Annotated in this window: 92 protein-coding genes and 2 pseudogenes; 54 read left to right on the top strand and 40 right to left on the bottom strand. The window is 72.8% G+C overall.

Features of this window, described 5'->3' with window-relative positions; all coding sequences use genetic code 11:
- A partial coding sequence (locus ADY59_RS11045) for an NAD(P)-dependent oxidoreductase (RefSeq protein ID WP_049560982.1) occupies positions 1 to 336 on the bottom strand: 336 nt, incomplete at its 3' end.
- An 83-nt stretch (positions 337 to 419) separates the two neighbouring features.
- Between ADY59_RS11045 and ADY59_RS11040 the strand changes: the two genes are divergently transcribed.
- The 3 genes from ADY59_RS11040 to ADY59_RS49800 all read left to right on the top strand — a co-directional run bounded on the left by ADY59_RS11040 (position 420) and on the right by ADY59_RS49800 (position 1,912).
- A complete protein-coding gene (locus ADY59_RS11040; RefSeq protein ID WP_049560979.1) occupies positions 420 to 1,022 on the top strand; it encodes a PadR family transcriptional regulator in 603 nt (200 codons plus the stop codon).
- A gap of 114 nt (positions 1,023 to 1,136) precedes the next feature.
- Entirely contained in the window at positions 1,137 to 1,517 is a 381-nt protein-coding gene (locus tag ADY59_RS11035) for an SgcJ/EcaC family oxidoreductase (RefSeq protein ID WP_049560977.1), read from the top strand.
- Positions 1,514 to 1,912, top strand: a complete 399-nt coding sequence (locus ADY59_RS49800; RefSeq protein WP_063780625.1) for a hypothetical protein — start codon at positions 1,514 to 1,516, stop codon at positions 1,910 to 1,912. The genes ADY59_RS11035 and ADY59_RS49800 overlap by 4 nt, the downstream gene beginning before the upstream one ends.
- A gap of 6 nt (positions 1,913 to 1,918) precedes the next feature.
- Here ADY59_RS49800 and ADY59_RS11025 read toward each other — a convergent pair whose 3' ends face one another.
- The 6 genes from ADY59_RS11025 to ADY59_RS11000 all read right to left on the bottom strand — a co-directional run bounded on the left by ADY59_RS11025 (position 1,919) and on the right by ADY59_RS11000 (position 10,260).
- Complete coding sequence (locus ADY59_RS11025) at positions 1,919 to 3,949, bottom strand: ABC transporter ATP-binding protein (RefSeq protein ID WP_197093546.1); 2,031 nt, start codon at positions 3,947 to 3,949, stop codon at positions 1,919 to 1,921.
- A 29-nt stretch (positions 3,950 to 3,978) separates the two neighbouring features.
- Entirely contained in the window at positions 3,979 to 4,854 is an 876-nt protein-coding gene (locus ADY59_RS11020) for an ABC transporter permease (RefSeq protein ID WP_049560972.1), read from the bottom strand.
- Positions 4,851 to 5,798 (bottom strand): ABC transporter permease, encoded by a 948-nt coding sequence (locus ADY59_RS11015; RefSeq protein ID WP_049560971.1) that lies wholly within the window; start codon positions 5,796 to 5,798, stop codon positions 4,851 to 4,853. The genes ADY59_RS11020 and ADY59_RS11015 overlap by 4 nt, the downstream gene beginning before the upstream one ends.
- Before the next feature lie 13 nt (positions 5,799 to 5,811).
- The gene (locus tag ADY59_RS11010; RefSeq protein ID WP_049560968.1) at positions 5,812 to 7,710 is read right to left on the bottom strand and encodes an ABC transporter substrate-binding protein; all 1,899 of its coding nucleotides are present in this window, start codon (positions 7,708 to 7,710) and stop codon (positions 5,812 to 5,814) included.
- Positions 7,711 to 7,855: 145 nt separating this feature from the next.
- A complete protein-coding gene (locus tag ADY59_RS11005) occupies positions 7,856 to 8,929 on the bottom strand; it encodes a dipeptidase (RefSeq protein ID WP_049560966.1) in 1,074 nt (357 codons plus the stop codon).
- Entirely contained in the window at positions 8,926 to 10,260 is a 1,335-nt protein-coding gene (locus ADY59_RS11000; RefSeq protein ID WP_049560964.1) for an amidohydrolase family protein, read from the bottom strand. The genes ADY59_RS11005 and ADY59_RS11000 overlap by 4 nt, the downstream gene beginning before the upstream one ends.
- 137 nt (positions 10,261 to 10,397) lie before the next feature.
- On the opposite strand from ADY59_RS11000, the gene ADY59_RS10995 reads away from it, so the two are divergent.
- Positions 10,398 to 11,162 carry an IclR family transcriptional regulator gene (locus ADY59_RS10995; protein ID WP_063780624.1) on the top strand — a complete coding sequence of 255 codons (765 nt, stop codon included), beginning with the start codon at positions 10,398 to 10,400 and terminating at the stop codon, positions 11,160 to 11,162.
- Positions 11,155 to 12,111 carry an ornithine cyclodeaminase family protein gene (locus ADY59_RS10990; protein WP_197093545.1) on the top strand — a complete coding sequence of 319 codons (957 nt, stop codon included), beginning with the start codon at positions 11,155 to 11,157 and terminating at the stop codon, positions 12,109 to 12,111. The genes ADY59_RS10995 and ADY59_RS10990 overlap by 8 nt, the downstream gene beginning before the upstream one ends.
- Before the next feature lie 21 nt (positions 12,112 to 12,132).
- Here the strand turns inward: ADY59_RS10990 and ADY59_RS10985 are convergent, their stop codons facing one another.
- Positions 12,133 to 12,579 carry an Lrp/AsnC family transcriptional regulator gene (locus ADY59_RS10985; protein WP_049560956.1) on the bottom strand — a complete coding sequence of 149 codons (447 nt, stop codon included), beginning with the start codon at positions 12,577 to 12,579 and terminating at the stop codon, positions 12,133 to 12,135.
- A 145-nt stretch (positions 12,580 to 12,724) separates the two neighbouring features.
- Here ADY59_RS10985 and ADY59_RS51230 point away from each other — a divergent pair, with 145 nt between their 5' ends.
- From ADY59_RS51230 to rraA, 3 genes are all read left to right on the top strand, one after another.
- On the top strand, positions 12,725 to 13,591 hold the full coding sequence (locus ADY59_RS51230) for a tryptophan 2,3-dioxygenase (RefSeq protein WP_049560953.1): 867 nt from the start codon (positions 12,725 to 12,727) through the stop codon (positions 13,589 to 13,591).
- Between the two features lie 9 nt (positions 13,592 to 13,600).
- On the top strand, positions 13,601 to 14,803 hold the full coding sequence (kynU, locus tag ADY59_RS51225) for a kynureninase (RefSeq protein WP_049560951.1): 1,203 nt from the start codon (positions 13,601 to 13,603) through the stop codon (positions 14,801 to 14,803).
- Positions 14,804 to 14,913: 110 nt separating this feature from the next.
- Positions 14,914 to 15,396 (top strand): ribonuclease E activity regulator RraA, encoded by a 483-nt coding sequence (gene rraA, locus ADY59_RS10970; protein WP_049560948.1) that lies wholly within the window; start codon positions 14,914 to 14,916, stop codon positions 15,394 to 15,396.
- 206 nt (positions 15,397 to 15,602) lie between these two features.
- Here rraA and ADY59_RS10965 read toward each other — a convergent pair whose 3' ends face one another.
- Complete coding sequence (locus tag ADY59_RS10965) at positions 15,603 to 16,019, bottom strand: RidA family protein (RefSeq protein WP_049560946.1); 417 nt, start codon at positions 16,017 to 16,019, stop codon at positions 15,603 to 15,605.
- A 259-nt stretch (positions 16,020 to 16,278) separates the two neighbouring features.
- Between ADY59_RS10965 and ADY59_RS10960 the strand changes: the two genes are divergently transcribed.
- The 5 genes from ADY59_RS10960 to ADY59_RS10940 all read left to right on the top strand — a co-directional run bounded on the left by ADY59_RS10960 (position 16,279) and on the right by ADY59_RS10940 (position 20,981).
- Complete coding sequence (locus ADY59_RS10960) at positions 16,279 to 16,707, top strand: MarR family winged helix-turn-helix transcriptional regulator (RefSeq protein WP_197093544.1); 429 nt, start codon at positions 16,279 to 16,281, stop codon at positions 16,705 to 16,707.
- Between the two features lie 169 nt (positions 16,708 to 16,876).
- Positions 16,877 to 18,127, top strand: a complete 1,251-nt coding sequence (ilvA, locus tag ADY59_RS10955) for a threonine ammonia-lyase IlvA (protein ID WP_049560943.1) — start codon at positions 16,877 to 16,879, stop codon at positions 18,125 to 18,127.
- A 72-nt stretch (positions 18,128 to 18,199) separates the two neighbouring features.
- Positions 18,200 to 19,117, top strand: a complete 918-nt coding sequence (locus ADY59_RS10950) for an SMP-30/gluconolactonase/LRE family protein (RefSeq protein WP_082310018.1) — start codon at positions 18,200 to 18,202, stop codon at positions 19,115 to 19,117.
- The gene (locus ADY59_RS10945) at positions 19,117 to 19,968 is read left to right on the top strand and encodes a fumarylacetoacetate hydrolase family protein (protein ID WP_442937697.1); all 852 of its coding nucleotides are present in this window, start codon (positions 19,117 to 19,119) and stop codon (positions 19,966 to 19,968) included. The genes ADY59_RS10950 and ADY59_RS10945 overlap by 1 nt, the downstream gene beginning before the upstream one ends.
- Positions 19,968 to 20,981: a zinc-dependent alcohol dehydrogenase gene (locus tag ADY59_RS10940; protein ID WP_049560937.1), complete on the top strand. Its 1,014-nt coding sequence runs from the start codon at positions 19,968 to 19,970 to the stop codon at positions 20,979 to 20,981. The genes ADY59_RS10945 and ADY59_RS10940 overlap by 1 nt, the downstream gene beginning before the upstream one ends.
- Positions 20,982 to 21,019: 38 nt before the next feature.
- On the opposite strand, the gene ADY59_RS10935 is transcribed toward ADY59_RS10940, so the two are convergent.
- Positions 21,020 to 21,886 (bottom strand): alpha/beta fold hydrolase, encoded by an 867-nt coding sequence (locus ADY59_RS10935; RefSeq protein WP_049560935.1) that lies wholly within the window; start codon positions 21,884 to 21,886, stop codon positions 21,020 to 21,022.
- 64 nt (positions 21,887 to 21,950) lie between these two features.
- Between ADY59_RS10935 and ADY59_RS10930 the strand changes: the two genes are divergently transcribed.
- The 3 genes from ADY59_RS10930 (at position 21,951) to ADY59_RS10920 (ending at position 25,085) form a co-directional block, all read left to right on the top strand.
- Positions 21,951 to 22,556 (top strand): TetR/AcrR family transcriptional regulator, encoded by a 606-nt coding sequence (locus ADY59_RS10930; RefSeq protein WP_049560931.1) that lies wholly within the window; start codon positions 21,951 to 21,953, stop codon positions 22,554 to 22,556.
- Between the two features lie 82 nt (positions 22,557 to 22,638).
- Positions 22,639 to 23,784: a cupin domain-containing protein gene (locus ADY59_RS10925; protein ID WP_082310024.1), complete on the top strand. Its 1,146-nt coding sequence runs from the start codon at positions 22,639 to 22,641 to the stop codon at positions 23,782 to 23,784.
- Complete coding sequence (locus ADY59_RS10920; protein WP_049560925.1) at positions 23,781 to 25,085, top strand: FAD-dependent monooxygenase; 1,305 nt, start codon at positions 23,781 to 23,783, stop codon at positions 25,083 to 25,085. Before ADY59_RS10925 ends, ADY59_RS10920 begins: the two co-directional genes overlap by 4 nt.
- Positions 25,086 to 25,169: 84 nt before the next feature.
- Here the strand turns inward: ADY59_RS10920 and ADY59_RS10915 are convergent, their stop codons facing one another.
- The 5 genes from ADY59_RS10915 to ADY59_RS10895 form a co-directional block, all read right to left on the bottom strand.
- Entirely contained in the window at positions 25,170 to 25,595 is a 426-nt protein-coding gene (locus ADY59_RS10915) for an SRPBCC family protein (RefSeq protein WP_049560923.1), read from the bottom strand.
- A gap of 59 nt (positions 25,596 to 25,654) precedes the next feature.
- Complete coding sequence (locus ADY59_RS10910) at positions 25,655 to 26,533, bottom strand: AraC family transcriptional regulator (protein WP_049560921.1); 879 nt, start codon at positions 26,531 to 26,533, stop codon at positions 25,655 to 25,657.
- Between the two features lies 1 nt (position 26,534).
- A complete protein-coding gene (locus ADY59_RS10905) occupies positions 26,535 to 27,689 on the bottom strand; it encodes an ROK family transcriptional regulator (RefSeq protein ID WP_049560918.1) in 1,155 nt (384 codons plus the stop codon).
- Positions 27,690 to 27,733: 44 nt separating this feature from the next.
- Complete coding sequence (locus ADY59_RS10900; protein WP_049560916.1) at positions 27,734 to 29,227, bottom strand: glycoside hydrolase family 36 protein; 1,494 nt, start codon at positions 29,225 to 29,227, stop codon at positions 27,734 to 27,736.
- A 75-nt stretch (positions 29,228 to 29,302) separates the two neighbouring features.
- Positions 29,303 to 30,664 carry an ABC transporter substrate-binding protein gene (locus tag ADY59_RS10895; RefSeq protein WP_049560913.1) on the bottom strand — a complete coding sequence of 454 codons (1,362 nt, stop codon included), beginning with the start codon at positions 30,662 to 30,664 and terminating at the stop codon, positions 29,303 to 29,305.
- Positions 30,665 to 30,809: 145 nt separating this feature from the next.
- Here ADY59_RS10895 and ADY59_RS10890 point away from each other — a divergent pair, with 145 nt between their 5' ends.
- Entirely contained in the window at positions 30,810 to 32,201 is a 1,392-nt protein-coding gene (locus ADY59_RS10890) for a DUF4832 domain-containing protein (protein ID WP_049560910.1), read from the top strand.
- 58 nt (positions 32,202 to 32,259) lie between these two features.
- Positions 32,260 to 34,479 (top strand): fibronectin type III domain-containing protein, encoded by a 2,220-nt coding sequence (locus ADY59_RS53290; RefSeq protein WP_049560908.1) that lies wholly within the window; start codon positions 32,260 to 32,262, stop codon positions 34,477 to 34,479.
- Between the two features lie 53 nt (positions 34,480 to 34,532).
- Here the strand turns inward: ADY59_RS53290 and ADY59_RS10880 are convergent, their stop codons facing one another.
- The 4 genes from ADY59_RS10880 to ADY59_RS10865 form a co-directional block, all read right to left on the bottom strand.
- Positions 34,533 to 35,414, bottom strand: a complete 882-nt coding sequence (locus ADY59_RS10880) for a carbohydrate ABC transporter permease (RefSeq protein WP_049560906.1) — start codon at positions 35,412 to 35,414, stop codon at positions 34,533 to 34,535.
- 11 nt (positions 35,415 to 35,425) lie between these two features.
- On the bottom strand, positions 35,426 to 36,376 hold the full coding sequence (locus ADY59_RS10875; RefSeq protein ID WP_082310017.1) for a carbohydrate ABC transporter permease: 951 nt from the start codon (positions 36,374 to 36,376) through the stop codon (positions 35,426 to 35,428).
- 158 nt (positions 36,377 to 36,534) lie between these two features.
- Complete coding sequence (locus ADY59_RS10870; protein ID WP_049560904.1) at positions 36,535 to 37,299, bottom strand: ABC transporter permease; 765 nt, start codon at positions 37,297 to 37,299, stop codon at positions 36,535 to 36,537.
- Positions 37,296 to 38,240, bottom strand: coding sequence for an ABC transporter ATP-binding protein (locus ADY59_RS10865; RefSeq protein ID WP_049560901.1), 945 nt, complete (start codon positions 38,238 to 38,240; stop codon positions 37,296 to 37,298). Before ADY59_RS10865 ends, ADY59_RS10870 begins: the two co-directional genes overlap by 4 nt.
- Positions 38,241 to 38,351: 111 nt before the next feature.
- On the opposite strand from ADY59_RS10865, the gene ADY59_RS10860 reads away from it, so the two are divergent.
- The 8 genes from ADY59_RS10860 to ADY59_RS10825 all read left to right on the top strand — a co-directional run bounded on the left by ADY59_RS10860 (position 38,352) and on the right by ADY59_RS10825 (position 46,714).
- Positions 38,352 to 39,509, top strand: coding sequence for a sensor histidine kinase (locus ADY59_RS10860; protein WP_049560899.1), 1,158 nt, complete (start codon positions 38,352 to 38,354; stop codon positions 39,507 to 39,509).
- Positions 39,506 to 40,156 carry a response regulator gene (locus ADY59_RS10855; RefSeq protein ID WP_049560896.1) on the top strand — a complete coding sequence of 217 codons (651 nt, stop codon included), beginning with the start codon at positions 39,506 to 39,508 and terminating at the stop codon, positions 40,154 to 40,156. The genes ADY59_RS10860 and ADY59_RS10855 overlap by 4 nt, the downstream gene beginning before the upstream one ends.
- Before the next feature lie 120 nt (positions 40,157 to 40,276).
- The gene (locus tag ADY59_RS10850) at positions 40,277 to 41,494 is read left to right on the top strand and encodes an MFS transporter (protein ID WP_156325421.1); all 1,218 of its coding nucleotides are present in this window, start codon (positions 40,277 to 40,279) and stop codon (positions 41,492 to 41,494) included.
- Between the two features lie 144 nt (positions 41,495 to 41,638).
- Positions 41,639 to 42,739, top strand: coding sequence for a TetR/AcrR family transcriptional regulator (locus ADY59_RS10845; RefSeq protein WP_049560893.1), 1,101 nt, complete (start codon positions 41,639 to 41,641; stop codon positions 42,737 to 42,739).
- Positions 42,736 to 43,356, top strand: coding sequence for a hypothetical protein (locus ADY59_RS10840; protein ID WP_049560891.1), 621 nt, complete (start codon positions 42,736 to 42,738; stop codon positions 43,354 to 43,356). Before ADY59_RS10845 ends, ADY59_RS10840 begins: the two co-directional genes overlap by 4 nt.
- On the top strand, positions 43,353 to 44,966 hold the full coding sequence (locus ADY59_RS10835; protein WP_053174627.1) for a pyruvate, phosphate dikinase: 1,614 nt from the start codon (positions 43,353 to 43,355) through the stop codon (positions 44,964 to 44,966). The genes ADY59_RS10840 and ADY59_RS10835 overlap by 4 nt, the downstream gene beginning before the upstream one ends.
- 94 nt (positions 44,967 to 45,060) lie before the next feature.
- The gene (locus ADY59_RS10830) at positions 45,061 to 46,182 is read left to right on the top strand and encodes an IS630 family transposase (protein WP_049561015.1); all 1,122 of its coding nucleotides are present in this window, start codon (positions 45,061 to 45,063) and stop codon (positions 46,180 to 46,182) included.
- A gap of 163 nt (positions 46,183 to 46,345) precedes the next feature.
- The gene (locus ADY59_RS10825) at positions 46,346 to 46,714 is read left to right on the top strand and encodes a DUF4345 domain-containing protein (protein WP_156325420.1); all 369 of its coding nucleotides are present in this window, start codon (positions 46,346 to 46,348) and stop codon (positions 46,712 to 46,714) included.
- On the opposite strand, the gene ADY59_RS10820 is transcribed toward ADY59_RS10825, so the two are convergent.
- Entirely contained in the window at positions 46,707 to 47,465 is a 759-nt protein-coding gene (locus ADY59_RS10820; RefSeq protein ID WP_197093543.1) for an AraC family transcriptional regulator, read from the bottom strand. The genes ADY59_RS10825 and ADY59_RS10820 overlap by 8 nt on opposite strands.
- 80 nt (positions 47,466 to 47,545) lie before the next feature.
- On the opposite strand from ADY59_RS10820, the gene ADY59_RS10815 reads away from it, so the two are divergent.
- Positions 47,546 to 47,965 carry a hypothetical protein gene (locus tag ADY59_RS10815; RefSeq protein WP_231618655.1) on the top strand — a complete coding sequence of 140 codons (420 nt, stop codon included), beginning with the start codon at positions 47,546 to 47,548 and terminating at the stop codon, positions 47,963 to 47,965.
- Between the two features lie 128 nt (positions 47,966 to 48,093).
- Here ADY59_RS10815 and ADY59_RS10810 read toward each other — a convergent pair whose 3' ends face one another.
- Entirely contained in the window at positions 48,094 to 48,681 is a 588-nt protein-coding gene (locus ADY59_RS10810; RefSeq protein WP_049560878.1) for a histidine phosphatase family protein, read from the bottom strand.
- An 88-nt stretch (positions 48,682 to 48,769) separates the two neighbouring features.
- A complete protein-coding gene (locus ADY59_RS10805; protein WP_049560875.1) occupies positions 48,770 to 49,765 on the bottom strand; it encodes an aldo/keto reductase in 996 nt (331 codons plus the stop codon).
- A gap of 101 nt (positions 49,766 to 49,866) precedes the next feature.
- Between ADY59_RS10805 and ADY59_RS10800 the strand changes: the two genes are divergently transcribed.
- Together ADY59_RS10800 and ADY59_RS10795 are read left to right on the top strand one after the other, a co-directional pair.
- Positions 49,867 to 50,709: a helix-turn-helix transcriptional regulator gene (locus ADY59_RS10800; protein WP_231618654.1), complete on the top strand. Its 843-nt coding sequence runs from the start codon at positions 49,867 to 49,869 to the stop codon at positions 50,707 to 50,709.
- A 23-nt stretch (positions 50,710 to 50,732) separates the two neighbouring features.
- A pseudogene (locus ADY59_RS10795) lies at positions 50,733 to 51,578 on the top strand (aminoglycoside phosphotransferase family protein); the annotation flags it as partial.
- On the opposite strand, the gene ADY59_RS10790 reads toward ADY59_RS10795, so the two are convergent.
- Positions 51,559 to 52,680: an FAD-dependent oxidoreductase gene (locus ADY59_RS10790; protein WP_049560870.1), complete on the bottom strand. Its 1,122-nt coding sequence runs from the start codon at positions 52,678 to 52,680 to the stop codon at positions 51,559 to 51,561. The pseudogene ADY59_RS10795 and the gene ADY59_RS10790 overlap by 20 nt on opposite strands.
- A 44-nt stretch (positions 52,681 to 52,724) precedes the next feature.
- Here ADY59_RS10790 and ADY59_RS10785 point away from each other — a divergent pair, with 44 nt between their 5' ends.
- Positions 52,725 to 53,195 carry a MarR family winged helix-turn-helix transcriptional regulator gene (locus ADY59_RS10785; RefSeq protein WP_197093542.1) on the top strand — a complete coding sequence of 157 codons (471 nt, stop codon included), beginning with the start codon at positions 52,725 to 52,727 and terminating at the stop codon, positions 53,193 to 53,195.
- Positions 53,196 to 53,222: 27 nt separating this feature from the next.
- Here the strand turns inward: ADY59_RS10785 and ADY59_RS10780 are convergent, their stop codons facing one another.
- Genes ADY59_RS10780 through ADY59_RS10755 form a run of 6 tightly spaced genes read right to left on the bottom strand, consistent with a single transcriptional unit; the run spans position 53,223 to position 59,398 of the window.
- Positions 53,223 to 54,182 carry an acyltransferase domain-containing protein gene (locus ADY59_RS10780; RefSeq protein WP_049560865.1) on the bottom strand — a complete coding sequence of 320 codons (960 nt, stop codon included), beginning with the start codon at positions 54,180 to 54,182 and terminating at the stop codon, positions 53,223 to 53,225.
- Positions 54,163 to 55,209: a 3-oxoacyl-ACP synthase III family protein gene (locus tag ADY59_RS10775; RefSeq protein ID WP_231618653.1), complete on the bottom strand. Its 1,047-nt coding sequence runs from the start codon at positions 55,207 to 55,209 to the stop codon at positions 54,163 to 54,165. The genes ADY59_RS10780 and ADY59_RS10775 overlap by 20 nt, the downstream gene beginning before the upstream one ends.
- A 34-nt stretch (positions 55,210 to 55,243) precedes the next feature.
- Positions 55,244 to 56,050: an SDR family NAD(P)-dependent oxidoreductase gene (locus ADY59_RS10770; RefSeq protein ID WP_063780623.1), complete on the bottom strand. Its 807-nt coding sequence runs from the start codon at positions 56,048 to 56,050 to the stop codon at positions 55,244 to 55,246.
- Positions 56,023 to 57,774, bottom strand: coding sequence for an acyl-CoA dehydrogenase family protein (locus tag ADY59_RS10765; protein WP_053174624.1), 1,752 nt, complete (start codon positions 57,772 to 57,774; stop codon positions 56,023 to 56,025). The genes ADY59_RS10770 and ADY59_RS10765 overlap by 28 nt, the downstream gene beginning before the upstream one ends.
- Before the next feature lie 24 nt (positions 57,775 to 57,798).
- Positions 57,799 to 59,094 carry a wax ester/triacylglycerol synthase domain-containing protein gene (locus tag ADY59_RS10760; protein ID WP_197093541.1) on the bottom strand — a complete coding sequence of 432 codons (1,296 nt, stop codon included), beginning with the start codon at positions 59,092 to 59,094 and terminating at the stop codon, positions 57,799 to 57,801.
- 28 nt (positions 59,095 to 59,122) lie between these two features.
- Positions 59,123 to 59,398, bottom strand: a complete 276-nt coding sequence (locus ADY59_RS10755) for a phosphopantetheine-binding protein (protein ID WP_049560857.1) — start codon at positions 59,396 to 59,398, stop codon at positions 59,123 to 59,125.
- 180 nt (positions 59,399 to 59,578) lie between these two features.
- Between ADY59_RS10755 and ADY59_RS10750 the strand changes: the two genes are divergently transcribed.
- Both ADY59_RS10750 and ADY59_RS10745 read left to right on the top strand, forming a co-directional pair.
- On the top strand, positions 59,579 to 61,954 hold the full coding sequence (locus tag ADY59_RS10750; protein ID WP_049560854.1) for an MMPL family transporter: 2,376 nt from the start codon (positions 59,579 to 59,581) through the stop codon (positions 61,952 to 61,954).
- A 53-nt stretch (positions 61,955 to 62,007) separates the two neighbouring features.
- Positions 62,008 to 62,994 carry an esterase/lipase family protein gene (locus ADY59_RS10745; protein ID WP_049560851.1) on the top strand — a complete coding sequence of 329 codons (987 nt, stop codon included), beginning with the start codon at positions 62,008 to 62,010 and terminating at the stop codon, positions 62,992 to 62,994.
- Positions 62,995 to 63,072: 78 nt separating this feature from the next.
- Here ADY59_RS10745 and ADY59_RS53950 read toward each other — a convergent pair whose 3' ends face one another.
- Complete coding sequence (locus tag ADY59_RS53950; protein ID WP_082310013.1) at positions 63,073 to 63,579, bottom strand: response regulator transcription factor; 507 nt, start codon at positions 63,577 to 63,579, stop codon at positions 63,073 to 63,075.
- A gap of 849 nt (positions 63,580 to 64,428) precedes the next feature.
- On the bottom strand, positions 64,429 to 65,469 hold the full coding sequence (locus ADY59_RS10735) for a beta-ketoacyl-ACP synthase 3 (protein WP_442937696.1): 1,041 nt from the start codon (positions 65,467 to 65,469) through the stop codon (positions 64,429 to 64,431).
- Positions 65,470 to 65,769: 300 nt separating this feature from the next.
- Between ADY59_RS10735 and ADY59_RS10730 the strand changes: the two genes are divergently transcribed.
- The 12 genes from ADY59_RS10730 to ADY59_RS10675 all read left to right on the top strand — a co-directional run bounded on the left by ADY59_RS10730 (position 65,770) and on the right by ADY59_RS10675 (position 78,702).
- On the top strand, positions 65,770 to 67,020 hold the full coding sequence (locus ADY59_RS10730; protein WP_197093540.1) for a beta-ketoacyl-[acyl-carrier-protein] synthase family protein: 1,251 nt from the start codon (positions 65,770 to 65,772) through the stop codon (positions 67,018 to 67,020).
- Between the two features lie 84 nt (positions 67,021 to 67,104).
- Positions 67,105 to 67,350: a hypothetical protein gene (locus tag ADY59_RS10725; RefSeq protein WP_049560846.1), complete on the top strand. Its 246-nt coding sequence runs from the start codon at positions 67,105 to 67,107 to the stop codon at positions 67,348 to 67,350.
- Positions 67,351 to 67,373: 23 nt separating this feature from the next.
- Positions 67,374 to 67,613, top strand: a complete 240-nt coding sequence (locus ADY59_RS10720; protein ID WP_049560845.1) for a hypothetical protein — start codon at positions 67,374 to 67,376, stop codon at positions 67,611 to 67,613.
- Between the two features lie 183 nt (positions 67,614 to 67,796).
- Positions 67,797 to 68,480: an HNH endonuclease family protein gene (locus ADY59_RS10715; RefSeq protein ID WP_063780622.1), complete on the top strand. Its 684-nt coding sequence runs from the start codon at positions 67,797 to 67,799 to the stop codon at positions 68,478 to 68,480.
- 174 nt (positions 68,481 to 68,654) lie between these two features.
- A complete protein-coding gene (locus ADY59_RS10710; RefSeq protein WP_049560843.1) occupies positions 68,655 to 70,010 on the top strand; it encodes an extracellular solute-binding protein in 1,356 nt (451 codons plus the stop codon).
- Positions 70,010 to 70,954 carry a carbohydrate ABC transporter permease gene (locus tag ADY59_RS10705; RefSeq protein ID WP_231618651.1) on the top strand — a complete coding sequence of 315 codons (945 nt, stop codon included), beginning with the start codon at positions 70,010 to 70,012 and terminating at the stop codon, positions 70,952 to 70,954. The genes ADY59_RS10710 and ADY59_RS10705 overlap by 1 nt, the downstream gene beginning before the upstream one ends.
- Positions 70,951 to 71,778, top strand: coding sequence for a carbohydrate ABC transporter permease (locus tag ADY59_RS10700; RefSeq protein ID WP_231618650.1), 828 nt, complete (start codon positions 70,951 to 70,953; stop codon positions 71,776 to 71,778). Before ADY59_RS10705 ends, ADY59_RS10700 begins: the two co-directional genes overlap by 4 nt.
- Positions 71,775 to 73,037, top strand: a complete 1,263-nt coding sequence (locus ADY59_RS10695) for a 6-phospho-beta-glucosidase (RefSeq protein WP_049560841.1) — start codon at positions 71,775 to 71,777, stop codon at positions 73,035 to 73,037. The genes ADY59_RS10700 and ADY59_RS10695 overlap by 4 nt, the downstream gene beginning before the upstream one ends.
- Positions 73,034 to 74,020 (top strand): N-acetylglucosamine kinase, encoded by a 987-nt coding sequence (locus ADY59_RS10690; RefSeq protein ID WP_231618649.1) that lies wholly within the window; start codon positions 73,034 to 73,036, stop codon positions 74,018 to 74,020. The genes ADY59_RS10695 and ADY59_RS10690 overlap by 4 nt, the downstream gene beginning before the upstream one ends.
- The gene (locus tag ADY59_RS10685) at positions 74,017 to 75,828 is read left to right on the top strand and encodes a glycoside hydrolase family 9 protein (protein WP_049560838.1); all 1,812 of its coding nucleotides are present in this window, start codon (positions 74,017 to 74,019) and stop codon (positions 75,826 to 75,828) included. The genes ADY59_RS10690 and ADY59_RS10685 overlap by 4 nt, the downstream gene beginning before the upstream one ends.
- Positions 75,829 to 75,847: 19 nt before the next feature.
- A complete protein-coding gene (locus ADY59_RS10680; RefSeq protein ID WP_197093539.1) occupies positions 75,848 to 77,056 on the top strand; it encodes an ROK family transcriptional regulator in 1,209 nt (402 codons plus the stop codon).
- 188 nt (positions 77,057 to 77,244) lie between these two features.
- Positions 77,245 to 78,702: an MDR family MFS transporter gene (locus ADY59_RS10675; protein ID WP_049560833.1), complete on the top strand. Its 1,458-nt coding sequence runs from the start codon at positions 77,245 to 77,247 to the stop codon at positions 78,700 to 78,702.
- Positions 78,703 to 78,749: 47 nt separating this feature from the next.
- Here the strand turns inward: ADY59_RS10675 and ADY59_RS10670 are convergent, their stop codons facing one another.
- Both ADY59_RS10670 and ADY59_RS10665 read right to left on the bottom strand, forming a co-directional pair.
- Positions 78,750 to 79,580 (bottom strand): carbohydrate deacetylase, encoded by an 831-nt coding sequence (locus ADY59_RS10670; protein ID WP_049560831.1) that lies wholly within the window; start codon positions 79,578 to 79,580, stop codon positions 78,750 to 78,752.
- A complete protein-coding gene (locus ADY59_RS10665) occupies positions 79,577 to 80,977 on the bottom strand; it encodes an MFS transporter (RefSeq protein ID WP_049560829.1) in 1,401 nt (466 codons plus the stop codon). The genes ADY59_RS10670 and ADY59_RS10665 overlap by 4 nt, the downstream gene beginning before the upstream one ends.
- Positions 80,978 to 81,126: 149 nt before the next feature.
- Here ADY59_RS10665 and ADY59_RS10660 point away from each other — a divergent pair, with 149 nt between their 5' ends.
- The 5 genes from ADY59_RS10660 (at position 81,127) to ADY59_RS48585 (ending at position 84,789) form a co-directional block, all read left to right on the top strand.
- Positions 81,127 to 82,353, top strand: coding sequence for a cytochrome P450 (locus ADY59_RS10660; RefSeq protein WP_049560826.1), 1,227 nt, complete (start codon positions 81,127 to 81,129; stop codon positions 82,351 to 82,353).
- Positions 82,350 to 83,096, top strand: coding sequence for a TetR/AcrR family transcriptional regulator (locus tag ADY59_RS10655; RefSeq protein WP_231618647.1), 747 nt, complete (start codon positions 82,350 to 82,352; stop codon positions 83,094 to 83,096). Before ADY59_RS10660 ends, ADY59_RS10655 begins: the two co-directional genes overlap by 4 nt.
- A gap of 11 nt (positions 83,097 to 83,107) precedes the next feature.
- The gene (locus ADY59_RS10650; RefSeq protein ID WP_231618646.1) at positions 83,108 to 83,821 is read left to right on the top strand and encodes a histidine phosphatase family protein; all 714 of its coding nucleotides are present in this window, start codon (positions 83,108 to 83,110) and stop codon (positions 83,819 to 83,821) included.
- Positions 83,822 to 83,971: 150 nt separating this feature from the next.
- The gene (locus ADY59_RS10645) at positions 83,972 to 84,454 is read left to right on the top strand and encodes an ATP-binding cassette domain-containing protein (RefSeq protein WP_082310010.1); all 483 of its coding nucleotides are present in this window, start codon (positions 83,972 to 83,974) and stop codon (positions 84,452 to 84,454) included.
- Positions 84,364 to 84,789, top strand: coding sequence for a response regulator (locus tag ADY59_RS48585; protein WP_331459479.1), 426 nt, complete (start codon positions 84,364 to 84,366; stop codon positions 84,787 to 84,789). The genes ADY59_RS10645 and ADY59_RS48585 overlap by 91 nt, the downstream gene beginning before the upstream one ends.
- On the opposite strand, the gene ADY59_RS10640 is transcribed toward ADY59_RS48585, so the two are convergent.
- The gene (locus ADY59_RS10640; protein WP_049560821.1) at positions 84,681 to 85,082 is read right to left on the bottom strand and encodes a nuclear transport factor 2 family protein; all 402 of its coding nucleotides are present in this window, start codon (positions 85,080 to 85,082) and stop codon (positions 84,681 to 84,683) included. The genes ADY59_RS48585 and ADY59_RS10640 overlap by 109 nt on opposite strands.
- Positions 85,083 to 85,145: 63 nt before the next feature.
- Between ADY59_RS10640 and ADY59_RS10635 the strand changes: the two genes are divergently transcribed.
- Positions 85,146 to 85,715 (top strand): TetR/AcrR family transcriptional regulator, encoded by a 570-nt coding sequence (locus ADY59_RS10635; RefSeq protein WP_049560819.1) that lies wholly within the window; start codon positions 85,146 to 85,148, stop codon positions 85,713 to 85,715.
- A gap of 25 nt (positions 85,716 to 85,740) precedes the next feature.
- Here ADY59_RS10635 and ADY59_RS10630 read toward each other — a convergent pair whose 3' ends face one another.
- Positions 85,741 to 86,772, bottom strand: coding sequence for a nitronate monooxygenase (locus tag ADY59_RS10630; RefSeq protein ID WP_049560816.1), 1,032 nt, complete (start codon positions 86,770 to 86,772; stop codon positions 85,741 to 85,743).
- Between the two features lie 338 nt (positions 86,773 to 87,110).
- Between ADY59_RS10630 and ADY59_RS10625 the strand changes: the two genes are divergently transcribed.
- The 3 genes and pseudogenes from ADY59_RS10625 (at position 87,111) to ADY59_RS52435 (ending at position 92,280) form a co-directional block, all read left to right on the top strand.
- Positions 87,111 to 88,574 (top strand): benzaldehyde dehydrogenase, encoded by a 1,464-nt coding sequence (locus tag ADY59_RS10625; protein WP_049560813.1) that lies wholly within the window; start codon positions 87,111 to 87,113, stop codon positions 88,572 to 88,574.
- 107 nt (positions 88,575 to 88,681) lie between these two features.
- On the top strand, positions 88,682 to 90,925 hold the full coding sequence (locus tag ADY59_RS10620; RefSeq protein ID WP_197093538.1) for a glycosyltransferase family 2 protein: 2,244 nt from the start codon (positions 88,682 to 88,684) through the stop codon (positions 90,923 to 90,925).
- 110 nt (positions 90,926 to 91,035) lie between these two features.
- Positions 91,036 to 92,280: pseudogene (locus ADY59_RS52435) on the top strand (glycosyltransferase family 2 protein).
- A gap of 36 nt (positions 92,281 to 92,316) precedes the next feature.
- On the opposite strand, the gene ADY59_RS10610 reads toward ADY59_RS52435, so the two are convergent.
- From ADY59_RS10610 to ADY59_RS10600, 3 genes are all read right to left on the bottom strand, one after another.
- A complete protein-coding gene (locus tag ADY59_RS10610) occupies positions 92,317 to 92,898 on the bottom strand; it encodes an RICIN domain-containing protein (protein WP_049560809.1) in 582 nt (193 codons plus the stop codon).
- A gap of 164 nt (positions 92,899 to 93,062) precedes the next feature.
- The gene (locus tag ADY59_RS10605) at positions 93,063 to 94,421 is read right to left on the bottom strand and encodes a sensor histidine kinase (protein ID WP_063780627.1); all 1,359 of its coding nucleotides are present in this window, start codon (positions 94,419 to 94,421) and stop codon (positions 93,063 to 93,065) included.
- A gap of 107 nt (positions 94,422 to 94,528) precedes the next feature.
- Complete coding sequence (locus ADY59_RS10600) at positions 94,529 to 95,776, bottom strand: alpha/beta hydrolase (protein WP_156325418.1); 1,248 nt, start codon at positions 95,774 to 95,776, stop codon at positions 94,529 to 94,531.
- Positions 95,777 to 95,867: 91 nt separating this feature from the next.
- Between ADY59_RS10600 and ADY59_RS10595 the strand changes: the two genes are divergently transcribed.
- Entirely contained in the window at positions 95,868 to 97,160 is a 1,293-nt protein-coding gene (locus ADY59_RS10595) for an aspartate aminotransferase family protein (protein WP_049560802.1), read from the top strand.
- Positions 97,161 to 97,217: 57 nt separating this feature from the next.
- Here ADY59_RS10595 and ADY59_RS10590 read toward each other — a convergent pair whose 3' ends face one another.
- Together ADY59_RS10590 and ADY59_RS10585 are read right to left on the bottom strand one after the other, a co-directional pair.
- Complete coding sequence (locus ADY59_RS10590; protein ID WP_156325417.1) at positions 97,218 to 97,859, bottom strand: bifunctional 4-hydroxy-2-oxoglutarate aldolase/2-dehydro-3-deoxy-phosphogluconate aldolase; 642 nt, start codon at positions 97,857 to 97,859, stop codon at positions 97,218 to 97,220.
- 94 nt (positions 97,860 to 97,953) lie between these two features.
- The coding region (locus ADY59_RS10585) for an alpha-galactosidase (protein ID WP_049560985.1) at positions 97,954 to 99,218 on the bottom strand (1,265 nt) is incomplete at its 5' end.

Genomic DNA, 99,218 nt, shown 5'->3' with positions numbered 1-99,218 from the left:
GAAGGCGTGGCGGCGGGGGCGCGCGGGCACCGAGCGGCTGCTCGTCATCACCACCCGCCGCACGCCGTGCTCGCGCATGGCGGTGATGAGGGTGGCGGCGATCCGGCTGCCGCCGACCGCGGCGATGACGGCGTCCTGTCCCTGTACGGCCCGGCGGACGGCCTCGGGGTCGTGCGCGTCGCCCCGGTGCACGTCGGCCAGGTCGGCCAGGTCGGCGCGGCCGGCGAGCAGCTCGGGCCGGCGGGCGAAGGCGGTGATCTCGTGACCGCGCTCGACGCCCTGCGTCAGGACGTGCCTGCCGGTCCGGCCGGTCGAGCCGATGACCATGATCTTCATCGTATTGCCTCCTTCTATATGGCAGTTTGCACTATAGCGATACTCCTGAGCTATAGTGCAAACTGCACTAAGAAAGGAGAGTCATGGCACGACGTCCCGACCTGGTCGGCCTCACCGTGCTGGCCATGCTGTCGATACGTCCGGGCCACCCGTACGAGCTGCACCGATTCATCGTCGACACGCACAAGGACTACGTGACGGGGCTGCCCAGAAGCCTCTACCACGCGGTCGACAAGCTGGCCGGCGAGGAGCTGATCGTCCCCGTCGAGACCAGCCGCGAAGGCCGCCGGCCCGAGCGCACGGTCTACGAGATCACCGACGAGGGCCGCCACGAGCTGGCCACCAGGCTCCGCGCGCTCCTGGAGACCCCGGGCGGCGAGCGCCGCGTCTTCACCGCGGCCGTCTCGCTGATCGGCGTGCTCACGGTGCCCGACGCGCTGCAGTCGCTGCGCACCAGGGCGGCGGCGCTCGAAGGCCACGTCACCGGGCTCAACGGGCACCTGAAAGCCCTGCGCGAGAGCGGCCTGCCCGACGTCCTGGCGCTCGAACTCGACTACGAGCGGGCCCTCACCGAGACCGAGCTGGCCTGGATCAGGAGGCTCATCGCCCGCCTGGAGTCGGGCGAACTCGACTGGTCGGGCACCTCCAACCGCGACCGGCTGGAGAACGTGCTCGACCCGTCATGAGAAAGCGGCTGCCAGGGTGCGCCAACACCCTGACAGCCGGACATCCCGCAAGGCGCCTGCCCTGCCTGGAGTCGCAACCTCAGGATAGGCGCCGCGACCACGAGGAGTTGCGCCATGTCCGCCGACGCGGAGATCGTCACCCTGCTCACCCGGCTCGCCGACGCGTGGAACGCCGGCGACGCCACCGCCTACGCCGCCGTCTTCACCGAGGACGCCGACTACGTCACCTTCAACGGCGCGCACCTCCGGGGGCGGGAGGCCGTCGAATCCTCCCACCGCTGGCTGTTCGAGGGGCCGCTGAAGGGTTCCACCATGGCCGCCCCCGGCGGCGACGTCCGGGTCAGGCCACTGGCCGACGGCGCCGCGCTGGTGGTCTTCCGGGGCGGCACCGCCGTCGACGGCCGGCAGCGCGACTCGATCGTCAGCTTCACCGCCGTCCGCACCCCCGAAGGCTGGCGTTTCGCCTCCTTCCAGAACACCAGGGTGACGGCATGACGAGGAAGAAGCTGATCGCCGAGGCGTGCGGGGTCGTCGAGGCGCCGATCGCCCGCGTCTGGGCCGCCGTGGCCGACGAACTGCTGCCCGACGGCAGGCGCTCCGGCCGCTTCACCGTCCAGGACGCGCCCGGTCACACCAGCACCGTGGAGGTCCGGGGTCGTACCGTCGCCTTCCAGGGCGGCTGGTGGTACCGGGGCGAGTGGAGCGTCGAACCGCATCCGGAGGGCGCGCTGCTCGTGCATCGCGTCTTCAACGTGGCGCGGCGGGCGCGCTGGGGCGTGCCGCTCGCCAACCGCATGTTCGTCGGCTTCGCCGGCCGTACGCGTGCGGCCTTCATGGAGACCCTCAGCCGGACGGGACGACGCCTCGGGTGTCCCACCCGCCCGGTCTGAGGGCCGTCAGCCCGCCGGCACGGCGGGCTGCGGCTCCCTGAGCGGGAAGTGGCAGGCCGCCGAGTGCCCGGGGCCGAAGCCGAGCAGGACCGGCTCCTCCTCGGCGCAGCGCGCCTGGGCACGCGGGCACCGGGTGCGGAACCGGCAGCCCGACGGCGGGTCGAGCGGGCTGGGCAGCTCGGAGCCGATGTCCAGCCCGCCGGCGGGCTCCGCCGCGCCGGGGTCCGGCTCGGGGATGGCGGCGATGAGCCCGGCGGTGTACGGGTGGACGGCGCGGAGGTAGACGTCGTCGGCGGAGCCGACCTCGACGAGTTTGCCGAGGTACATCACCCCCACGATGTCCGCGATGTACCGCACGACGGTCAGGTCATGAGAAATCACGACGTAGGTGAGATCGTGGGTGGCCTGGAGCCGCTTCATCAGGTTGAGCACCTGGGAGCGGACTGAGACGTCCAGCGCGCTCACCGGCTCGTCGGCCACGATCACCCGCGGATTGAGCGCCAGCGCCCGCGCGAGCGCGATGCGCTGGCGCTGCCCGCCGGAGAACTCGTGCGGGTAGCGCTCCAGCGCGCTGTGCGGCAGCCCGACCTCGTCGAGCAGCTCGCGGATCGCCGCCAGCTGCTCCGCGGCCGTGCCGATGCCCTGGGCCTCGAACGGCTCGCGCAGGATGGCGCCGACGCGCATCCGAGGGTCGAGGGCGTCGAGCGAGTCCTGGAACATCATCTGCAGGTTGCGCCGGTGCCGTCGCAGGTCGCGTCCGCGCAGCTCGCCGAGTGCGCCGCCGAGCGCGGTGACGCTGCCCGAGGTGGGCTTCTCCAGTGCGACGATCATCCTGGCCAGCGTGCTCTTGCCGCAGCCGCTCTCGCCGACCAGCCCGAAGGTCTGCCCCGGCCGCACCGCGAACGACACCCCGGACACCGCGTTGACGGCGCGCGCCGAGCGGCGCAACGACAGGCGGCCGGTGCCGTACTCCTTGACGAGCCCGTCGGCGACCAGCACCGGCCCCGCCTGGTCGTCGGCCGCCTTCGGCGCGGCCTCCACCGGCCGGGCGGCCGGTTCGAGCGGCCCTTCGACCGGATGCCAGCAGGCCAGCGTGTGTCCCGGCGCCGGCTCGGTGAGCGCCGGGGCCTCCCGCTCGCACCGGTCGGTGGCGTGCGCGCAGCGGGCGGCGAAACGGCACCCGGCGGGCGGGTGCTCCAGGTCGGGCGGCGAGCCGGGGATGGAGAAGAGGGCGCTCTCGCGCCGCTGCGTCAGCCGGGGCGTGCAGGCCAGCAACGCCTGCGTGTACGGGTGCCGCATGCCCGCGAACAGCCGGTCGGTGGTCGCGCTCTCGACCATGCCGCCGGCGTACATGACGCTGACCCGGTCGGCCCAGCGCGCGATCACCCCCATGTCGTGGGTGATCAGCAGCATGGCCATGCCCAGCCGGTCCTTGAGATCGTGGAGCAGCCGCAGCACCTGGGCCTGCACGGTCACGTCCAGCGCCGTCGTGGGCTCGTCGGCGATCAGCACCTTCGGCTCGCAGGACAGCGCCATGGCGATCATGACCCGCTGCCGCAGCCCGCCGGAGAGCTGGTGCGGGTAGTTGCCCATGCGCTCGGCGGGCCGGGCGATGCCCACGAGCGCCAGCATGTCGAGCGCCCGTTCACGGGCCTGCTTCGGGGTCGCGCCGAGGTGCAGCCGGATCGGCTCGGCGACCTGCTCGCCGATGGTCTTGGTGGGGTTGAGCGAGGTCATCGGGTCCTGGAAGACCATCGCGATCTCGTTGCCCCGGACCTTCTGGTACTGCCGTTCCGGCAGGCCCACCAGCTCGCGGCCGTCAAGCTTGATCGACCCCGCGGCGATGTGGCCGCCGGGCGGCAGCAGGCCCATGATCGACAGCCCGGTCATCGACTTCCCGCTGCCGGACTCCCCCACCAGCCCCAGGGTCTCGCCGGGGCGCAGCCTCAGGTCGACGCCCTTGACCACGTCGACGGCGGACTTCCTCAGCCGGATGCTGGTCGACAGGCCCTCGACCGTCAGGACATCGCCGGGCACCACTGGGACCCCTTCCGTGCGGGCGGCCATCAGCGCCGCCTCAGCCGTACGTCGATCGAGTCGCGCAGCGCGTCCCCGACGAAGTTGAACGCCATGACCACCAGGACCAGGCACCCGCCGACCGGGTAGATCAGCCACCAGGCGCCCTCGAACAGGTGGCTCACCCCGTCGGAGAGCTGGGTGCCCCATTCGACGTCCGGGTAGTTGAGCCCGAACCCGAGGAAGCCGAGCAGCGACACCGCGATGATCGCGTCGGCGACCTGGAAGGTGATGTTCACGATCACGACGCCGAGCGCGTTCGGGATCAGGTGCCGGACGATGATCCGCGGCTTCGTCGCGCCCATCACGGTCGCGGCGGCGACGAACCCCCGCGAACGCAGCGAGAGCACCTCGGCCCTGACCAGCCGGGCCGGTCCCAGCCAGGAGAACGCGCCGAGGATCAGGCTGAGCGACAGGACCGTGGAGCTGAACTGGGTGGCGGCGATCAGCACGATGAACAGGAAGGGGATCGACAGCAGCGTGTCGACCAGCCGCATCATGATCCCGTCCACGACGCCGCCGATCAGGCCCGCGATCGTGCCGTACAGCGTGCCGATGGCGGTGGCGATCAGCGCCGCGAACAGCCCTATCTGCAGCGACGCCTGACCGCCCCGCATGATGCGGCCGAGCACGTCGAAGCCCTGGGCGTCGGTGCCGAGCGGGTAGTCGCCGCCCGGCGGCAGCAGGCTGTTGACCGGGTCGACGGCGACCTGCTCGGTGACGTACAGGAGGGGGCCGGCGAAGCAGAAGAGGATGAGCAGGACGATGATGCCGACGCCGGCGACGGCGAGCCGGTTCTGCGCGAACGACCGCACGGCGAGCCGCCATCCGCTGGTGACCTGCTGAGGTGGTGCCGTGTCCGTCATGCGCGCTGCGTCCTCGGGTCGCTGACCGCCACCACCAGGTCGGCCAGCAGGTTGCCCAGCACGGTCAGGACCGAGGCCACCAGGGTGTAGCCGAGCAGCACCGGATAGTCCTGGTTGTTGAGGCTGTTGAAGAACAGCAGCCCCAGGCCCGGATAGTTGAAGACCGACTCGACGACGAGGTTGCCGGCGAGCAGCAGCGGGATCGTCATGCCGATCAGCGTCACCAGCGGCAGGCACGCGTTGCGCAGCAGGTGACGGGTGAGAACCATGCGCATCGACAGGCCTTTCGCCCGCGCCACCCTGATGTAGTCCTGTGCGAGCTGGTCGAGCGCGGCCGAGCGCTGGTACCTGGAGTACAGCGCGACCGTGATGCCGGTCAGCGTCAGCACCGGCAGCAGCATGGCCCGGGGCTCGGTGAAGATCACGAAGGTGGAGCTCGACTGCGACGCCTGGGCCGGCAGGATGCCCAGCCCCAGCGCGAACACCTGGATCAGCAGCATCGCCAGGAGGAACACGGGCATCGAGTACGCGACGAAGGTCAGCGTGGTCAGCACGTTGTCGCCGACGCTGTTGCGCTTGACCGCCTGGAACACGCCCAGCGGGACCGCGACGCAGACGGCCAGCACCAGCGACACGCCGGCCAGCATCGCGGTCCGCCCGGCGTTGTCGGCGAGCAGCGCGTTGACGCTCTGGTTCAGCTTGTAGGAATGGCCGAGGTCACCCTGCAGGAGCTGGCCCAGGTAGGCGAGATACTGCGCGATGAGCGAGCGGTCGTAGCCGTGCTCCCTGTCGAAGGCGGCCACCGCCTCGGCGCTCGCCTGAACGCCGAGGATCGCGCGGCCGGGCGATCCGGACATGCCGTGCAGCAGCATGAAAGTGATCACCGAGACGCCCAGGACCACGATGACCGATGTCACCAGCCGCCGCAGCACGTACTGGGTCACGCTGCCCCCTTCCTTACTTGAGGTACCAGTACTCCGGTGTCAGGACGGAGCTCGGTAGGTTGGCGAAGGCCTCCTGCGGGCCGGACAGCGTGTCCTTCCAGGCCCAGATGGTGTGCGCGGTCGGCAGCCAGAGCACGGGCAGGTCCTTGCTCAGGTGCTCGATCTCGGCCTGGACGGCCTCGCGGTCGTCGCCGTGCACCGAGGCGCGGATCAGCTCGTCGGCCTTGGGGTCGCTGTAGGCGCCCACGTTGCCCGAGCCCTTGGAGTCGAACGTCCCGGTCATCGTCGGGTAGGGCGTGGTGCTGAAGCCGCCCCAGGTCGACATGGCCCATTCGCCGGCTTTCGACGGGGCCGCCGGGACGTTGTAGTTCTGGATCAGGAAGCTGAAGGTCTTCGGCGCGACCGAGATCGCGATGCCGAGCTTGCGGGCCTCCGAGGCGAACGCGGTACTCACCGCGCTGTGCAGCTGCGGCTCGCTGCGGTAGAAGAGGTTGAGTTTGATCGTCTGCCCCTGCGGGATTCCCGCACCGCACTCCGCCGGTCCGGTGCCGGGGCGCTCGCAGGTGGTGGCGCCGCCCGGCACCACCTTCCAGCCGTGCTCCTCCAGCAGCTTGCGGGCGGCCGCCGGGTCGTACGGGTAGGGCGCGGTGGCCCCGGAACCCGGCGCGTACGGCGAGCTCGCCGGCGCGGTGCCGTAACTCTCGGCGGCCGCGCCGTTGTACATGCCCTTGCTGGCGATGTAACCGGGCTGGTCGATCAGGTGCTGCAACGCCTGCCGGACGTAGAGCTGGCCGAGGATCTTGTCGACGTTGTCGGTCGTGTCCTTGAAGTTGAGCATGATGAAGTTGAAGCCCAGCCGGGGCGCGCCGTAGACGTGGTAGCCGGCGGCCTTGAGCTGCCGCACCTGGCTGACGTGGGTCTGGTCGACCGTGGCCATCGTCAGGTTGCCGCTCACGAGCTGGTTGAACTTGGCGGTCTCTGAGGTGAAGGGCCGGAAGTTCAGCGTCTTGATGCGCGGCTTCTGCGGGCCCGTGTACGCCTCGTTCGCGGCCATCGAGTAGAAGTTCGTGGTCACGTCGAAGCCGCTCAGCCGGTAGGGGCCGTTCACCGTCTGCCACAGCGGGTCGGTGGCGAAGGACGCGGGATCGCGCGACGCCTTGTCGAGGTAGGTGTAGATCGCTTCGGCGTTCTTCGGCGAGCCGTGGTCGAGGATCGGCCCGTCGGCCGACGCGCGCGCCCACTTCTTGGCCGGCAGCGGGACGACGTAGGTCAGCTCGTCGGCGGTGAACCACTCGGGGTTGTAGGCGTCCTTCAGCTTCAGCGTCACGGTGCTCGCGGAGGTCGCGGTCGCGCTGGTGACGTTGTCGGGGAACTGGCCGGGCGTGTAGCCGCCCCAGTTCGACGCGTTCTTCTTCAGCGCCGCCTTCAGCAGGTTGATGAAGAAGACCACGTCGCCGGCCTCCACCGGCGAGCCGTCGGACCAGGTGTAGCCCGGCTTCAGCCTGATGGTCACCGTCTTGTTGCCGTCGGCGAACTCGGGCGGCTCGGCCAGGCTGAGCGCCGGGTTGACCTTCGGGCTCGCGCCTTCGGGGAACCAGTAGAGGGGCCGGTACATGAGCCGCTGGAACTGGTACGTCACGTAGGCGGAGTTGAACGCGCCGGGCACGATCGGCAGCATGTAGTAGGGTCCGGCGCCCGGCTGCTGCGCGATGTCGACGGTGCCGCCGTCCTTGGGCGTGCCCGACTGGGCGGGCAGCTCGCCGAAGGTCTGCGCCCCGGCCGTGCCCGCCGTCTTGGTGCCGCCCGTCCGGGTGCCGCCGTCGCCGCCGCTGCCGCCGCTGCACGCGGCGAGCGGCAGGAGGGTGGCCAGCGCCGCCGCGGCGAGGGCGCGCCGGGTGCGGGCGCCGCTCATGAGCGCCCCTCCGGGGTGCGCTGCCGGTCGATGTCATGTCGGTCTACGTTCACGTAGCCTGCTCCTCTTGCCTCTTGGGGGGAGAACTCCGCACCCCGCGTGCCGGCGGCGCTCACGAGCCCCAGACCTCCGTCGCGTAGGCCCCTCACGAGCCCCAGATCTCTTTCGCGTAGGTTTTGAAGTTCAGGCCGAGGATCTTCTCGATCCTGGTCGAGGAGTAGCCGCGCTCGTCCAGCAAGCGCGCCAGCTCCCGGAACTGCTCGACGCCGCGCAGGTCGACGACGAACGGGTAGGTGTCGCTCCGCTCCCCCGCCGCCGCGGCGCCGGCCGCCTGACGCCGCGCCACCTGGTCGGCGAGCCGGTCGCGGTAGGCGTCCAGGTCGTCGATGGCGGTGATCGTCCCGTCGGTGCCGATGCCGACGTGGTCCTCGCCGCACACGTTGACCGCGTGCGCGATGTGCTCCACCACGTCGGCGGCGGCGGCGTGGCCGGTGGCGTTGAGGAACGGCATGAAGTAGATGCCGACGAACCCGCCCCGCGAGGCGACCAGCCGCAACTCCTCGTCGGTCTTGTTGCGCGGCAGGTCGACCAGCGCCCGGCAGCCGGTGTGGTTGATCGAGACGGGCTGCTCGGACACCCGGGCCGCCTCCAGGCAGGTCCGCTCCCCGCTGTGCGACAGGTCGACCATGACGCGGTGCTCGTTGAGCGCCTCCACGACCTGCCTGCCCAGCGGCGTCAGGCCCCGGTTGCCGGGCGCCATCGAGCCGTCGCCGAGCTGGTTGGCCTGGTTGTAGGTGAGCTGGATGACGCGGACGCCCCGGCCGGCGAAGGTCGCGATCCGGCCGGGCCGGTCGTCGACCGCGGCCGCGTTCTGGAAGCCGTAGATGATGCCGATCCTGCCCTGCCGCTTGGCCTCGGCCAGGTCCTCGGCCGTGTCGACCCGCATCAGGTCGTCGTGGTCGCGGATGATCGCGTCCCAGGTGTCGAGCTCGCGCAGGGTGTGCTCGTACGGCGGGAAGTCACCCATCGTGTAGCCGAGGGTCACGTTGATCGCGGTCACGCCGGAGGCGTGCGCGTCGGCCAGCGTGCGCTCGTCGATGGTCAGCTGGTCGCTGGTCTGGACGAGGGCGCCGGCCGCGTCGGCCGACGCGGCGGCGTTCGGGTTGTCCAGCACGCCGAGCGCGTTGACGACCAGGTAGCCGGAGATGTCGACGCTCATGCCGGCGCCCCTTCCCTGTTGTAGTCGGCCCGCTCGTGGCGACGGCCGCGTTTGACGGTCGTGACGACGCGGCGGAGGTGGCCGATGTCCTCGTACGGGTCGTCCGTCACGATCACGAAGTTGGCCAGCTTGCCGGCATGCACGCTGCCCGTCGCGTCCTGGAGGCCCATGGCGGCCGCGCCGCCGAGCGTCGCCGCGCGGACGGCCTCCCGGGGCGGCAGGCCCATCACGTGCACCAGGTGGTGGAGCTCGTCGTGCAGCGAGGGGTACGGGTCGCCGGGCGGCGTCTCGTAGTCGGTGCCGGCGCAGATCGTGACACCGGCGCGGCGCGCGTGGTCGATGAGCCGCTTCACCATGTCGCGCACCAGACCGGCCGCGCCGGGCGGGCTGAGCGGGATGCGGTCCACGACGCTGGTGGTGGCGTCGAGAACGGTGCCGCGCCGCCGCATCTCGCCTACCAGCGCGTCGACGGCCTCCGCCGGCGCGTCCAGGAAGCGCCGGCAGGCGTCCGCCAGGTGGGCGCGCTGATCACGGTAGGACGGGGGCCGGACGCCGCCGAAGTGGTGGGCGAGCATGTGGGCGTGGGACACCACGTCGACGCCGGCCGCCACGACGTCGGCGGGCATGGCGGGGAACACCGCGGCGTGTGCCCACACCTGCATCCCCTGCCGGTGCGCCTCGGCGGTGATGCGGGCGACGAGGCCGGCGTCGAGGTCGGCGTAGACCTTGATCGCGGCGGCTCCGGTGCCGCGGGCCAGGGCGACGGCCAGCGGGAGGTCGGTGCCGTCGTCGATCGCCTGCATCCAGGGCACGGCGCCGGGCGTGGCTCCCTGTGACACCTGCCAGGTGCGCGGGTCGTCGAAGAAGCCCGGACCGGCCATCAGCGCGGCCGAGCAGATGTCGGGGCCGGCGATCTCGCCGAGCAGCGCGGCGCGCCCGAGGTCCGCCATCTGCCGCAGGTCACCGGCCATCTCGCGGATCGCGGTGACGCCGCCGTAGAGCTGCCGGCGCATCAGCCTCTCCGCCTGCTCGCGGTTGGGCGGGGTGGACAGGTGCTGATGCGTGTCGATCAGGCCCGGCAGCAGGAACGCGCCCGCCACGTCGACGGTCTCGCCCCGGGCCAGGTCAGAACGGCTCAGCTCGGCGTCCGGGACGACGGCCTCGATCGCCGGCCCGTCGGTCACCACCGCCATGCCGCGCCGCACCGGAGCACCGGTGCCGTCGATCAGCGACACGTCGCGGTAGATCGTCACCTGCCCCGGCGTGGCGGGCGCACAGGGCGTGGGGGCCGGGTCGTTGCCCGCGACCGGACGCTGCTCTTCGTCGCTCATGGCGATCTTCGGTCTCCGTTCCGGGCTCTGGGAGGATTTTCGTTGTTACATACACCGTAACAACTGTTGCAACAGTAGCAACGTCTGTTATGCTGCGTCAAGCATGGAAAAATGAGCTCAGCGACCGTGGAGGGACCTTGCCCAGACCGGCCAGCTCTGCCGTGGACAAAGCCCTGGACCTCATCGAGACCGTCGTCCGGGCCGATCGCCCGCTCCGCCTCAGCGAGCTGGCGAACCAGGCGGGGATGCACCGCGCCACCGCCTACCGCATCCTCGTCGACCTGGTCCGCCGCGGCTGGATCATGCGGAGCCAGGATCACTACCTGCCCGGCCCCGTGGCGCTGCAGTTCTCCCAGGCGGCGGCCGCCAGCTCGATCGTCGTCCTGAGCCGGCCCGTGCTCCAGACACTGTCCGACCAGACGGAGATGATGGTGAACCTGCAGGTTCTCGAGCCCGAAGGCGGGCGGGTGATCGACGTCGTGCGGCCACCGCGGCTGGCGATGATCACCGACCTGCTGGGCGAGCTGCTGCCGATCCACAAGTTCGCCGGCCCCATGGCGCTGGTGTCCGCGCTCGACGAGACCGCCCGGGTCCCCTACCTGCGCGCCGCCGAGCAGCAGGGCCATCCGGCGGCGGCCAAGGCCGAGCTGCTGGAGGAGATCGAGGCGGCCCGGCGCACCGGCTTCGCCCTGGAGCGCGGGCGCAACGAGGAGGTGATCGCGTCGCTGAGCCGCGCCGTGCTCACCGGCAACGGGCGCCCGATCTGCGCGATCACGATCGTCGGCCTCGACAGCGAGTTCGACGACGCCACGCTGGCCAAGCTGAAGGACCACCTCACCACCGCCACGGACGAGCTGCGGCGCGCCCTCGACGGCACGGCCGCCGGAGCCGACCTTGACTGACACCGCGGTGAGGGGGGTTCTCGTCCTGGACCGCGACCAGACCAGGGCGGCATTACCGTCCGACGCGCTCCTCGCCGCGGTGCGCACGGCGCTCGTCGCCATCAGCCGGGGGGAGGCCTCCGCGCCGCCGCGCGTCGCGGCCCGCTCGGCGCACGGGCTGCTCGGCGCGATGCCGGGCTACGTGCCCCGGCTCGGGCTCGCCGCCAAGCTCGTGTCGGTCTTCTCCGCCGTCACGGCGGGGGGCCACGGCGCCCATCGCGGCATCGTCGCCTACTTCGACGACGAGACCGGCCGGCCGCTGGCGGTCATGGACGCCGAGACGATCACCGCGGTGCGCACCGCGGCCACCGCGACCGTGGCCATGCGGGCCCTGGCGCGACCGGACGCCGCCCGCATCGCCGTGATCGGCACCGGGACCCAGGCCCGCGCCCAGATCGCGCTCGTCGCGGCGATGGAGTCGGCCGAGCTGCTGGTCGGCGCCCGCGATCGGCAGCACGCCGAGCGCATCGCCGCCCCGTTGCCCTCGGCCTCCGCGACCAGCATCGAGGCCGCCACCCGGAACGCGGACGTGGTCTTCTGCTGCACCTCCAGCAGGGAGCCGGTGCTGCGCCGGTCCTGGCTCGCCGACGGCGTGCACCTCAGCTCGGTCGGCGGCTCCGAGGGGCCCGAGTTCGACGGGGACACGCTCGGGGCGTCGTCGCTGTTCGTGGAGTGGCCGGGCGCCGTGACCGAGCCGCCCCCGGCCGGCGCCTGGGAGCTGCAGGGCACCGACCCGGCGCGGGCGGAGCTGATCGGCGCCGTCCTCGACGGCGCGCATCCGGGCCGCCGGTCGGCCGGGGAGCTGACGGTCTTCAAGTCCACCGGGCATGCCGCGCTCGACGTCGCGGCGGCCTCGGTGGCCTACCGGGTGGCCCGCGAGCGCGGGCTGGGGTTCAGCGTCGACCTGTGATCGCGTACGCCGCCCGCCCCGTCATTCGGCGGGCGGCACCGCGACGACCGGCCGGTTCGCCAGCGGGCTGGAGAAGATCATGGTGCTCGACGGCTTGCCGTAGACGGCCAGCCGGTCGATCAGGGACTCGAACGCGGCCATCGACGGCACAGCGATCTTGAGGATGCTGCACACGTCGCCGGTGACCCGGTGGATCTCGCGGATCTCCGGCCAGGCCGCCACCTCGGGGTCGCGCAGCACGCAGGTCGGCCCGTAGCAGGTCAGCTGCACGAAGGCGGCCACCCCCCAGCCGACCCGCCCCGGGTCAACCGTGGCGTGGTAGCCGGTGATCACGCCGGTCTCCTCCAGGCGGCGGATCCGCTCGGCCACGGCCGGCGGCGACAGGTGGACCCGGCGCGACAGCTCGTTGAAGGAGAGCCTCGCGTTGTCCTGGAGCTCGCGCAGCAGCTCCCAATCCATGGCATCCATCGCGGCTCTTTCGTTCGCAAAGCGGTTGGGCGGATATCCGTACCGAATGTAAGGCCAATCGAGAGAAAGGCCACTTCATCGGCATTCCATCACACCGTATCGCCTCGGCATCATGAGAGGCCGACACAAGCGAAAGGAATGCCGCATGCCACGCGTACGTCCGATCTCAGCCGGTGAACGGGCCGAGCGGGCCAGGGCCGGGGGCGGGCTGCCGACCCTCGACTTCGAGCAGGAGACCCCGTACGACACCTATGTCGGCACCGGCGCCCTCCTCGACCTGCAGCGGCCCATCAGCGACGCCCCTGGCGAGATGTCGTTCCTGGTGATCACGCAGGTGATGGAGCTGTACTTCAAGCTCATCGCCTACGAGCTGGGAGGCGCCCAGGAGTCGCTGCGCGCCGATCGGGTGCCGGACGCGACCCAGGCGCTGCGCCGTACCGCCCTGCACCTGGAAGGGCTGAACGGCAGCTGGCGGGGGCTGAGCTGGATGACGCCGTCGGACTTCAACCGGTTCCGCGACCTGCTCGGCGAGGCTTCGGGGCTGCAGTCCGGCATGTACCGGCTGGTGGAGTTCAGGCTCGGGCTGAAGAGCGAGGCGCTGCTGCGGCCGTTCAGGCGCAGCCCCGGCGGTGACGCCCTGCGCCGCGCGTTCGGCGAGCCGAGCGTCTGGGACGACACCGTCGCGCTGCTCGCCCGGCACGGCCACGACCTGCCGGACGACGTGCTCGGCCGCGATCACGGCGCCGAGTACGAGCCGCACGACGCGGTCGAGCGTGCCTGGGTGGCGGTCTACCGGGACGACTCGCCCGGCAACCAGCTCAGATGGCTCGGTGACGCGCTGACCGAGGTCGCCGAGCGGTTCGGCGACTGGCGCTACCAGCACGTGGCCGCGGTGCGCAGGTCGATGGGGGCCAAGCCGGGCAGCGGCGGCTCCAACGGGCTGGCCTGGCTCGAACGCAGCATGACGCGAGTGGTCTTCCCGGAGCTCTGGTCGGCCCGTACCCACATGTAAGGACAAATCATGACTGAAGATGACGCGCGGCGGCGGGACGCCGACGATCCCGGCCACCGGGACCTGTTCCTGATCCCGCCCGCCCCGGGCGGGGCCCATCGGGAGTGCGCCTACTTCGCCGGCAACTCGCTCGGGCTGCAGCCCCGAGCCGTCCGCGACGGCCTGCTGGGCGACCTCGACGCGTGGGCCGGGCTCGGCGTGGAGGGCCACCTGTCGGGAGAGCGCCCCTGGGCCCGCTACCCCGAGCTCCTCGTCGAGCCCGCCGCGCGGCTGGTCGGCGCGCTGCCCGAGGAGACGGTCGTGATGAACACGCTGACCGTCAACCTGCACCTGCTGATGGTCTCCTTCTACCGGCCGCGCGGCGAGCGCGTCCGCATCCTCGTCGAGGAGTCCGCGTTCCCCTCCGACAGCTACGCGGTCCGCAGCCAGGCGCGCTTCCACGGCCTCGACCCCGACACCACCGTGGTCAGGACGGCCGACCCCCTCGGCCACCTCGCCGCCGAAGGCGACAGGGTCGCGCTGGTGCTGCTCGGCGGCGTCAACTACCTCACCGGCGAGCTGCTGGACATCCCCGCGATCACCCGGGCCGCGCACGCCGCGGGCGCGACGGTCGGCTGGGATTTGGCCCACGCCGCCGGGAACGTCCCCCTGCGGCTGCACGAGTGGGGGCCCGACTTCGCGGCCTGGTGCTCCTACAAGTACCTGAACTCCGGCCCCGGCGCCCTCGCCGGCGCCTTCGTCCACCAGCGTCACCTCGGCGACCCGGCGATCCAGCGTTTCGAGGGCTGGTGGGGCACCGATCCCGGCACGCGCTTCCGCATGGATCCCGTCTCCAGCCCGCCCCCGAACGCCGGAGCCTGGCAGCTCTCCACCCCGCCCGTCTACGCCATGAGCGCGATCCGCACCTCGCTCGCACTCTTCGACACGATCGGCATGACGGAGCTGCGCGCCCGCAGCATCCGCCTGACCGCCTACCTGGAGAGCCTGCTCGACGAGTGCACAGTGGTCACCCCGGCCGAGCCGGAGCGCCGCGGCTGCCAGTTGTCGCTGCGCGTGCCCGACGCCGGCGGCCTGTCGAGAAGGCTGAGCCAGGCGCACGGGGTGATCGCCGACTCCCGCAACCCCGACATCCTGCGGCTGGCCCCGGCACCGCTCTACTCGACGTATCACGACTGCTGGCGCGCCGCCGAGGCCATCAGGAAGGAGCTGTGACGGGCAGGCCGTCATGCCGGCCTCACGCGGACGGCGTACTGTACGTGATCGCGATCAGTCCCGGCGTGGCCGCCCGGCGGCCTCCTGCCGATCCGTAGGAAGGTTCCACCATGACCATCGTCACCGCCGACCTGTACGACGAGCGCGGCGAGCAGTTCGACTCCTGCGACCTGCAGCTGCGCCAGTACGGCGGCCGCCGCGCCTTCTCCGGGCGGATCGTGACCGTGCGCTGCCACGAGGACAACGTCCTGCTCAAGTCGGTCCTGGCCGAGCCCGGCGAGGGCCGCGTCCTGGTCGTGGACGGCGGCGCCTCGCTACGCTGCGCGGTCATGGGCGACGTCATCGCCGGGATGGCCGTGACGAACGGCTGGGCCGGGGTGGTCATCAACGGCGCGGTCCGGGACGTCGTGGCGCTGGGCGAGCTGGACCTGGGCATCAAGGCGCTCGGCTCCAACCCCCGCAAGAGCCGCAAGCAGGGCGCCGGGGAGCGCGATGTGCCGGTCACCTTCGGCAACGCCGTCTTCTCCCCCGGCGCCGAGCTCTTCTCCGACGACGACGGCATCCTCGTGACCCGGGCACAGCGCACGGCCTGACGGCGCGGCCCGAAGGACGCGCCGCGATCCGCCGCCACCACTCCGCCGCCCGGGCGCCGGTCGGGTTCGACGAGTTCCGGGTCCGCGACGGCCGGGTCCGGTCCTGCCGCGACCACCTCAGCCCCCTCGCGCCCATGGAGGCACGCGGCACCGGGGAGACCTGAGGCCCCTCCCGGCCCGCGAGCAGGGGACGGGCTCAGCCGGGCTCAGCCGGGCTCGCCCGCGAGCACGGCGACGGCTTCGACCTCGACGAGCTGGTCGCTGTAGCCGAGCACGGTCACGCCGAGCAAGGTGCTGGGCACGTCGTGCTCACCCATGTACTCCCGGTACACCTGCCACGCCGCGACGAGGTCGCTCTGCCGGGAGGAGGCCACGTAGACGGTGGTCTTGACGACATCGGTCAGCGCCGCGCCCGCCCCTTCCAGCGCGGTCACGAGGTTGCGCATCACCTGATGCGCCTGGCCGGCGTAGTCGCCGATCGCGACGGTGTCGCCGTTGAGGTCGAGGGGACAGGCGCCTGCCACCCAGATCGAGCGCACCGGCGCGTCGGCGACCGCGGCGTAGGCGTACTCCACCTGCTGCGTGAGCTGGTGGTTGCGGATCAATCTGACACTCTTGCTCATGTCTTGCTCCATCCAGAAGGTTCATCATGCCGAATTCATCGGGGCCGGCTCGGTGAGCGCCCCGGGATCGCGACGATCTCATCCGACTCCGTGCCGCTCATCCGACTCCGTGCCGCCGGACCACGTGAGCGCGGGCGCGAGGGCCGCCAGGACGTGCCCGGCCGAAGCCCGGTACCCCGCCACCAGATCGACCCCGTTCGTAAGCATTCGGCTATGATCTGCACGTGCCTATCGTCTGTCAACTGAATATCTTGGACCCGTGACGAGCCGCCGCGACCTGGCCGAGATGCTGCATCCGCTCCTGCGGTCGCTCGTCGCCGCCGAACGCCCCGTGCTGGCGGCGCACGGGGTGTCCATGTGGGGCTACGCCGTGCTCGGCGCGCTGGACGACGGTTCGGTACGCACCCAGGCGGCGCTCGCCGACGCGATCGGCGCTGACAAGACCCGCATCATCGGCACCCTCGACACCCTGCAGGCAGCCGGTCTCATCACCCGCGAACCCGACCCGCGCGACCGCCGCGCGCGCATCCTCGCGATCACCGGCGCGGGCCGCGAGATACGCCGCTCGGTCCGGGCCGAGATCCAGGCCGGCGAGGAGCGTCTGCTGGCGCACCTGCCCGAGGCCGACCGGCGCGGCTTCCTGCGCGCCCTCCACGCACTCCACCGGCTCGCCCGGCAGCCCGGGTGAGGCCGGGACCGGGCCGGACACCGGGCCGGTGGACATAGCATGGCCTGGTGGGATCGTTGTGGCCGGTGTGCTCACCTGGCGACGAGCGCCGTCGCGGGTGATCGTCCGTCAGGCCGCCGCCACGAGACGCCCCGCCACCGTCCCTTGATCCGCTGTGCCGGGAGTGTGCATGAGCGACCGCCTCACCGCCTCGATGATCAGCCAGGCGGCCGAACGGTTGCGTCCGGTGACCAACCGCACCGCGCTGGAGCCGAACGAGCGGCTGTCCGGCCTGCTCGGTGGCCAGGTGCTGCTCAAGCGCGAAGACGCGCAGGTCTGCCGCTCCTACAAGGTGCGCGGCGCGTACAACCTGATCGCCTCGCTCACGGAGGCGGAGCGGCGGCGCGGCGTGGTGTGCGCGAGCGCGGGCAACCACGGGCAGGGCGTCGCGTTCGCCTGCGCGCGCCTGGGGATCAGCGGTCGTGTGTACGTCCCGTCCACCACGCCGAGGCAGAAGCGTGAGCGCATCGCGGCGCTCGGCGGCGACCGGGTGGAGGTCGTGGTCGGCGGCGGCACCTACGACGAGGCCAGCGGCGCCGCGCACGCCGACAGCGAGCACGGCGGCGCCGTCTACGTGCATCCGTTCGACGACGTGCGGACGATGGCCGGGCAGGGCACGGTCGGCCTGGAGATCCTGGCGCAGTGCGAGGAGGCGCCGGGCACCGTGGTCGTCCCGGTCGGCGGAGGCGGCCTGATCAGCGGCATCGCCGTCTGGCTGCGCGAGCACTCGCCCGCCACCCGCATCGTGGGCGCCGAACCCGCCGGAGCGGCCAGCATGCGCGCCGCCCTGGCCCACGGCGGGCCTCTCGCGCTGCCCGAGCTGGACACCTTCGTGGACGGCGCCGCCGTCGGGAGAGTGGGAGACTCCACGTTCCCCCTGGTCAGGGAGCTGGTCGACGAGATCGTCGCGGTCGACGAGGGCGCGGTGTGCACCGAGATGCTGGATCTCTACCAGTCCGACGGCATCATCGCCGAGCCCGCCGGGGCTCTCGCCGGCGCGGCCGCCCGCGAGCTCCTGCCGTACGCCCCGGACGGGCCCGTGGTGTGCGTGGTGTCGGGCGGCAACAACGACGTCAGCCGCTACAACGAGGTGCTCGAACGCTCCCTCGTGCACATCGGGCTGAGGCACTACTTCCTGGTGACCTTCCCGCAGCGGCCCGGCGCCCTGCGCCACTTCCTGGACGAGGTCCTGGGCGAGGGCGAGGACATCATCGCCTTCGAGTACGTCAAGAAGAACAACCGCGAGACCGGCCCGGCGCTCGTCGGCATCGAGCTGGAGCGGCCCGGCGACCTCGACAGCCTGCTGGTCCGGATGAAGGCCGGCCCGCTCACGGTCGAACGCATCCCGCCGGGGTCGCCGCTGTTCACGTTCCTCCTCTGACCACGGCAGCTCCCGGGCCACTCCGGTTGCCGTCTGCTGACACAGCTGGGGAAATCTGTGACTATTCACCATGTGGCGGACGAACTCCAGGTCGCGGCAGGGCGGCACGGCCCCCTCGCAAGATTCACCGCCGTCCCGGCGTCGCCCGACGTGTACGCCCTGGGGGAAGGCCCGCTCTGGGACGCCGCTCGCGCGCGGCTGCTCTGGGTGGACATCGTCGCCGGGGCCGTGCACGAGGGCACCCTCGACCACGGCGGGGTCACCGCCACGCGCCGGCACGCCTTCGGCTCCACCGTGGGCGCGGTCGCCGTCGCCGCCGACGGCACGCTGATCGTCGCGGAGAAGGAGACCCTCACCAGGATCGACGTGGACGACCGCCGCACCGAACTGGCCCGGGTGCTGCCCGAGGGCGCGCCCAGCAGGCTGAACGACGGTGCGGTCGACCCGGCGGGCCGGTTCCTCGTCGGCAGCCTGGCTCAGGACGACCGCCACGGGCTGGAGGTGCTGGCCCGCCTCGACGCGGGCGGGGTGACCTACCTCGACACCGACCTCGTCCTGTCCAACGGCCTGGCCTGGATCGATGACCGGCTCTACAGCGTGGACACCGTCCCCGGCACGATCTGGGTACGCGACTACGACCCGGCCACCGGCGAGACGGGCCCCAGGCGGAAGGCGTTCACGATCACCGACGGCAAGCCCGACGGCATGTGCGCCGACGCCGACGGCAACCTGTGGATCGCCAACTGGGGCCGCGGCCGCGTCGAGTGCCGCACCCCCGCCGGCGACCTGCTGGCCACCGTCGAGACCGGCGCCCCGCACACCACCAGCGCCGCCTTCGCCGGCCCCGACCTCGACGTCCTCGTCATCACCACCTCCACCCGCCACCTGACCGGCCCCGGCCCTCGCGACGGCCGGCTGTTCACCGCCGAGGTCGGCGTGCGCGGGCTGCCTGCCCCTTACTGGTCTACGGAGAATCTGCCGTGCATCTGATGCGTATCGGCGCGCCCGGCGCCGAGAAGCCGGTCGTCCGCGTCGACGACACCCACTACGCCGACGTCTCCGACATCACCCCCGACTTCGACGAGAAGTTCTTCGCCGCCGGCGGCCCCGCCCTGCTCGCAGCCCTGCTCGCCGACCGGGTCGCCCGGGGCGACGTGCGGGAGTTCGCCGGGGAGCGGATCGGCGCGCCGTTCGCCCGCCCGCACCAGATCCTGTGCATCGGCCTCAACTACAGCGACCACGCCGCCGAGACCGGCCACCCCGTCCCCGACGAGCCGATCCTGTTCACCAAATCGCCCAACACCCTCGTCGGCCCCCACGACGACGTACGCATCCCGCGCGGCTCGACCAAGACCGACTGGGAGGTGGAACTGGGCATCGTGATCGGCCGCCGCACCTCCTACCTGGACTCCGTGGAAGAGGCGAAGGCCGCGATCGCCGGATACGTCCTGGTCAACGACGTCAGCGAACGCGCCTTCCAGATGGAACGCGGCGGCCAATGGAGCAAAGGGAAGTCCGCCGAGACCTTCAACCCGGCCGGCCCCTGGCTGGCGACCACCGACGAGATCCCCGACGTCACCAGCCTGGGCATGTGGCTCGACGTCAACGGCGTGCGCCGCCAGACCGGCACCACCAAGACCATGATCTTCAACCCGTACGTGATCGTCCACCACCTCAGCCAGTTCATGGTGCTGGAACCCGGCGACCTCATCAACACCGGCACCCCGCCCGGCGTCGGCATGGGCCACGACCCGCAGATCTGGCTCCAGCCCGGCGACGTCGTGGAGCTCGGCATCGACGGCCTCGGCACCCAGCGCCAGCACGTCATCGGCCCCCGGTAGTGCGCGCACTGGTGCTCACCGGCCCCGGCAAGGCCGAGGTCCAGGAGGTCGAGCCGCCCGTCGCGGCACCCGGCGAGGTGGTGGTGGCCGTCGAACGGGCCGGCGTGTGCGGCACGGACATGGAGCTGTTCAGCGGCGAGATGAGCTATCTGCGCACCGGCCGCTCCCGGTACCCGTTACGGCCCGGCCACGAGTGGTGCGGGCGCGTCACCTCGGTCGGCGCGGGCGTGGACGACGACCGGCTCGGCCGGCGCGTCACCGGCGACACCATGCTCGGCTGCGGACGCTGCGACCGCTGCCGAGGCGGCCGCCATCACGTCTGCGCCGACTCGGCCGAGATCGGCATCAGCCGGGGCCGCGCGGGGGCGCTGGCCGAGCAGCTCGCGGTGCCCGCCACGGCCGTGCACCTCCTGCCGGACACCGTGGATCCCGCGCTCGGCGCGCTCGCCGAACCCGGCGGCAACGCGCTGCGGGCCGTGCGCGCCGCCGCGCTGGAGCCGGGCGAGCGGCTGCTCGTCCTGGGCACGGGCACGATCGGCCTGCTCGTGGCGCTGTTCGCGCGCGCCCGGGGCATCGACGTGCACCTGATGGGCCGCGACCAGGAGGCCCTGCCGCCGGCCCTTCAGCTCGGCTTCGACGACGTCTGGACCCGGCGCTCGCTGCCGCCGCTGCCCTGGGACGCCGTCGTCGACGCCTCCAACGCGGCCGAGCTGCCCGCCCTCGCCGTGCGCCTCGTCGAACCCGCCCGGCGCGTCGTCTACATCGGGCTGGCAGGCGCCCCGTCCACGGTCGACACGCGCGACCTGGTGCTCAAGGACGTCACCGCCGTCGGCGTGCTGGGCGGTTCGGCCGGGCTGGAGGGAGCCATCGCCGCCTACGCCGACGGCTCGGTGGACGCCCGCCCGCTCGTCGCCGCCACGATCGGTCTCGCCGAGACCGCCGGCGTCCTCGCCGGCCGCCGTCCCGCAGGCGCCGGGCCCGGCCCGAAAATCCACATCGACCCGCGCCGCTGAACCGGACCCGGCGTCCGGCGATCGTCCCCGACAGGGGATCACCCGCCGGTGCCGTGCTCCCGCGCGCGGTTCGCGGTGAATTCGGCGATCTGCTCGGCGAGCACTTGCGGCGCGTCGAGGTGGACGAAGGTCCTGGCGTCCGGCACCTCGACGAACTCGGCGTCGTGGAACGCCTGCCCGAGGCGCCGGCCGAGGGCGACGGGGAACGCGCGATCGGCCGTGCCCCAGACGATGCGGACGGGCTTGCGGAAGTCGCCCAGCCTGGTCGAGACGTCGAGCAGGTCGCGCGGGTCGACGGCGCGCAGGAAGCGGACGGCGTCCTGCCGGATCCGCGCGTCGGTGAGGGCGGGCTCGATCCACGACCGGGTCTGGGCGGCGTCCAGCTTGCGGGCCAGTAGCCCGAAGCCCAGCGGCGAGTGCCGGAATCCGCGCACGCGCATCGGGAGCAGGTTGACCTTCATCCGCCGCTGACCGGCGAGCAGCCGGAAGACGACGTTGAACGGGAAGGGCGGGAAGGTGTCGAACGCGTCGCAGTTGGTGAGCAGGACGCGCCCGACCCGGCTCGGGCCGGTGTCGATGACGTACTGGGCGAGCGCCCCGCCGGTGTCGTTGCCGACGAGGGTGACGTCGTCGAGGCCGAGCGCTTCGAGGAAGGCGCGGATCTGCCCGGCGACGCCGCGCGGTGACTGGTCGGCATCGGGACGCATCGGTCTGCGGTGCGCGCCCAGCGGCCAGTCCGGCGCGTACGACCGGATGCCCCGCGCGGCGAGCAACTCGGCGACGCCGGACCAGACGGCGCCGTTGACGAGGAAGGCGTGCACGAACACCACCGGCGCCAGGGCGGAGTCGGCCGGCCCGGCCGCACGGTAGTCGAGGGGGCCGCTGGGAAGCTCGATCGTCGGCATGGGACGCTCCTTCGCTCCGCGGTGAAGTAACATACAGTGTGTATGAAACTTACGGACAGACTGTATGAAAAGTTCAGCGAGAACGCAAGCGGAGCGGACGGCCGCCACCCGCGCGGCGCTGGTGGCGGCCGGCCGGAGGCTGTTCGCCGAGCACGGTTTCGCGGGCGTGGGCACCGAGACGCTGGTGCGCGAGGCCGGGGTCAGCCGGGGCGCCCTGTACCACCAGTTCGGTGACAAGACCGAGCTGTTCGCCGCCGTCCTCGCCGACGTCGAGGGCGAGGTCACGCGGAGTCTCGCCACGGCGGTGCTCGCGGAGGGCGAGGCCGACTTCGTGACCACGATGAGGCGCGCGGTCGACGCCTGGCTCGACGCCTGCGGGAGCGCCGACGTGCAGCGGATCGTGCTCATCGACGGCCCGGCGGTGCTCGGCTGGGTGCGCTGGCGTGCCATCTGCCAGCCGCACATCCTCGGGCTGATCGAGTCGGTGCTCGCCGCGGGCGTCGCGAACGGCACCCTGCTCCCGCTGCCGGTGAAGCCGCTCGGGCACATCCTGCTCGCCATCGCCGACGAGGCCGCCCTGTACCTGAACGCGGCCACCGACCACGCCACGGCACGGGACGAGCTCACGCGGGTCATCGAGCCCCTCGTACGGGCGCTCGTCAAGCCCTGACCACGCCGGGCCGAACCGGGCGCGGGTTCCGCAGAGCAGAATTGGCTGTTCTGCAGAGTGCGCCAGGAGCAGCATGGGCCGCATGAGCACCCAAGACTCCCCGGTGCGGCTCCACGCGGCCGACGCGCCGGGCCAGCCCGACGTCACCCCCGCGCTCGAAGACCTCTACCGAGGTTTCGAGCAGGAGCTGCTGGTGCCGCTGTGGACGGAGATCGGCGACCTGATGCCGGCGCATCCCCGGTCCCGGGCGGTGCCGCACCTGTGGCGCTGGGCGAACCTGCGCGGGCTCGCCGAGCGGGCCGGCGCCCTCGTCCCGGTCGGCCGAGGCGGCGAACGGCGGGCGATCGCGCTGGCGAACCCGGGCCTGGGCGGCCGCCCCTTCGCGACCCCGACGCTGTGGGCCGCGATCCAGTACCTGATGCCCGGCGAGGACGCCCCCGAGCACCGCCACACCCAGCACGCCTTCCGCTTCGTCGTCGAGGGCGAGGGCGTGTGGACGGTCGTGAACGGCGACGCCGTGCCGATGCGCCGCGGCGACTTCCTGCCGCAGGCCGGCTGGAACTGGCACGCCCACCACAACGCGACCGACCGGCCGATGGCCTGGATCGACGGCCTCGACATCCCGTTCCAGTACGTAACCGAATCGCAGTTCTTCGAGCCCGGCCGCGACGCGATCGGCGACGCCGAGCGGATCACGCCCGAGCGGTCCCGGTCCGAGCGGTTGTGGGCCCACCCCGGGCTGCGCCCGCTGTCCGTCGGCGAACTCGGCCCGGGCACCCCGCTGCTGTCCTACAAGTGGGAGTTCACCGATCGCGCCCTGGCCGACCAGCTCTCCCTGGAGGCCGAGGGCTTCGGCGGCACCGTCGAGCCCGGCCACGCCGCCGTACGGTACACGGATCCGGCCACCGGGGGCGACGTCCTGCCCACGATCCGGGTCGAGACCCACCGCGTCGTCCGCGGCGCCGAGACCACCCCGGTACGCGAGACCGGATCGTCGGTCTACCAGGTCTTCGACGGCTCCGGCACGGTCACCGTCGGCGCCAGGTCCTGGTCGGTCAGCCGAGGCGACCTGTTCGTCGTCCCTTCCTGGGAGCCCTTCTCCGCCCGGTCCGAGGCCGGCTCCACCGACTCCGGCTCCGGCGCGCTGGACCTGTTCCGGTTCAGCGACGCCCCGGTCTTCGAGGCCCTCCGGCTCAACCGCACTCACGTCGAAGGGGGCGCCCGATGAGGGTCGCCGCCGGCCCGCCGGCGAGGCCGGTGGACGTCCTGATCGCCGGAGGCGGCATCGGCGGCCTGAGCGCCGCCTTCGCGCTCGCGCGCGAGGGCGTGCGGGTGCGCGTGCTGGAGGCGGCCCGCGAGTTCGGCGAGGTCGGCGCCGGTCTCCAGATCGCGCCCAACTGCACCCGGATCCTGCACGAGTACGGGCTGCTCGACGAGGCCAGGAGTCTCGGCGTGCTGCCCGGGAGCATGGTGATGCGCGACGCCGTCGACGGGCGCGAACTGACCCGCCTGGACCTGGCCGACCTGGAACGCGAGTACGGCTTCCCGTACATGGTCATGCACCGCACCGACCTGCACGGCATCTTCCTGCGCGCCTGCCGGGGCGCGGGAGTCGACCTGATCACCGGCGCCCGGGTCAGCGGCTACGAGAACACCGCCTCCGGCGCCCGGGTGCTGCTCGCGGACGGCCGCGCCGACGAGGCCCGGATCGTCATCGCCGCCGACGGCCTGCACTCGGTGGCACGCGGGCTCCTGTCCGGCGACGAGCCGGTCAGCTCGGCCTACGTCGCCTACCGTGCCGCCATCCCCGTCGAACGCGCCGGGCGGGACGTCGACCTCGGCGAGGTCTCGGTGCACGTCGGCCCGCACTGCCACTTCGTCCGCTATGGGCTGCGCGGCGGCGAGATGCTCAACCAGGTGGCGGTCTTCCGCTCGCCGAAGGCTCTGGCGGGCGAACAGGACTGGGGCACGCCCGACGAGCTCGACGACGCCTTCGCCGGGACCTGCCGGGACGTCCGGGCCGGCATCCCGCTGATGTGGCGTGACCGCTGGTGGCGGATGTACGACCGCGACCCCATCATGACGTGGGTCGACGGGTGCGTCGCGCTGCTGGGCGACGCCGCCCACCCGCCGCTGCAGTATCTGGCGCAGGGCGCGGTCATGGCCATCGAGGACGGCTGGGTGCTGGCCAGGCACGTCGCCGCGCGCCGCGCCGGCGACGGCTCGATCGACTGGCGGGGCGCCCTCGCCGCTTACGAGGCCGTCCGGTCCGAGCACTGCCGGCGCGTCGTGACGACGGCCCGCGCGTGGGGCGAACTGTGGCATCTGGACGGCGACGCCCGCCTCCGGCGCAACGCGCTCCTGCGGGCCCGCGACATCCGCGACTACTCCTTCACCGACTGGATCTACGGGCCCACGGCGCTGACGCCGGAGGAGGAGCCGCCGATGTTCACGCCGATCCCGCTGGATCGCGCCGACGTCCTCGGCCCGACCGGCGACGCGGGCCGGGAGGCGCGCGCCCGCGCCTGAGGACTCACCCGCCGTCCGGCTCTGTCCCGTTCCGCCGCTCCGTGCATGACGCGCGGGAGTTCCGCCGAGACGTTCGTGCGCAGTTCATCCTCGGTGCGCGTACTCGGCGAGACCGTCGGCCATCCGCCGCATGAAGCGGGTCAGGTACCACCGCCAGAAACCGCCCGAGAGCGGCAGCCGGGGGTCGAAGACGGCGGACCAGGTGATGTCGGTGCCCCCGGCGGGCGCCGGGGCGAGATCGACGGTCCCTCGGTAGGACCGGAAGGGCCCGCCCTCGTTGTCGTAGACGAACCGCCGATCGGTGACCAGGTCGACGATCCGCTCCCGGGAGACGCTCCGGCCGGTGCGGAAGATCCTGGTGTCGCCGATCCGCTGCACCTCGGGGTCGCCGTCGACGTCGGCGGAGTCGATGGGGGACCACGACGGCCAGGTGGCCGCCCGGACGAGCGCCGCGTAGACGGCGCCGGGAGCGGCCTGGGAACGCGCGGTCACGCGGTAGGAGTACGGCATGTCCCCGACCGTAGGCACCGCCGCCGTCCGGGGACATGCGCGCGATTGCCGAGGATCGATCAGTTCTTGCGGTAGGCCGAGGGCCGGACGCCGGTCTGGCGCAGGAAGGCCGACGACAGCGCGCCCGGGCCGGCGAACCCGCACCGCCGGGCGATCCGCTCGACGCTGAGGGAGGTGGTCGACAGGAGCCGCCGCGCCCGCTCGATGCGCAGCCGGGTGAGGTAGCGGTGCGGGGTCTCCCCGGTGGCGTCCCGGAAGACGCGGACGAAGTGGTACACGCTCAGGTGGACCTCGGCGGCGATGACGGCCAGGGTCAGAGGCTCCGCCAGGCGCTCCCGCATGACGGCGATGCCCGCGCGGACGGCGGCGTGCTCGGGGCCGGGCAGGCGCTCGTCCCGGCCCCGGGCCAGCAGGTGCGTCGCGAGGAACGCCGCGGCGGACTCCGCGTACAGGTCACCGGCGGCGCCGGCGCCCGGCAGTGCGCGCAGGACCTGCTCCACCACCGGGTCTCCGGCCCGCAGGCCGGCGGACAGGGCTTCGAAGTCGGGCTCAGGCCCGTCCAGCGCTCCGGCGGCCCGCCGGACGGCCGGCGCCGGGATGTGCACCTGAACGGTGCTCAACCCGGACGCCGCCCGGTAGCTGAGCGAGGTGGCGCGCCCGGGGACCATGAGCTCCAGGTGGCCCGGCGCCCAGCGGCGCCGGACGGGTCTCCCGCCCGCGTGGGTCCGCATGTCGGCGTTCCCGGCCGTGCAGAGCACGAGGTGCAGGTCGGACACCGCGGGGAGCGCGAGGTCCTCGGCCTCGGGCGCGTGCCGGAAGCCCTGCACGAGCAGTGACCGCCAGCCGGCGTCGTCCCAGCTGTTGTACGTGTGCCGCACGTAGGCGGAGGTGTCGAAGCCGGCATAGGCCGCCACGTCGAAGTCGGCCGAATCGATCACCTCACGAGTTTAGGGGCGCCGGCATCCCGTCGGCGAACAGTCGCGCGTCGACCCGGTCCAGCGCGACGCGCAGCGCGCCCAGGGCGACGCTGTCGGCGCCGAGGTCGGAGGCCCTGATCTCGGGGACGCGCAGGCAGAGGCGGCGCAACTCCCGCTCCAGGGGGTCGATGAGCAGGTCGGCGGAGCGGGAGTAACCGCCGCCGAGGATGACGACCTGCGGGTCGAGGGCCAGCACCAGGGCCGCGGCCCCGACGGCCAGGTCCTTGACGTAGCGGCGCAGGGCGGTCCTGGCGTCGCGGTCGCCTTCGCGGGCGCGTTCGAAGACCCAGGCGGCCTTGTCGTTGGGGTGGATGTCGGCCGGCACGCCGGGGCAGTTCTCGATGTGGGAGGGGGCGGAGAGCCAGCGGACCGCCTTGAGCGCGCCGATCTCGCCGGCCGCTCCCCCGTAGCCGCGCCGCAGCGTGCCGTCGAGGATGAGGCCGGCTCCGGTGCGCATGCCGGCCAGCAGGTAGACGATGTCGTCGGCGTCCTGCGCGGCGCCCTGCCAGCGTTCGGCGACGGCGGCGAGCTTGCAGTCGTTCTCGACCAGGATCGGGCAGGCGAACCGGCCGGCGAGGTGCTCGGCGGGAGAGACGCTCGCCCAGCCCGGCAGCGGGGTGAACAGCGTGGTGCGGCCGGTCGCGTCGACGGGGCCGGTCACCCCGACGGTCACCGCCCAGATCTGGCCGGGCCGCATGCCGGCGGCCGTCAGGCACTGGGAGATGGCGGTGTCGACGGCTTCGAGCCGCGCGGCCGGGTCCGCGTCGGGCTCGACCGGCAGCAGGTGCCGGCGCAGCACCCGTCCGTCGAGGTCGGCGAGCAGGACCAGTATCTTGTGGCCGCCGACGTCGACGCCGAGCACGTGACCGGCGCCGGCGTTGAAGCGGTAGCGGCGGGCCGGACGGCCGACGGTGCTGCCGTCGGGCTCGACGATCTTCACCCACCCGTCGGTGACCAGGCCCCGGACCACGACGTCGGTCCCTGGCCGGGACAGGCCGGTGCGGGCGGCGAGCTCGGTGACGGTGGCAGGCGGCTGCCCCCGCATCGCCCGGACGATGCTGAGCGAGTTGAGCTCGCGGAGCTTGCTGACGTCGGCTCCGGCCCCGTCGGCCACCATGACCCCCCAATTATGCTTTGTTAAAGCGAAATTCTAGCGGCCTCTCACGAGATCGGATACTGCTGCCCGGGGTTCAGCGCCGCGCTGAAGTCGACGGTGCGGCCGTCGAGGGCGAAGCTGTACCGGCCGTTCCGGACGATCTCGGGCCGTTCCGCGAGGTAGACGGCCATGCGCTCGAGCTCGTCGGCGCTGAGCCAGGACGGCGGGTCGGAGACGGCCTTGAACCCGCAGATCGCGGCCAGGTCCCGCAGCCAGCTCATCTGGGTCTCGGTGAGCAGGTTGAGGCGGCTGCGGAAGTAGACGATGTCGGGGTCGACCTGGGCGAGAGGCGACTGCCACAGCCGGTGCAGCGTGTTCACCAGGGCGTTGTAGGCCATCGCGTCGGAGGGGTCGTCGGTGGCGTAGTTGGTCCACAGCGGGGCGACGTCGGGGCCGCTGCGCAGCCCGTCGACGAGCCCGAGCGAGGGCAGCAGCAGGGCGCCGCTGCCGAGCAGGTAGACCTCCGGGCCCGCGACGCGCCGGATCAGGTCGAGCGCGTCGCGATAGGCCCGTTCGCGGGGCGCGCCGGAGTGCCGGACGCCGGGGACGGCACCGGCGTTGATGAAGTCGAGCTTGAGATAGGTGAAGCCCCATTCGTGGACCACGCGGTGGATCATTTGGGTGAGGTGTTCCCGGACACCGGGGTGGGTGAGGTCCAGGGCCCAGTATCCGGTGCCCCAGTTGTGGCCGGCGACGACCGGTTCGCCGGCGGCGTCGCGCAGCAGGAACTCGGGGTGTTCGCGGGCCGTCGCCGAGGTGGGCAGCACGATGAACGGCGCGAGCCAGAGGCCGGCGCTCATCCCGCCGGCGGTGATCCGGTCGGTCAGGGCCCGCATACCGGAGGGGAACTTGTCGTTGGGCTGCCAGTCGCCCACGGCCCGCTGCCAGCCGTCGTCGACCTGGACGACGTCGAACCGCAGCCCGGCCAGCGCGGCGATGTCCTTGTTCAGCATCTGCTCGGTGATGCCCTCGTAGTAGGCGTACCAGGTGCACCACACGTTGCCGGCGAGCCGGTCGCTGCTGCCCAGCCGCTCGGCGAGCTGCTCGGTGTAGCGCGCGAAGACCTCCTGCTCGGAACCGTAGGCGACGAACCAGGGAGCTCCGTCGTCCTCGCACCAGCCGGCGAGGGTGTCGTGGTCGGCGGCCAGCCGGGGGGTGCCCAGCCCGAGGGAGCCCAGCAGCAGCACCCGGCCGTCGGCGCCCTGCAGCGCGGCCACGGCGGAGGAGTGGTGGCGGGCCGGGTCGTCCCAGACGGTGTCGTCGGCGGTCAGGCGGCGCCGGGGGTTGGCGATCCGCAGCGGGGGCTCGCTGCGGCGGCGCCAGCCGCACGGGCTCCAGGAGTTCTGGCCGTGCCGGTAGAACAGGGCGTCGCCGAGGCCGTGCAGGATCGCGACCCGGCCCGGGGGCAGGACCAGACCGCCGGGGACGGGCTCGGGGGGCTCGGAACCGGTGAGTTCGACCGCGAAGTCACGGCCGGCCAGGTCGACGAGCAGGGGCATGGTTCTCCTTCGAGCAGCAGTGACCGTCCGGCGGGTGGCCGATGGCTCCCGCCGAACGGGCAGAGGATGGAACGGTCAGCCGAACAGGCCGTTGACCTGCTGGTTGGCCTTCGTCAGCGCCTCGGCGGGCTCGGCCTGGCCGAGGATGACCGACTGCAGGGCGTCCTGGACGATCTGGCTGATCTCGGTGCCGTGGTCGGTGATCGGCAGCAGGAAGGTGCCGCCGGGGGTCTTGGTGTAGTCGACGTACACCTGCACGTCACGGCCCTTGGCCTGGTGGGCGGCCAGCGCCTTCTCGGCCGAGGTCCTGATCGCGGGGAACACCACGGCGTTGCCGGCGACCAGGTCCTGGCAGTCGGCCGACCCGAGGTACTTGACCCACTTCCACGCGGCGTCCTTGTTCTCGGTGCCCGCCCAGATCGCGTCCGACAGGCCGTTGATGGCGCTCTTGCGGGTTCCGGCCGGGCCGACGGGCAGCGGCGCGAGCGCGAACTTCTGCTTGGCGCCGTCGCCCAGGTAGGTGTTGATGGTCCAGGAGCCGGCGATCGTCAGCGCGGCCTTGCCGGAGTTCATCACCGCGTCGATGCCGAGCGTCGACTGCTTGTCGAAGCGGGGCGCGTACCCCTTGTCGGTCAGCGCCTTGTACCAGGTGATGGTCTCGATCAGCTTGGGGTCGTCGTACTTGTACCGGGTGCCCCACGGGTTCTTGTCCAGGTAGGTGAAGCCGTTGGCGGCGGCCAGTTCGCCCCAGCCGTTCTGGCCCTGGGAGCCGTCGTTCCACTCCGGCTGGTATCCGTAGACGGCGACGTTGTCCTTGTCGAAGTCCGGGTCGAGGCCGTCGCGGCCCTTGTCGTCGACGGTGAGCTTGGCGATGACCTGCTCGAAGCTGCCGCCGTCGGCGGGGTTCCAGGTGAGGTCGGCCAGGTCTGCGGGCTTGACGCCGGCCTTGTCGAGCATCTCGCTGTTGTAGACGACCGCCTCGGTGTCCCAGTCCTTGGGCAGCCCGTACCGGCGGCCGTCCTTGGTCCACAGGTCCGCCAGCCCGTCCTGGTACTGGCTCAGGTCGACCTTGTCGGCGTCGACGTACGGCTGGATGTCGAGGATCTGCTGGCTGGCCACGAACTGCGGGTAGTACGACACCTGGTTGGTCCACACGTCAGGGGCCTCCCCGGCGGCCAGCTGCGTGGTCAGGTTCTGCCAGTACTGGGCCCAGGCCGTCTGGGTGATCTTGACGGTGATGTTCGGGTTCGCTCGGTGGAAGGCGTCGGCGCAGGCCTGGTAGGAGGCCTGCTGGTTGTCGTCCCACAGCCAGTAGTCGAGCGTGACCTGGCCGTTCGCGGGGTCGCCGGTCCCGGATCCGCCGCCGCACGCGGTGAGGGCGGTGCCCGCCAGCAGCCCGCACAGCAGCGCCGCGCCGACCCGCTTCCTGTTGATCATCGAGGTGCCTCTTCCTGGGGGATGGGCCGAGGGCTGGAAAAGTTCCCTCTTGCCTTGTTCGCTCTCTCGAATAATGATGTGGCTCATCGAAAATTTGTCAAGGCTAGCTCATAAATGCCTTGGCGCACGTCATGTGGAGGCTTCGATGGCCCACTCCCCGATCAACCGGCCCGCACGGATGGCGCTGGTCGCCGTCCTGACCGCGGTCACGGCGGCGCTGCCCGCCACGAGCTCGGCCTCGGCCGCGGAACCGGGCTGGCGGCCCCTGGCCGCCGCGGCGGCTCCGGACGCCAATCCGCTGGCGGGCTTCATCCCCTACGCGGGCGCCTATACGACGTTCCCGCACTCGATGGAGTGGTTCTACCTGCCGCTGAACGCGGTGATGACCGGTCCGCACCGGTTCGACTGGCGGGCCCTGGAGGAACAGCTGAACGCGATCGCCGCCCGGGGCCACCAGGCGGCGTTCCGCTTCTACCTGGACTATCCGGGCAAGCCCAGCGGGGTTCCGCAGTTCCTGCTCGATCAGGGCCTGCTGACCCGCCCGTACGACGACTTCGGCAACGACGGGCGGAGCGTGTCGCCCGACTACGACGACCCGCACCTGGCCGCCGCGCTCGACCGGTTCATCGCCGCGCTCGGCCACCGCTACGACGGGGACCCCCGGGTGGGGTTCGTCCAGCTCGGCCTGCTGGGCTTCTGGGGCGAGTGGCACACCTGGCCGCACAACGGGGACCCGGGGACTGAGAACTGGTTCGCGTCACAGGCCGGGCAGCTCCGGGTGCTGAACGCCTACGACGCGGCCTTCGACGAGACCAGGCTCATGGTCCGCTACCCCAGCGCCGACAACAAGGCGCACACCATGGGCTACCACGACGACTCCTTCGCCTACTCCACCCTGCCGGGGCCCGGCTGGCACTTCATGGACCTGATGGCGCAGGCCGGGGCCACCGGCAAGTGGAAGACCGACACGGTCGCCGGCGAGCTGCGGCCCGAACTGCAGGGCTGCCTGTTCAACACGCCGATGGACTGCCCCGGCGACGGGGACAAGGACTTCGCCGCGAGCGTCACCCAGACCCACGCCTCCTGGCTGCTCAACCACTACGCCTTCAGCCCCGGCTACACGGGCGCCGCCTACGAGAACGCGCTGGCCGGCGCGAAGTCGCTCGGCTACCGGCTGCGGGTCACCGCGATGCGGACCGGCCACCGGCGCCACCACCTGGACCTCGCCCTCCGCGTCCGGAACGACGGCGTCGCCCCGTTCGCCTACGACTGGCCGCTCCAGGTGGCCGCCGTCGGCCGCGACGGCCGGATCGCCAGGACCTGGACGACGTCGTGGAAGCTGACCGGCATCATGCCGGGCGCGCCGGTCGAGCTCGCCGCCCCCCTGCGCACCGCCGGCCTGCGCGAGGGCGGCTACACGCTGGTCCTGCGGGCCGCCAACCCGCTGCGGAACGGCATGCCGCTGCGCTTCGCCAACGCCGGCCAGGACGGCACCGTCACCGGCTGGCTCACACTCGGCCGGACCCGGGTCTCCTGACCCGGGCCGTCCGCTCCTCGGGGGACCCGTCCATCCCAACACCGGAGGTCATCACCCCATGCATCCTCTCCTGGCGCGATCCTTACGTGCCGCCGTCGCCCTCGCCGCCGGGGTGCTGCTGACGCCGGCGCCGGTGGCGCCCGCGGCGGCGGCCCCGCAGGGCCCGCCGCCGCGACCGGCGGTCCCCCAGGCTCCCGACCCGTCCCTGACCGTCCATCCGCTCGCCCCCGCCGACGGCCCGGTGGACAACCCGCTCAAGGGGTTCGCCCGCTTCTACAGCCCGGGCGGCGACCAGAACCAGGGCTATCCCCACGCGCTGACGTGGACGTACTTCGGGCTCTCCGAAGTCATGACGAACGCGGCGGACTGCGGCTCGTACGACTGGTCGCAGGTCGACAGCGCGCTCGCCGAGAGCGCGTCCTACGGCAACCAGGTCGCGCTGCGGTTCTACCTGGAATATCCGGGCGGCAGCGGCAGCCATCCGGCCAACGCCATCCCGCGCTGCTTCGACGGTCACGTCAGCTACCGGACCAACGCCTACTGGGGCACCACCAGCCCCGACTACGACAACGCCTACCTGCTCACCGCGCTGCGGAACTTCATCGCCGCGTTCGGCGCCCGCTACGACGGCGACCCCAGGATCGGCTTCATCCACGTCGGCCTCGTCGGCCTCTGGGGCGAATGGCACACCTGGCCGTACGACTCCGACACCGGCGACGGCTACCCGGACTACATGCCGACCGACGCCCACGGAACGCAGATCCTGCAGGCGTACGACGACGCCTTCGACAGCACCAAGCTGGAGGTCCGGTACCCGGGCTCCGGCGGACCGGCGGCCGCGAACCTGCGCATCGGCTACCACGACGACTCGTTCTGCTACCGCGAGGGCAGCCCGCTCGCCGGGGTGACCCTGCCCCGATCGCTCGGCGGCGCGGGATACGCCCAGCTCCAGCGGGCGCTCGAACACGGCGTGGAGAACAAGTGGATCACCGACTCGATGGGCGGTGAGGTGCGGCCCGAGATCCAGTCGCAGGCCTTCTCCTTCTGGCCCGGCGGCTCGGGCCAGGTGGACGACATGAAGGCGTGCATCGAGCTGGAGCACGCCACCTGGAAGATCAACGAGCGGAGCTCCGGCTACAACCCGGCCGATCCGAAGGTCGCGGCCGCGGTGCGGCTCATGGGCTACAACCTCAGCGTCACCAACGCCTACTACGCGAACGCCGCGACCGGCTCCGCGAAGATCGGCGTCCAGATCAGCAACGACGGCGTGGCCCCGTTCTACTACCCGTGGACGGTGACGCTGGGCCTGAAGAACGGCTCCGGCGGCGTGGTCAAGACCTGGGACACCCCCTGGGATCTGCGCACGGTGATGCCCCGCAGGATCAGGGCCTTCCCCGAGTGGGGTACGGGCTCCGACCCCGTCTATCTCGACCACGGCTACCCGCAGTACTTCGCGACCACCGTCGACCTGTCCGGGGTGGCCGGGGGCGCGTACCAGCTCGTCATGCGGGTGAAGAACCCGCTGGAGGCCGTCAGCGCCAACGCCAAGAAGCTGCGGTTCGCCAACGCCACCCAGAACGCCGACGGGTGGCTCGGGCTCGGCGCCATGACCGTCGGCCCGGGCGGTGACCAGGTCGCGCCGAGCGTGCCCACGGGGCTGACCTCGCCGTCGTCCACCGCCACGTCGGCCGCCCTGGCGTGGAACGCCTCGGCAGACAACGTCGCGGTCACCGGCTACCGGGTGCTGCGCGACGGCGCCCCGGTGGGCACGACCGGCGCGCTCACGTACACCGACACGGGCCTGACGCCCGCCACCTCCTACACCTACACGGTCAAGGCGCTCGACGCCGCGGGCAACTCCTCGGCCGCCTCCTCACCCCTCACCGTCACCACGAAGTCCGCCACGCTCGAAGCGGAGAGCCCGGTCAACACGCTGACCGGCGGCGCCGTCGTCGCCTCCTGCCCGGCCTGCTCGGGCGGGGCCAAGGTCGGCTACCTCGGCAACGGCGCGACCCTCATCGTCAACCAGGTCCACGCCGCCACCACCGGATCCCACACCCTCACCATCTCCTACCTGTCGGCCGAACCCCGCTCGGCCACCGTCAAGGTCAACAACGGCACCGCGACCACCGTCACCTTCCCCGCCACCGCCGACTGGGGCACCGTCGGCGTCCGCACCCTGAACGTCACCCTCACCGCCGGCGCCAACACCATCACCATCGCCAACCCCGCCGCCTGGGCCCCCGACATCGACAGGATCGGCATCACGGCGGGCTGACACCCGCCGGCGCCCCGGGCCGGTCACCGGTCCGGGGTCGCCGATCGCCGGCGTCACTTCATGCCGGAGAAGTTCATCGACTGCACCAGCCGCTTGCCGAGGAAGACGAGCAGGAGCAGCACCGGCAGGATGGACAGCACCGAGCCGGCCATGAGCCCGGTCCAGTCCGGCGCCCGGTTCGGGGACTGCTGGAGGAACACGCCCAGGCCGACGGTGAGGACCCGGGTGCTCTCCCCCTTCCCCACCAGCAGCGGCCACAGGTAGTCCTTCCAGCTCCACACGACGGTGGTGAGCCCGATCGTGATCAGCGGCCCCCGGCTCATGGGGAGCACGATCCGCCAGAACATCCCCCACCGGCTGATGCCCTCGAGCGTCGCCGCCTCCTCCACGTCCCTGGGGATGGACAGGAAGAACTGGCGCAGGAAGAACACCGCGAACGGCGTCATCAGCAGGCTGGGCAGGACCAGGCCCGGGATGGTGTTCAGGATGCCGAGCTGCTTGACCAGGACGAAGTTCGGCAGGAGCGTGAAGATCGGCGGCACCATCAGCGCGGCGACGATGACGGCGAAGGCCAGGTCCCTGCCGGGGAACCGCAGCCGGGCGAAGGCGTAGCCGGCCATGGCGCAGCAGAAGGTCTGCACGACGGCGATCAGGCCGCTGTAGACGAGCGAGTTCGTCGTGTAGAGCAGGAAGTCGATGTGCGCGCCAGACCCGCCCGCGGCTCTGGCCTCTTCGGCGCTGACCAGGCCCAGGATCCGGGCGAAGTTGATCAGCGTGGGGTTCTGCGGCCACAGCGCCGTCGAGTCGGTGTAGAGGTCGGCCGCGGGCGTGAGGGCCGTACGGACCATCCAGTAGAAGGGGAACACGGTGAGCACGACCGCGGCGGCCAGGGCGAACCAGGTGACGCCTCTGCCGATCTTGATGCCGGAGAACATCCGAAGACTCCTTAGCCCAGGTCCGAGCGCGAGGCGCGCAGCATCCGCATCTGCACGGCGGTCAGCACGCCGAGGATGACCACGAGGACCATCGCCACGGCGGAGGCGTATCCCATGTGGAAGTAGGTGAAGGCCTGCTGGTAGATGTAGTAGTAGATGACGCGGGTCTCCGGGATGGGCGCCTTGCCGCCGTACACGACCGCGACCGTGTCGAAGATCTGGAACGAGCCGATCAGCGACACCACCAGCACCAGCGCCAGGATCGGCCGCAGGAGCGGCAGCGTGATCGACCGGAACATCCGCACCTCGCCCGCGCCGTCGATGGCCGCGCCCTCGTAGAGATGCGGCGGGATCTGCAGCATCCCGGCGTAGAGCAGCAGCGCGGTGTAGCCGGTGTAGGCCCAGCTGTTGACCAGGGCCACCAGGGGCATCGCCCAGGCCGGGGAGTTGAACGACAACGTCGCGTCGAGCCCGGCCAGGCCGAGCAGGTGGTTGACGAACCCGAGATCGGGGTCCAGCATCCAGGCCCACAGCAGGCCGATCGTCACGTTCGGCACCAGCCAGGGGACCAGCAGCGTCGCCCGCAGCACGACCGACCGGGTCAGCCGGTGCATCAACGCCGCCAGTCCCAGGGCGAGCACGGTCTGGGAGACGATGTTCACGACCACGTAGTAGCCGGTGACCTTCAGCGCGTTCCAGAACTGGTCGTCGCTGACGAGCTGCCGGTAGTTGTCGGCGCCCACGTACGCCGGGTCGTTGAGCAGGCTGTAGTCGGTGAACGAGTACCACACGCCCCGGACGGTGGGATAGGCGTAGAAGATCAGGAAGCCGACGATCACCGGCAGCAGGAACAGCCATCCGACCAGCCGGTCGTCCCTCCGCCGGCGCGGGCCGCCGCCGCGGCCGAGAAGCCCCGGACGCCGGCCGGTCCCGGCATCGAGTCGTGTTCCCACCGCGTGCATGCCCGCTCCTTGTCGACAGCCACCTACCGGCGTTCCACGGCCGGCTATCGGACAATAATGATGCGAGCTAGCGATAATTTGTCAAGAGCTCATCATATATACGGCTGCGAGGGGACCCGGCTCGGCCAGACGGAGGCCGAGCCGGCGGCCGGGCCCCGCTAGTCCCAGCGGAAGAACAGCGCCGCCACGACCGTTCCGCAGACCGCGGCGGCCGCGAGACCGATCAGAGGGGCGGCCTCGACGGGAGCGCCCATCCAGGCGGCGGACAGGGCCTCGGTCCCCGCGCCGAACGGCAGCCACTGCCCGACCGTGGCGATCGCCTCCGGCAGGCTGTCACGCCCGCCGAACATGCCGCCGGTGGCCCCCAGGAGGAAGAAGACGGTCAGGCCGATCGCCACCGACGAGTTCGGGGTGGGTGACAGCGCCGCGACGATCAGCCCGACGGCGTACATGGCGGCCACGGTCAGCGCCAGCACGCCGATCGCCGCGCCGGCGCGCACGGGCGGGTTGGCCCCGAACGCCAGCACGGCCAGGATCCAGGCGGCCGCGATGCCCACGGCGATCTGCAGCGCCCCGACCACGGCCTGGGCGACCAGGACCATCACCGGCGAGACCGGTGTCACGCCGAGGCGGCGCAGGATGCCACTGCGGCGGTAGTAGGCCAGGAAGCTCGGCATGTTGACGATGCCGGTCGTGGCCACGACCATCGTGAACACCAGGGGCAGCACGAAGACGTCGAGCGCGGTGCGCCCGTGCGCGACGGGCTCCCGGCCGGCGGCCGAGGCGTTCATCACCAGGATGAGCATGGGCAGGCCGATCGGCACGATCAGCCCGGCGGTGTCGCGGGCCACGGACTTGAGCTCGCAGATCAGCAGTTCGGCGAAGGCACGCGGGCCCGGGCGGTGCACGGTGACGTCGGTCAACGGATCTTCTCCTCCTCGGTGTCGAGCCGGTGCCCGGTCAGGGCGACGAACGCGTCGTCCAGACCGGCCTGCTCGCCGCGGGTCTCGGTGGCCACGACCCCGGCGCGGACGAGTGCGACGCTGACGGCCTGGAGCAGGTCGCCTCGGCCCTCGACGACGACCCGGTCGCCGTCGGCGCGTACCCGGTCCACCCCGGCGAGCCCTTCCAGCAGCCCGCCGGGTACGGGCGAGGCCGCGCGGAAGGTGATCCGCTGGGCGAACCCGGCTCGCTTGACGAGCCCGGCCGGCGAGTCGAGGGCGACGACCCGCCCCGCGTCGAGCAGGGCGACCCGGTCGCACAGCCGCTCGACCTCCTCCATGGCGTGGCTGACGAGCAGGACGGTCACTCCTGAGTCGCGCAGCCGTTCGACCGTCGACCACATCTGACGGCGCGCCTCGGGGTCGAGCCCGGTGGTGAGCTCGTCGAGGATCACCACCCGCGGCCGGCCGACGAGGGCGAGCGCGATCGACAGCCGTTGCTGCTGGCCGCCGGACAGGCTCTCGAAGCGGGTGCGGGCGGAGGCGGTCAGGCCGACCGACTCGATCAGCTCACCGGCCGGCACGGGGTCGCGGTAGAAGGTCGCGTACAGGCGGACCAGCTCGGTGACGGTGAGCGCGGCGTGCAGGGTGGCGTCCTGCAACTGGACGCCGAGGACCTGGCGCAGCCGGGCCCGGTCGCGCCGGACGTCCAGGCCCAGCACGCGGACGGTGCCGCGGTCGGGCTTGCGGATCCCGGCGATCAGCTCGACCGTGGTCGTCTTGCCGGCCCCGTTGCGCCCCAGGATGCCGAAGATCTCCCCGGTGGCGACCGACAGGCTGATCTCCTCCACGGCGACCTTGGGCCCGTAGCGCTTGTGCAGTCGTTCCGCTTCGACGGCGGCAGACGGTGGTGTCGCAGGCATGCCGCCGACCCTAGGAAGGCGCGGGCGGCCGGCGCCTGTGCCGATGGTCAGCTTCGGCACCCATGACTTTCGGCACCCCGGCGCGACGGGAAAGGCCACTACAGTGGCGGTATGCGGCGAATCGAGCCGGACACGTGGGCGGGCCTGGCAGTACTTCTGGTGTGTATCGCGGTGGGAACGCCGACGCTGCTCGGCTGGGGCGGGACGCGCGTGCCCCAGCCGGTGTGGGGGGCGCTGTTCGTGGCGCTGCTGGCCACCCTGTTCGCCGCCGCCGTCTGGGAGGATCACCGGCCCAGGACAGCCTGGGCCTGCTACGGCGCATCGGTGGTGCTGGGCTGGCTGACCCTGCTGACCGCGCCCGACGCCGGATGGCTGCCGATCCTGCTGGTCTTCACCGCGTCCATGGGCGCCTACGTCGCGCCGCGGTGGGCGGGCCCGGTGGTGATCGCGCTGAACTGCGTCGTCATCGCCGCGGCCGCGACGCTCGGCGGCGTCCCGCATTCGGGCACCGCCCTGCACACGCTGCTGTACCTGCTGATCCAGACGGCGGGGCTGCTCAGCTCGCTGTCGATCATCCGCGAACAGCGGATGCGCCGCGAACTGGCGGAGGCGCATCTGGAACTGCGCGCGGCGAGCGTCATCCTGGCCGACACCGCCCGGGCCCACGAACGCCTGCGCATCGCCCGCGAGCTGCACGACCTCATGGGGCACCAGCTCACGGCGCTCACCCTGGAGCTGGAGGTCGCCCGCCACCACGACGGCCCCGCCGCGCGCAGGCACGTCGAGCGCGCCGACCGGGTGGCGCGCAATCTGCTGCGCGACGTGCGCGCGACCGTGGGGCAGCTCCGCGCCGACGCTCCCGACCTGCGCGAATCCCTCGCCGCCGTGGTCCGCGACATCCCCGGCCTCGACATCGGCATGTGGATCGACGACGCCGTACGCCCTTCCGAGGAGGTGACCCTGACGCTCGTCCGCGTCGTCCAGGAGATCATCACCAACACCGTCCGGCACGCGGGCGCGACCTCCCTGCGCATCCGGATCGAGAGCACGCCGGACCAGGTCGTCAGGCTCACCTCGGTCGACGACGGGCGCGGCAGCCCCCGGCTCCGGCTCGGCAACGGCCTGCACGGCCTCCGCGAGCGCATCGACGCCATCGGCGGCGACGTGCGGCTCGACGGCAGCGACGGATTCCGCGTGACGGCCACGCTGCCGGCGACAGTGCCGGCCACGCTACCCGCCACGCTGCCCGCCACGGTGCCGGCGCGATGATCCGCGTGATCGTGGTCGACGACCAGACCCTGGTGCGGCAGGGCATCCGCAGCCTTCTCGACCTGACCGAGGACATCGAGGTCGCCGGGGAGGCCGACGACGGCATGTCGGCGCTGGCGGCGATCGAGGAGCACTCCCCCGACGTCGTCCTGCTCGACCTGCGCATGCCGCGCCACGACGGCCTCTGGACGCTCGACGCGCTGCGCGAGTGGACGGGCGAGGTGCCGCCGGTGCTCGTGCTGACCACGTTCGACAACGACACCCTCGTGCTGGACGCGATGCGGGCGGGCGCGGGCGGCTACCTGCTGAAGGACGTGACGCTGGAGCGGCTGACCCGGGCCATCCGCGTCCTGGCCGACGGGGGGACGCTGATCTCGCCGTCGATCACCGACCGGCTGCTGCGCGCGGTGCGCCGCCGTCAGCCGCCGGACGAGGCCGACCTGCCCGCCGTCCAGCAGCTCACCGAGCGCGAGCTGGAGGTGCTCCGGCTCGTCGCGGAGGGCTACAGCAACCGCGAGATCGCGCGGGCGCTGTTCCTGGCCGAGGGCACCGTCAAGAACCACGTCTCGACCGTGCTGCTCAAGCTCGGGGCCCGGGACCGCACCAACGCGGTGCTGCGCGCCCTGCACGCCAGGGTCCTCGACTGACGTCCCCGGCATGAGGCATCTGACATGTCAGCACCCCTTCGGCAGGCGCCCACCCGAAGGGTGACGAACGTGACGTAAACAGCTGTCGGCGCGCCCGCATCCCCCGGCATAGTGGCCGGCGTGGATCACAACGCCGCGCCCGCCCCCCGCGGGCGGATCACCGACGCGCCGCCCCGCGCCCTCGGCGCCCTCGTCTCACTGTCCACGGCGGCGTTCTGTTACGTCGCCATGGAGACGCTGCCGATCGGCATCCTCCCCCTGATCTCGGCCGACCTGCACGTGTCGGCGACGACGGCCGGGCTGCTCCTCACCTCCTACGCCGTCACCGTCGCGGTGATCTCGATGCCGCTCGCCTACATCACGCAGCGGATCCCCCGCCGCCCCCTGATGGCGGCGCTCCTGGCGGTGCTGACGGTCGCCACGCTGGTGTGCGCCGCGGCCGGCGACTTCCAGGTCCTGCTGTGGTCGCGCATCGTCATCGCGGTCACCCAGGCGCTCTTCTGGGCGGTCGTGGCCCCGGCCGCCGCCGGCATGTTCCCCGTCCACGTACGCGGCAGGGTCACGTCCGTGGTCTTCGGCGGCGCCGCGCTCGCCCCGATGGCCGGCGTTCCCGCGGGCACCTGGCTCGGCCAGCAGGCGGGATGGCGTACGGCCTTCGTCGCGCTGGCGATCCTGGCGCTCCTGGCGTGCGCGGCGGTCGTCACGCTGATGCCGGGCGTGGCGCCCGGCCAGGGGCACGCCGCGACCGGCAGCAGCCCGGACGTCCGCCGCTACCTGATCGTGCTGGTCGCCACCGCGCTGGCGGTGACCGGGCTCTTCAGCGCCTTCACCTACACGGCCGTCTTCCTTACGGACGTCACCGGCATCCCGGCCGCGGCGATCAGCGTGGTGCTGCTGGCACGGGGGGTGGCGGACTTCGCCGGCATCGCCGCGGGGGGAATCGCCTCCGATCGTCACCAGCGGCTGGCCCTCGGGGTCCCCATCGCGTTACTGGCGGTCTCGATGTTCGGCATGTACGTCTTCGCCGGGACGGCGGCGGCCGTCGTGGCGCTGCTGGCGCTGTCCGGGTTCGCCATGGGCGCGCTGACGCCCGCGCTGTCCAACAGGGTTCTGGAAGTGGCGCCGGGGAGCAGCGACCTCGCCTCGGCCGGACAGTCCGCCGCCTTCAACGTCGGGATCGCGGCCGGGTCGTATCTGGGCGGGGTCGTGCTGCCGTCGGCCGGTGTGCGGGCCACCGCGCTCGCCGGTGGCATCGCCGCGGCGGCCGCCCTGCTCACCGTGCTCGCCGAACCGCTGATCGCCGGGCCCCGAGCCGCGGAGCGTTCCGCTCCGAACTGAAACTGGGTCCGGCCGGCCTCGACCACCCCGCCTCCCGCGCCGGGCGCGCCGACGTTCGAGCGGTTCCCCGTGGGCTCGATCAAATGACAACAGCATCTGGATTATGTGAGTATCCTGGTCGGGTCGTAGAGGAGAGGAGTGGCGATGGCCCGGCTGACACGCGTCCAGCAGCAGGCACGCACCCGCGCATCGGTGCTGGCGGCGGCGAGGGAGGAGTTCGTCGAGCACGGCTACGCCCCGGCCAAGGTCGACCGGATCGCCGAGCGGGCGGAGCTGACCCGGGGCGCCGTCTACTCGAACTTCCCGAGCAAGCGTGCGCTGTATCTGGCGGTGCTCGTCGACACGGTCGAGAGCGCGGACCCGGTCGCCCCGGCCCAGCCACCGGCGTCACCGGCCGACGCCCTGGGCGCGTTCGCCCGGGCGTGGCTGGAGCGGCTGCCCCTGATCGACGATCCCGCCGCGGGCGGCCGCCTGCGGCTGCGCTCCCTGGTGGGCGTCGTCGATGACGAGCAGGGACGCGTGGTGCTGGCGCAGCTCGCCCGGCTGGAGGCGTTGCTGCTCGGCCTCGCGCTGGAGTCGTGCGAGCCGGACGACGCCGCGCCGCGCCGCGTGCGCCTGGCCGAGCTGGTACTGACCCTGCTGAACGGTTCGGGCCTGCTGGCCGAACTGGCCCCGGGCTTCGGCGACCCCTTCGACCGGACCCGCGCCTGCCAGTATCTGGCCGGGCTCGACCTCGCCGACACCTGGGCTCCGCCGTACCTGCCCTACGTCGCGCCCGCCGAGCGGTGTCAGGAGCGCTGGGCCCCGCCCACGGGATCGCGCGATCAGATCACCGGACGCCCGGTCGACCTCGGCGCCGACGGCCTGGTCGTGGCGCTGGGCGCGCGGCGGCTGTCCGCCGCCGAGGAGGCCGTCCGCTCCGCCCGTCCGGGCGACCTGGTCACGGTGGTCGTCGTCACCGGCGACCCCGCCGAGACCGGCAGCCTCGTGCGGCTCCGGGTCAGCGACCTCACCAGGTGCCTGCGAGGCGTGTTCCCGCCCGGGACCTGGCAGCGCGTCCGGCTGGTCGTCGACGGGGCTCCGGCGGCGGCGGCCATGGGGCTCACCGGCGACGACGAGACGGAGGCCGCCGTGCGCGTCCGGGACGGTGTGATCATCGCCAGGAGCCGCGGGCGGGGCGCCGCCTACGCGGCCGCCACGGCCGGGGCCGCGGACCGTTCGCGGACGCGGGAGGCAGGGGCGTGACCGGGCTTCCCGGGACCGGGGTCGGCCCGCTGCTGCTCCATGCCCTGCGCTGTGGCGGCTGGGCCGGCGTCGCCCGGCTGGCCGTGGCCGGCGGCCTGGACGAGTCCACGGTCGAGTCCGAGCTGATCGATCTCGCGGTCGCCGGTCTCGTCACGTACATGTCTGACGGCTTCAACGTGTGGGGGCTGACCGACGCCGGCCGCGCCGCGAACGCCGAGCGCATCACCGCCGAGCTGGAATCGACCGGCGCCCGCCCCGCGGTGTCGGCCGCGTTCGAGCGCTTCCTCGTGCTCAACCCCGAACTCCTCGACCTCTGCGCCGCCTGGCAGCTGAGGCCCGTCGACGGCGTCATGACCGCCAACGACCACGCCGACCCGTCCTACGACGCCCGCGTCCTCGGCCGGTTCGCCGACCTGGACCGGCGCGCCACGGTCGTCTGCGCCGAGCTGTCCGCCGCGTTGCCGCGTTTCGGCCGCTACCGGGTCCGCCTGAGCGAAGCCCTCGACCGGGCCGGATCGGGCGAGCTGGAGTACCTGACCGACGGCACCGCCTCCTACCACGCCGTGTGGGCCGAGCTGCACGAAGACCTGCTCGCGACGCTCGGGATCCCCCGATGAGGTGGATCCGCCCGCTGTCGGCGCAGGTCGAGGAGGGCGCGGAGCTCCTCGGCGCCAAGGCGCACGGCCTCGTGGCGCTGCACCGTCTGGGCCTGCCGGTGCCCGCCGGGTTCGTCGTCACCACCGAGGCGTGCCGGGCGTTCCTGCGGGAGGGGCGGCTTCCCGGCGGGCTCGACGAGGAGCTCGCGACCGCCCTGGCCGGCCTGGAGGCCGCGACCGGCCGCCGGTTCGGCGGAGCGGGGACGCCGCTGGCCGTGTCGGTCCGCTCCGGGGCGAGCGTGTCGATGCCCGGCATGCTGAACACCGTCCTCAACCTCGGCCTGACGACCGGCGCGACGGCCGGGCTGGCGGCCGAGACCGGCGACGCCGGCTTCGCCCTGGACTCGCGGCTGCGGTTCCTGTCGACCTTCGCCTCCGCGATCACCGGCACGGACGTCGCGGGCCTGGCCGCCCAGGACGGTGAGGCGCGGCTCGCCGACGCGATCGAGGCGGTCCAGGAGCTCGCCCGGCTGCGCGGCCGGCCCATCCCCGACGACGCCGGCCGGCAACTGGTGCTCGCGGTCGGGACCGTCTTCTCCTCGTGGGACACCCCGCGCGCGCGGACCTACCGCGAACTGCACGACATCCCGCACGATCTGGGCACCGCCGCGATCGTGCAGACGATGGTGTACGGGAACCGCGACGAGCACAGCGGCACCGGGGTCGCCTTCAGCCGCGACCCCAACACCGGGGAGAACATCCCGTACGGCGACGTGCTGTTCGGGCGTCAGGGCGAGGACGTCGTCTCGGGCCGATCGCCGACCCGGCCCCTGCGCGAGCTCGCCGGTCGCGAACCGGCTGTGTGGGCCGCGCTGAGCGACGCCCTGGACCGGGTCGAGGAGCACTACCGCGACGCGTGCTACGTGGAGTTCACCTTCGAGGCGGGGAAGCTGTGGATCCTGCAGGTCCGGCCCGGCGCGGTCGTGGGCGGCGCCGCCGTCCGCGTCGCGACCGAGCTGGCCGACGAGCGCCTGATCAGCCGGCGCGAAGCGCTGCTCAGGGTCTCGCCGGAGCATCTCCGGCACGTCCGCACACCCCGCATGGCGCTCTCCGCGCGGGACGACATCGTGGCCCGGGGCGTGGGCGCGTGCCCGGGTGTCGCCTCCGGCAGGATCGCGACCACGACCGACGCGGCGGTGCGCATGTCCGCGGACGGCCCGGTCATCCTCGTCCGCCCGGAGACGTCCCCGCATGACATGCGCGGCCTGGCCGCCGCCTCGGGGATCGTCACCGCGCGTGGCGGACCGGCCAGTCATGCCGCGGTCGTCGCGCGGGCGATGGGGAAGCCCGCCGTCGTCGGCGTCACCGGCCTCGTCGTCGGCGCCGCCTCAGTGAGCGCCGGTGGGCGCGCCCTCGGCGAAGGCACCTTGGTCACCATCGACGGGACCGGCGGCGAGGTCGCCCTCGGCAGCCCTCGCATCACCACGGACGGCGCCGGCGCCCACCTGCGCCGGCTGCTCGCCTGGGCGGACGACGTGTCGGGCGACCACTCCGAACGCGACGAGACCCAGCGCCTGACGGCGGCCCGCGCCGCGCTCCGCCACGACGAGCCCCCCGGCCGCCACCGCTAGTGCTTTGACCGGAAATGATCACCGGGTTGGCGCGTAGGGCGTTCCTGCCGGTTGGATGGTGCTGATCATGTTCGATCGGCACGCGGGAGGCCAGATGACGCAACCGGTCAAGGTCCGCAGGCTCACGGACCAGGAAGGCCAGAAGCTGCAGCGGATCGTGCGGCGCGGTACGACCAGCACGGTCCGCTATCGGCGGGCGATGATCCTGCTGGCCTCGGCCGGCGGCAACACCGTGCCGGTCATCGCCCGGCTGGTGCAGGCCGATGAGGACACGGTGCGCGATGTGATCCATCGCTTCAACGAGATCGGGCCGGCCTGCCTGGACCCTCGGTGGGCGGGAGGCCGTCCCCGCCTGCTGAGTCCTGACGACGAAGAGTTCATCGCGCAGACGGCCGCCACCCGCCCGAGCAAGCTCGGCCAGCCGTTCACCCGCTGGTCCATCCGCAAGCTCCTCGACTACCTGCGCCGCATGCCCGGTCGCAGCTTCACCCTGGGCCGGGAAGCGTTACGCACCCTGCTGGCCCGCCACGGCATCACCTTCCAGCGCACCAAGACCTGGAAAGACTCACCCGACCCCGACTTCGACACCAAGCTCGACCAGATCGAGTACGCCCTGACCCAGCGGCCCGAGCGCACCTTCGCCTTCGACGAGTTCGGCCCGCTCGGCATCCGCCCCACCGCCGGGACGGGCTGGGCTCCTCAGGGCGAGCCGGACCGGCTGCCGGCCACCTACCACCGCACCCACGGCGTGCGCTACTTCCACGGCTGCTACTCCGTCGGCGACGACCTGCTGTGGGGTGTCAACCATCGGCGAAAGGGCATCGACCACACCTGGGCCGCCCTGAAGTCGATCCGCGCCGCCCGCCCGGACGGCGCCCCGATCTACGTGATCCTGGACAATCTGTCGGCGCACAAGAACCGGCGTATCCGCGCCTGGGCCAAGAAGAACAAGGTCGAGCTGCTGTTCACCCCGACCTATGCCTCGTGGGCCGATCCGATCGAGGCGCACTTCGGACCGTTGCGCCAGTTCACCCTGGCCAGCTCCGACCACCCCAACCACACCGTCCAGACCCGGGCGCTGCACGCCTACCTGCGCTGGCGCAACGCTCATGCCCGCCATCCCGATGTACTGGCCGCCCAACGCCGCGAACGCGCCCGCATCCGCAGTGAGAAAGGCATCCGCTGGGGCGGCCGACCACTCCAACCCGCAGCCTGATCCCCTCGGTCACAGCACTCGTCCTGGCACCCATCGTCGTGGGACGTCTGTTGGACCACCTTGACCTGCCGACCGTTTGCGGCAGGTTCATGGAAGCACTGCGCGCAGCGTCGAAGGCATGCTGGGCTGCCTCGTCCACTGTCGTCGGGTCCGGGGAGTTGTCGTGCAGGCTGTAGTGATCACCATGGTGGCGGTCTTCTTTTTCGGGATGGGTGTGTTCGGGTTGTTCGCGCCCGCCGTGCTGATCAGGCCGTTCCGGATGATCGCCGACTCGATCGAGGCGCGCAGTGAGGTCCGGGCGGTGTACGGCGGCTTCGGCGTGGCCGTCGGCGGACTGTTGCTGATGGCGCTTGCCGACGCGGGCGGGATGCGCACGGGGGTGGTCGTCACCGTCGCCGTGTCCCTGCTGGGCATGGCCTTCGGGCGGCTGGTGGGGCGGGCGGTCGAGCGGCCGACGGCGTTCTATCCCGTCTGGTGCTATTTCTGGGTGGAGGTCGTCGCCGCAGGCGCGTTGCTGGCGAGCCTTAGGTGACGGCGTCAGGTGATGGGTCCAGGCAGCGGATCGTCAGGCCCTGGGAGAGCAGGGCACTGGGCGTGAGGCCGAACATGGCGTGGAACGCGGTGCTCAAGTGGGACGGGCTGGCGAAATAGCCGTCGGCCGCCGCGCGGGTGAGATTGTGGCCCGCCGCCAGCGCCCGCGCGGCCCGATGCATCTGCGCCCACAGCCGGAAGCGGCGATACGACGTCCCCGTGCCCTGCCTGAACAGCCGCAGGAAGCGAGACTCCGACAATCCCAGCTCGGCGGCCAGCGGGGCGGCGGGCAGCGGCTGGTGGGCGTCGATGAGCCGCTGGGTCGCGGCCGTGATCCGCGGGTCGGCGTACGACGTCCTGGCGTGGCCGGTGGCCTTGGTGATCCAGGCGGTGACGTGCGGGACGGGAGTTTGCGAAGACAACTCCGCTGCCCAGGTGAGCAGGTCGTCCTCGTGCCGGTGCTCGGCAAGGATCTTCTCATGGCCGGTGGTGAAGCAGGTGCGGCACGCCCGGTCGTCCGCCGAGCCGGGGTCGAGGTAGAGGAACAGCATGTGGTCGCCGGACGCCGTGAGCTGGTGGCGTACCCGAGGGGCAACGAGCGCGGTGCGCACCCGCAGTTCGCCACCGGTCATCGGGTGAACGGTGAAGGGCGCGTCAACGCCCACGGCCATGCACGCGACCGCGCCGGAGTGCGGCTCCAGCCGCAGCGACGGCCCGGCGTACAGGGCGCGGCCCGGCCACAACCACACCACCGCCCCGGCTGTGGCGCGACGGATTGGTGAAAGCGCCGGCATCAGAGTCTCCTGCAGGCTGAGCGGAAAGCCGAGAACGTGTGAAGGAGGATACGGTGCGCTTCGTCGCCCGCATCACGGGGATGCTGCTGTTCGTCGCCGTGGGACTGCTCAACCTCGCGCCGGGAATCGGTGCGCTGGCGCCGTCCCAGTTCGCCACCGTCTACGGAGTTGTGGACGCCGACGCGACCAGCACGCTGCTGCTGCGGCATCGCGCGGTCATGCTGGCGCTGCTGGGTGTCGCGCTCCTGGCGGCGGCCGCCGTACCGGACTGGCGCCGACCGGTGCTGGTCGTCGCCGTAATCGGCAAGGCATCCTTCATCGTGCTTGTGGCGACGACCGCGGGCGCGGACCCGAAACTGACCTCGGTCGCATTCGCCGACGTGGCGGCGCTGGCCGCGCTGGCAGTGGCCGCCGTCCTCACCCGCGCCTGGACCACCCGCCCGCCGACCAGCGGGTGAACGGCTGGTCGAGCTTGGTCGGTCGCGTTTCCCCACGCCGATCACACATGTCTTCCACATTTGACCGGCGAGGACGGCTCCACGCGAACCGGTGATCGTTTCCGGTCACGACACTAGCCGCCCGGTCGTCAGGGCCGGACGCCGGGGCTGAACCCCGTCCATCGCAGGCCGGGCGGAAGGTGGCCCATGTCGTTGTAGAGCAGGATCGTGGGCGCGGCGCCGTCGTGATAGCTGATGGCCGTCAGCGCCGTGTTCCCGCAGCCGAGCCCCAGCCACCGCGCGGGCGGAGCGTCGAGCGCGTGCCGCACCAGCCAGGCCACCTGGTAGGCGTGCGTGACCAGGACCTCATGGGTCTCGGTCTCGGCGGGCCGCGCGAACCGCTCGACCAGCGCGTCCGCGATCCGCGCCCCAGCGGCAGCCTCGGCGGCGTCGTACCCGTCGAAGAACCCCGCCCACGCCGGAGGAATCTCCTCGGGCACATGCGGGACGTGGTCCACCAGCTCGGCCGCCTCCCGCACCGGGACACCCGGCAGGCGCTCGCCGATGATCCGGGCCGAGCGCACGGCCCGCGAAAGGGGCGAGTGCCACACCGCGTCGACCGGCAGGGCGGCGAGGCGGTCCGCCAGCAGCTCCGACTGCCTCCGCCCCTCCTCGGTCAACTCCCCGAAGGGGTCCGCCGAGCCGTGCCTCACCACGTACAGATGCCGGGCCGCCATCACACGTCCTTCCAGTGCACATAACATCCGGATGCGGACATCATCCTAGGGGACCCGGCCGTGCCCGGTGACGCGCGCCCGACCAGGGTCAGCGCTCGCTGTCCAGGTCGGCCATGTGCCGGCTGGGGTAGCGGTCGCCCCGGGCCGCGCCGCGCGGGACGAGGTCCTCGATCCGCGCGAGCTCCTCGGCATCGAACGAGACGCGCCCGCTGCCGACGAGCGTGCCGACCTGGTCCAGGCGTCGCGAGCCGACGACCGGCACGATGTCCTCGCCCTGGGCCGCGACCCAGGCGATCGCCAGCTGCGCGACGGAGGCGCCCTTGGCCTCGGCCAGCTCCTCCAGCCGCGCGGCCAGGGCCGCGTTGTGCTCCCGGTTGGCGCCCTGGAAACGCGGCGTCATCGCCCGCATGCCGCCCAGGGTTCCGCTGCCGCCGATCAGGCCGCGGGCCAGCACGCCGTAGGCGGTGACGCCGATGCCGAGTTCGCGGCACACGGGCAGGATGGCGTCCTCGATGCCGCGGCTGAACAGCGAGTACTCCAGCTGCACGTCGCAGATCGGCGCGACGGCCGAGGCGCGGCGGATCGTCTCCGCGCCGACCTCGCTGAGGCCGATGTGACGCACGTACCCCTTCTCGACCAGCTCGGCGATCGCGCCGACGGTGTCCTCGACGGGGACGGACGGGTCGAGCCGGGCCGGGCGGTAGACGTCGACGTGGTCGACGCCGAGACGCCGCAGCGAGTACGTCAGGAAGTTCCGCACCGCGGCGGGGCGGGCGTCGATCCCGGAATGGCCGCCGTCGGGGCCGCGCATGGCTCCGAACTTGACCGAGAGCACGACCTCGTCACGGTCGCGGCCCTCCAGCGCGCGCCGGATCAGCAGTTCGTTGTGCCCCGCGCCGTAGAAGTCGCCGGTGTCCAGCAGGGTGCCGCCGGCGTCCAGGTAGGCGCGCAGGACCCGTACGCCTTCGTCGTCGTCCACGGGGCCGTAGGCGCCGGACAGGGCCATGCCGCCGAGGCCGGGCGAGGAGACGGTGGGGCCGGTGCGGCCGAGGCCGCGGGCACCGAGCCGGGTTGTCGTCGTCATGTCCTCCACTGTGCGGGCCGCCGCCTGCCCGGACCAGGTCCAGCGCAACCAGGGACAACCTGTCCCTGGCTGAGCGCGGCAGGGCCCCTAGACTGGTGTGCGTGATCGACCGCTCCGGCCTCGCCGACTTCCTCCGTCGCCGCCGGGAGCTGCTGCACCCGGCCGACGTCGGCCTGCCCGACGGCGTACGGCGCCGGACGCCCGGTCTGCGGCGGGACGAGGTGGCGCAGCTTGCCGGCATGTCCGCCGACTACTACGCCCGGCTGGAGCAGTGCCGTGGCGCGAATCCGTCCGAGCCGATCGTGGCCTCCCTGGCGCGCGCGCTCCGCTGCGACCTGGACGAGCGTGACCACCTCTTCCACCTGGCCGGGCTGGCGCCTCCGATGCGCCGGGCCGGCCGGCACATCCGCCCGGGGCTGATCAGCCTGGCCGACCGGCTCACCGACGTCCCGGTCAGCATCTGCACCGATCTGCACGAGGTGCTGTGGCAGAACGCCCTCGCCGAGATCGTGCTCGGCCGTCGCGATCAGCAGGCGGGCCATGGCCGGATCGCGTGGCGCTGGTTCACCGATCCGCAGGCGCGCGACCGGTTCCTGGAGGAGGACCGGCCACGGCATTCGCTCGCGCTCGTCAACGACCTGCGGGCGACCTACTCGCGCCGCGCCGGCGACGACGACGTGGTGGAGCTGGTGCACGGGCTGCTGAAGCGCAGTGCGGAGTTCCGCGAGCTGTGGGAACGGCACGAGGTCGCGGTACGCCGTTTCGACCGCAAGCGGTTCGTCCACCCGGAGGTCGGGGTGCTGCACCTGACCTGCGAAGTGCTGTTCACCCCCGAGGCGGACCTCAAGATGCTGGCGTTCTTCCCGACCGAGGGCACCGGCACCCGCGAGAAGCTCGACCTGCTGCGCGTCATCGGGACGCAGGACTTCCGGACGTCCCTGTGACGACCTCGCTGCCGGAAGCGGCCGACCTGATGGACCGCTGGGCGCTGCGGCCCGACGGTCCCGTACGGAGCGGCATGGCGTCGCTCGTGCTGCCGGTGACCCGCGCCGACGGCACGCCCGCGGTGCTGAAGTTCCAGCAGCCCAGCGAGGACAACGCCGGCGCCGTGCCCGGCCTGCGGGCGTGGAACGGCGACGGCGTGGTGCGCCTGCTCGACCACGACCCGGACACCGGCACCATGCTGCTGGAACGGCTGGACGCGGCCCGCCCGCTGTCGTCGGTGGCCGACGACGACGAGGCGATGCGGGTCGTCGCCGGGCTGCTGGCGCGCCTGGTCGCGGTGCCCGCGCCCGCCGGGATGCGGCGGCTGGGCGACATCGCCGCCGCCATGCTCGACCGGACGCCCGGGGCCGTGCCGGCGTTGCGCGACCCGGCCGAGCGACGGCTGGTGCGCACCTGCGCGTCCGCCGTGGCCGAGCTGGCCGGCGAGCCCGGTGACCGCCTGCTGCACTGGGACCTGCACTACGACAACGTGCTCGCCGGGCGGCGGGAGCCGTGGCTGGCCATCGACCCCGAGCCGCTGGCCGGCGATCCCGGGTTCGACCTGTGGCCGGCGCTGGACAGCCGGTGGGAGGAGGCGGTGGTGGCGACCGGCGACGTGACGGGCGCGGCGCTCCGCCGCTTCGACCTGCTGACCGAGGCACTCGGCCTGGACCGGCGGCGGGCGGCCGGGTGGACGCTCGGCCGCATCCTGCAGAACGCGCTGTGGGACGTCGAGGACGGCAGGACCGAGCTCGAACCGGCCCAGGTCGCCCTAGGCGTGGCCCTGCTGCGCCGGTGGGCTCCCCCTCTCAGCGGGAGAGGGCGGTGAGCCGGTTGCTGAAGCGGGCGAGCATCCCGCTCTGCGACGTCTCGGAGACCATCCGGCCGATCAGCGGCGGGATCCGCCAGTTGGCGGGGCTGCGCCTGGCCAACCGTGACACCAGGTTGACGTGCGGGTAGCGGGCCTTCTCGTAGGCGCGTAGCCGGTGCGCCGGATCGCCGCCCCTGGCGAGCTCGCGCCCCAGCACCCACACGTCCTCCAGGGTCTGGTTGGCGCCCTGGCCGAGAGTGGGCGGCATGAGGTGGGCGGCGTCGCCGAGCAGCGTGACGCGGCCCTTGCCCCACTCCCGGCGCACCTTCTGCCAGTGGTGGCCGAAGAAGTCGAGGTCGTCCCCGGACGCCTGGGCGAGCAGTTCGGGGACGGGTGACGCCCAGTGGCCGAAGCGGCGCCTCAGCTCGGCCAGCGGCGCGGCGGGGCGCGGGCTGCCGGGGGACCAGCGCACGTCGAACCACCACTGGAGCTTGCCCTCGCCGGCGGGGATGATCCCGCACGCGCCCTCCCGTCCGGTGATCATGAGGTGGAGGTGGGTGTCCGTGACGTCGATGTCGATCCGGCTCAGGGCCTGCCAGGTGCCGAAGGTGGCCGTGCGTACGGGGACGTCGCCCCACAGCTCGCGCCGCACGACCGAGTGGTGGCCGTCGGCCCCGATGAGCAGGTCGCCCGTGGCCGTCGAGCCGTCGTCGAAGGTCACCGTGACCCGGTCGCCGTCCTGGGTCACGCTCCGGCAGGCCGTGCCGTAGCTGATCAGGTCGGCGGGCAGCCCTTCGGCCAGCCGTTCCAGCACGAGGCGGCGGGAGACCGACTTGTTCGGGAACCCGTAGAGCGTGGCGGCGTGCGCCATGTCGGACCTGAGCCGCAGCCGGCCGTCCGCCGTCAGCGCGTCGATCCGGTCGAACCGGCCACCGGCGCCGTCGAGGGTGACGCCGAGGTCGTGCAGCACGGCGGCGCCGTTGCTGAAGATGCTCAGCCCCGCGCCGCCCGTTCGCAGGGCCTCGGCCTGCTCGTAGATCCGCACCCGGTGCCCCGCGGCCAGCAGGCTCCGCGCGACGGCCAGGCCGCCCACGCCCGCGCCGATGACAAGAACGTCCATGTTCTCTCCAAATCGAAATGACTCCGCTTCGAAGATACATCGATATGAAGTACATTGGGCGGGTGACCGGCAAGCATCCGGAAGAGGACGTCTTCCGCGAGTTCCTGATCGCGGTCATGCTGCACATCGAGGCGATCGCCGGTCGGCTCGGCGTGCAGCATGTCGACGTGGCCGCCCTCATCCTGCTGGAGATGCGCGGCCCCCTCGCGGTGGGCGCGATCTCCGAGGAGCTGGGGCTGCCGTCCGCCTCCACGACCCGGCTCGTCGACCGCCTGGAGAAGGCCGGCTACGTACGGCGGGTGCGCGGCGAGCGCGACCGGCGCACGGTCACCGTGGAGCTGATCGAGGACGGCATGGCCGAGTACCACGCCACCCGCGTCACCTCCGAGCGGCACCTGGGGAAGATCGGCGCGGACTATTCGCCGGAGCAGGTGCCGCTGATGCTCGGCATGCTCACCGGCGTCGCCCGCGCCTACCGCTCGGCCACCAGGGAACTGCGCGAACAGCCCGGTTGAGCCCCTGCCCGTCCCGCGGGCGAAGCGTCAGGTCCGGGCCGTGGCCGGATCCGCCGTGGCCACCAGCCAGTCGCGGTCGGCGGCCAGCGGGGCGACGGCGCGGGCGCCGGGGAGGGTGGCCCGCACGCACCGGGTGAGCGCGTCGCCCGCGCTCAGCTCGATGTACTGGTGACCGGGACCGAGGCGCCGCAGGGTCCCGGGCAGGTGCACGGGCTGGGTGACGCAGCCGGCCAGCGCCCGGCGCAGGTCGTCGCGGTCGTCGTACACCCGCCCGTGGACCGGCGAGTGGACGGGCACCCGCAGCGGACGCTGCCGCAGCGGGCCCAGCCCCCGCAGGAAGCGGTCCGCGACCTCGCCGAGCGCGGGGTGGTGCGCCGCGTAGGGTACGGCGAGCCTGGTCATCGTGGTCCCGCCGAACGCCAGCAGCGCCTCGACGGCGTCGACGGGCCCGCTCACGATGGTCTGGTCCGGCGCGTTCACGCAGGCGAGTGTCAGATCGGGCAGACGGGCACGCGCGAGCAGCCGGAGACAGCCCGCCTCGCCCAGCTCCGGCAGCAGGACCATCGCCCCGCGTCCCTCGGACTGCCGGAAGGCCGCGTTGAGCGCGCACACCGCGCGGGTGCCGTCGGCGACGTCGAAGGCGCCCGCGCAGACGAGGGCCGCGATCTCGCCGAAGCTCTGCCCGACGATCGCGCGCGGGGTGAGCCGGGCCGACAGCAGCCGGCCCACGATGACCGAGATCGCGTATCCGGCCAGTTGCGGCACCCCCGACTCCATCCGCAGCGAGCGGGACCGGTCGAACAGGACGCGGCGGACGGCGGACCAGGGCGCCCCGGTCGTGGTCAGGACGCCCTCGATCTCGTCGAGCACCTGCTCGCACACCGTCCGGACGGCGGGTGAGGCGTCGTGGACGTCCAGCAGGGCGCCGCGCGGGTCGCCGCCCTGGCCGGGGACCAGGTAGACCGGCTCAGGAGTCGCCCGCGGCATGGGACCCCCGATCGGCGGAGGGGTTGCCGGCGGACCAGGTGAGCACGCCGCTCCCCCAGGTCAGTCCCGCCCCGAAGGCGACGATCAGGACGTGGTCGCCCGGGCGGAGCCGGCCCTGCCGGTGCGCGTCGGCCAGGGCGTAGGGCAGCGCTCCTGCGCCGATGTTCCCCACCCGGTCGGCGACGATCACGAGCCGCTCCGGGGCGAACCCGGCTTCGGCGCAGGCCTGGCGGAGCAGCACGGGATTGGGCTGGTGGGTGACCACCAGCGCGATGTCGTCCCTGGTCAGCCCTGATTCCCGCAAGGCCTGGGCGGCGGCCAGGGGGAAGATCTCCAGGATGAACTTGCGTACCGCCCTGCCGTCCATGTGGATGCGGTGCAGGCCACGCTCGACCGTCTCGTGGCTGGCCGGCAGCCGGCTGCCCCCGCCGGGGATCAGGACGTCGCCCGCGCGGGTGCCGTCGGAGCCCAGGATGATCGGGCCGAACCCGTGCCCGGCGGCCACGGTGCCGAGAACCGCCGCGCCGGCCCCGTCGGCGAACAGCACCGCCGTGCCCCGGTCGGCGTCGTCGAGGAAGCGCGAGTACGCCTCCACGCCGACGACCGCGGCGTGCCGGCCCGGCCGCTCCAGGCGCAGCCAGTCGGAGGCGACCCGGGTGCCGAAGAGCCAGCCGGCGCAGGCCGCCGAGACGTCGAGCGCGACCGCGTTCTCCGCGCCGAGCAGGGCCTGGACCCGGCAGGCGGTCGAAGGGCCGAGTTCGTCGGGCGTGGACGTCGCCAGGATCAGCAGGTCCAGGTCGCCCGGCCGCAGCCCGGCGCTGCGCAACGCCGCCCGGACCGCGTGCGCGGCCAGGTCCGAGGCGGCCTCGCCGGGTGCCGCGACATGGCGCCGCCGCACGCCCGTCCGCTCGGCGATCCACTCCGCCGACACGCCCGCCCGTCCGGCGACCTCCTCGTTGGTGCGGATCGCCTCGGGCACGTGGGCGCCGGTGCCGAGGACGCCGACTCCCGGGGGAAGGGAGATCAAGCCGTTCACCTCTCTCATGTGCGCCTCCGGGCGTTCAGGGCATCTCGACGCGGCCGAGGGCGAGCAGGTCGATCATGGCGGGCCCGCCGTTGCAGGCGGCCATGCCGCCGTCGATCGTCAGGATCGCGCCGGTCACCATGGCGGCGGCGTCGCCGGCCAGGTAGAGGGCGCCGTCGCCGATCTCCTCCGGGCTCGCCCAGCGCCGGGCGGGCACGGCCCGCATCAGGGCTTCGGAGGCGCCCTGGTCGGCGTGGAAGGACGCGGTGAGGTCGGTGGCCACCCAGCCCGGCTGGATGGCGTTCACCCGGACCCCGCTGGCGGCCCACTCGGCGGCGAGCGTGCGGGTGAGGGAGTTCATGGCGGCCTTGACCGCGGCGTAGTGGGACAGCATCGGGCAGCCCCGCTCCCCCGCGACGGAGGAGATGTTGACGACCGAGCCGCTGCCGCGCGCCGTGGCGTGCCTGCCGAACAGCCTCAGGAACCGGTTGACCGCCGTGAGGTCGACGGCGAGCACGTGCGCCCAGTCCTCGTCGGTGAGCTCCAGGAACGGGCCCGCGCTGCCGACGGAGCCCGCGTTGTTGACCAGGATGTCCAGGCCGCCGAAGACGTCGACGGCCTCGGCGACGGCGGAGTCGATCGCGCTGGCAGAGCCGACGTCGCAGGGCAGCGTGAGGGTCTTGGCGCCCCGGGCGCCGGCCTGGGCGGCGACTTCTTCGAGCGCGTCCGCGCTCCGGGCGAGCAGGGCGACGTTCGCGCCCGCCCCGGCGAAGCGGAGCGCGATCGCCCGGCCGATGCCGCGGGAGGCGCCGGTGATCAGTGCTGACTTGCCGGTGAGGTCCATGACGTACTCCAGACGGGGGGTTCGTGCAGTTCGGGCAGTTCGAAGGCTTCGACCAGCTCGGGTGTCCTGGGCATCAGCTCGGCGCACAGCTCGTCGCGCAGGGCCCTGATCCGCCCGATCAGCGGGGGGACCGCGATCGCCTCGTCCAGCAGCAGGCCGGCGCGGCGTTCCGCCCAGTCGAGGGCGAACCACCGGAACACCGGACGCAGGCGCGGCGGGCCGTCCTGGAGGATCTCCAGGATGACCCGGTCGGCCAGTGCGGTCGCCGTCCTGGCGGCGAGGGCGAGATGCGGGTTCCAGTCGCCGAGGGAGCCGGGCGCGGTGACGCGTACGGACAGTTCGTCCACGAGCCGCAGTTCGAGGGCCCGGGCGGCGTCGAGGCAGCCTTCGAGGGAGAGGTCGAACACTCCCTGGCCGGGATCGGGCGGCTCGTAGCGGTCCCGTTCGACCATGGCCCGAGCGACGTCGAAGAGGATGAGCTGGTTGTCGCCCCCGGCGCTCAGGTAGGCGTGCGCGAGCCCCCGGTAGCCGTTGAGCCTGCCGGAGGCGAGGAAGCCGGGGGCCCCGGAGTGCGTGCGGCACAGGCCGGCCGTGTCCTCGGCGAGGTCGGTGACGGCGGCCTTCAGGAGCGGGAGCATGAGGTCCACGGACGCCCACGGCGTCCACGTCGAGGCGGACGCCGAGCCGCCTGCCGACCACGCGGCGCCGGTCTTGACGCGGTTGGCGACGGCGGTCAGCGCGTAACCCCTGGCCAGCGCGGTCAGGACGGCCTCCTGCTGGTTGCGATGGTCGATGAGGGGGCGGCCGGGCGCCAGCCGTCCCTGGGTGGGGCGGTCGACGGAGTGCAGCGTCAGCGAGGCGGCGCCGGCCCGGTAGGCGGCCGCGCCCGCCGCGATGATGCCGCGCCACACGTACGGGGCCGCGCACATCGACAGGGCGGCCCGCGACCCCGCCAGGGGATCGTGGAAGACGCCGTCGGCGGTGATGCGGGCGCCGGCCGCCAGCCAGGACTCGAACGGGAGCCGGAGCCCGTCGAAGCGCACGGCCGCCCAGTCCAGCGACAGCGCGGGGTTGTCGGCGGCGGGCAGGACGTGGACGCCGTCACCGCCGGCCGCACCGTCACTGTCGCCGTCGCCGCCGCCGAGCGGGACCAGGAACAGGAACACGCCCCGCTCCCCGCCGTCGTCGACCAGCCGCGCGTACACGGTGAGGAGCTTGGGGACGCCCGGATGGCCGGCCGTCGTGGGGAACTTCACCGCCGCCGGGTCGGGCGTGGTCAGGACGAAGGAGCGGTCGGCGGCGTCGAAGCGGGCGACCGTCGCGGGCATCAGATGGCTGTTGCTGCGCCCGGCCTCGGTCATGGCCACCGCGCCGAAGCGGTCCATGGCTTCCAGCCGCCGCCGGACCGGCTCGGTGCTCCGGTCGCCGAACCGCAGGATCGGCACCAGCGTCAGCGTGTAGTGCAGCAGCATCACGTGGAAGAGCGCCGGGTCGGCGACGGCGGCCCGCTCCAGCAGCGCGCACAGCTCCGGCGGCCGGGCCAGGAGCCGCCCGGCGGACGGCGCGGCCGTCCCGGCGTGCCGGAACCGCTCGTAGGTGAGCGCGTGGCGATCCGCCGGCGGCATCCCCCGGGGGTAGCCGAAGAAGCCGGCGGGGATCGCCTCCCGCAGCCGCGCGTGCGACTCGTCAGGCAGGCCGCCGCGCACGAACGTGGTCAGGTCCACTGAGACTCCTCGCTCGGGTGCTCGTCAGCGTGCGGTAACCGTGGTGACCGCGTCGTGCAGGACGTTGACGTGCCTGCTCCACAGCTCGGCGAGCCGGTCGCAGCCCTCGACGGCGGTGTCGAACAGCAGCGACGGCATGATCCCGTCCCGGTACTGGCAGAGCACGATCATCAGGGGCTGCGCGGGCAGGAGCGGGGGGATTCCCCAGACGTCCCGGATGGGCAGGTCACCGATCCGGAGCGGGCCCATCCGCACGGTCGTGATGAACATGGCGGTGTAGCGCGGATCGAACAGCCGCGCCAGAAGAGGCCGTACGGCGGCGTAGGGCAGGCGGGGCAGGAGTGCGCGATGCAGCTCGCGGTGGCGTTGCAGGCGTTCCATGCCGGTCTGCTCGACGACCTGGCGAAGCTGCTCCGTGGGCGAGGGCCGGTGACAGGGCAGGTGGATGTGCAGGCCCGTGACCTGGTTGCCGAGGCATCCGCTGCCCCGGCCGGCGCGGAGGCTGAGCGGCAGCGCCACGGGAAGGCCGTGACGGCGGCGCGGGCCGACCGGCGCCGTCCACTCCTCCGGCGCCCAGTCCCGCAGCGCCCCGGCCAGGGCCGCCAGGCACACCTGGTTGCGTGTCGCGCCGGTCACCTTGGCGGTGGCGTTGATCGCGTCCTGATCGAAGCGGAAGGTCAGCAGCTTCCGCCGCCCGGTGAAGGGGCCGCGCAGCGGCTCCCAGACCGGCACCCGCCGCAGGGGGACGGCGAGGTCCGACGGGGCCGGCCAGCGCCGGGGGCGGATGGCCGTGGGGTACTCCTTCGCGTGCGGCACGGGCAGGGAACCGCCGCCGAACAGCGCCTCCACCGTGGCGGTGATCGACATGCCGTCCTGGTAGGCGTGGTCGGCGGCGTAGCACAGCGTGTACTGCTCGTCCTCCCCCGCGCCGCCGTACCCGTGGATGAGCGCCAGCCGCCAGAGCGGCCGGTCGGCCCGGAACGGCTCGGCCATCACCTCCAGCGCGTGGGCCGTCACGTCGGCGCCGGGGGTCAGCCGGCGCTCCACCACGTGGTCGGCGGGCGTGAACCCGTCGCACACGCTCCAGGCGCGCCTCTCGCGGTCGACGCGATAGCTCAGGACGGGGACGCGCCGGGCCTGGGCGGCCACCAGGCTCCGGAGCTCGCCGAGACTGGGCGGCGCACCGGAGAGCCGGACGATCCCGCCGATGTACATGGTCGTCTCGTCGGTGACCAGCCCGCCGAGACCGGAGACGAAGAACCGGTCGACGGGGCCCATCGGCACCTCGCGGCCGTCGCTCCCACGGGAAAATCTGCTCACGTTCGCCGTCCCCTTCTTTTCGGCGCCACTAGGTGCCCGCGCATTCTTCGACGTCGTGGTCACGGCGCATTTCGACATGGCGGTTGACGTAGGCGAGGACGAGGCCCGGGGTGCCCAGTTCCTCGTGGATGTCGCCGGGCGCGGGGATGTCGTGCTCGTCGATGAGGCGCTCGGTCAGCTCGACCAGCGCCAGCGAGTCCACGCCCAGGTCAGCGAAGGTGCGGTCGACCTCGTGCCCCGCTACCAGGACCCCCGGCTCCCGGCCGAGGATGCGGTTGAGGTGGTCCAGCGTGAATGCGGCCATGAGTTCCTTTCGAAAAAGCGGCGCTTGAATTGTTCACCCATGGCGGCAGCTTAGGTCCCGCATTCGCCACCGGCCATTCTGCCGAAAGTCCCGGTGTCTTTGTTCCCGTCGATTTCCATGGCACGGCATGGAGAATGAATTGTCGCCGCCGTTTCATCTCGACGAACACGGAGGAAATGGTTGAGAACCGACGGTCGTCCCGGTGCGTCCCTGGTTCCGCTGTCCGCCTACGCGCGCTGGTGCGTCGGGCACCGGCGGCGCCTGCTGTCCCTCGCCGTGCTGCTCACGGTCATCCTGGGACTGGCTTCGCTGAAGCTCGACAGCCGGCTGTCCAACGGCGGTTACACCGCCCGCGGCACCCAGGCGGCGCGGGCCGAGGCGGTGATGGCGCGGCGCTTCCCCGTCAAGCCGGCGGATCTCGTGCTCCGGGTGACCGCCCGGGAGAGCGTCGACGCCCCGGGCGTCGCGAAGTCCGCCGGCCGGCTCGACCGGTGGCTCGCGGCCCGGCCGGGGGTGTCGGGAGTGCAGTCCTACTGGACGACCCGCGATCCGGCCCTGCGCGCCCGCGACGGCAGGTCGGCGCTGATCCGCGTGGACCTGTCCGGTGACGACGCGCGGGCGGCCAGGACCGCCGAGCGGATCGTCCCCCCGCTGGCCGAGCGGGCGGGCTCGCTCAAGGTGGCGGCGACCGGACCGGCGTGGGCGTCGGTGCAGTTCCTCCGGCTGGCCAAGGACGATCTGCATCGCGCGGAGCTGGTCACCGTCCCGCTGCTCCTGCTGATCCTGCTGGTGGCCTTCCGGTCGGTGCACGCGGCGCTGCTGCCCCTGGCGATCGGCGGCCTCACGATCGTCGGCACGCTGACGGCGCTCGTGCTGGTCAGCGAGTTCACCCCGGTGTCGGTGTTCGCGCCCAACCTCACCACCGCGCTCGGGCTCGGGCTCGCCATCGACTACAGCCTCTTCATCACCACCCGCTACCGGGAGGAGCTGGCGCGTGGGTGCACGGTGCGGCAGGCCGTCGAGCGGGCCATGGCCAGCGCCGGGCACACGGTCCTGTTCTCGGCGCTCACGGTGGCGCTCGCCACCGCCAACCTCCTGGTCCTCCCCCTGGGGGTGCTGCGCTCGCTCGCCCTGACCACGATCATCGTCGTGCTCATGGCGGCGGCCGCGACGATGCTGATCCTGCCGGCCCTGCTCGCCGTGGTCGGCGAGCGCATCAGCGGCGGCGACCCTTTCGCGTGGCTGCGGCGGTCCGCGCACCGCCGCCCGGTGCCGGAGAGCGCGGCCTGGCGGCGCATCGCGGCCCTCTCGACCCGGCGGCCGGTGCTCGTCGGGGGCTCGTGCGCGCTGGTCCTGCTGCTGATGGCGGCCCCGTTCCTGTGGGTGCGCTTCGGGATCGCCGACGAACGCGTGCTGCCCGCGGACACGGAGTCCCACCGGACGGCGCACGGCATCCACCAGGACTTCGACCAGCCCTTCGACCGTGATCTCCACATCGTCCTGCCGTACCTGGACAGCTCACGGCCCGCCGGGTGCCGGAGGCTGGCGAAGTACGCGCACCGGCTCGCCGCCCTGCCGGATGTGACCGTCGTACGGACCACCACGGGCGTCTACCGGGGCGCCGCCGCGCAGGAGACCCCCTGCCCGCCGGAGGACCCGCCGGCGAAGGCGGCCGAGAAGACGGAGGACACGAAAGGGAAAGCGTTCGCCCAGGGCTTCCACGGCAGCGCCGCGACCCTGATCAGCGTGTCCGGCCCGCACGACGCCCAGTCGGCGGGCGCCCGCGAGCTGCTCGACCGGGTCCGTGACGTACGCCCTCCGGGAACGCGGCTCGTCACCGGACCGACCCCGCAGGCCGTCGACACGCTCGGCGCACTGAGGAACCGGCTGCCGCTGGCGGGCGGCCTCATCGCGATCACCGTCCTGACGCTGCTCTTCCTGTTCACCGGCGGCGTCCTGGTGTCGGTCAAGGCGGTCGCCGTCGGCGCGCTGAGCCTGACGGCCAGTTGCGGAGCCCTGGTCGCGATCTTCCAGGACGGCCACCTGCGCGGGCTGCTGGGCGACTTCACCCTGACGCACCACGTGGAGGTCGTCTCCATCCTGCTCACCGTCACCGTGGCGTTCGGGCTGTCGGTGGACTACGAGGTCTTCCTGCTGTCGCGCATCCGGGAGCATCATCGCGCCACTGGCGACCACACGGCCGCCGTCGTCAGGGGCATCGCGGGGACCGGGCGGCTGGTGAGCGTCGCGGCCCTCGCGGTCGCGGTGTCGACGGGCTTCCTGGCGTTCTCCACCAACACGGTCCTGAAGATCATCGGTGTCGGCCTGGCGCTCAGCGTGCTGGTCGACGCGACCCTGGTCCGCGGCCTGCTCGTGCCCGCCTTCATGCGGCTCACCGGGACGGCCAACTGGTGGGCCCCCGCACCGCTCGCCCGGCTGCACGAGCGGTTCGGCATCTCCGAAGCCGAGCCCCCGCCGGGACCGCCGGCGCGGCGGCCGCGCGGCATCCGGCGGCTCCTGGGCGTGCTGCTGCCCGGAACACCACGGAGTCGTTGACTCTCCGTTACCATCGCATTGCCTTGTGTAGCCCTCGATCTTCAGGACATCCCATGCCCATCCACAACCGCGGCCTCACGGTGACGGCCTCCCTCTGCCTGGTCGCCGTGACGGCCGTCGCCGCCGCTCCCGCCGCCTCCGCCGGGGCGGCGGTCCCGGACCCGCGCGGCGTCTTCCCGGTCCACCTGGCCTACTCCCTGCTCGACCCGGACCGGTCGCCTCCCGGGGCGAACGACTGGTCGTGCGAGCCCTCCCGCCGCCATCCCGAGCCGGTCGTGCTCGTCCACGGCACCTACGGCAACGCCTACAACTCCTGGCGCTACATGGCTCCCGACCTCAAGCGTGAGGGCCACTGCGTCTTCGCGATCAACTACGGCGCCCCGCCCGGCAGCCCGCTCAAGGCCACGGGCGACATCCGGCGCTCCGGGCGCGAGCTGGCCCGGTTCGTCGACCGGGTGCTCGCGGCCACCGGCGCCCGCCGGGTCGCGCTCGTGGGCCACTCCCAGGGCGGCATGATGCCCCGCTGGTACCTGCGCCACGAAGGCGGCGCCGACGCCCGCAGGCCCTGGCGCAACAAGGTGTCCAAGCTCGTGTCGCTGGCCGCCACCCACCACGGCACCACGGTCGACGGAGTCATGAGCATGCTCGACGTCCTCGGCGTCAGGCGGCAGGCGGGCGCCGTGATCAGCAAGGCGGCGGTGCAGCAGGCCACCGGGTCGGAGTTCATGGTCGAGCTCAACAGGGGCGGCGACACGATGCCCGGGATTCGCTACACGGTGCTGGCCACGCGCTACGACGAGATCGCCACGCCGTTCACCTCGACGTTCCTGTCGGCCGGGCCGGGGGCCGAGGTGCGCAACATCGTGCTGCAGGACGGATGCGCGATCGACCTGACCGAGCACCTCGCCATAATCTACGACCCGAGGGCGCTGCACTACGTGAAGAACGCGCTGTCCCCCGGGCGCGAGCGCACGCCCGCCGGGCGGAAGGCGGTCTGCCTGCCGGTCGTGCCTGTCGCCGGGGCGCCGATCACCTCCTGACCCCGCCCGGCCGAGGGCACGGGCGAGGGGGCCCGGATCCGTGCGCCCGCGCCCCCCTCGCCGGATCACGTGCGGCCGCTAACCCGAGTCGCGCAGCCGCGACTCCTCCGCGATCACCCATCCCTCCCTGAGGGCGAAGAGCGCGGCCTCGGTACGGCTGCGCACGTCGAGCTTGCGGAAGATGGCGTGCACGTAGTTCTTGACCGTCTTCTCGGCGATGTCGAGGGCGCCGCCGATCTGCCTGTTCGACATGCCCCTCCCGATGAGCGAGAGCACCCGGATCTCCTGGCTGGTGAGCCCGTGCCGTTCCGCTCCTGTCACCGTGGCCGGCGCCGGGCTCCCGTGCTGGCGCGCCTCACAGGGCCCGAGCACGGGCCCCTCGTGCAACATCTGCTCGCGCGTCCGTTCCAGGATCCGCAAGGCCTCCCGCTGGCGGGTCAGACCGTGGCGCACGAACTCGATCGCTTCCTCGATGTCCTTGAGTGCCGATGACCGGGACCAGGAGACACTTGGCGCCCCGTTGAAAGGACTCACCTTCCCGAAGCCGCTCAGCACGCGTCTGCTGGCGCTCTGGTTCTCTGTCATGTGGCTGCTTTCTCGTATTGCCCGTCGAGGGGACGACGGGCCGTGACGGGCCGATGTCCCACCTCAGGCGATCTGCGGGCGGGCGCGATCACGGGATCGGCGCGCGGCGGGCCACGGCGGCACGGGTGGGGCCCGGCCATCGGCCCGGGCCCCACCTCGGCGGGCTGCGCGGCGGGCTGCGCGGGGTGCTGGGCGCCGCCCCGCACGGCCACGGCCCGCCGGCGCCTCCTGCCGCGCGGCCGGCATCTCACCGCCGGGAGGCCGCCCGAGCGCGTCCCGTACGCGCCTCCCCGGCGGGCGCGGCCGTGGTGCCGGGCGGTTCGGCGGGCCGGTTCCGTCGGCGGCCGGGAACGCTCCCGGGCCCCGGCCGGGAGCCCCCTCTGCCGGAAGGCCGCCGCGGATCCGGGCCGGTCGCAGGAGGCCGCCCGGGGAGTGCGCACGACCGGCGCCGTACCTGGGAGGGGAGGAGGCGGGGGAAGCGTTCGCGGCGCCGGGTGTGCGGCGGCCGGTTGGCCGGGGTGCTTGCGGGCACGGGCCCCGGTCCGGGCGGGAGGGTCGTCGGCGGCTTCTGAGTTGACGATGCGAAGGTGTCTTCGTCTCATGCAGCTCCAATCCGGGTGGGATGCATGCGCCCGTAAGCCCCGCCCCGCCGGGAAAACCACCCCCTGCATTTAACATCGCGGTTCTCATGCAGACCAGTGAGCTCATGGGCATCGGGCGGGATTCGTGTCTCGGTTGATATCACAAACGCACCCAACCGCTCATTTCCCAGCGGCCGTCGAATTCGTACTGACACCGGCAGTTAGGGTCAGTAAAGGGGACTTAACCTCCCGGCGCATTGCGGCGGGGTCAGGGCAGCCGTACCACCTGGGCGCCATAGGCGACGCCGGCGCCGAAGCCGAGCAGGAGCGCGAAGGCGCCGGCGGGCACGGCCCCCTCCTCCTTCAGCCGTGAGATGGCCAGCGGGATGGAGGCCGCCGAGGTGTTGCCCTGGTCCTCGACGTCCCTGGCCACGACGACGTGCCCCGGCAGGGGGATCCGTTCGGCGATCGCCTCGATCATGCGCAGGTTGGCCTGATGGGGGATGAACGCCGCGAGGTCCTCCAGGGCGAGCCCCGCGGCGTCCACGGCCCGCAGCGCCACCGCGGGCATCTCGCTGATCGCCCACCGGAACAGCTCGGGACCCCGCATCCGGAAGTACGGCCGGCGGCACCCGGGGGTGTCGCGGAAGTGCGCCCAGGGGAAGTCCTGGCCCGCCACGCCGGCCAGCGAACCGTCGCTCCCGCACGACATCGGCCCGATGCCCGGTTCGCCGTACGCGCCGACAAGCGCGGCCCCGGCCCCGTCGGAGAAGATGACGGCCGTGGTGCGGTCGCCGGGGTCGACGAGGTCGGACATCCGCTCGCTGGCCACGACCAGCACGTGCCGGGCTGAACCCGCGGCGATCAGCGCGCGGGCGACGTCGAGCGCGTAGTTGAAGCCGGCGCAGGCGGCGGAGACGTCGAACGCCCCGACACGCCTGGCGCCCAGCTCGCGGGCGATCTGCACGGCGGCGGAGGGGCTCTGCCCGGTGTAGCTCATCGTGGCCGCCACGACGCAGTCGACGGCGTCGATCGTCTTCCCGGCCGAGGCCAGCGCCTTCCCCGCCGCGGCCGCCCCCATGGTCACGACCGTCTCGGCGGGCGACGCGGCGCACCTGCGGCGGATCCCGGTCCGCTTGACGATCCAGGAGTCGGAGGTGTCGAGGGATTCGCTCAGTTCGGCGTTGGCGATCCCCCTGCCCGGCCGGTACGCGCCCACCGCGAGAATGCGCGCCGGAATGGCCAGCCGGGGAACCGGCCCTATTCGTGATCCAGGGGTTCCGCCTTTCGGGACTGTTTCGGCCGTCACGACTACCTCCTGCGGATGGATAACACGTCGTTCCTGATGATTCTGGGACGCTTCCGGGGGCCTGACAAGTGCATAAAGTCCCTGCGTCCGGGCGTGCCGGGCGAGCGTTCACGAGCGCCGGGACTTTGGCCTCCAGCACATTTCCGGCATTTCTTCGGCTAAACCGAGCCCTTATTCTCTTGTCCGCCCGATCGGCGCGTGAAAAATTGTCGATGTCGGCGGAGGAGGCCGGGGACCGCCACTCGAATAATCACCCCGGCGGCCGGCGGGAAATCATAAAGCGATTCATGAGAGGCGCTGATGACGCTCCTTTCCAGCAGACGACGCGCACCGAGGGCGGACGTCGCCATCACCGGGATCGGGCTGCTCACCCCGGCGGGACTCGGCACGGAAGCCACCTGGAAAGGGCTGTGCGCGGGCCTGCCCACCGCCTCCGCCCATCCGGCGCTGGCCGGGCTGGAGGTGGACTTCGCCTGCGCGCTCCCCGGCTTCGACGCGGCGGCGGCGCTCGGCGGGCCACTGTCGCGCCGGATGGACCGATTCGCCCAGCTGGCGATGGCCTCGGCCGTCGAGGCCGTCAGGGACTCCGGTCTCGATCCGGCTTCCTGGGAGGGCAGCCGCGTGGGAGTCATTGTCGGCACCAGCATCGGGGGCATGCCCAGCTGGGAGGAGGCGCAGCGGCGGCTGCTGGAGGGCGGGCCGCGCAGGGTCCCTCCGCTGGCCATGACGCGGGTGCTGCCCAACATGGCGGCCGGCGAGATCGCCATCGCGCTGGGCGCCGGCGGGCCGTGCTTCGCGGTCGGGGCGGCGTGCGCGTCCGGCGCCATGGCCCTCCACCTGGCCAGGGAGCTCCTCCGGTCGGACGCCGCCGACATCATGATCGCCGGTGGCGCGACCGCCGACATCAGCCCGCTCGTGATCTCCAGCTTCGACCGGCTCGGCGCGCTGTCACGCCGCCGCGACGATCCGGCCGCCGCCTCCCGGCCGTTCGACCTCGGCCGTGACGGGTTCGTCATGGCGGAGGGCGCGGGCATGCTGGTGCTCGAACGCCTCCGCGACACCCGCGCCCGCGCCCGCCGGCCGTACGCGCTGCTGGCGGGGTGCGCGGCTACGGACGACGCCCGTCATCCGACGGCCCCCGACCCCGCCGGGGCCGGCGCCGAGCGGGCGCTGCGGCTGGCGCTGAGCGACGCGGGGGCGGTGCCCGCGGACGTCGGCCACGTGAACGCCCACGGCACCGGAACGGTGCTCAACGACGCCGCCGAGAGCAGGGTCATCAGCAGGGTCCTGCCCCACGGGGTGCCGGTCACCTCGCTCAAGGGCACGATGGGCCACCTGATCGCGGGCGCGGGCGCCGTGGAGGCCGCCTGTGCCGCGCTGTCCCTGCGCGAGGGGCTGATCCCGCCCACCGCCAACCACGACGTCCGGGACCCCGGGATCGACGTCGACGTCGTGGCCGGAGCGCCGCGTCCGGTGGGGACCGGGATCGCGCTGAGCAACTCCTTCGGCTTCGGAGGGCACAACGTGGTGCTCGCGCTGGCCCTCCCGTGACCCCTTCCGCCGCCTGGCCGAGGAGGCCGCCCATGAGCTGACCGCCACACAGGACCCGCAGGAACGACGCAGGCAGGAGGACCCATGAAACGCAGGACGGCTGTACGGCGCACCGCGACGGTCGGTGCGGCCGTCGCGGCCCTCATCATGCTCGCACCGGCGGCCGCGCGGGCCGACCCGTACGGAGACGGGCGGCAATGGCGCTTCATCAGCCAGTTCCCCACCGGATGGCTGTGCGGCCAGAGCGGCCAGGCGCTGGTGTTCTTCTCCGACGCCACCGACTACAGCTGCGTGCGCGACCGCGAAGGCCACGCGCTCTTCGTCCGATGACACTCCCCAGCGAAAGGAACCTCATGTTCACTCGTACCGCTGCCAAGCTGCTCACCCTCGCCGTCACGCTCGCCGGCGCCGCGACCGTGGCCCTCGCGGCCGCCCCCGCGGCCGGCGCCCAGGCCGCGCACCGCGCGGACTGGGGTTCGGAGTGGGACCACTGCGACCTGTGGTCCCGCTACGGCGGCCTGTACTGCCACACGGGCCACGGCTACCGCCAGGGCAACCAGGGCGGGCTGCTCGGCGGACTGCTCGGCCTGTGAACCGATGAGGAGCCGGGTCCAGCGCGCCCTGGCCCTGCTCCTCCCGCGCCCTTCCCGCGGCGCGCGGGCCGCCGCCCTCGTCAGGCGACATATCGCCGCAAGACGCCACTGTCACGATCCGCGACCTCATCCATCGCTATCGTCACCCTCGGTAGCATCCACGAGCCTCGGGAGGCCTCGGACATGGCGCAGCGTGTGGTCTTCGAAAGCGGCGGCACCGGACGGCGCCGGCGTGCCCTCCTCGTGACGGCGGCACTCCTGCTCCCGTTCTTCCACACGCCCGCCGCCACGGCCACCGCGGACCACAGCAGGCTTCCCGGCCTGCCCACCACCGCCCAGGCGCGCGAGCGCCTCGACGGGCTCACCGTCGCCCCGCGCGGTTCACTGGCCGGCTACAGCCACCGCAGGTTCCTGCCGGAGTGGGCGAACCAGCAGGGCGCCTGCGACACCCGCGAGACGGTGCTGCGGCGCGACGGGCACGGCGTCAGCGCCGACGCCGACTGCCGGCCCGTCGCCGGCCTCTGGCGGAGCCCGTACGAGGGCCGGATCCTGACCAGCTCCGGCCAGATCGACGTGGATCACGTGGTGCCCCTGGCCAACGCCTGGCGATCGGGTGCCAGCCGCTGGAGCGACGCCCGGCGCCGGGCCTTCGCCAACGACCTCACCCGCCCCGAGCTGATCGTCGTCAGCGAATCGGTGAACCTCGACAAGGGCGGCCGCACCCCGGCCACCTGGCGTCCGCCGATCACCTCGTACTGGTGCACGTACGCCCGCGCCTGGGTCGGCGTGAAGCACCACTACCGGCTGCGCGTCACCGAGCCGGAGAAGTCCGCCCTCGCGGACATGCTCGCCACCTGCCCCACCTGAGTTAATTAGGATACCTGCCCCAAAGCCGAGGCCCAGAGCTCTCGGGGGACGTCACAGCTTGATTTCAGGGCTTGACCGTGCCTTTTCCGCCACTTACGGTCCCTAGCAAGTTAGGACTCTTTACTAATCCTCCGGCGGACGACGTAACCCCCCACCAGCTCATAGGAGACCTCCGTGCGCTTCGTCCCTCTCGCGGCGGCCGCGTTGCTGGCCCTGCCGCTGACCGCGTGCACCGCGGGCAAGGAGGCGCCGCCGTCGCTCGGCGCCCAGCCCCCGCCCACCGCGAGCGGCACCGGCCCGGCCGCCGCCGCGCTGCCCCCCGCCACGCTGGAGCTGTGGCACGGCTTCTCCACCGACGTCGAGACGAAGGCGTTCGAGGAGGCGGTCGCGGGCTTCACGAAGAAGTTCCCGCAGATCAAGGTCACCACGAAGAAGGGCATCCAGGACGACCAGATCACCCAGGCGATCCGCGGCGGCAAGGCGCCCGACGTGGCGGCCTCGTTCACCACGGACAACGTCGCCCAGTGGTGCAGGTCCGGCGCGTTCCAGGATCTGACCCCGGTCATCGAGCAGGACGGCATCGACCTGACCGTGCTGCCGGCCGCCTCCCGGGCCTACACGGAGTTCGAGGGCAAGCGGTGCACGATGCCGCTGCTGGCCGACGCGTACGGGCTGTACTACAACAAGGCGCTGATGAAGGGCGAGCAGCCGCCGAAGACGCTGAGCGAGCTGACCGCGCTGACCAAGAAGCTCACGGTCCGCGACGCCGACGGGAACATCGAGGTCGCCGGGTTCGTCCCGAGCTTCCAGTACTACGAGAACTCCCCCAGCCACCTCGGCCCCATGGTCGGCGCGAAGTGGTACCACGACGACGGCACCTCGGCGATCGGCTCCGACCCGGCGTGGAAGCAACTCCTGCGCTGGCAGAAGGAGCTGGTCGACTGGTACGGCTACGACAAGCTGGAGAAGTTCCGCAAGGGCCTGGGCGACGAATGGGGCGCCGAGCACCCGTTCTTCAAGGGCAAGATCGCCATGGTGCTCGACGGCGAGTGGCGCAACGCCATGATCGCGGGCGACCCGGTGGCCAAGGACCTGGACTACGGCACCGCCCCGCTGCCCGTCGCCGACGACAAGCCCGGCCTGTACGGCAGCGGCTTCACCGCCGGGACCGTGATCGGCGTGCCGAGAGGCGCCGAGCACCCGCGGCACGCCTGGGAGCTGGTCAAACACCTCACCACCGACACCGACTCGCTGGTGACGCTGTCGAACGCGCTGCGCAACGTGCCCACCACCGAGGCCGCGATGGACCACCCGGACCTGGCCAGGGACGAGAACTTCGCCACGTTCCTCGCCATCTTCGCCCATCCCAAGACCTCGACGCTGCCGCCGAACGTCAACAGCGTCTTCAACCAGGACGCCTTCTCCACCTTCCTCATCCAGTGGGAGAAGGGCGCGGTCAAGGACCTCGACGCCGGGCTGGCCGGGGTGGACGAGCGGATCGACGACAAGCTGAAGCTCACCGGGGGCTGATGATGGTCTCCACCCGTGTCGCGCCACCGCCTCACCGGTGGCGCGGCGAGGGCCCGCGCGCCCTGCTGTGGCTGTCGCCGTGGATCGCCGGCGTGGCGGTCCTCTTCGTCTACCCGCTGGTGTCCACGGTGTACTTCTCCTTCCACCGCTACGACCTGTTCACGCTGGAGTTCATCGGCCTGGACAACTACCGCTACGCCTTCTCCGACGCCCGCGTGCTGCAGTCGGCCCTGAACACCCTCTGGCTCGTGGTGTTCATGGTCCCGGCCCAGGTGCTGTTCGCGCTCGGCGTGGCGCAGCTGCTGACCAAGCTGAAGAGCGGCGGCGGCCTCCTGCGGACGATCTTCTACCTGCCGTCGCTGGTGCCGATGGTGGCCGGCACGGTCGCCTTCGTCTACCTGCTCAACCCGGCGACCGGCCCGGTCGACCAGCTCCTGGCGTGGCTGGGGATCACGGGCCCCGACTGGTTCGGCAGCGCCGCTTGGGCCAAGCCCAGCCTCACGCTGCTCGCCCTGTGGGGAGCGGGCAACACCATCATGATCTTCCTGGCGGCCCTGCTGGACGTGCCCAGGCACCTGTACGAGGCCGCCGCGATCGACGGCGCGGGCGCCTGGCGGCAGTTCCGCAGCGTCACGCTGCCCGTCATCTCCCCGGTGCTGATGTTCTCCGCGGTCACGGGGGTGATCTACGCCGTGCAGTACTTCACCCAGGCGATGATCGCCTCCCGGGTGGCCTCCGGCGCGACCGACTCGGCGGGCACCACGTTCACCCCCGGCTATCCGGACGGCTCGCTGCTCACGCTGCCGCAGCACCTGTTCCACACCGGGTTCCGCGACTGGTCGATGGGGCTGGCCTGCGTGCACGCGCTGCTGCTGTTCGTGGTGGCGATGCTGTTCACGCTGGTCCTGCTGCGCCAGTTCAGCCGGGCGGAGGCGGCGACGTGAGGCGCAGGCGCGGCCTGATGTGGATCGCGCAGCACGCCCTGGCCATCGCGCTCGCGCTGATGTTCCTCGGCCCGGTCGTGTTCGTCGCGCTGACCGCGCTCATGACCGACGAGCAGGCGCTCACCAGCCGGCTGTGGCCCGAGCGGTGGAACTGGACCAACTTCGGCGACGTCTTCGCCCGCTCCGAGCTGCTCACCTGGACGGTCAACACCTTCGTGTACGCGTCCCTGGCGACGCTGTTCATGCTGGTGTCGTCGATCCCGGCGGCGTACGCGCTGGCCCGGTTCCGCTTCCGGGGGCGCAAGGTGGCGTTCCTCGTGGTGATCAGCGCGATGATGCTGCCGCCGCAGGTCGTCGCGGTGCCGATCTACCTGGTGTGGGCGCGGCTGGACCTGACGGACTCACTGTGGCCGCTGATCCTGCCGATGCTGTTCGGCGACGCCTTCTCGATCTTCCTGCTGCGCCAGTTCCTCATCACGATCCCGCGCGACTACACCGACGCGGCCAGGGTGGACGGCTGCTCCGACGTGCGGATCCTGTTCACCGTGATCCTGCCGATGGCCCGGCCGGCGATCGCGGCGGTGGCGCTGTTCTCGTTCTTCTACTGCTGGAACGACTACTACGGGCCGCTGCTGTACGCCGGGGTCGACCAGGAGGGCTGGACGCTGTCGCTGGGGCTGGCCACCTTCAAGGCCTTCCACAGCGTGCAGTGGAACCTCACCATGGCCGCCACCCTGCTCGTGACGGCACCGGTGATCATCGTTTTCCTCTTCGCCCAGCGGGTCTTCATCGAGGGCGTGACATTGACGGGAGTAAAGGGTTGAAACTCGCCGTGGTCGGGGGCGGCTCGACGTACACGCCGGAGCTCGTCGACGGGTTCGCCCGGTTACGGGAGGACCTGCCGCTGACCGAGCTCGTCCTGGTGGATCCGGCCGCGGAGCGGCTGGAGCCGGTCGCGGGCATGGCCCGCCGGATGCTGCGCGCGGCCGGGCACCCGGCCACCGTGACCGCGACCGGCGACGTGCGCGAGGGCGTCGCCGGGGCGGCGGTGGTCCTGCTGCAACTGCGGGTGGGTGGGCAGGCGGCGCGTGAGGTGGACGAGACGCTGCCGCTGCGCTGCGGCTGCGTCGGCCAGGAGACGACGGGCGCGGGCGGCTTGGCCAAGGCGCTGCGCACGGTCCCGGTGGTGCTGGAGCTGGCCGAGGTGATCGCCGAGGCCGCACCGGAGGCGTGGATCGTCGACTTCACCAACCCGGTCGGCATCGTCACCCGGGCGCTGCTGGACGCCGGGCACCGGGCGATCGGGCTGTGCAACGTGGCGATCGGCTTCCAGCGCCGCTTCGCGGCCGTGCTCGGCGTCGAGCCGTCGCGGGTGTCGCTCGGGCACGCCGGGCTCAACCACCTCACGTGGGTGCGCTCGGTGCACGTGGACGGGACGGACGTGCTGCCGGACCTGATCCGCGAGCACGGGCAGAAGATCGCCGCCGACGTCGGGCTGCCGTCCGCGCTGCTCTCCCGGCTCGGCGCGGTGCCGTCGTACTACCTGCGCTACTTCTACGCCCACGACCTGGTGGTGGCCGAGCAGCGCACCGAGCCGTCACGGGCGGCCCGGGTCGCGGCGATGGAGAAGGAGCTGCTGGAGATGTACGCCGACCCGGCGGTGACGGCCAAGCCGGAACTGCTGGAGCAGCGGGGAGGCGCGTTCTACTCGGAGGCGGCGGTCGCCCTGATCGCCTCGCTGCTCGGCGACCGCGGCGACACCCAGGTCGTCAACGTGCGCAACGGCGGCACGCTGCCGTTCCTGCCGGACGACGCGGTCGTCGAGGTCCCGGCCAGGATCACCGCCTCGGGGGCCGTGCCGCAGCCGGTGCCGCCCCTGGAGCCGCTGTACGCCGGGCTCGTCGCGCACGTGTCGGCGTACGAGACGCTCGCGCTGCGCGCGGCCCTGGAAGGCGGTGCCGACCGGGTGCGGGACGCACTGCTCGCCCACCCGCTCGTCGGCCAGGAGCACCTGGCGCGGGAGCTGACCGGCCTGCTGCTCGACGCCAACCGGCGGCACCTGCCCTGGGCGGAAGCGCAGTGATCACCGGGAGCGGGCTGAGGACGGTCCTGGCGGTCGACGGCGGCAACAGCAAGACCGACCTCGCGCTCGTCGCCGAGGACGGCGCGGTGCTCGCCACCGGCCGGACCGGGCCGTTCGTGCCGCAGAGCGCCGGCGTGGGCGCCGCCGCCGACGTGGTGGAGCGGGAGGCCAAGGCGCTTCGTGACGGCATGGCCGCGCCGTACGCCGACATGATGGCGGCCTTCCTGGCGGGGGCCGACTTCCCCGCCGAGGAGGAGGCGCTGCGCGCCGAGTTCCTGGCGCGCGGCTGCGCGGGCGAGGTGTCGGTGGCCAACGACACGTTCGCGGTGCTGCGCGCGGGCGCCTCGCGGCGGTGGGGCGTCGTCGTGGTGTGCGGGGCGGGCATCAACGCCGCCGGCGTCTCCCCCACCGGCGAGACGGCGCGCTTCCCGGCGCTCGGCAGGCGCAGCGGCGACTGGGGCGGCGGCGAGGACCTGGCCGACCGGGTCCTGTGGCACGCCGCCCGGATGGAGGACGGGCGCGGCCCGGCCACGGCGCTGGCCGAGCTGGTCGTCACGCACTTCGGCACCGCGAGCGTCACGGAGGTGGTGCTCGCCCTGCACTTCGGCGAGCTGGACCCGGCCCGGCTGCACGAGCTGGTGCCGGGGCTGTTCGCCGTGGCGGGCGGCGGCGACGCCGTGGCCAGGGGTGTGGTCGCGCGGCAGGCCGAGGAGGTCGCGGTGATGGCCACGGTGTGCCTGCGCCGGCTCGGCCTGCTCGGCACGCCGGCCGAGGTGGTGCTCGGCGGGAGCGTGCTGACGGCCGGGGACCCGTACCTGCATGGCATGATCGAGTCCGCGATCGGCGCGAGCGCGCCGGACGCGCGTGTCGTGGTCAGCACCCTCCCCCCTGTCGCGGGCGCCGCCCTGGCCGGACTTGACCTGCTCGGCGCGGCCGAGACCGCGCGGACCCGAGTTCGCGATCACTTCAGGAGGAGCGGATGAGAAAGCTGATCCCCGCCACGCTCGCGCTGGCGCTGCTGGCGGCCTTGAACGCGCCGGCCCAGGCCGCCGCGCCCGCGCACGTCCGGGTCGACCAGGTCGGCTACTGGCCGGGCGAGAGCAAGCACGCCTACCTGATGACGAGCGGCCGGGCCGGTCGCTTCACGGTGGTCGACCACCGCGGGCGGGTGGTGCTCACCGGGCGCGCGGGCCGCGACCGGGGCGCCTGGAACAGCCGCTACCCGCACGTCCACGACCTCGACCTGACCCGGCTGCGCGCTCCCGGCCGCTACCGGGTCAAGGCCGGCGGGGCGACGTCGGCCGAGTTCGAGATCGCGCCGAAGCGGGACACGGCGGCCCAGGTGCTGCGCTTCTTCGGCCTGCAGCGCGACGGCGCCGGCGCGCCGCGCACCCCGAGCCACCTCAACGACCGGGCCGCCTCGGTCTACGACTGGCCCGCGTTCACCGGTCCCGAGACCGACCAGATCAAGGGCGGGCTGACGAAGATCGGCGGCCCGGTCGACGTCGAGGGCGGCTGGTTCGACGCGGGCGACTACCTCAAGTTCACGCACATCCTGGCGTACGTGGACACGCTGCTGTGGGCCGCCCAGCGGGACGGCAAGCCACAAGGCACCGCATTGCACAACGAAGCAGCTCATGGCCTGAAATATCTGGACAAGATGTGGGATGAGGAGTCCAAGACCCTCTACATCCAGGTCGGCATCGGCGCCGGGAACGCCGAGGGCACGTTCGTCGGCGACCACGACATCTGGCGCCTGCCCGAGGCCGACGACGGCGACAAGGCCGCGGGCCACCAGTTCATCCGCCACCGCCCGGTCTTCCGCGCCGCCGCCCCCGGCGCGCCGATCAGCCCCAACCTGGCCGGGCGCACGGCCGCCGCCTTCGCCCTGGCCGCCCAGCTCGAACCGTCCCTCGAGCGCGCCGCCGAGCTGCTCGACCAGGCCGCCTCCGTCTACGCCATGGCCAGGACCACCGGCGTGGACCGGCTGGTGACCTCCCTGCCGCACGCCTTCTATCCCGAGAGCGTCTGGCGCGACGACATGCAGCTCGGCGGCGCCGAGCTGGCCCTGGCCGCGCAGCGCCTGGGCGATCCGCGCGCCGGGCGGTGGCTGGCCGAGTCGGCCCGCTGGGCGCGCGGTTACCTGGACGAGGAGCAGGGCGACACGCTCAACCTGTACGACGTGAGCGCGCTGGCCCACGCCGACCTCGTCAAGGCCATGCGGGCGTCCGGGACCGGCGGGCTCGCCGTCACCGAGGCCGACCTGATCGCCGGGCTCAAGGCGCAGCTCGACCTCGGCGCGCGCCGGGCCGCCGCCGACCCGTTCCGCGCCGGGGCCCGGTACGACGCGTTCGACTCCGTGCCGCACGCGTTCGGCCTGGCCGCCACCGCCCGCCTGTACCGGTCGGTGACGGGCCGGCGCGCCTACGACGCCTTCGGCACCCAGCAGCGCAACTGGGCGCTCGGCGCGAACCCGTGGGGCGTGTCCTTCGTCGCCGGGGCGGGTAAGCGCTCGATCGCCTGCCCGCACCACCAGATCGCCAACATCACCGGCAGACCCGCCACGGGCGCCGTCGTCAACGGGCCCAACGACGCGAAACTGTTCGAGGACGGCCTCGGGGAGCACTTCGAGGAGATGCCGCCCTGCCCGGCGGACGGCGAGGACCGCTACGCGCGCTTCACCGGCCACGGCAGCCGCTTCGCCGACGACGTGCGCTCCTGGCAGGCTTCCGAGCCGGCCGACGATTTCGCGGCGATCGCCCTGTACGCTCTCACGTTGACGTCAACGTGACGCCGACGCGGGAGGTGACGTGAAGCCCCCTGTCCACGGGACGCCGAGACTGATGCGCGCGATCAACGACCGCGCCGCGCTGCGCATCCTGCTGGAGAAGGGCCCGCTGACCCGGCCCGAGCTGAGCGAGCTGACCGGCCTGTCCAAGCCGACGGCCTTCCAGCTCCTGGCCCGGCTGCAGGAGGCGGGCCTGGTGGTCAACGACGGCGTCCGGGCGGGCCAGCCCGGGCGCACGGCCGAGATCTACCGGGTCAACGCCGCCGCCGCGTACGTGGCCGCGCTGGACGTCACGCCCGAGCGGATCGACGTACAGGTGGCCGACATCACCGGCGCGGTCGTCGGCGGGGCCCGCTCCCCCGCCCCCTCCCCGGCGGGCGGCGGGCTGGCCGGGCAGTTGCGGGCGGCGGTCGAGGCGGCGCGGCCGCCCGGCCCGCTGCGCCGCGTCGTCATCGGCGTGCAGGGCGCCGTCGACCCCACGACGGGCAGGCTCGACCACGCCACCGCCGAGGACATGCCCGGCTGGCAGATCCCCGACCTGGTGGCCACGCTCGGCGACGGGCTCGGCGTCACCGTCGACGTGGAGAACGACGTCAACCTCGTCGCCCTCGCCGAGCAGGCGCACGGCGCGGCGGCCGGCTGCCCGGACTTCGTGCTGCTGTGGGCCGGCGAGGGACTCGGCGCCGCGCTGGTGATCGGCGGGCGGCTGCACCGCGGCTTCTTCGGCGGCGCCGGCGAGGTGGGCTACATGCCCATCCCCGGCGCGGCGACGGCCCGCGACGGCGGCAGGTTCGGTCACCACGGCTACCAGGCGCTGGCCGGCGGGCCGGCCGTGCAGGACCTGCTGCGCTCCTACGGCGTCCACGGCGCCGGCTTCCAGGAGTCGATGGCCACCGCGGTGCGACTGGCGCAGGGCTCCGGGAGGGCCGCCGAGGAGGCGGCCGCCGGTCTGCGCACGGTGGCCGCCAGGGTGGCGCTCGGCCTGGCGACCATCGCCTCGGTCGTCGACCCGGGGCTCGTCGTGCTGGCCGGGTCCCTGGTGTCCGCCGGTGGCGAACGGCTGCGCGACCTCGTCGAGCGCGAGTTGCGGGCGCTCGACGTGGCGCGGCTGCGGGTGCTCCTGTCGGCCGTCGACGGCAATCCGGTGCTGGTCGGCGCGATGGATCTGGCCCTCGCGCGGGTCAGGGACGAGGTGTTCGGCCACGCCACCCGCGATCCGGCGGGCCGCTGACCCGCCGGAGGGGAAGCCCGGATGAAAACCGGGTGACATTTCGTGGCACATCCCGGAATGCTGGGCACGGTCGATGAGTTTTGTCAGTGGCGCCGGTCAGTCTGTACATGTCCGCACGTTCTTGTGTGACCGGAGGCCGGGACACCGGCCCTGACCGACTTCCGCCCCACCACCCCGATCGAGGTACCGTGTCCAGCCAACTGCTCGATTCACCCGCCATGCCCGCGGCCGCCTCCAAGGGCCGCACGCCGCCCGTGATCCGGCTGCTGGTGCTGGCCACCTTCGTGGTCATCCTCAACGAGACGATCATGATCAACGCGATCCCCCGGCTGATGAGCGCGCTGCACATCACCGAGCAGACCGCACAGTGGCTCTCGACCGCCTTCATGCTGACCATGGCCGCGGTCATCCCGATCACCGGGTGGTTCCTGCAGCGGGTGTCCACCCGCAGTGCCTACGCCACCGCGATGGGGCTGTTCCTGTTCGGCACCGCGCTGGCCATCGTCGCGCCGACGTTCGAGGTGCTGCTGGGCGCCCGCATCGTGCAGGCGACCGGGACGGCCGTGATGATGCCGCTGCTGATGACCACGCTGATGAGGGTGGTCCCCGAGGAGGACCGGGGCCGGGTGATGGGCAATGTCACCCTGGCCATGTCGGTCGCGCCCGCGATGGGCCCGGCGGTCTCGGGAGTGATCCTCCAGTTCGGGTCGTGGCGCCTGCTGTTCGCGGTGGTGCTCCCCATCGCCGCCCTGATCACCTGGGGTGGCCTGAAGCGGCTGCAGAACATCGGCGAGCCCCAGTCCAGCAGCATCGACTGGTTCAGCGCGGTGACCGCCGCGGCCGGCTTCGGCGGCCTCGTCTACGGGCTCAGCCGGTTCGAGGGCGGCGACGTCCGCGTGGCCGCCGCGATCGTGGCGGCCGGGCTGGTCACCATCGCCGTCTTCGTCTTCCGCCAGCTGTCGTTGCAGAAGCGCGGCGTGCCGCTGCTCGACCTGCGCACCCTGCGCCACCGGACCTACACGGTCGCGCTGATCATGATGTCGGTGGCCTTCATGGCGATGCTCGGCTCGATGATCCTGCTGCCGCTCTACCTGCAGAGCGTGCGCGGGCTCAACGCGCTGGAGACCGGGCTGCTGGTGATGCCGGGCGGGCTCGCGATGGGGCTGCTCGGGCCGGTCGTGGGCCGCCTGTTCGACAGGTTCGGCGGCCGGAAGCTGGTCGTCCCCGGCGCGATCGGGATCATGCTCGCGCTCGCCGGCTTCACCCAGGTCTCGATGACCATGCCCTATTGGCAGATCCTCGGGCTGCACGCGCTGCTGATGGTGAGCCTGGCCGCGACCTTCACCCCGGTGTTCACCCTCGGCCTCGGCGCCGTCCCGCCGCCGCTCTACTCCCACGGCAGCTCGATCCTGAGCACGCTGCAGCAGGTCGCCGCCGCGTTCGGCACCGCGCTCGTGGTCACCGTGATGAGCGCGCGCGCCGACGCCCTGGAGGCCACGGGTGTCGCCCCGGCGCTCGCCCAGCTCGACGGGATGCGGCTGGCCTTCGTGATCGGCGCGGTGCTGTCCGTGGCCGTGGTCGCCACCGCCCTGCTCCTGCCCGCCCGTGCCGCCAACACCGGCGAGCACCCCGTCGCCGCCCACTGAGCGACAACCGGCCCCCGCCCGGCCGCACGGAGGCCGGCCGGGCGGGGTCAGGGCCACCAGCCCTCTACGACCTCGACGCCCTCGCTCCGGAGGGCGGCGTGCCACACCGGGTCACGCAGCAGCCGCGCCTCCCACGTACGCACGATGCCGTCCGGCCCGGTGACGGCGTCCTCGCGGGACGGGTGCAGGAATAGCTCGCTGGTGCCCTCGGGGAGGGCCGCGAGCCGGCGAAGGTAGTCGTCCCGGAGCCGCTCGTAGCCGCCCAGCTCGGCGGCCGTGCGCCGGTTGGTCGCGATGGTCTGCGGGATCGGCACCCCCAGCTCGTCGGCGAGGGCGACGGCACGCTGGTGAGCCGCCGCGAGCGGCGGCGGCAGCGGCCCGCCGACGTACGGTCCCGGGTCGCGGGGCAGCCGGAAGGCCAGGCTGTGGCGCGCGCACCAGTGCAGCGCCTCGGCGAGCCACGATCTGCCGTGCAGGCCGTAGAGGGTGCCGGCGTGGGAGTCGGCCGCCACGGGCGCGGCGCCCCGGTCGCGCATCCAGGCCAGTTGCGCGTCCGCCTCCCGGATGACCTCGTCGGCCTCACCGCGCGCCCCGAGGGCCAGCGGGTCGTCGCTGAGCGTCCCGTCCGGATCGACGAGGCTCGCGGCGCCGTTCAGGGGCCGCCAGCGCGGCAGCCCGCGCTCGCTGGTGAGCGTCACGTGCACGCGCGGCAAGACGCCGAGCTCGTGGACCCGCCGCGCGGCCCGCTCGGCCTCCGGCGAGACGCAGATGAGCGTCGTCGCGCTGACCTGCCCCTCGGCGAGCAGGGCGGCGATGACGTCCGTCGTCCCGGGCTCGCGACCGAGATCGTCGGCCGTGATCACGACGCGCCGGCTCACCGCGGACGCTCCACAGCCGACTCGTCCACCGGCCCGGGAGACGGCGGGTCGGCCGGGTCCGTCGGGTCGGCTGCTTCGGGTGGTGTCTCGATGGGCACGGTGACGAATCGGGCCGCGACCGCGCCGATGGCCGTCAGCGCGAACGGGTACACGCACAGGTACACCCGGAAGGCCAGCCCCGGGTCCGCGCCGGGGTCGTCGCCGGAGTTGTAGCCGAAGAAGACGCCCAGCGAGGTGAGCGCGAGCCCGGTCACGATCCCGTTGAGCCGGCCGAAGAAGCCGAACGCGGACAGGAAGAGCCCTTCGCGGTGCTCCCCGTTGCGCGCCGCGTCGGCGTCCAGCACCCGCGCGACGATGAGGTCGTTGGTCGCGAGCATCCCCGACCACCCGGCCCCGACGAGCACCCCGGCGGCGATCGCGGTGACGAGGTCGGTGGCGAGGAACAGGGCGGCGAAGCTGACCGCGAGGACGGCGAAGGCCAGCCGCCAGGCCCACAGGGCGCCGCGCCGGGCGACGACGCGCGTCCACACCACGAGGCCGGCCGCCGAGACGAGGATGACGATGCCCTGCAGGTAGAGCGCGTTGCCGACCGGGAGGCCGAGCGAGTAGCGCACGTACAGCTGGATGCCCGAGAGCACGAGCGCCATGGCGATCCCGTAGCAGGCGCCGGTGAGCCCGACCGTCCAGAACGCCGGGTTGCGCACGATCGACCACACGCTCGGCAGCAGCCGGGGCCGCTCGCGCGTGGAGTAGCGAGGGCTCTCACGCGCGCCCAGCGCCATGAACACGATCACGACGACCGCGATCGCGCCGTAGATGATCGCGGTGATCTGGAAGCCCCGGGTGGAGTCCTCGGTGCCGAACACGCCCGTCGTGAGCAACGGGGTGACCGCGAGCGAGATCACCAGCGCGACGAGCTGGAAGCCCTGGCGCAGGCCGTTGGCGACGGCGCGGTCGCGCTCGCGCGGGTAGAGCTCGGGGAGCAGCGCGCCGTAGTTGGCGTTGAGCATCGAGTCGAAAGCCTCACACAGGATCGCGAACACCGCGAACCACAGCACGAGGCCGATGCCCTCCAGCGAGGCCGGCGCGGAGAAGAACGCGATCATGCAGGCCGCGAGCATCGGCGCGCCGACGAGCAGCCACGGCCGGCGCCGGCCGAACCGGGTCCGGGTGCGGTCGGACAGGTGGCCGAGCACCGGGTTGTCGATCGCGTCGATGACCGCGTAGATCACCATGACCGCGCCGTAGGCGCGTACGTCGAGCCCGAGGATGTCGACGTAGAAGAGGATCATCGATCCCTTGATCATGTTGATCGGGATGGACGTGCCGAACATTCCGATGGCGTAGCGCCACGCGGGAGTCCGGGCCCGGGCGGGCGCCGTGCCGGGCTGGGCCACGCGATCACCTTCCTTGCCGCGCCGGACGGCGACCGCCGGTCCGGTCCCGGTGATGCTTGCCTGTGATCCCGGGCACGTCAAGACCATGTCCGGCAACAGAAGGGACACCGTTCACGTCGCTTGACTCGATTAAGCGGCCTGACTTAAATATGCGCATCCCCGTCTCTGGAGGCCACGTGAGCGAGCAGGTTCCGGACTACCCGTTCGCCCTTCCCGGCGCCCTGGAGCCGCCGCCGGAGTGGGCCGGGCTGCGCGACGGCTGCCCGGTGGCGCCGATCCGGCTGGCCAGCGGCGACCGGGCGCTGCTGCTGACCCGGTACGACGACGTCAGGCAGGTCCTGTCGGACCCGCGCTTCACCCGCCAGCTCGACGCCCCGGACGCCGCCCGGGTGACCGCCAACGAATCGGGCGGCGTGTTCGGCAGCGGCGGCAGCAGCATGAGCGGCGACGAGCACCGCGCCTGGCGGCAGCTCGTCGGCAAGGCGTTCACCGCCAAGCGCGTCGTGGCGATGCAGCCCAGGATCGAGGCGATGGCCGGGCACCTGGTCGAGCGGATGGTCGCCGGGGGCGCGCCCGCCGACCTGGTGAGCGGCGTCGGCTTCCCGCTGCCGGTGTGGGCGATCTGCGACCTGCTGGGCGTGCCCGACTCCGACCGCGACGCGTTCGCGTACTGGTCCGACACCATGCTGAGCATGACGCGGTTCGGCCAGGACGAGATCGACGCGGCCCAGGCCGAGTTCGACGCCTACCTGGTCGCGCTCGCCGGGGCCAAGCGGGCCGAACCGGGCGGCGACCTGATCAGCGAGCTGCTGTCGATGGTCGAGGGCCTGGACGGACGGCTCACCGAGCAGCTGATCCTGGGCACCGCCAAGGGCCTGCTCGTGGCCGGGCACGAGACCACCGCGAACATGATCGGCAAGATGACGGCGATGCTGCTGGCCGGCCGCGAGCGCTGGGAGGCGCTGCTCGCCGACCGGGCGCTGATCCGCCCGGCCGTGGAGGAGGCTCTGCGCTTCGACGCCAATCCCGGCTTCGGCATGCCCCGCTACCTCAGCGAGGAGGTCGAGGTCGCGGGCGAACGGCTGCCGGGGGGCACCACGGTCGTGTGCAGCATGGCCTCGGCCAACCGTGACGAGCGGCAGTTCGCGGCGGCCACCGTCATGGACCTGACCCGCTCCCCCAACCCGCACCTGGCCTTCGGCGTCGGCCCGCACTCCTGCCTCGGCCAGGCACTGGCCAGGACCGAGCTGCAGACGGTGCTGAAGGTGCTGCTGGAGCGGCTGCCCACGCTGGAGCTGGCGGTCCCGGCCGCCGAGCTGCGGCGGCGTGAGGGGCTCGTGGTCGGCGGGCTGGAGCGGGTACCGGTGCGGTGGTGACCGCGGTGGTGAGTACGGCCGCCGGGACCGGGCGGGCCCGGGAGACGCGCGGCGCGATCCTCGACGCCGCCGAGAGGCTGTTCGCCGAGCACGGCGTCGGCGAGGTCTCCAACCGCCAGATCGGTGAGGCGGCGGGGCAGGGCAACAACTTCGCCGTCGGCTACCACTTCGGCACGAAGGCGGGCCTGGTGCGGGCGATCGTCCGCCGCCACACGGCCGGCCTGGAGGAGCGGCGGCTGCGGCTGCTGGCCGGGATCGACGTCCCCGGCGAGCTGCGCGACTGGATCTCCTGCCTGGTACGGCCCGCCACGGATCATCTCGACGCGCTCGGCGTGCCGGGCTGGCGGGCCCGGTGCATGGCACAGATCAACACCGTGCCGGCACTTCGGCAGATCGTCATCGAGGAGTCGGCGGCCACGCCGTCCATGCGCTCCACCCTGGACGGCATGTTCCGGCTGCTCGCCGGCCTGCCCGAGGACGTACGCCGCGAACGCGCCGGCATGAGCCGCCTGCTCCTGGTCCACGCCCTGGCCGAGCGCGAACACGCCCTGGCCGAGCAGGAACGCGCCCTGGCCGAGCGCGAACACGAGCGGGGGCAGGCGCCGGATGAGGGCGGTGCCGCCGTCCACGACGCCTGGGCGGCCACCGCGGCCGGCCTCGTCGACGCCCTGACCGGCCTGTGGACGGCTCCCGTCTCGTCCGGGGCGGCCCGGCTCCCGGCCGGTCGTCGGATGAGTCAGTAGAGTAATGTTCGGTGATCGTGACAGCTGAGAGCGAGAAGCCGGCCGCGTATCGCCAGGGTCGATTCCGTACCCCGCCCGGCGCCACCGAGGTGCTCCTGGTGCGGCACGGCGAGTCGGAGCCCGCGCGCCCCGACCGGCCGTTCCCCCTGGTGGACGGACAGGGCGACCCGGGGCTCGCGCCCGAGGGCCTGGAGCAGGCGGAGCGGGTGGCCCTGCGGCTCGCCGCCGAGCGCGTCGACGCGATCTACGTGACGCCGCTGCGGCGTACCTCCCAGACCGCCGCGCCGCTCGCCGCGCGGCTCGGCCTCACGCCGGTGGTGGAGCCCGGGCTGCGGGAGGTGCACCTGGGCGAGTGGGAGGGCGGCCTGTTCCGGCGGATGGTCGCCGAGGGCCACCCGGCCGCCCAGCGGATGGCGGCCGAGGAACGCTGGGACGTGATCCCCGGCGCGGAGCCCGCCGCGACCTTCTCCGAGCGCGTGCGCGAAGCCTTCGGCGGGCTGGCCGCCGCCCACCCCGACCAGCGGATCGTCGTCGTCACCCACGGCGGCGTGATCGCCGAGGCGCTGGCCGCGGCCACGGGGTCGCGGCCGTTCGCGTTCCTCGGCGCCGACAACGGGTCGGTGTCGCACCTGGTGCTGACCGAGGCCCGGTGGATCCTGCGCCACTACAACGACACCGCGCACCTCGACCCCGCCTTCACCACCACCGCCTCCCTCCCCACCTGACGCCAGGACGCCGGCCGCGGCACCGGCTCGCGGGCGGCGCCGCTTCACACCGGCGGCCGGGGTCGTAGGCCGGCATCAGCCGATCGGATGATGCCGGCTCTGGCGTGACGGGCGATGCCCGGCCGGGGCCCGGCGGGAGATCCTCGGGACATGGCGATCATCGAAGTGGACGGGCTGCGGAAGTCCTACGGGGGGCGGCCCGTCGTCGACGGGGTGTCCTTCACCGTCGGGGAAGGCGAGATCTTCGGGATGCTCGGCCCGAACGGCGCGGGCAAGACCACGACCGTGGAGTGCGTCGAAGGGCTGCGCAGGCCCGACGCCGGTCGCGTGCGGGTGGCGGGCCTGGACCCGGCCGCCGACAGGGAGCGGGTCACCGGGCTGCTGGGCGTGCAGCTCCAGCAGAGCGCGCTGCAGGGCAAGCTGACCGTTCGCGAGCTGCTGGAGCTCTACGGCGCCTTCTACCCGCGCCCGGCGGACTGGCGTGAGCCGGCCGGGCGGCTCGGCCTGTCGGAGCGGCTCGGCACCCGCTCGACCACCCCGTCGTGCGGCACGGCCTGCGCGGCATCTTCGAGGCGTCGTCCGGCTTCGCCGTGCTGGGCGAGGCCGCCGACGGCGTCGAGGCGGTCGAGCTGACCGTCCGTCTCGACCCCGACGTGGTGCTGATGGATCTGCGCATGCCCGGCGGCGGCGGGGTCGAGGCCATCGCCGAGCTGTCCCGCCGCCGAGGGCCGGACCGTGCTGTCGCCGGCCATCGCCGCCCGGCTGGTCTCCCGGGTACGGGCCCCGGGCAACGACGCGCTGAGCAGCCGGGAGCGCGATGTGCTGCGCCTGGTGGCGAAGGGCTCGTCCAACAGGTCCGTCAGGCCGGGGCGAGGGCCTCGTGCCAGCGGGCGGTGTCGGTGTACTGGTGCAGCCAGGTGATCCGGTCCTCGGCGACGCGCCACAGGTGGACGAACTCGGCCCGGTAGGCGCGTCCGGTGGCGCGGGCGGCGCCTCGGTAGTGCCCGGTGACCACGACGATCCCGTCGGTGGTCTCGTGCCAGGTCTCCGCGTAGGGGGCGGTGTCGAAGGCGGCGAAGACCGCGCCCCAGACCCGGATGAGCGTCTCCTGCGGCCCCTCGAAGGTGCCTCCGGCGCCGCAGGGCAGCCCCGGCGCGGTGTGGGCCAGGAAGCGCGGGTGCAGGAGGGCGAGGATCGCCGCGCCGTCACCCGCCTGGGCGGCACGGTAGAAGCCTTGGACGACCTCGGGTGCCGTGGGCATGGCGGCTCCTTATTAGATGAGTTATTCTAGAACGTACTCACTATTATCATGGGGAGGAGCCGGGTGGGAAGAACCGCCAAGTTCGGCCAGGACCAGATCCTCGACGCGGCCCTGGCCATCACGGCCGACGCCGGGCCCGGGGCCGCCACGATGGGCGCCGTCGCCGCCCGGCTCGGCGCGCAGACCGGGTCGTTGTATCACCGCTTCGGCTCCCGCGATCTCATGCTGGCGACCTTGTGGATCCGCACGGTACGGGCCTTCCAGCGCGGATTCGCCGACGCGCTGGCCGAAGGCGACGCCCGTGGCGCCGCGCTGCACACGCCCCGGTGGTGCCGGCGGCATCCCGCCGAAGGCGCGCTGCTGGTGCTCCATCGCCGTCAGGAACTGGCCGCCCGATGGCCCGACGAGCTCGGCACGGACCTCGACACGCTGAACGCCGAGGTCGCGGACGCGCTGGACGCCTTCGCCGCCCGCCGTCCCGGCGTCGACCGCGAACGGCTGATCTTCGCCACGGTCGACGTCCCCTACGGCGCGGTCCGCCGCCACCTGCTGGCACGGCGCCCGCCGCCTCCGCTGGTCGACGAGCTGATCACCGCCGCCTGCGACGCGCTCCTGCCTCCCCCGGCGGCCTGATGACAGGGCGGGACCGGCTGCGAGGTCAGAGGTGACCGGACAGGCGCCCGAAGGTCTCGGCCACGGGTTCCGCCCTGGCGTGCCGGTGGCCCGTACCGGCCCACAGATGGATGAGCCGGGTGTCCCCGGCCGCGGTGGCGGCCTTGCGGAGCGGACTGGTGAGGTGGTGCAGGGCGGGGTAGCCGGCCGGCGCGACCGCGTCGAAGCGATCGACGAAGTCGTTGCGCAGCGCGCGGGCGGGCCGCCCGGTGAAGGCGCGGGTGACCACCGTGCCGTCGAAGGCCGGATCGGTCAGGGCGGCCTGGTGGGGCCCGGAGGCTCCGCTCTCGACCGCGCGCAGCAGCACGGTGCCGACCATGGCGGCCTCAGCTCCGGCACGGATGGTGGCCGCCACGTCGTCGGCGGTGGCGATCCCGCCCGCGCCGATGATCGGCAGTCCGGCGGCCCGGCGCACCTCGGCGATCAGCTCGGGCAGCGGGAGGGACGGCGGCGGCTCGGCCGGGGTGAGGGTGGCGGAGTGGCCGCCGGCGGCCGCCGCCTGCACGACGAGCGCGTCCACCCCGGCGTCGGCGGCCCTGCGGGCTTCGCCGGCGGAGGTCACGGTCTGCAGGACGGTCGTTCCCGCGTCGCGCAGGGCGGTGACGACCGCGCGGCCGGGCAGGCCGAAGGTGAAGGACACCCACGGGACGGGGCTGGACAGGAGCAGGTCGAGCTTGTCCGTCCAGGCGTCGTCGTCCTCGACCGGGTGCGCTCCGGGCAGCTCCAGCCCGTAGCGATCGGCCTCGGGCTGGACCACGGCGGCGTACGCGCGGTAGGCCCGGGTGGAGATGGGCACCGGGTTGGGGGCGAACAGGTTGACGCCGAACGGCACGCCCCGCGCGCGTACGGCGTCGATCTGGCCGGCGAGCGCCCGCGGGGCCTGGTAGCCGGCGGCGAGGAAGCCCAGCCCGCCCGCCCGCGCGGCGGCGGCCACCAGCGCGGGGGTGCTCGGCCCGCCGGCCATCGGCGCGGCGAGGATGGGCAGGTCGGCGCCGAGGCGGGACAGCAGAGAACTCATCCTCGCATTCTCTCCGGACGCTCCGGACGCCCGCCCTGCGCGATCTCGGCCTCGACGGGGACGCCGGTGAGCACGGTCGCCGGGTGGCACGGCGGTCGCGGGCCGCCGGGTACCGTCCCCGGGCGTAGCGGCGTTCGAACCGCTGGAACGGAGTGTTGCTCTGGTTCCGAGGCCGCCGTACGATCACCTCGACCTCCCGTCGCCCAGGGCGATCGCGGTGCTCGCGGCCCCCGTCATGCCCGTGAGCACCGATTGCGCCGCCGTCCCCCGACCATCTCGGCGTGCTTGCCGCCGGCCGCGCGTGGGGGTCTGACCTGACACACAGAGAGGAACGGCCCGTGACGCTGCTCGGCGGCATCGACTGGCAGGGAAAGATCTTCAAGGCCGGCGGGTGGACGGCCGGGGGCGCCGGCGACTACGCCGTCGTCGAGCCCGCCACGGGCGGCGAGCTCGGCCGGATGGGCCTGGCCTCCCCCGCGGACGTCGCCGAGGCCGCGCGGACCGCCGCCGGGGCGCAGCGCGAGTGGGCCGCCCTGCCGCACACCGCCCGCGCGGCCGTCCTGCGCAGGGCGGGAGACCTGTGGCGGCGGCACGCCGACGAGATCAGCGGCTGGAACGTCCGCGAGGTCGGCGCGGTGCCCGGCATGGCCGGATTCGCGCTGCACGTGGCGTCCGAGGAGTGCTACGAGGCCGCCTCGCTGCCCGGCCGGGCGATCGGCGAGGTGCTGCCGTCGGAGGAGCCGCGCCTGTCGCTGGCGCGGCGCATGCCGGCCGGGGTGGTGGCGGTGATCTCCCCGTTCAACGTGCCGATCATCCTCGGCATCCGCTCGGTGGCCCCGGCGCTGGCGCTGGGCAACGCGGTCGTCCTCAAGCCCGACCCGCGCACCGCCGTCACCGGCGGCACCCTGATGGCTCGCGTGTTCGAGGAGGCCGGGCTGCCGCCGGGCGTGCTGCAGATGCTGCCCGGCGGCGCGGACGTGGGCGAGGCGCTGATCAGCGACCCGCACGTACGGGTCGTCTCCTTCACGGGCTCCACCCCGGTGGGCCGGCGCATCGGCGAGCTGGCCGGCAGGCACCTCAAGCGCGCCCACCTCGAACTCGGCGGCAACTCCGCGCTGCTGGTGCTGGACGACGCCGACGTGGAGGCCGCGGTGAACCTGGCCGCCTGGGGCTCGTTCTTCCACCAGGGGCAGATCTGCATGACCACCGGCCGCCACCTGGTCGCCGACCGGCTCTACGACGAGTTCGTGGAGCGCCTGGCAGGCAGGGCGGACGCGCTGCGGGTCGGCGACCCGGCCACCGGCGAGGTCGCGCTCGGGCCCGTCATCGACGCCGGGCAGCGCGACAAGATCCACCGGCTCGTCACGGCGAGCGTCGGCCAGGGCGCCAGGCTCGCCTCCGGCGGCTCCTACCAGGAGCTCTTCTACCGGCCGACCGTGCTGGCCGAGGTGCCGCTCACCGCGCCGGCCTTCGCCGAGGAGGTCTTCGGCCCGGTCGCGCCGGTCACCCGGGTGTCCTCCGCCGAGGAGGCCGCCGAGATCGCCGCCGCCGGCGAGTACGGGCTGTCGCTGGGCATCGTGACGCGTGACGCGATGCGCGGCCTGGCCGTGGCCGAGCGGATCCCGACGGGCATCGCGCACATCAACGACCAGACCGTGAACGACGAGGCCAACGCCCCCTTCGGCGGCGTGCGCGCCTCCGGCACCGGTTCACGCTTCGGCGGGGCGGCGGCGAACATCGAGGCGTTCACCGAGACCCGGTGGATCACGATGCGGGGCGAACCACCGCGTTACCCCTTCTGAACCGTCCGGCGTGTCCCCTGACACCCGAGGTGCCTGGTGCGTACTGTCGGCGGTGATTCGCCAGTTTCCGCTGGTCAGAGCGTTCAATTCGGGTATGGGGGACTCGCGTGAGCGTGGCCGTGGTGATGCCCGCGTACCGGGAGGAAGCCAACCTGGCGGCGACCGTCGAGGACTTCCTCACGACCCTGGAGAGCGACGACCACTGGGTGATCGTCGTCGTGGACGGCTCGCCGGACGGCACCGGCCGGGTCGCCGACCTGCTGGCGAGCCGCTTCCCCGGCCGGGTCAGGGTCGTCCATCACCCCGCCAACCTGGGCTACGGCGCGGCCGTGCGCACCGGCATCGCCCTCGCCCTGGCCGACACCGGGGCGCGGCGGATCTTCCTGACCGACTCCGACGGCCAGTTCCGCGCCCGGGGCCTGCCGGAGCTCATCGCGGAGGCCGAGCGGGAGCGGGCGGACGTGGTGATCGGCTACCGGTCCCCGCGCGCCGACCCGCCGGGGCGGCGGATGGCGGGCGCGGCGTGGACGTGGCTGAACCGGTTGCTGCTCGGGATCGGCGCCCGCGACGTGGACTGCGCCTACAAGCTGTTCGACCGGCACGTGCTGGAGCGCCTCGACCTGCGCGCGGACGCCGCGACGATCTCGCCCGAGCTGCTGGTCAAGCTCCGCCACCGGGACGTGCGGATCATCCAGCGGCCGGTGGAGCACTTCCCGAGGCTGCACGGCGAGCAGAGCGGCGGCCGCCTGCCGGTCGCGCTGCGGTCGCTGCGGAGCCTGCTGGCGCTGTGGGCGGAGGTGTCCGGCTCGACCCGGGCGGGCCGCGCCGCGCACCGGGTCATCCGGCCGCGCGACCCCGTCCTCGCCGTGCTCACCGTCCTGGCGGCCGTGCTCTCGGTCGCCGCCTGGCAGCACTTCGACGCGGTACGGCTGGCGTACCCGGACTCGATCTCGCACCTGCTGATCTCGCGGCGGGTGATCAGCTCGCCCACGCCGGGCCTGGCGCAACTCGGTGGCGTGTGGCTGCCGCTGCCGCACCTGCTGACGCTGCCGCTGGTATGGATCGACGGGTGGTATCACTCGGGCTGGGCGGCGACCGCCGTCTCGATGGCGGCGTACGTGCTGGCGATCCGCTACCTCTACCGGACGGCGCTGCTGCTGACCGGCAGCCGGTGGGCCGGGGCCACGGCGGCGGCCGTGCTCGCGCTCTGCCCGGCCGTGCTCTACCTGCAGAGCACCCCCATGACCGAGCTGCCGCTGCTGGCCTGCCTGGCCGCCACGGTCTACCACCTCACGGCGTGGCGCCGTACCGAGGACTATCGGAGCCTGGCCGCCGCCGGAGCCGCGGTGCTGCTCGCGACCCTCACCCGCTACGAGGGCTGGGTGATCGCCGCGCTCGCGGCGGTGATCGTGGGGTGGACCGTCTGGCGGCGCTCGCCGCGCCGGCGCCGGCTCGTCCGGGCCGAGGCGCACGTGATCTTCTACGGGACGCTCGCGTTCGCCGGGATCGCGCTGTGGCTGGTGTGGAACGGGGTCATCTTCGGCGACCCGCTCTACTTCTACGCCGGCGAGTACGCCAAGCCGTCGCTGTGGGTGTCGCGGGACGAGCTGACCGCCGGCGACTGGCGGGCGTCGCTGCTGACCTACGGTTACGCGGTCGCGGGCAACCTGGGGCCGGTGCTGCCCCTGCTGGCGGCGGCCGGGCTCGCGGTGCACGTGCTCAGGCGGCGGGACCCGGTGTGCCTGCTGCCGCTGGTGCTGGCCCTGTTCTTCGTCTGCGCGCTCTACACCGGGCAGCGGCCGCTGCACGTGGAGGAGATCGCCGGCGACCTGTACAACGTGCGCTTCGGCCTGATCGTCATCCTGCCGGTCGCGCTGCTCGCGGGCGGGCTGGCCGCCGAGGCGGCGCGCGCCGGGCGTCCGGCCGCCGCGCTGGCCGGCGCGTTCGCCGTGGTGGCCTGCCCGCTGGCGACCGCCGAGCTCGACGTGCGGCGCGAGGCCGAGGCGTTCCGGACCGGCGAGGCCGTCCGGTCCGGGCTGCGCGCCGCCGCCTGGCTCCGCTCCCACTACGACGGAGGCCGCGTGCTGATGCAGTCGTTCGGCAACGAGGTGCTGACCTTCCACTCGCGGGTGCCCACCGGGTCCATCCTGTACGAGGGCAGCTTCCGGCAGTGGAAGGCGGCGCTGGCCGACCCGGCGGCGAACGGTGTCCGGTGGATCCACATGCGCCGCACCCCGGGCGACCGCGACCGGGTGTGGAAGGCGCTGGACGGCGACCCGGCGCTGCGCGGCTACACGCCGGTGTACGACGACGGCGACCGCGTCGTGTACCGGGCGGGGGTCCGGCGGTGAGCGCGGACGTCACGCTGAGCCGCGGGCAGCGGATCACCGCCGGGGCCGGGCTGGCCCTGCTGGGCACGGCGACGGCGCTGGCCGGTGTGACGCCGGTCCTCGCCGCCTGCATGGTGACCGTCACCCTCCTGTACGCCGCCGGGGTCGGCTACAAGCTGTTGCTGGTCTTCAAGGCCCGGGGCGGCGACGTGCTGCGGTTCGCCGAGTTGCCGGGGGACGACGAGCTGCCCGCCTACACGGTGCTCGTGCCGCTGCACCGCGAGGGCCGTGTCGTGCCGGCGCTGCTGCGGCGGCTGAGCGCGCTCGACTACCCGGCCGACCGGCTGCAGATCCTGCTCCTGGTCGAGGACGACGACGAGGACACCGCCGCCGCGCTTCCCGCCGATCTCCCGCCGGGGTTCGAGATCGTCATGATCCCCGCGGGCGAGCCCCGTACCAAGCCGAAGGCGTGCAACGTGGGCCTGGAACGGGCCCGCGGCGACTTCTGCGTGATCTACGACGCCGAGGACCGGCCCGAGCCGGCGCAACTGCGCAAGGCGGTCGCCGCGCTGACCGGCTCTCCCCGCTGGGTGGTGTGCGTGCAGGCCGAGCTCCACTACTGGAACCCGTGGACCAACTAGCTCACCAGGTGCTTCACCGCCGAGTACGCGCTGAACTTCAGCCTTTTCCTGCGCGGCCTGGACCGCTACCGGATGCCGATCCCGCTCGGCGGCACCTCCAACCACTTCCGCATGGACGCCCTGCGGGACCTGGGCGCGTGGGACCCGTACAACGTCACCGAGGACGCCGACCTCGGGATCCGGATCGCGCGGCGCGGGTGGAGCGTGCGCATGATGGACTCGGTCACCGAGGAGGAGGCCAACAGCCGGCTGGGCAACTGGGTGCGGCAGCGCAGCCGGTGGATCAAGGGCTACATGCAGACCTGGCTCGTCCACATGCGCTCGCCCCGGCGGCTCTGGCGGGAGCTGGGCGGCCGGGGGTTCTGGAGCTTCCAGTTCACCGTCGGGTTCTCGGTGCTGTGCACGCTGCTCAACCCGGTCATGTGGACGCTCACGGCGGTCTATCTGGTGGCGGGGCCCGGCCCGGTCGAGGCGCTCTTCCCCGGCGTGGCGCTGTACCTGGGCACGCTCGTCATGGTCGCCGGGAACCTGCTGCTGATGCTCGCCCACATGGCCGGCTGCCTGGAGCGTTCGGTGCACGAGGCGGTCCGCACGATGCTGCTCGTGCCGGTCTACTGGGCGCTGATGAGTGTGGCGGCGTTCCGGGCGCTGGCGCAGCTCGCGCGGCCGAGCCGCCGTTACCACTGGGAGCTGACCGAGCACGGGCTGGTGCCCGACTCCCGGCCGGCCACCTGACGGCGGGGGCCGCACGCCCCCGCCGTGCCGCGCCGATCAGGAACCGGTGACCGGGACCAGGCGGAACACCTGGTTCTCGTCCCGGTGGCAGCGATGGTGCTGGACGATCGTGTAGTGGTCGTGGGAGCGGCCGAACACGTCGATGCACTCCTTGTTGAACGCCGATCGCCACATGACCGGCCGGCCGGACAGCACGCCGGGCCGGTCGGCGTGCCAGAGCGCGCGCGGGTTGACGCGCCCGTAGCGGCCGCAGACGTCCTGCACCAGCCGGGCGTGCGGCTCGCGGGGGATCGCCGCGCACAGGCCCGAGTGGCGGTTGACCAGGACCCACGCGTGGCCCCACCGGACGACGCGCCACTGCTGCGTGGTCCGGCCGCCCATGGGCGCCTGGACCATGCCGAGCGGGCGGGGGCCGTGGGTCTGGGCGGTGATCGCCAGGTCGCTGTGCTCGGCGACGATGGAGTAGAAGTCCCCCCGGTCGTCGGAGCCGGGCTGCGGCAGCGCGACCGCCGCGGCCGCCGCGGCTACCGCGGCGGGCGGCGTGACGGCCGAGACCGCGAGCAGGGCGCCCGCTATCGCGCCGGCGCCGCGCGTGAAGGAACGAGTGGTTTCCGCCATTTTCAAGGATTCCTCCGGGAAAGTATGTTGACCGGGAACGGGAATGGCCCGTATCCGCCGAAGAAACACTTTCACTCCCCGAACAAGCCGCCTCCCAGGCTGGGGTATCCCGGACTCAAAATCGCCATGACAGATTTCCCTGCAAGAAAAGGGATAAAAGCGTCTTATTCGATTTCCGCGAGTGGCAGGCGCAGCACGAATTTCGCCCCCGCCGCCGAGTCCTCGACCTTCAGCGTGCCCTCGTGCCCCTCGGCGATGGCCCGGGAGATGGCCAGGCCGAGGCCGCTCCCCTGGGGGTCGCGCCGGTGCGCCTCGGGCAGGCGGACGAACGGCTGGAACACCTTCTCCCGGTCGCCCTGCGGGATGCCGCCGCCGTCGTCGAGCACCGTGACCACCGCCCGGCCGCCGGCGCGGGCGACGGTGACCTCCACGCCCGCGCGGGCGTGCCGCTGGGCGTTGGCCAGCAGGTTGACGAGCACCTCGCCGAGCTGGACGGCGTTCCCGCGCACCGCCACGCCCTCCTCGGCGCTGACCCGGATCGGCACCCCCGGCGGGCGCGCCGCCGCCTCGGCGCGCACGAGAGCCGTCAGATCCACCCGCTCCTGGCTGTGCGGGGCCGCCCGGACCCGGGCCAGCAGCAGCATCTCGTCGATGATCGAGTCGCACCGTCCGGCCGTACCGAGGGCGTCGCGGATGGCCTGGTGCGGATCCACCTCCTCGTACAGCAACGCCTCCTCCAGCTGGGTCCGCATCCCGGTCAGCGGCGTGCGCAGCTCGTGCGACACCATCGAGCAGAAGTGGCGCTGCTGCTCCACCGTCTCCTGCAGCCGGGCCAGCGTCGCGTTCGCGGTACGGGCCAGCCGGGCGATCTCGTCCCGCCCGTGCGGCTCCGGGATGCGCAGGCTCAGGTCCGTCACGGTCACCTCGGCCAGCCTGCGCCTCATCTGCTCGACCGGGCGCAGCGCCAGCCCGATCAGGATCCAGGCCGCCCCCATCATCAGGGCGCTCGCCGCGAGCACGCCCGCGCCGAGGAACAGCTCCAGGCGGTGCGTGGCGAGGATCTCCGGCTGCGCCCGCCCGGCGTAGACCAGGTGTGACTCGCCGCCCCACAGCACCTGCTCCTCCTGCGGCGACGGCCTGGTGGCGGTGAACATGACACACCCGGCGCCGGAGCACTCGGTCCGATCCTCGATCCGGTCCTCCGACAGCGGCCAGAAGTCACTGAGCGGCGGGCGTCCCGCGGCCGCCCTGCTGGCCGACACCACGTTCCCGGAGGCGTCCACGAGCTGCATCAGGTCGACGTCCGAGGTGGTGACGGGTGGCGGCGGGCGGCCCGTGGTCATCGACCCGATCCAGTCGGTCGCCGCCCGCTCGGTGTCCTCGAAGACGCTCCGCTCGATGGTGGCCCGGATCGCCAGGTCCGCGACGACGCCGATCGCGCTGAGCACGACCAGCGAGAAGACCCCGGCGGCCAGCGCCAGCGTCGCCTGCACGGAGAACCTGCCGGAAGGAGCGGCCCTCACGCTCGCCGCCACCTCCCGCCGCCGGACCCACCCGGTGAACGTTCCTCGCCCGCTCCGGGAAGTAACCCCGCGTTCGGTCAAGGCCGCATGACCGGACGCGGCGCGGTTCAGGGCTGCACGCAGTCACCCACGGCCGACGGGCGGTAGGCGTATCTGAGAAAATCCTTCAGGTTGGCCTTCCAGTCGTCCCACTCGTGCCCGCCGGTGCCGTAGCAGTAGCGGTGGCCGATGCCCTGGGCGCGGAGCTTCCGGTCGAGCACGTCGACGTAGGCGCCGAGCATCGGCTCGCCCTCGGCGTCCTTGTCCGGGTCGAGCGGGTCGGTGGCGTCGATGTCGTACGCGCACGAGGGGGCGGCGGGCGTCGTGCCGGTCGGCGCCGCCGGGAGGCTCGCGCAGCCTCCTGCGTACAGGGCGAGGCGCTGGTGGTAGGGCTGATACCTGCCCTGTTCGGCCATGCGCATGGGGTTGACCTGCGGCCAGTCGTAGGTGGTCTCCCTGGTGCCGTTGGGCGGCACCTCGGCGTGCGGGCCGAAGATCTGGTCGAGCCGGTAGAGCAGCTGCTCGTCCTGGTCCAGGACGAGGCGGCCGTCCGCGTCGTACTTGTTGACCTTGAACTTGCCGTTGGCGGCCTCCAGGAGGTCCACGGCGGCTCCGGCGAGCCAGGAGCCGCCCGAGATGATGTCCTGCGCCGGGCGCTTGCGCAGTTCGGTGCCCGGGGAGAGCGCGCCCACGGCGCCGAACGTGCCGGGGTGGGCGGCGGCGTACCTGAGCGCGCCGAAGCCGCCCATCGAGATGCCCGCGATCGCCCTGCCGTCCCGGTTCGCGGCCGTGTTGTAGTTGGCGTCGATCCACGGGACGAGCTGGCCGACGTGGAAGGTCTCCCACTGGGGGGCGAAGAACCCGTCGGTGCGCCCCGGCCAGTCGGAGTACCAGCCGGCCAGGCCGCCGGTGGGCATGACCGCGATCACCTGGTAGGGGTCCCGGCCGTTCTTGAGCGCGGTGACGAGGTCGCCCTTGGCGGTGTAGGCGTCGTGGCCGTCGCCGCCGCCGCCGCGCAGGTACAGCGACTCGTACGGGGGCGCGCTCGGGCCGTACCCGTCGGGTAAGTAGATCCGGACGGTGAGCGGCCTGGTCACCGGGGAGATCTCCGGAGTGCCGCCCGCCGGCCGGTGGATCGCGGTGGACGTCAGGACGACGTCGCGCAGGTTCGGCTGGAACGGCGGGGTCGTCACGCGCCGGCACGTGATCCCGAACCCGGCGGGAACCGTCAGCGTCTCGCACCCCGTCGCGGCCCGCGCCTGGGCCGGGACGGTCAGCAGGCTTCCGGCGAGCACCGCGGCCGCCGTCACTCTCATTGCATGCATTGTGGACATATGCTCCGTTTACCCGCGGGCGACACCGGTCGCGGCCGAAGAAGGCGGGCGTCTCGGTCGGAGAGGACTGGCGATGGACACGACGTTCTGGGACGAGGCGGACCGGCTCCTGATCCGCTACGGAGCCGCGTTCACCCCGAGGATCATCGAACGCGCCCGCGGTGCGCACGTCTTCGACAGCCGGGGCACGCCGATCCTCGACTTCACCTCCGGGCAGATGAGCGCCATCCTCGGCCACGCGCACCCGGACATCGTGGCGACCGTCTCGTCCTCGGTCGCGTCGCTGGACCACCTCTACAGCGGCATGCTCAGCGCGCCGGTGGTGGAGCTGGCCGCCAGGCTCACCGCGACCCTGCCGCCCCCGCTCGGCAAGATGCTGCTGCTCACCACGGGGGCCGAGGCGAACGAGGCCGCGATCAAGATGGCCAAGCTCGCCACCGGCCGCTACGAGATCGTCTCCTTCGACCGCTCGTGGCACGGCATGACCCAGGGGGCGGCCGCCGCCACCTACTCGGCCGGGCGGCGCGGCTACGGCCCGCCGGCGCCGGGCAACCTCGCGCTGCCGTCGCCGAACGCCTACCGGTCGCCGTTCCGCCGCCCCGACGGGTCGCACGACTGGGAGGCCGAGCTCGCCTACGGCTTCGCCCTGGTCGACCAGCAGTCCGCCGGCAGCCTGGCCGCCTGCCTCATCGAGCCCGTCCTGTCGTCGGGCGGGATCATCGAGCTGCCGCCCGGGTATCTGCGCCGCCTCAGGGAGATGTGCGACGAGCGCGGGATGCTGCTCGTCCTCGACGAGGCGCAGACCGGTCTCGGCCGCACCGGGACGATGTACGCCTTCGACCGCGACGGCGTCACCCCCGACATCCTGACACTGTCGAAGACCCTCGGAGCCGGGCTGCCGGTGGCTGCCGTCGTCACGACCGCCGAGATCGAGCAGATCTGCCACGAGCGGGGGTTCCTCTTCTTCACCACGCACGTCTCCGACCCGCTGGCGGCCTCCGTCGCGCTGACGGTCCTCGACGTCATCGAGCGCGAGAACCTAGTCGAGCGGGCCGCCCGGCTGGGCGCTCAGCTCACCGACCGGCTGGTGGCGCTGCGCGAGCGCTACGAGGTCGTCGGCGACGTCCGGGGCCGGGGCCTGCTGCAGGGGGTCGAGCTCGTGCGCGACAAGAAGACCAAGGCGCCCGCCGACGCGCTCGGCAGCGCCGTCACCTCGGCCTGTCTCGAACGCGGGCTGCACATGAACATCGTCCAGCTCCCCGGGATGGGCGGCATCTTCCGCATCGCCCCGCCCCTCACGATCGGCGAGGACGACCTGCACACCGGCGTGGACATCCTGGAGGCGTCGCTCAAGGCCGTGACGTGACCGCGTGACCCCTGTGCGCCCCCGCCCCGGCCGTCGAAGGCAGGGGCGGGCGGCGCCTCAGGAGGCGGGCGGGCCGGCGAGGGCGTGGAGGAGGCGTCGTGCCCGGGCGGCCAGCGCGGGCATGTCGCCGTCCGCGCACGCGTCCCCGAGCAGGGGCGAGCCCATGCCCACCGCCCGGGCGCCCGCGCGCAGGTAGGCGGGCACGTCCTCGATCCGGATGCCGCCGGTGGGCACCAGCGGCACCTCCGGCAGCGGCGCCAGCACGTCCTTGACGTAGCCGGGGCCGCCCGCGGCGTTCGCCGGGAAGACCTTGACCAGGTCGGCCCCGGCCCGCCAGGCCCGCAGGATCTCGGTCGGGGTGTAGGCGCCGGGCAGGACGGGGACGCCGAGCCGGTGGCCCTCCTCGATCACCTCGGGCACGACGGCCGGCGTGATCAGGTAGCCCGCGCCGGCGTCCACGGCCTCCCGCGCCGATCCGGCCGTCAGCACCGTCCCCGCGCCGACCGCCACGCCGTCGATCCCGCCCCGCGCGGCCCACCGGATCGCCTCGGCCGCGCCCGGGGTCGTCATCGTCACCTCGATCGCCCGCACACCGCCGTCCGCGAGCGTCCCCAGCGCGGCGGCCAGGTGCCGGGAGGTGGCGGCCCTGACGATGGCGATCACCGGGAGCGCGGCCAGCGCCTCCCGCAACCCGATCACGACCCACCCCCGCACGGCGCGGCGCGGCAGCCCGTGTCGCGGATCGCGGCACGCCGCCGGACCGGCGTGCGGGTGGTGGCCGCGGGGAGGCCGGTCATGGGGCCTGCTCCACCGCTGTGAGGTGGAGCAGGGCGGACTGGTCGGGGAACAGCGGCGGCACGGCGATGCCCGAGGCGGCCAGCGCGGCGCCGGGCAGCACGGTGCCGCCGGACACCCAGGCGGGCGCGACGCCGTGGGAGGCGACGGGCGTGAGGGGACGGACGCGGTAGAGGGTGTCCGGGTCGAGGCCCGGCAGCCGGACGAGGCCGGGCGGCCAGGTGGCGGGGCGCTCCAGCAGGGCGATCTCGTAGACGGCCGCGCGCCCGTCCGGGGCGACGACCCCGTGCGCCTCGACCCCTTCGGGGACGTCGTCCAGCCGGACCATGACACCGGTGTGGAGCAGGTCGCGGTGCTCCTTGTGCAGGGCGATCCACCCGGCCAGCTCGCCGAGCTCGTCGTCGGTGAGCGAGGCGAGGTCCCATTCGATGCCGTAGTGGCCGAAGAACGCGGTGGCGGCGCGGAAGGCGAGGTCGTGGCGGCGGCCGGTGGTGTGGGAGCGGTCGGCGCCGATGTGGCTGCCGATGAGCTCGGGCGGCAGCAGCTGGGCGGTCCAGCGCATGATCTGCCGGCGTTCGACGGGGTCGATGCAATCGCTGGCCCACACGCGGTCGGTGCGTTCGAGGATGCCCAGGTCGACGCGGGCGCCGCCCGAAGAGCAGGACTCGATCTCCAGCCGGGGGTGCGCCGCGCGGATCTCGTCCAGCAGCCGGTAGACGGCGAGGGTCTGGGCGTGGACGGCGGCGCGGCCCTGCCGGAGCGTGGACCCGGCGTCGACCAGGTCGCGGTTGTGGTCCCACTTGATGAAGTCGAGCTCGTACTCGCCGATCAGGGCGAGCAGCCGCTCCTTGATGTGGGCGTACGCGGCGGGGTTGGTCAGGTCGAGCACCTGCTGGTGGCGGGCGGCAGGCGGCAGGCGGTCGCCGGTCTGCAAGATCCAGTCCGGGTGGGCGCGGGCCAGCTCCGAGTCCGGGTTGATCATCTCGGGCTCGAACCAGAGGCCGAACTGCATGCCGAGCTCCCTGACCCGTTTGACCAGCGGGTGCAGCCCGTCGGGCCAGACGGCCGGGTCCACCCGCCAGTCGCCGAGGCCGGCGCGGTCGTGCCGGCGGCCGGGGAACCAGCCGTCGTCCAGCACGAACCGCTCCACGCCCACCCTGGCCGCCCGGCCCGCCAGCTCCAGCAGCCGGTCCAGGTCGTGGTCGAAGTAGACGGCCTCCCACGTGTTGAGCACCACCGGCCGGGGTGACGACGGGTGGGAGG

It is taken from the genome of Nonomuraea sp. SBT364 (assembly GCF_001083785.1).
Taxonomy (GTDB): Bacteria; Actinomycetota; Actinomycetes; order Streptosporangiales; family Streptosporangiaceae; genus Nonomuraea.
This window is presented reverse-complemented; position numbering and strand designations above follow the sequence as displayed.

Coding starts and splice junctions, on each gene's coding strand:
- ADY59_RS10925 (WP_082310024.1), top strand. CDS start 22,639: ATGAGCACCCAAGACTCCCCGGTGCGGCTCCACGCGGCCGACGCGCCG.
- ilvA (WP_049560943.1), top strand. CDS start 16,877: ATGAGCGACCGCCTCACCGCCTCGATGATCAGCCAGGCGGCCGAACGG.
- ADY59_RS10785 (WP_197093542.1), top strand. CDS start 52,725: ATGAAGTACATTGGGCGGGTGACCGGCAAGCATCCGGAAGAGGACGTC.
- ADY59_RS10890 (WP_049560910.1), top strand. CDS start 30,810: ATGGCCCACTCCCCGATCAACCGGCCCGCACGGATGGCGCTGGTCGCC.
- ADY59_RS10660 (WP_049560826.1), top strand. CDS start 81,127: ATGCGCATCCCCGTCTCTGGAGGCCACGTGAGCGAGCAGGTTCCGGAC.
- ADY59_RS10730 (WP_197093540.1), top strand. CDS start 65,770: ATGACGCTCCTTTCCAGCAGACGACGCGCACCGAGGGCGGACGTCGCC.
- ADY59_RS11040 (WP_049560979.1), top strand. CDS start 420: ATGGCACGACGTCCCGACCTGGTCGGCCTCACCGTGCTGGCCATGCTG.
- ADY59_RS10805 (WP_049560875.1), bottom strand. CDS start 49,765: ATGACGACGACAACCCGGCTCGGTGCCCGCGGCCTCGGCCGCACCGGC.
- ADY59_RS10720 (WP_049560845.1), top strand. CDS start 67,374: ATGTTCACTCGTACCGCTGCCAAGCTGCTCACCCTCGCCGTCACGCTC.
- ADY59_RS11010 (WP_049560968.1), bottom strand. CDS start 7,710: ATGAGCGGCGCCCGCACCCGGCGCGCCCTCGCCGCGGCGGCGCTGGCC.
- ADY59_RS10985 (WP_049560956.1), bottom strand. CDS start 12,579: ATGGATGCCATGGATTGGGAGCTGCTGCGCGAGCTCCAGGACAACGCG.
- ADY59_RS11005 (WP_049560966.1), bottom strand. CDS start 8,929: ATGAGCGTCGACATCTCCGGCTACCTGGTCGTCAACGCGCTCGGCGTG.
- ADY59_RS11020 (WP_049560972.1), bottom strand. CDS start 4,854: ATGACGGACACGGCACCACCTCAGCAGGTCACCAGCGGATGGCGGCTC.
- ADY59_RS10640 (WP_049560821.1), bottom strand. CDS start 85,082: ATGCCCACGGCACCCGAGGTCGTCCAAGGCTTCTACCGTGCCGCCCAG.
- rraA (WP_049560948.1), top strand. CDS start 14,914: ATGACCATCGTCACCGCCGACCTGTACGACGAGCGCGGCGAGCAGTTC.
- ADY59_RS10595 (WP_049560802.1), top strand. CDS start 95,868: ATGGACACGACGTTCTGGGACGAGGCGGACCGGCTCCTGATCCGCTAC.
- ADY59_RS10810 (WP_049560878.1), bottom strand. CDS start 48,681: ATGGCGGCCCGGCATCTGTACGTGGTGAGGCACGGCTCGGCGGACCCC.
- ADY59_RS11000 (WP_049560964.1), bottom strand. CDS start 10,260: ATGAGCGACGAAGAGCAGCGTCCGGTCGCGGGCAACGACCCGGCCCCC.
- ADY59_RS10830 (WP_049561015.1), top strand. CDS start 45,061: ATGACGCAACCGGTCAAGGTCCGCAGGCTCACGGACCAGGAAGGCCAG.
- ADY59_RS10705 (WP_231618651.1), top strand. CDS start 70,010: ATGATGGTCTCCACCCGTGTCGCGCCACCGCCTCACCGGTGGCGCGGC.
- ADY59_RS10905 (WP_049560918.1), bottom strand. CDS start 27,689: ATGGTGGCCGACGGGGCCGGAGCCGACGTCAGCAAGCTCCGCGAGCTC.
- ADY59_RS53290 (WP_049560908.1), top strand. CDS start 32,260: ATGCATCCTCTCCTGGCGCGATCCTTACGTGCCGCCGTCGCCCTCGCC.
- ADY59_RS10790 (WP_049560870.1), bottom strand. CDS start 52,680: ATGGACGTTCTTGTCATCGGCGCGGGCGTGGGCGGCCTGGCCGTCGCG.
- ADY59_RS10855 (WP_049560896.1), top strand. CDS start 39,506: ATGATCCGCGTGATCGTGGTCGACGACCAGACCCTGGTGCGGCAGGGC.
- ADY59_RS10895 (WP_049560913.1), bottom strand. CDS start 30,664: ATGATCAACAGGAAGCGGGTCGGCGCGGCGCTGCTGTGCGGGCTGCTG.
- ADY59_RS10945 (WP_442937697.1), top strand. CDS start 19,117: ATGCGTATCGGCGCGCCCGGCGCCGAGAAGCCGGTCGTCCGCGTCGAC.
- ADY59_RS49800 (WP_063780625.1), top strand. CDS start 1,514: ATGACGAGGAAGAAGCTGATCGCCGAGGCGTGCGGGGTCGTCGAGGCG.
- ADY59_RS10900 (WP_049560916.1), bottom strand. CDS start 29,227: ATGCCCCTGCTCGTCGACCTGGCCGGCCGTGACTTCGCGGTCGAACTC.
- ADY59_RS10845 (WP_049560893.1), top strand. CDS start 41,639: ATGGCCCGGCTGACACGCGTCCAGCAGCAGGCACGCACCCGCGCATCG.
- ADY59_RS10770 (WP_063780623.1), bottom strand. CDS start 56,050: ATGGACCTCACCGGCAAGTCAGCACTGATCACCGGCGCCTCCCGCGGC.
- ADY59_RS10930 (WP_049560931.1), top strand. CDS start 21,951: ATGAAAAGTTCAGCGAGAACGCAAGCGGAGCGGACGGCCGCCACCCGC.
- ADY59_RS10865 (WP_049560901.1), bottom strand. CDS start 38,240: ATGCCTGCGACACCACCGTCTGCCGCCGTCGAAGCGGAACGACTGCAC.
- ADY59_RS10755 (WP_049560857.1), bottom strand. CDS start 59,398: ATGGCCGCATTCACGCTGGACCACCTCAACCGCATCCTCGGCCGGGAG.
- ADY59_RS10965 (WP_049560946.1), bottom strand. CDS start 16,019: ATGAGCAAGAGTGTCAGATTGATCCGCAACCACCAGCTCACGCAGCAG.
- ADY59_RS10610 (WP_049560809.1), bottom strand. CDS start 92,898: ATGGCGGAAACCACTCGTTCCTTCACGCGCGGCGCCGGCGCGATAGCG.
- ADY59_RS10880 (WP_049560906.1), bottom strand. CDS start 35,414: ATGTTCTCCGGCATCAAGATCGGCAGAGGCGTCACCTGGTTCGCCCTG.
- ADY59_RS10915 (WP_049560923.1), bottom strand. CDS start 25,595: ATGCCGTACTCCTACCGCGTGACCGCGCGTTCCCAGGCCGCTCCCGGC.
- ADY59_RS10860 (WP_049560899.1), top strand. CDS start 38,352: ATGCGGCGAATCGAGCCGGACACGTGGGCGGGCCTGGCAGTACTTCTG.
- ADY59_RS10920 (WP_049560925.1), top strand. CDS start 23,781: ATGAGGGTCGCCGCCGGCCCGCCGGCGAGGCCGGTGGACGTCCTGATC.
- ADY59_RS10780 (WP_049560865.1), bottom strand. CDS start 54,182: ATGCCGCGGGCGACTCCTGAGCCGGTCTACCTGGTCCCCGGCCAGGGC.
- ADY59_RS10935 (WP_049560935.1), bottom strand. CDS start 21,886: ATGCCGACGATCGAGCTTCCCAGCGGCCCCCTCGACTACCGTGCGGCC.
- ADY59_RS10715 (WP_063780622.1), top strand. CDS start 67,797: ATGGCGCAGCGTGTGGTCTTCGAAAGCGGCGGCACCGGACGGCGCCGG.
- ADY59_RS10725 (WP_049560846.1), top strand. CDS start 67,105: ATGAAACGCAGGACGGCTGTACGGCGCACCGCGACGGTCGGTGCGGCC.
- ADY59_RS10630 (WP_049560816.1), bottom strand. CDS start 86,772: ATGAGTTCTCTGCTGTCCCGCCTCGGCGCCGACCTGCCCATCCTCGCC.
- ADY59_RS11035 (WP_049560977.1), top strand. CDS start 1,137: ATGTCCGCCGACGCGGAGATCGTCACCCTGCTCACCCGGCTCGCCGAC.
- ADY59_RS53950 (WP_082310013.1), bottom strand. CDS start 63,579: ATGACAGAGAACCAGAGCGCCAGCAGACGCGTGCTGAGCGGCTTCGGG.
- ADY59_RS10645 (WP_082310010.1), top strand. CDS start 83,972: ATGGCGATCATCGAAGTGGACGGGCTGCGGAAGTCCTACGGGGGGCGG.
- ADY59_RS10875 (WP_082310017.1), bottom strand. CDS start 36,376: ATGCACGCGGTGGGAACACGACTCGATGCCGGGACCGGCCGGCGTCCG.
- ADY59_RS10835 (WP_053174627.1), top strand. CDS start 43,353: ATGAGGTGGATCCGCCCGCTGTCGGCGCAGGTCGAGGAGGGCGCGGAG.
- ADY59_RS10685 (WP_049560838.1), top strand. CDS start 74,017: ATGAGAAAGCTGATCCCCGCCACGCTCGCGCTGGCGCTGCTGGCGGCC.
- ADY59_RS10745 (WP_049560851.1), top strand. CDS start 62,008: ATGCCCATCCACAACCGCGGCCTCACGGTGACGGCCTCCCTCTGCCTG.
- kynU (WP_049560951.1), top strand. CDS start 13,601: ATGACTGAAGATGACGCGCGGCGGCGGGACGCCGACGATCCCGGCCAC.
- ADY59_RS51230 (WP_049560953.1), top strand. CDS start 12,725: ATGCCACGCGTACGTCCGATCTCAGCCGGTGAACGGGCCGAGCGGGCC.
- ADY59_RS10600 (WP_156325418.1), bottom strand. CDS start 95,776: ATGAGAGTGACGGCGGCCGCGGTGCTCGCCGGAAGCCTGCTGACCGTC.